The sequence below is a fragment of the Rhizobiales bacterium NRL2 genome, from assembly GCA_001664005.1.
Classification (GTDB): Bacteria; Pseudomonadota; Alphaproteobacteria; order Minwuiales; family Minwuiaceae; genus Minwuia.
Window position 1 is genome coordinate 57672 of sequence record CP016093.1, and the last position, 111918, is coordinate 169589.

General features: G+C 68.8%; 114 protein-coding genes and 1 tRNA gene (2 of these 115 running past the window's edge). 45 read left to right on the forward strand and 70 right to left on the reverse strand.

Going from position 1 to position 111918, the window contains the following annotated elements; genetic code table 11:
* The 22 genes from TEF_00180 to TEF_00285 all read right to left on the reverse strand — a co-directional run.
* A protein-coding gene (locus TEF_00180; GenBank protein ANK79376.1) for an acyl-CoA synthetase crosses the window boundary here: on the reverse strand, window positions 1–525 show its 5' end (the start). It extends 1098 nt beyond the left edge of the window; the window shows 525 of its 1623 coding nt (coding positions 1–525); it begins with the start codon at window positions 523–525; its stop codon lies beyond the left edge, outside the window.
* A gap of 455 nt (window positions 526–980) precedes the next feature.
* Complete coding sequence (locus TEF_00185; protein ID ANK79377.1) at window positions 981–2204, reverse strand: hypothetical protein; 1224 nt, start codon at window positions 2202–2204, stop codon at window positions 981–983.
* A gap of 144 nt (window positions 2205–2348) precedes the next feature.
* Window positions 2349–3167 carry a DNA methyltransferase gene (locus tag TEF_00190; GenBank protein ID ANK79378.1) on the reverse strand — a complete coding sequence of 273 codons (819 nt, stop codon included), beginning with the start codon at window positions 3165–3167 and terminating at the stop codon, window positions 2349–2351.
* 503 nt (window positions 3168–3670) lie between these two features.
* Window positions 3671–6475 (reverse strand): hypothetical protein, encoded by a 2805-nt coding sequence (locus TEF_00195; protein ANK79379.1) that lies wholly within the window; start codon window positions 6473–6475, stop codon window positions 3671–3673.
* 12 nt (window positions 6476–6487) lie between these two features.
* Window positions 6488–9811: a hypothetical protein gene (locus tag TEF_00200; protein ID ANK79380.1), complete on the reverse strand. Its 3324-nt coding sequence runs from the start codon at window positions 9809–9811 to the stop codon at window positions 6488–6490.
* A complete protein-coding gene (locus TEF_00205; GenBank protein ID ANK79381.1) occupies window positions 9808–10293 on the reverse strand; it encodes a hypothetical protein in 486 nt (161 codons plus the stop codon). Before TEF_00205 ends, TEF_00200 begins: the two co-directional genes overlap by 4 nt.
* A 4-nt stretch (window positions 10294–10297) precedes the next feature.
* Window positions 10298–10828 (reverse strand): hypothetical protein, encoded by a 531-nt coding sequence (locus TEF_00210; GenBank protein ID ANK79382.1) that lies wholly within the window; start codon window positions 10826–10828, stop codon window positions 10298–10300.
* Window positions 10828–11322, reverse strand: a complete 495-nt coding sequence (locus TEF_00215; GenBank protein ANK79383.1) for a hypothetical protein — start codon at window positions 11320–11322, stop codon at window positions 10828–10830. The genes TEF_00210 and TEF_00215 overlap by 1 nt, the downstream gene beginning before the upstream one ends.
* Window positions 11319–14231, reverse strand: coding sequence for a hypothetical protein (locus tag TEF_00220; GenBank protein ANK79384.1), 2913 nt, complete (start codon window positions 14229–14231; stop codon window positions 11319–11321). Before TEF_00220 ends, TEF_00215 begins: the two co-directional genes overlap by 4 nt.
* The gene (locus TEF_00225) at window positions 14228–14416 is read right to left on the reverse strand and encodes a hypothetical protein (GenBank protein ANK79385.1); all 189 of its coding nucleotides are present in this window, start codon (window positions 14414–14416) and stop codon (window positions 14228–14230) included. Before TEF_00225 ends, TEF_00220 begins: the two co-directional genes overlap by 4 nt.
* Window positions 14417–14544: 128 nt before the next feature.
* Window positions 14545–14910, reverse strand: a complete 366-nt coding sequence (locus tag TEF_00230) for a hypothetical protein (GenBank protein ANK79386.1) — start codon at window positions 14908–14910, stop codon at window positions 14545–14547.
* A 54-nt stretch (window positions 14911–14964) separates the two neighbouring features.
* Window positions 14965–15900, reverse strand: a complete 936-nt coding sequence (locus TEF_00235) for a hypothetical protein (protein ID ANK79387.1) — start codon at window positions 15898–15900, stop codon at window positions 14965–14967.
* A gap of 3 nt (window positions 15901–15903) precedes the next feature.
* Window positions 15904–16110, reverse strand: a complete 207-nt coding sequence (locus TEF_00240) for a hypothetical protein (protein ID ANK79388.1) — start codon at window positions 16108–16110, stop codon at window positions 15904–15906.
* Window positions 16107–16538, reverse strand: a complete 432-nt coding sequence (locus TEF_00245) for a hypothetical protein (GenBank protein ID ANK79389.1) — start codon at window positions 16536–16538, stop codon at window positions 16107–16109. Before TEF_00245 ends, TEF_00240 begins: the two co-directional genes overlap by 4 nt.
* Window positions 16535–17053: a phage virion morphogenesis protein gene (locus tag TEF_00250; GenBank protein ID ANK79390.1), complete on the reverse strand. Its 519-nt coding sequence runs from the start codon at window positions 17051–17053 to the stop codon at window positions 16535–16537. The genes TEF_00245 and TEF_00250 overlap by 4 nt, the downstream gene beginning before the upstream one ends.
* On the reverse strand, window positions 17053–17478 hold the full coding sequence (locus TEF_00255) for a hypothetical protein (protein ID ANK79391.1): 426 nt from the start codon (window positions 17476–17478) through the stop codon (window positions 17053–17055). Before TEF_00255 ends, TEF_00250 begins: the two co-directional genes overlap by 1 nt.
* Window positions 17479–17644: 166 nt before the next feature.
* Window positions 17645–18106, reverse strand: coding sequence for a hypothetical protein (locus tag TEF_00260; GenBank protein ANK79392.1), 462 nt, complete (start codon window positions 18104–18106; stop codon window positions 17645–17647).
* On the reverse strand, window positions 18094–18987 hold the full coding sequence (locus TEF_00265; GenBank protein ID ANK79393.1) for a hypothetical protein: 894 nt from the start codon (window positions 18985–18987) through the stop codon (window positions 18094–18096). The genes TEF_00260 and TEF_00265 overlap by 13 nt, the downstream gene beginning before the upstream one ends.
* A gap of 17 nt (window positions 18988–19004) precedes the next feature.
* Window positions 19005–19844 carry a hypothetical protein gene (locus TEF_00270; protein ANK79394.1) on the reverse strand — a complete coding sequence of 280 codons (840 nt, stop codon included), beginning with the start codon at window positions 19842–19844 and terminating at the stop codon, window positions 19005–19007.
* Window positions 19841–20920 carry a hypothetical protein gene (locus TEF_00275; protein ANK79395.1) on the reverse strand — a complete coding sequence of 360 codons (1080 nt, stop codon included), beginning with the start codon at window positions 20918–20920 and terminating at the stop codon, window positions 19841–19843. Before TEF_00275 ends, TEF_00270 begins: the two co-directional genes overlap by 4 nt.
* A 910-nt stretch (window positions 20921–21830) precedes the next feature.
* Window positions 21831–22715, reverse strand: coding sequence for a hypothetical protein (locus tag TEF_00280; GenBank protein ANK79396.1), 885 nt, complete (start codon window positions 22713–22715; stop codon window positions 21831–21833).
* A gap of 101 nt (window positions 22716–22816) precedes the next feature.
* The gene (locus tag TEF_00285) at window positions 22817–23107 is read right to left on the reverse strand and encodes a hypothetical protein (protein ANK79397.1); all 291 of its coding nucleotides are present in this window, start codon (window positions 23105–23107) and stop codon (window positions 22817–22819) included.
* A gap of 793 nt (window positions 23108–23900) precedes the next feature.
* Here TEF_00285 and TEF_00290 point away from each other — a divergent pair.
* Together TEF_00290 and TEF_00295 are read left to right on the forward strand one after the other, a co-directional pair.
* A complete protein-coding gene (locus TEF_00290; protein ANK79398.1) occupies window positions 23901–24170 on the forward strand; it encodes a hypothetical protein in 270 nt (89 codons plus the stop codon).
* 585 nt (window positions 24171–24755) lie between these two features.
* Complete coding sequence (locus TEF_00295) at window positions 24756–25067, forward strand: hypothetical protein (protein ID ANK79399.1); 312 nt, start codon at window positions 24756–24758, stop codon at window positions 25065–25067.
* 156 nt (window positions 25068–25223) lie between these two features.
* On the opposite strand, the gene TEF_00300 is transcribed toward TEF_00295, so the two are convergent.
* From TEF_00300 to TEF_00410, 23 genes are all read right to left on the reverse strand, one after another.
* The gene (locus tag TEF_00300; GenBank protein ANK79400.1) at window positions 25224–26411 is read right to left on the reverse strand and encodes a hypothetical protein; all 1188 of its coding nucleotides are present in this window, start codon (window positions 26409–26411) and stop codon (window positions 25224–25226) included.
* A 3-nt stretch (window positions 26412–26414) separates the two neighbouring features.
* Window positions 26415–28010 carry a hypothetical protein gene (locus TEF_00305; GenBank protein ID ANK79401.1) on the reverse strand — a complete coding sequence of 532 codons (1596 nt, stop codon included), beginning with the start codon at window positions 28008–28010 and terminating at the stop codon, window positions 26415–26417.
* Window positions 28010–29497 (reverse strand): hypothetical protein, encoded by a 1488-nt coding sequence (locus TEF_00310; GenBank protein ID ANK79402.1) that lies wholly within the window; start codon window positions 29495–29497, stop codon window positions 28010–28012. The genes TEF_00305 and TEF_00310 overlap by 1 nt, the downstream gene beginning before the upstream one ends.
* A complete protein-coding gene (locus TEF_00315; protein ID ANK79403.1) occupies window positions 29494–30051 on the reverse strand; it encodes a hypothetical protein in 558 nt (185 codons plus the stop codon). Before TEF_00315 ends, TEF_00310 begins: the two co-directional genes overlap by 4 nt.
* A 1-nt stretch (window position 30052) precedes the next feature.
* Window positions 30053–30331, reverse strand: a complete 279-nt coding sequence (locus TEF_00320; GenBank protein ANK83184.1) for a hypothetical protein — start codon at window positions 30329–30331, stop codon at window positions 30053–30055.
* Between the two features lie 23 nt (window positions 30332–30354).
* Window positions 30355–30801 carry a hypothetical protein gene (locus tag TEF_00325; GenBank protein ID ANK79404.1) on the reverse strand — a complete coding sequence of 149 codons (447 nt, stop codon included), beginning with the start codon at window positions 30799–30801 and terminating at the stop codon, window positions 30355–30357.
* Window positions 30802–30815: 14 nt separating this feature from the next.
* A complete protein-coding gene (locus TEF_00330; GenBank protein ID ANK79405.1) occupies window positions 30816–31424 on the reverse strand; it encodes a hypothetical protein in 609 nt (202 codons plus the stop codon).
* The gene (locus TEF_00335; GenBank protein ANK79406.1) at window positions 31421–31906 is read right to left on the reverse strand and encodes a hypothetical protein; all 486 of its coding nucleotides are present in this window, start codon (window positions 31904–31906) and stop codon (window positions 31421–31423) included. Before TEF_00335 ends, TEF_00330 begins: the two co-directional genes overlap by 4 nt.
* A 114-nt stretch (window positions 31907–32020) precedes the next feature.
* The gene (locus TEF_00340; protein ID ANK79407.1) at window positions 32021–32587 is read right to left on the reverse strand and encodes a hypothetical protein; all 567 of its coding nucleotides are present in this window, start codon (window positions 32585–32587) and stop codon (window positions 32021–32023) included.
* A gap of 74 nt (window positions 32588–32661) precedes the next feature.
* Complete coding sequence (locus TEF_00345; GenBank protein ANK79408.1) at window positions 32662–33015, reverse strand: hypothetical protein; 354 nt, start codon at window positions 33013–33015, stop codon at window positions 32662–32664.
* On the reverse strand, window positions 33008–33745 hold the full coding sequence (locus TEF_00350; protein ANK79409.1) for a hypothetical protein: 738 nt from the start codon (window positions 33743–33745) through the stop codon (window positions 33008–33010). The genes TEF_00345 and TEF_00350 overlap by 8 nt, the downstream gene beginning before the upstream one ends.
* Window positions 33742–34467, reverse strand: coding sequence for a hypothetical protein (locus TEF_00355; GenBank protein ANK79410.1), 726 nt, complete (start codon window positions 34465–34467; stop codon window positions 33742–33744). The genes TEF_00350 and TEF_00355 overlap by 4 nt, the downstream gene beginning before the upstream one ends.
* Window position 34468: 1 nt before the next feature.
* A complete protein-coding gene (locus tag TEF_00360; protein ID ANK79411.1) occupies window positions 34469–34738 on the reverse strand; it encodes a hypothetical protein in 270 nt (89 codons plus the stop codon).
* Between the two features lie 2 nt (window positions 34739–34740).
* Window positions 34741–35112 carry a hypothetical protein gene (locus tag TEF_00365; GenBank protein ANK79412.1) on the reverse strand — a complete coding sequence of 124 codons (372 nt, stop codon included), beginning with the start codon at window positions 35110–35112 and terminating at the stop codon, window positions 34741–34743.
* Window positions 35109–35753, reverse strand: a complete 645-nt coding sequence (locus tag TEF_00370) for a sulfate transporter (GenBank protein ID ANK79413.1) — start codon at window positions 35751–35753, stop codon at window positions 35109–35111. Before TEF_00370 ends, TEF_00365 begins: the two co-directional genes overlap by 4 nt.
* 67 nt (window positions 35754–35820) lie before the next feature.
* Window positions 35821–36270 carry a hypothetical protein gene (locus TEF_00375; protein ANK79414.1) on the reverse strand — a complete coding sequence of 150 codons (450 nt, stop codon included), beginning with the start codon at window positions 36268–36270 and terminating at the stop codon, window positions 35821–35823.
* Window positions 36267–36605 (reverse strand): hypothetical protein, encoded by a 339-nt coding sequence (locus TEF_00380; protein ID ANK79415.1) that lies wholly within the window; start codon window positions 36603–36605, stop codon window positions 36267–36269. Before TEF_00380 ends, TEF_00375 begins: the two co-directional genes overlap by 4 nt.
* The gene (locus tag TEF_00385) at window positions 36592–37563 is read right to left on the reverse strand and encodes a hypothetical protein (protein ID ANK79416.1); all 972 of its coding nucleotides are present in this window, start codon (window positions 37561–37563) and stop codon (window positions 36592–36594) included. The genes TEF_00380 and TEF_00385 overlap by 14 nt, the downstream gene beginning before the upstream one ends.
* A gap of 63 nt (window positions 37564–37626) precedes the next feature.
* Window positions 37627–39570: a hypothetical protein gene (locus TEF_00390; GenBank protein ANK79417.1), complete on the reverse strand. Its 1944-nt coding sequence runs from the start codon at window positions 39568–39570 to the stop codon at window positions 37627–37629.
* Window positions 39570–40028, reverse strand: a complete 459-nt coding sequence (locus TEF_00395; protein ANK79418.1) for a hypothetical protein — start codon at window positions 40026–40028, stop codon at window positions 39570–39572. The genes TEF_00390 and TEF_00395 overlap by 1 nt, the downstream gene beginning before the upstream one ends.
* A complete protein-coding gene (locus tag TEF_00400; GenBank protein ANK79419.1) occupies window positions 40028–40864 on the reverse strand; it encodes a hypothetical protein in 837 nt (278 codons plus the stop codon). Before TEF_00400 ends, TEF_00395 begins: the two co-directional genes overlap by 1 nt.
* The gene (locus tag TEF_00405) at window positions 40861–41064 is read right to left on the reverse strand and encodes a hypothetical protein (protein ANK79420.1); all 204 of its coding nucleotides are present in this window, start codon (window positions 41062–41064) and stop codon (window positions 40861–40863) included. The genes TEF_00400 and TEF_00405 overlap by 4 nt, the downstream gene beginning before the upstream one ends.
* A 2-nt stretch (window positions 41065–41066) precedes the next feature.
* Entirely contained in the window at window positions 41067–41360 is a 294-nt protein-coding gene (locus tag TEF_00410) for a hypothetical protein (protein ID ANK79421.1), read from the reverse strand.
* A 567-nt stretch (window positions 41361–41927) separates the two neighbouring features.
* On the opposite strand from TEF_00410, the gene TEF_00415 reads away from it, so the two are divergent.
* Both TEF_00415 and TEF_00420 read left to right on the forward strand, forming a co-directional pair.
* A complete protein-coding gene (locus tag TEF_00415; GenBank protein ANK83185.1) occupies window positions 41928–42335 on the forward strand; it encodes a hypothetical protein in 408 nt (135 codons plus the stop codon).
* A 356-nt stretch (window positions 42336–42691) separates the two neighbouring features.
* Complete coding sequence (locus tag TEF_00420; protein ANK79422.1) at window positions 42692–43825, forward strand: 2-deoxycytidine 5-triphosphate deaminase; 1134 nt, start codon at window positions 42692–42694, stop codon at window positions 43823–43825.
* A gap of 239 nt (window positions 43826–44064) precedes the next feature.
* Here TEF_00420 and TEF_00425 read toward each other — a convergent pair whose 3' ends face one another.
* Together TEF_00425 and TEF_00430 are read right to left on the reverse strand one after the other, a co-directional pair.
* Window positions 44065–44859, reverse strand: a complete 795-nt coding sequence (locus TEF_00425; GenBank protein ID ANK79423.1) for a hypothetical protein — start codon at window positions 44857–44859, stop codon at window positions 44065–44067.
* 73 nt (window positions 44860–44932) lie between these two features.
* Window positions 44933–45949: a tRNA dihydrouridine synthase DusA gene (locus TEF_00430; protein ID ANK79424.1), complete on the reverse strand. Its 1017-nt coding sequence runs from the start codon at window positions 45947–45949 to the stop codon at window positions 44933–44935.
* Between the two features lie 222 nt (window positions 45950–46171).
* Between TEF_00430 and TEF_00435 the strand changes: the two genes are divergently transcribed.
* The 11 genes from TEF_00435 (at window position 46172) to TEF_00485 (ending at window position 56985) form a co-directional block, all read left to right on the forward strand.
* Complete coding sequence (locus TEF_00435) at window positions 46172–46474, forward strand: hypothetical protein (GenBank protein ANK83186.1); 303 nt, start codon at window positions 46172–46174, stop codon at window positions 46472–46474.
* Between the two features lie 60 nt (window positions 46475–46534).
* The gene (locus TEF_00440) at window positions 46535–47263 is read left to right on the forward strand and encodes a hypothetical protein (protein ANK83187.1); all 729 of its coding nucleotides are present in this window, start codon (window positions 46535–46537) and stop codon (window positions 47261–47263) included.
* A 16-nt stretch (window positions 47264–47279) separates the two neighbouring features.
* The gene (locus TEF_00445; protein ID ANK79425.1) at window positions 47280–47897 is read left to right on the forward strand and encodes a transmembrane anchor protein; all 618 of its coding nucleotides are present in this window, start codon (window positions 47280–47282) and stop codon (window positions 47895–47897) included.
* Between the two features lie 134 nt (window positions 47898–48031).
* A complete protein-coding gene (locus TEF_00450) occupies window positions 48032–49762 on the forward strand; it encodes an AMP-binding protein (GenBank protein ANK83188.1) in 1731 nt (576 codons plus the stop codon).
* Window positions 49763–50398: a hypothetical protein gene (locus TEF_00455; protein ID ANK79426.1), complete on the forward strand. Its 636-nt coding sequence runs from the start codon at window positions 49763–49765 to the stop codon at window positions 50396–50398.
* A gap of 130 nt (window positions 50399–50528) precedes the next feature.
* A complete protein-coding gene (locus TEF_00460) occupies window positions 50529–51077 on the forward strand; it encodes a dTDP-4-dehydrorhamnose 3,5-epimerase (GenBank protein ID ANK79427.1) in 549 nt (182 codons plus the stop codon).
* Between the two features lie 5 nt (window positions 51078–51082).
* Window positions 51083–52120 carry a dTDP-glucose 4,6-dehydratase gene (locus tag TEF_00465; protein ANK79428.1) on the forward strand — a complete coding sequence of 346 codons (1038 nt, stop codon included), beginning with the start codon at window positions 51083–51085 and terminating at the stop codon, window positions 52118–52120.
* Window positions 52117–52998, forward strand: coding sequence for a dTDP-4-dehydrorhamnose reductase (locus tag TEF_00470; GenBank protein ANK79429.1), 882 nt, complete (start codon window positions 52117–52119; stop codon window positions 52996–52998). The genes TEF_00465 and TEF_00470 overlap by 4 nt, the downstream gene beginning before the upstream one ends.
* Entirely contained in the window at window positions 52995–53864 is an 870-nt protein-coding gene (locus tag TEF_00475; protein ID ANK79430.1) for a glucose-1-phosphate thymidylyltransferase, read from the forward strand. Before TEF_00470 ends, TEF_00475 begins: the two co-directional genes overlap by 4 nt.
* Window positions 53865–53887: 23 nt before the next feature.
* Window positions 53888–54649: a hypothetical protein gene (locus TEF_00480; GenBank protein ID ANK79431.1), complete on the forward strand. Its 762-nt coding sequence runs from the start codon at window positions 53888–53890 to the stop codon at window positions 54647–54649.
* 101 nt (window positions 54650–54750) lie between these two features.
* Window positions 54751–56985: a hypothetical protein gene (locus TEF_00485; GenBank protein ANK79432.1), complete on the forward strand. Its 2235-nt coding sequence runs from the start codon at window positions 54751–54753 to the stop codon at window positions 56983–56985.
* Window positions 56986–56994: 9 nt separating this feature from the next.
* Here TEF_00485 and TEF_00490 read toward each other — a convergent pair whose 3' ends face one another.
* Genes TEF_00490 through TEF_00500 form a run of 3 tightly spaced genes read right to left on the reverse strand, consistent with a single transcriptional unit; the run spans window position 56995 to window position 59233 of the window.
* Window positions 56995–57357, reverse strand: coding sequence for a hypothetical protein (locus tag TEF_00490; GenBank protein ANK79433.1), 363 nt, complete (start codon window positions 57355–57357; stop codon window positions 56995–56997).
* Complete coding sequence (locus tag TEF_00495; protein ID ANK79434.1) at window positions 57354–57947, reverse strand: hypothetical protein; 594 nt, start codon at window positions 57945–57947, stop codon at window positions 57354–57356. Before TEF_00495 ends, TEF_00490 begins: the two co-directional genes overlap by 4 nt.
* Window positions 57948–57964: 17 nt before the next feature.
* The gene (locus tag TEF_00500) at window positions 57965–59233 is read right to left on the reverse strand and encodes a hypothetical protein (protein ANK83189.1); all 1269 of its coding nucleotides are present in this window, start codon (window positions 59231–59233) and stop codon (window positions 57965–57967) included.
* Window positions 59234–59356: 123 nt separating this feature from the next.
* Between TEF_00500 and TEF_00505 the strand changes: the two genes are divergently transcribed.
* Both TEF_00505 and TEF_00510 read left to right on the forward strand, forming a co-directional pair.
* Window positions 59357–60895: a long-chain fatty acid--CoA ligase gene (locus tag TEF_00505; GenBank protein ANK79435.1), complete on the forward strand. Its 1539-nt coding sequence runs from the start codon at window positions 59357–59359 to the stop codon at window positions 60893–60895.
* A 136-nt stretch (window positions 60896–61031) separates the two neighbouring features.
* Window positions 61032–62573, forward strand: coding sequence for a long-chain fatty acid--CoA ligase (locus TEF_00510; GenBank protein ID ANK83190.1), 1542 nt, complete (start codon window positions 61032–61034; stop codon window positions 62571–62573).
* Window positions 62574–62627: 54 nt separating this feature from the next.
* Here TEF_00510 and TEF_00515 read toward each other — a convergent pair whose 3' ends face one another.
* From TEF_00515 to TEF_00540, 6 genes are all read right to left on the reverse strand, one after another.
* On the reverse strand, window positions 62628–63881 hold the full coding sequence (locus TEF_00515) for a peptidase M24 (protein ANK79436.1): 1254 nt from the start codon (window positions 63879–63881) through the stop codon (window positions 62628–62630).
* Window positions 63882–63943: 62 nt separating this feature from the next.
* Window positions 63944–64324 carry a two-component system response regulator gene (locus TEF_00520; protein ANK79437.1) on the reverse strand — a complete coding sequence of 127 codons (381 nt, stop codon included), beginning with the start codon at window positions 64322–64324 and terminating at the stop codon, window positions 63944–63946.
* A complete protein-coding gene (locus tag TEF_00525; protein ID ANK79438.1) occupies window positions 64317–66614 on the reverse strand; it encodes a hypothetical protein in 2298 nt (765 codons plus the stop codon). Before TEF_00525 ends, TEF_00520 begins: the two co-directional genes overlap by 8 nt.
* 62 nt (window positions 66615–66676) lie before the next feature.
* Window positions 66677–66961 carry a hypothetical protein gene (locus TEF_00530; protein ANK79439.1) on the reverse strand — a complete coding sequence of 95 codons (285 nt, stop codon included), beginning with the start codon at window positions 66959–66961 and terminating at the stop codon, window positions 66677–66679.
* A 393-nt stretch (window positions 66962–67354) separates the two neighbouring features.
* Window positions 67355–68260 (reverse strand): 3-hydroxyacyl-CoA dehydrogenase, encoded by a 906-nt coding sequence (locus TEF_00535; GenBank protein ANK83191.1) that lies wholly within the window; start codon window positions 68258–68260, stop codon window positions 67355–67357.
* 68 nt (window positions 68261–68328) lie between these two features.
* Window positions 68329–69381, reverse strand: a complete 1053-nt coding sequence (locus tag TEF_00540; protein ANK79440.1) for a hypothetical protein — start codon at window positions 69379–69381, stop codon at window positions 68329–68331.
* 264 nt (window positions 69382–69645) lie between these two features.
* Between TEF_00540 and livG the strand changes: the two genes are divergently transcribed.
* The 6 genes from livG (at window position 69646) to TEF_00570 (ending at window position 75288) form a co-directional block, all read left to right on the forward strand.
* Window positions 69646–70416, forward strand: a complete 771-nt coding sequence (gene livG, locus TEF_00545) for a high-affinity branched-chain amino acid ABC transporter ATP-binding protein LivG (GenBank protein ANK79441.1) — start codon at window positions 69646–69648, stop codon at window positions 70414–70416.
* Window positions 70413–71126 (forward strand): ABC transporter ATP-binding protein, encoded by a 714-nt coding sequence (locus TEF_00550; protein ANK79442.1) that lies wholly within the window; start codon window positions 70413–70415, stop codon window positions 71124–71126. The genes livG and TEF_00550 overlap by 4 nt, the downstream gene beginning before the upstream one ends.
* 13 nt (window positions 71127–71139) lie before the next feature.
* The gene (locus tag TEF_00555) at window positions 71140–72015 is read left to right on the forward strand and encodes an ABC transporter permease (protein ID ANK79443.1); all 876 of its coding nucleotides are present in this window, start codon (window positions 71140–71142) and stop codon (window positions 72013–72015) included.
* Between the two features lie 85 nt (window positions 72016–72100).
* Window positions 72101–73117, forward strand: coding sequence for a hypothetical protein (locus TEF_00560; protein ANK83192.1), 1017 nt, complete (start codon window positions 72101–72103; stop codon window positions 73115–73117).
* Between the two features lie 92 nt (window positions 73118–73209).
* Entirely contained in the window at window positions 73210–74430 is a 1221-nt protein-coding gene (locus TEF_00565; protein ID ANK79444.1) for a branched-chain amino acid ABC transporter substrate-binding protein, read from the forward strand.
* A gap of 132 nt (window positions 74431–74562) precedes the next feature.
* Window positions 74563–75288 carry a hypothetical protein gene (locus TEF_00570; protein ID ANK79445.1) on the forward strand — a complete coding sequence of 242 codons (726 nt, stop codon included), beginning with the start codon at window positions 74563–74565 and terminating at the stop codon, window positions 75286–75288.
* A 7-nt stretch (window positions 75289–75295) separates the two neighbouring features.
* Here TEF_00570 and TEF_00575 read toward each other — a convergent pair whose 3' ends face one another.
* Window positions 75296–75955 (reverse strand): glutathione S-transferase, encoded by a 660-nt coding sequence (locus TEF_00575; GenBank protein ANK79446.1) that lies wholly within the window; start codon window positions 75953–75955, stop codon window positions 75296–75298.
* A 211-nt stretch (window positions 75956–76166) separates the two neighbouring features.
* Between TEF_00575 and TEF_00580 the strand changes: the two genes are divergently transcribed.
* Window positions 76167–76595 carry a hypothetical protein gene (locus tag TEF_00580; GenBank protein ANK79447.1) on the forward strand — a complete coding sequence of 143 codons (429 nt, stop codon included), beginning with the start codon at window positions 76167–76169 and terminating at the stop codon, window positions 76593–76595.
* 6 nt (window positions 76596–76601) lie between these two features.
* Here the strand turns inward: TEF_00580 and TEF_00585 are convergent, their stop codons facing one another.
* The gene (locus TEF_00585; protein ANK79448.1) at window positions 76602–76976 is read right to left on the reverse strand and encodes a 4,5-dioxygenase; all 375 of its coding nucleotides are present in this window, start codon (window positions 76974–76976) and stop codon (window positions 76602–76604) included.
* Window positions 76977–77120: 144 nt separating this feature from the next.
* Between TEF_00585 and TEF_00590 the strand changes: the two genes are divergently transcribed.
* The 4 genes from TEF_00590 (at window position 77121) to TEF_00605 (ending at window position 80691) form a co-directional block, all read left to right on the forward strand.
* Window positions 77121–78626, forward strand: coding sequence for a hypothetical protein (locus TEF_00590; GenBank protein ANK79449.1), 1506 nt, complete (start codon window positions 77121–77123; stop codon window positions 78624–78626).
* 76 nt (window positions 78627–78702) lie between these two features.
* On the forward strand, window positions 78703–79131 hold the full coding sequence (locus TEF_00595; protein ID ANK79450.1) for a hypothetical protein: 429 nt from the start codon (window positions 78703–78705) through the stop codon (window positions 79129–79131).
* Between the two features lie 144 nt (window positions 79132–79275).
* On the forward strand, window positions 79276–80433 hold the full coding sequence (locus TEF_00600; protein ID ANK83193.1) for a hypothetical protein: 1158 nt from the start codon (window positions 79276–79278) through the stop codon (window positions 80431–80433).
* Window positions 80434–80448: 15 nt separating this feature from the next.
* Entirely contained in the window at window positions 80449–80691 is a 243-nt protein-coding gene (locus TEF_00605) for a hypothetical protein (GenBank protein ID ANK79451.1), read from the forward strand.
* A gap of 60 nt (window positions 80692–80751) precedes the next feature.
* Here TEF_00605 and TEF_00610 read toward each other — a convergent pair whose 3' ends face one another.
* A complete protein-coding gene (locus tag TEF_00610; GenBank protein ANK79452.1) occupies window positions 80752–82209 on the reverse strand; it encodes a 3-hydroxy-3-methylglutaryl CoA synthase in 1458 nt (485 codons plus the stop codon).
* Window positions 82210–82386: 177 nt separating this feature from the next.
* Here TEF_00610 and TEF_00615 point away from each other — a divergent pair.
* Both TEF_00615 and TEF_00620 read left to right on the forward strand, forming a co-directional pair.
* Window positions 82387–82462 (forward strand) — tRNA-Glu (locus TEF_00615).
* Window positions 82463–82841: 379 nt separating this feature from the next.
* Window positions 82842–83501 carry a hypothetical protein gene (locus TEF_00620; protein ANK79453.1) on the forward strand — a complete coding sequence of 220 codons (660 nt, stop codon included), beginning with the start codon at window positions 82842–82844 and terminating at the stop codon, window positions 83499–83501.
* Between the two features lie 25 nt (window positions 83502–83526).
* Here TEF_00620 and TEF_00625 read toward each other — a convergent pair whose 3' ends face one another.
* Entirely contained in the window at window positions 83527–84093 is a 567-nt protein-coding gene (locus TEF_00625; GenBank protein ANK79454.1) for a hypothetical protein, read from the reverse strand.
* A gap of 80 nt (window positions 84094–84173) precedes the next feature.
* Window positions 84174–84875, reverse strand: a complete 702-nt coding sequence (locus TEF_00630; GenBank protein ID ANK79455.1) for a hypothetical protein — start codon at window positions 84873–84875, stop codon at window positions 84174–84176.
* A 359-nt stretch (window positions 84876–85234) separates the two neighbouring features.
* On the opposite strand from TEF_00630, the gene TEF_00635 reads away from it, so the two are divergent.
* The 3 genes from TEF_00635 to TEF_00645 all read left to right on the forward strand — a co-directional run bounded on the left by TEF_00635 (window position 85235) and on the right by TEF_00645 (window position 87717).
* Window positions 85235–86074: a hypothetical protein gene (locus TEF_00635; protein ANK79456.1), complete on the forward strand. Its 840-nt coding sequence runs from the start codon at window positions 85235–85237 to the stop codon at window positions 86072–86074.
* 27 nt (window positions 86075–86101) lie between these two features.
* A complete protein-coding gene (locus TEF_00640; GenBank protein ID ANK79457.1) occupies window positions 86102–87211 on the forward strand; it encodes a hypothetical protein in 1110 nt (369 codons plus the stop codon).
* A 65-nt stretch (window positions 87212–87276) separates the two neighbouring features.
* Window positions 87277–87717: a hypothetical protein gene (locus TEF_00645; protein ANK79458.1), complete on the forward strand. Its 441-nt coding sequence runs from the start codon at window positions 87277–87279 to the stop codon at window positions 87715–87717.
* 416 nt (window positions 87718–88133) lie between these two features.
* Here TEF_00645 and TEF_00650 read toward each other — a convergent pair whose 3' ends face one another.
* Window positions 88134–88745, reverse strand: a complete 612-nt coding sequence (locus TEF_00650) for a hypothetical protein (GenBank protein ANK79459.1) — start codon at window positions 88743–88745, stop codon at window positions 88134–88136.
* The gene (locus TEF_00655; protein ANK79460.1) at window positions 88742–89194 is read right to left on the reverse strand and encodes a hypothetical protein; all 453 of its coding nucleotides are present in this window, start codon (window positions 89192–89194) and stop codon (window positions 88742–88744) included. Before TEF_00655 ends, TEF_00650 begins: the two co-directional genes overlap by 4 nt.
* Before the next feature lie 222 nt (window positions 89195–89416).
* Here TEF_00655 and TEF_00660 point away from each other — a divergent pair, with 222 nt between their 5' ends.
* Entirely contained in the window at window positions 89417–90109 is a 693-nt protein-coding gene (locus TEF_00660; protein ANK79461.1) for a hypothetical protein, read from the forward strand.
* Window positions 90110–90121: 12 nt separating this feature from the next.
* Here the strand turns inward: TEF_00660 and TEF_00665 are convergent, their stop codons facing one another.
* Window positions 90122–90547, reverse strand: coding sequence for a 4-oxalocrotonate tautomerase (locus TEF_00665; protein ANK79462.1), 426 nt, complete (start codon window positions 90545–90547; stop codon window positions 90122–90124).
* 180 nt (window positions 90548–90727) lie between these two features.
* On the opposite strand from TEF_00665, the gene TEF_00670 reads away from it, so the two are divergent.
* From TEF_00670 to TEF_00685, 4 genes are all read left to right on the forward strand, one after another.
* The gene (locus TEF_00670) at window positions 90728–91291 is read left to right on the forward strand and encodes a hypothetical protein (protein ANK79463.1); all 564 of its coding nucleotides are present in this window, start codon (window positions 90728–90730) and stop codon (window positions 91289–91291) included.
* Window positions 91281–92177, forward strand: coding sequence for a threonine/homoserine exporter RhtA (locus TEF_00675; protein ANK79464.1), 897 nt, complete (start codon window positions 91281–91283; stop codon window positions 92175–92177). The genes TEF_00670 and TEF_00675 overlap by 11 nt, the downstream gene beginning before the upstream one ends.
* Before the next feature lie 89 nt (window positions 92178–92266).
* Complete coding sequence (locus TEF_00680) at window positions 92267–93346, forward strand: hypothetical protein (protein ANK79465.1); 1080 nt, start codon at window positions 92267–92269, stop codon at window positions 93344–93346.
* A 49-nt stretch (window positions 93347–93395) separates the two neighbouring features.
* On the forward strand, window positions 93396–94139 hold the full coding sequence (locus TEF_00685) for a hypothetical protein (protein ANK79466.1): 744 nt from the start codon (window positions 93396–93398) through the stop codon (window positions 94137–94139).
* A gap of 10 nt (window positions 94140–94149) precedes the next feature.
* Here the strand turns inward: TEF_00685 and TEF_00690 are convergent, their stop codons facing one another.
* From TEF_00690 to TEF_00700, 3 genes are read right to left on the reverse strand one after another with little or no spacing between them, the layout of a single operon-like run.
* A complete protein-coding gene (locus tag TEF_00690) occupies window positions 94150–94485 on the reverse strand; it encodes a hypothetical protein (protein ANK83194.1) in 336 nt (111 codons plus the stop codon).
* A 58-nt stretch (window positions 94486–94543) separates the two neighbouring features.
* Window positions 94544–96442, reverse strand: coding sequence for a hypothetical protein (locus TEF_00695; protein ANK79467.1), 1899 nt, complete (start codon window positions 96440–96442; stop codon window positions 94544–94546).
* A complete protein-coding gene (locus TEF_00700) occupies window positions 96432–96902 on the reverse strand; it encodes a hypothetical protein (protein ANK79468.1) in 471 nt (156 codons plus the stop codon). Before TEF_00700 ends, TEF_00695 begins: the two co-directional genes overlap by 11 nt.
* A gap of 112 nt (window positions 96903–97014) precedes the next feature.
* Here TEF_00700 and TEF_00705 point away from each other — a divergent pair, with 112 nt between their 5' ends.
* The 5 genes from TEF_00705 (at window position 97015) to TEF_00725 (ending at window position 106480) form a co-directional block, all read left to right on the forward strand.
* Entirely contained in the window at window positions 97015–97611 is a 597-nt protein-coding gene (locus TEF_00705; protein ANK79469.1) for a hypothetical protein, read from the forward strand.
* A gap of 77 nt (window positions 97612–97688) precedes the next feature.
* The gene (locus TEF_00710) at window positions 97689–98156 is read left to right on the forward strand and encodes a flavodoxin (protein ID ANK79470.1); all 468 of its coding nucleotides are present in this window, start codon (window positions 97689–97691) and stop codon (window positions 98154–98156) included.
* A gap of 172 nt (window positions 98157–98328) precedes the next feature.
* Entirely contained in the window at window positions 98329–100158 is a 1830-nt protein-coding gene (locus TEF_00715; GenBank protein ID ANK79471.1) for a hypothetical protein, read from the forward strand.
* A complete protein-coding gene (locus tag TEF_00720; protein ID ANK79472.1) occupies window positions 100158–104702 on the forward strand; it encodes a hypothetical protein in 4545 nt (1514 codons plus the stop codon). Before TEF_00715 ends, TEF_00720 begins: the two co-directional genes overlap by 1 nt.
* Before the next feature lie 134 nt (window positions 104703–104836).
* A complete protein-coding gene (locus TEF_00725) occupies window positions 104837–106480 on the forward strand; it encodes a methylhydantoinase (protein ID ANK79473.1) in 1644 nt (547 codons plus the stop codon).
* Between the two features lie 310 nt (window positions 106481–106790).
* On the opposite strand, the gene TEF_00730 is transcribed toward TEF_00725, so the two are convergent.
* The 3 genes from TEF_00730 to TEF_00740 form a co-directional block, all read right to left on the reverse strand.
* Entirely contained in the window at window positions 106791–108392 is a 1602-nt protein-coding gene (locus tag TEF_00730) for a hypothetical protein (GenBank protein ID ANK79474.1), read from the reverse strand.
* Window positions 108393–108439: 47 nt separating this feature from the next.
* A complete protein-coding gene (locus tag TEF_00735) occupies window positions 108440–109441 on the reverse strand; it encodes a hypothetical protein (GenBank protein ANK79475.1) in 1002 nt (333 codons plus the stop codon).
* A 185-nt stretch (window positions 109442–109626) separates the two neighbouring features.
* Window positions 109627–109845 carry a hypothetical protein gene (locus tag TEF_00740; GenBank protein ANK79476.1) on the reverse strand — a complete coding sequence of 73 codons (219 nt, stop codon included), beginning with the start codon at window positions 109843–109845 and terminating at the stop codon, window positions 109627–109629.
* Between the two features lie 128 nt (window positions 109846–109973).
* On the opposite strand from TEF_00740, the gene TEF_00745 reads away from it, so the two are divergent.
* Complete coding sequence (locus tag TEF_00745; protein ID ANK79477.1) at window positions 109974–110510, forward strand: hypothetical protein; 537 nt, start codon at window positions 109974–109976, stop codon at window positions 110508–110510.
* An 862-nt stretch (window positions 110511–111372) separates the two neighbouring features.
* On the forward strand, window positions 111373–111918 hold the 5' portion of the coding sequence (locus TEF_00750) for a hypothetical protein (GenBank protein ANK79478.1). The gene runs 537 nt beyond the window's last position; the window shows 546 of its 1083 coding nt (coding positions 1–546); its start codon is at window positions 111373–111375; the stop codon falls past the right edge of the window.

Below are 111918 nucleotides of genomic sequence, written 5' to 3' on the forward strand. Positions count from 1 at the left end.
GAGGTCCGCGTCGCCGGTGGCGATGAAGGCCTCGTAGTCGCTCTCGCCCAGCCGCTCGCCGCCCGGGCCCTGCGGGTCGTCGACGTCGATGACGATCAGGTCGCGGTTCCCGACGCCGTCCAGCGCCTCCTTCACCATCGGCGCGAACTCGGTGTCGCAGATCAGCACGCGCGCCTCGCCGTGGTCGAGGATGAAGCGGATCTCCCCGGCGCTGAGGCGGTAGTTCAGCGGGTTGAGCACGGCGCCGATCATGGCGACGCCGAAATGCGCCTCGTACATCTCCGGGATGTTGGGGCAGATGATGGCGACGGTGTCGTCCTTGGCGATGCCGCGCTTCGACAGCGCCGAGGCGAGCTTGACGCAGCGCTGATAGGTTTCGGCCCATGTGCGGGTCAGGTCGCCGTGGACCACCGCCGGATAGTCCGGATAGACGCTGGCCGTCCGCCGGATCAGGCTCAGCGGCGAGAGCGTCTGGTAGTTGGCGGGCTGGGCGTCCAGGTCGCGGGCATAGGCGTCGGCACTCATCGGGGCGTCTCTCCGGCGGGTTTCGGTTCCTGTTCTTCTCCCGCCAGATAAACACCAGAATCCCGCGGGCTTTCAAGCGCGGCGGCGCGAAGCGGCGGAGGCCGGTGGCGACGGCTCTCGACCACACCGCCGCGTCCTGAACGGGCCGCAGGCCCGGTTCGGGACCCATGCCCGAGCAGGTCCGGCCGCGCCTGTTCCGGCGGAAAGGCTCAGGCGTGGGTCCCGCGCCGCCGCTGACGCAGCGCGCAGGACGCGCGGGCCGGAGCCGAACAGACAGGCGTTCCTCCCCCCTTGTGGGGGAGGTGGCCGCGAAGCGGCCGGTGGGGGGTCACCCCCTCCCCGACCCTCCCCCATCAAGGGGGAGGGGGTATTGTAGCGCGCCACTTGTTTCCGGAGCGCCGGACACTTGAAACCGGAGCACTTCAGAGCCGCTTCAAACTGCTCTGAGCGCTTCATCATCGATTGCTTGGGGATCCGGCCCGGGGGGAATCGACGGCGCGCTGGACAGCCTCGACGATATTGATGCCCGGCCCCGCCTCTCCGACCTTGCCGAAGCCGGTATCCTGAGGATTGAAAATGCAGCTGGCAGCATGGTGGAGGATCACGTCGCGGCTGGTGTCACTCACGGCGCTCTTGGCCAGCGCCTCGAAGGTCATCAGGGCGTTGACGCGATGGCGGTTCAGCACCGTGTTGTGACGGTGGGAGAGAAAGTTTTTCGCGCAGATGCCGATCAGAAAGCTGATGGCGCCAAGGGTCACGAGCTTGCTCAACAGATAGGGCAATGGGACGCCAAACACGCCCTGTCCGGACGTCGGGGCCGCGACCAGGGCGGCGAAGGTCGATGGCGAAGTCGTCGAGACGACGTACTCGAATGCGCCGGGCACGGCGACAACCAGGAAGATGCCGACCGACAGAACCGTCCACCCCAGCCACCACCACGCGGCCACTGCATGCCTTGCGGCTTCAATGTCGAAGTGCCTGGCCTCCTGGGAGACGGCAATCTCGGAAATTGCCTTACGTGTCGCTTCCAGGCGCTCCTCGATCTCGACTTCAAGTCCCTCAATCAGTTCCTGGACCTGCGCTTCTCTCCGTTCCGCGGATGTTTCCAAGTCTTTCTTCGCCGTCTCGAATAGCTGGTCTAGTTCCTCGGAGCGCTGTTCGACGGCCTTCCTTATCGAATGGCCTCTCTCAAGATTCTCGGCAAGGTTTGCTGCAGCCTCCGTCGCGGCCCCCTTCAGCTCATCAATCGTCGAACGGAGTTCTGCCAGCTCCGGCCGCTCGGAGGGCGGGACGGCAGCCGTTGCAAGATCGCCAATGATCCGCATTTGCGGCGCCAACTGGGCGTAGCTTTCCCGAACCTTCTGAATCAATTGGTCGCGTTCGTGCTGCGGGTTACCGTAGGAGCCTGCCTTGAATTGTGCCGCCGCTTGGATACCTGGGGCGAACTCATCGAGTGGACTTCTTATCTGGTTGACGATTGTGTCTGGAACCTCTCTCACCAACTCGGGAGTGATAGCCGCTGTCATCTCCTGCATCGAAAGTAGATACGGCACCAGAGGGTCGAAATCCTTCTTCTCGTTAGATTCAATCAGTGTTGTCTGGCGCAGAGAATCTGGATCTATCTCCCAGATCATCTGCAGTCTTGTCATCACCTGCTCGACAATTTTCGCACTCGGCATCGCCACACCCCTCAAATGTACGATCCATATTAAGCAGGATCATGGGTTGGGGCGCTGAGCTAGTCCAGTTCCCCCGCGGCCAGGAGACGAATTCCGGGTAAAACGCGCCGGGCCGGCACACTCCCCCTTGTTGCGCAGCAATCCTCAGAGGGATTCGTGGTCTGAGATGATCAACTCCGCAGCCGGGCGGGAGCGGCCCTTAGTGAGCGTGTAGGTCGTCGTGACCTCTTCGAGCCGGAAGCCGGCGAAGAGCTCCCGGATCTCGGGCGTGTCGTTGATCGAGAGCAGGAAGCGGCCCTGCAGCCGGCCCAGCGCCTCGGCCATCTCCGCGAACTCGTCGCGGCCGAACAGTTCCGCACCGTAGTCGCTCTCGCTGCCCCAGTAGGGCGGGTCCAGGTAGAACAGCATGCCCGGCCGGTCGTAGCGCTCGATGAACGCCCGCCAGGGCAGGCATTCGACCACGACGCCGGCGAGGCGGCTGTGCACGTCCTCCAGCATCGGCGCCAGCGTCGTGACGTTGAAGCGGCCTGGCCGGTCGGCCGAGACGCCGAAGTTCCGCCCCGCGACCTTGCCGCCGAAGGCCGTGCGCTGGAGGTAGAGGAAGCGCGCCGCGCGCTCCAGGTCGGTCAGCGTCGCCGGATCGGTGGCCGACAGCCGCTCGAACTCGGCCCGGGTCGTGACCTGGAAGCGCATCATCTCCATGAACGCCGTGTAGTGGCGCTGCAGGATGCGGAAGAAGTTGGCGACGTCGCGGCTCCGGTCGTTGATCACCTCGACCTTCGGCCGGGCGGTGCGGCGCAGGAAGACGCCGCCCATGCCGACGAAGACCTCGGCGTAGCCGTCGTGCGGCGTGTCGTTGATACGGGCAACCAGGCGCTTCGCCAGGTTGCGCTTGCCGCCGACATAGGGCGCGACGGGGCGCACCGGGTCGACGGGCGAGAGAGCGTTTGGATTCGACTCCATGATCCTCGGGTTTCACTATCGCCCCGCCCCTGCAGGGGTGGCGGGACGGCCGCAGAGCGGCCGGTTGCGGTCGTGGGCGTGAGTACCGCCCGGTTCGCGGTGCGCCAACACCGCGGCCCCCGCCGGCCTTTCCGGCGACGTGGATGGACTTGATCATCGCTGAACGACAGAATGCGCCTGCCCCCAGCGGGGTGACGGGTCAGCTGCAACTGGCCACTTGCAGCCTTGGGGCGCCCCCACGCCCTGGCTCGCGCCGGTAGCTTCATGCGGGCCCCCGTCGGCCACGACGGGAGATCACATGGCTCCGCGATCGCGGTGTTCTCACCCATCGCTGTTCCCCCACCGCCGCCACTCTGTCGGCCGGGCGACGCAGGCCCAGTGGTCGAGGGTCTGGGGCGTGCAGGGCGTGCGCGGAGCGTTCAGCGCCATGGCGGCATCGAGGGCTGTCAGCAGGTCGGCGCCGGCGTCGAAGCGGAGATAACAGGTCTGCATGATCCGGCCTCCTACGCGAGCTTTGTGATCTGGATGAAGTTCTCGGCAGCCGTGCCGCCGGGCAGTACCTTGTTCGTGCCGCTGTCGTGGCTGAGCTGACCGAAGAGCTTTTCACCCACGGCCAGCTCGAAGACCCGGGAGACGTGCAGGCTCTCGTGGTCCGCCGTCGAGGCGCGCTGGGCGACGAGCGTCTTCATCCTGGCGATCACGTTCTCGGTCGGGGTCGGTTCGGCACCGTTCGACTTGACCGCCTCGAGCGTCCAGAGCACGTCCTCCGCCGTGTCGGGACGAACCGACGTGTAGATGTCGATCAGGTACACACCGGCCTCGGCGGCGGTGAAATCGTGGTCGGTGTCACTCCAGCCGCCGACGTCGCCGTTCAGGTACTCGAGGCGCTCGGACCCTGAATGGTTGATCGTCTGTGACCCGCCCGCGATGTCCGCGACCATGGTCGGATCGACGTAGACGCCCTTACAGCCAAAGATACGCCTGGTTCCCGGCGTGATGCCCTCGGCGAGCTGGTTGTCCGGGCAGGCGGACAGGTCGCCGCCTATCAACTCGAAATGGTCAATCGCGCTGACGGGGTCGGCCCCCGAACTGAGCGTGATCCCGTCGTTCACCGTGGCGTCGCAGATCGGCGAATGGACGACGAGGCGGTCCAGGTCGACCGACCCGCCCATCGTGATCAGGCGGACGTCCGAACCGTTGCCCGAGAAATTACGAGCGTGGACCGAGCCGATGGAGATCAGGCGCGCGGCGACGGACGTCTCGACCCAGTGGAAGACGTGCATGATCGGATACGGCGTCGGATCGTCGGACGGTGTCTGCGTCGAGAACAGGTTGTCGTTCGAGACCCCGTCAATGTAGCCGGCCCCGATCCTGATCTCCTTGTAGCCCTGAAGGGTGAACAGGCGGACCGCAGCCGCGGTACCGCCGACCGAGCAGTTGTAGATCGAGTAGCCGTCTATCTGGAGCCTCTCGGACTCCGAGCTCTCGCAGTACACCAGCGCGCCGGAGCCCTGCAAACGGACGCCGGGGTCGTCCGGGTCCTCAATGTCACCGCCGTAGCCCTCGACCGACACGTAGCCGACGCGGATGTCGTCGGTCCCGAAGTACACCGCCGCCCGGTCCTCGCCGTCGTCGGCGAAGAGCTTGATCTTGTCGACGTCGATGTTGAAGCCCTTGGCCTGCGTCCCGGCGGCGCGGCGTGCGCCCTTGAACACGACGCTCGCCTCGTGGTGCCCGGCGTTGATCGCGAGAATCTGGCCGACGCTGGAGTTCTGCCCCTTGAAGTACACGGCGGTCGTGTCGGTCCGGTAGTAGCTGGTGACGCCCTCGATCAGGAGCTGGCCGATGAGCATGTTCTGACCGAGCAGCCGGACGCCGTCGCAGGACGCGACCTGTGGTTCAGGGTCGCCGCTCTTCGGCACTCGGGCGTCATTGATGCCGGCCACTGCGACCCGGCCTATGGACCAGCGGACACACAGGTCCTGCGCGTCGGGGTCGTCGTCGCCGAGCAGCAGGCCGTCCCCGTAGCCCGAGTTGATCATGTCGTCGCCGTCGAAGTGGTCGTCGCTGTTAGGGACGGAGATGTCCCGAACATCGTAGTCGTCCACGTCCGCATACTTGACAGCGAGCGAGAAGGACAGGCCGCCGAGGCCGCCGACGCCGGTGATGTCGAGGAGGCGGAGGGTCGTGAGGTAGTACCCCCCGCCAACACGGCCATAGTCCTCCCTGAGCCTCGCCGTGAACTGCGCGCCGTTGCTGTAGTGCCAGCCCCGGATGTCGATGAGATCGACGTTCCCGGTCAGCTCATTGAAATTGTCGATGAGCGCCATGTTCTCGGTGTAGATGTTCCAGAAGCGGAACCCTGCCGAGAGGGGCCTGAACAGGACCGGGCCGCCGCTGCCACCGAGGAGCTTCGAGTTCCCGATGCCGACGACCGTCACTTCGGTCGTGAGGTCCTGCGTCGTCGCGTTCGGAATGTAGTACGAGCGCCCGTCGAGGATCAGGGTCTTCCCGTTGGTATGGGCGTCCTGAATCGCGCTGTCCCATGCCGCGCTATCGTCGGTCACGCCGTCTCCGGCGGCGGAGTACGCTTCGAGAGTGACGGAGGTGTCCCAGCCCACGGCTGCCTCAGCGGCAGCCTGGGCGGCTTCCGCTGCCGTCTGGGCGGCCTCCGCCGCTGTCTGGGCCGTGCCAGCGTTCGTCTCGGAGGTGGCCGCATTGGTCTCGGAGGTCGCCGCGGCGCTGGCACTGGCCGCCGCGTTCGTCTCGGAAGTCGCCGCGTTGGTCTCCGAGGTTGCCGCGGCGCTGGCGCTGGCCGCGGCCTCGGCGGCCTTGGTCAGCGCCTGGCCGATGGTGTCGTCGCCGGCCAGATCCGCGGCCACGGCCGAGATGTCGGCGATCGTGTCCGCCACGGCCTTCAGGTCAGCAGCGTCGATCGCGGCGGTCGAGCTGAAGTCGATGGTCTCGATCTTGTGGGTGTCGGTGACCGCCGGATCGATGGTCAACGTCGCCCCGTCCAGCGTGAACGCCCGCGTCGGCACGCCGTTGACGAAGACCATGAGCGCATCGGCCGATTTTGGCGTGGTCGACAGCGTCCAGTCGGTCTCCACCCCGTCGCCGGTGAAGTCGTCATGGGCCGGTCCGGCCTGGGCGGTGATGGCGGCGATCGCCTTGGCCAGGCTGTCGACGGTGCCGGCGTCGGTCTCGACGGTCGCCGAGGCGTCGCCGTGGACGATGGCGCCCAGCTTCTGCAGATCGATCATCGCCTGGGCGAGCAGCGGGATGAACTGGCTGTAGTCGGTGGCCATGGGTTCCTCCGATCAGGGGCCTTCGCCCGGGTTGAGGGCGGGTGTCTGGAAGCTCGTCTGGCCCGTCCAGTTTAGCCCGGTCAGGGTGCCATCATGGGCGGCCATGCGGACGTAGTAGGTGTTGCCGCCGTAGAGGCCGGTGAGCGTGATTGACGGGTTGGCGGCGGTCGCCTGGGAGCCGCCCCCGGGGCTGAAGGGCGAAGTGGCGAAGGCGACGACATAGCCCTGGACGTCGGCGTCGCCCACGGCGTTGCAGGAGACCGTTGCCCGGTTCTTGTCGATGACGGTCGTCGTGAGCCCGGTAGGCACCGAGGGCGCCGGATTGGCCCAGGTGTCGGCGGCCGGGTCGGCCACGCCGCCCGAACCGACGCTGCGCACGCGGATCCGCGCGGTGCGGAACGGCCCGCCGTCTGCGGCCTGCTCGTCGGCCGTCCAGGACGCGGCGCCCGTGGCGGCAATCTCGGTCCGCTTCAGGCTCAGGCTGTCGGCCGCGGCGCCGCCCAGGAACTCGACGTCGTAGGAGGCCGCGCCTTCAACCGTGTCCCAGGTCCAGTCGAGGTCGCCGTTCGCCTGCTCGGTCAGCGCGAAGCTCGCGGCGTCGACCGCATCCGGCGGCGTGACCTGGTCGGAGATGTTGCGCACGATCCGCGTGCCCTCGCCGCCCGGCCCTTCGGCCCAGTACTCGACCACCAGCGAGTCGTCGACGTCGGGGACGATGCCCTTCAGCTCCGGCGCGGCCGAGGGCGTAAGCTCCGCGTAGTCGCCGCCATCCGCCCGGAAGCGCGCGCGGTAGAGCACCGCGCCCGGTGCGGACGGGCCGACCAGCGTCATCTCCCGGGCGTCGCCGAGATCGCGGAGCGCGATCTTCACGTCCAGCCAGACCGGCGATGACGAGTTCGCGCCGAGGCCGGCGGCGGCGACCTCCTCGGGCTGGGCGGTGTCGGTCTCGGCCGTGTGGACGCGGGCATCGTCGACGACCGCGGCGATGGCGACCGTGCCGTCCGGCCGGGGCTCGGTGTCCAGGATCAGCAGCTCGCGCCAGACCTGGTCGGCCTTGCCGAACATGGCCCGGGTCGCCTTCCGGCCGTCGCGCTTGAGCGCGATCCAGTCCTTCGGATTGCTGTGATGGTTGCGGCCCTGGGCCGGCTCGGCGAGATAGTCGGCCAGGTCGGCGGCGTCGATCACCAGCGTGCGCTCGTGCGCGCCGACCGTCGCCTTCACCGGGCCCCAGAGCTCGCCGTCCGGCGCCACCAGGCCGATGACGTGGTCGCCGCCCTCCGGATCGAGGGCGAAGGGCTCGTCGAGCGTCAGCGTCCGCCCGTCCGGCGAGAGGCCGGTCGCCATGGCGCTCTGGCCCCAGGCGGGGCGGTAATGGGCCAGCGCGATCTTCTGGCCGCGGCGCAGGAAGCGCCCGCGCTTGAGCGCCGAGAAGGTGACGAACAGCCGCCGGTAGCGGTGCGCCGCCGCTTCGGTCACGCCCTCGCGCCAGGCCTGGGGGAAGTTGTCGATGCCGGTGAAGCGGACGTCGGCGACCCGGTCGGGCGCGATGCCGTCCAGGGCAGCGATGACGTCGCGCTCGACGCCGGCGGCGTCGGTGAACAGCACCCGGGCGGCGTTTGCGTCCTCGGAGGTGACGTGGAGACGGCGGATCTGCAGCGAGCCGCGGACGATGTCGTGGGGCGCGAAGGCGGCGACCGGAATCGGCTGCGGCTCGTCGCGCCAGAAGGTGAGATCCGCGCCGATGCGGATCGGCTGGGCCCGGCCGGCCCGCAGCACGGCGGTGAGCTCCTCCCAGGGCGTCGCATCGCCGGTGAACAGGTGGTTGAACGTGTCGCCGCGCGCCGCCCAGGTCTCGGCCAGCGCCTGCAGCGTGGCGAGATCCACGCGGTGGTCGGCAAGGCCGGCCTGGCGGACATCCTGGGCGATGTGGCGCGCCGCCGCTTCGATCGCCGCGGTCGGGCCCTCGACCCATTCCTCGGCGTCCGCGTCCCAGTATTCATGGATGCCAGTCGCCACGGCGAACAGCGTCCGGCTCTGCGCCGTCGCCGCCGTGCCCTTGAAGCGGATCGCCAGCACCGTCTCGTCGTCGAAGACCTGGTCGGAGGGCACGAAGCCCTTCAGCCCCGACCAGACCGTGCGGTCGGAGGCGGCCGAGGTGCCGACCGTGTTGTTGGTGCGGCGGACGCGGACCTCGTAGCGGCCGCGGTCGACCGCATAGAGCTTGGAGAGCCGCTGCGGTGTCGTGGTGCCGGCGGTGAAGCTCTCCGCGCCCAGCAGCTCGAAGACCGCGCCTTCGACCGGATCGCCATTGTCGTCGATCTCGCGCGCCTCGACGCGCCAGGTCACGGTGGTCTGGCGGATGCGGTTAGAGACCGTCTTGAACATCGCGCCGGGCCATTCGATGTCGACGCCGATGCGGTCGGCGACCTGGCCGGCCGGGCAGGCGGCGAAGGGCCCGAGGAAGAGGTCGTCGGTGGTCTCGCCGCCCTCCAGCTCGTTCTCGGCGCGGAGCTTGGTGCCGGCCGGCTCGGAGGAGCTGGTGACGGCCGCGGGGAACAGCGTCACCGGGTCGCCGGGCTCGACGATCTCTATCTCCAGCGCGCCACCGGCGGCGGTCACGCCATCGGCCGCGGTCCAGATCACCGTGTCCTCGAACTCCAGGCGGTCGAGGCGGACCTTGTCCCGGCCGAGGCTGTAGAGGGCGAAGACCAGGTGCTCGTTGTCGGCGAACTCGCCATAAGGCGGCGCGATCCACTTCGGCGCGAAGCGGACCGTGCCGTGCAGCTCGGGGATGCGCTCGCCGGCGCGGACGATCTGGCCCGACAGCGTGGCGCGGAAGGCCTCGCCCGGTCCCGGCAGCGGCGGTGGCGCGGCAGGCGCGGACGGCGGGAACAGGGCGTTGATCAGGAAGCCGCCGGCGACCGTGACGGCGACGGTCAGCGCCGTCGCGGCGATGCCGGTCAGCTCCAGGGCGATCGCCAGCTCCGGCGCCACCACCATCAGGGCGATCATGGCCACCATGGCGATGGGATTGGAGCCGCCCTCGCTATCGGCCGGCGGCGGCGGCGTGACGTAGAGCACGTCGCCGGCGAGGAAGCGGACGGTCTCCCACTCGTTCTCGCCCGTCAGCGGGTGAGAACGCAGCAGCGCCGAAGCGCCCTGCCAGCAGAGCGGCCGGGCCGGGGCTGCGTCGTCCAGCAGCATCAGCGCTGTCGCCGCCGTGATCCCGGTCGGCAGCTCGCGCACCTCCGCGCCCAGCAGCGGCCGGAGCGGATCCTTCGCGATCACCACGCGGACGCCGTTCGCCGGCAGGGGGCCTGTCAGAAGCAGGTTCACGGCTTCGCCTCCGCAGCCGGGCGGCAGGCCTCGATCGAGGTCCAGCTGCGCGCGCGTGCCGTCGACCAGGGCTCCAGCACCACGCCGTCGAAGCGGGCGCAGTGCAGCAGCCCCGTCGCGCCCTGGCCCAGCGCCGTCCAGGTGCCGACATGACAGAACGCGCCCCGGCGGAAGACGACGACGTCGCCATGGCGCCAGCCGGCGGTGGTGGCGAGCCGCGCCGCTTCCTCGCCCTCGGCGCGGGTCACCACCGGCCAGGCGGCGTCAAGCTCCGCGTCGGCGATGGCCTGGCGGAGCGCGGCGGCCGAGACGAGGTCGCCATAGTCGGCAAGGCTGACGGGCAGTTCGCGGCCCATCATCCCGCGCTGGACGAAGGCGGTGAAGCTGCCGCAGTCGAAGGCGTCGGGCCCGGCTGCGCCGCGTTCCCAGGGCAGCCCGATCAGCGGCCGGACGAAGCGAATGGAGTCCGAACGGTTCAGCATCCCCTCAGCCCCCGATCAGCGGGTGGCTGGAGCGGGTGTAGATCAACCCCGCGGCCCGCTCCCAGTTGAACATGCCGGCGCGCGCCCGGACGGCGCGGTCGGTGGCGAGGCTCTCGCGGATCTCCAGGCCCTCGACGATGGCGGCCGGGCCGGTGAGGTCGGTCGAGAGATACGAGCGGACGGTGAGCTCGACGGCGGCGTCGGAGGCGAGCGTCAGGTCGAGCACCCGCTCCAGCGCGGCGTTGGCGTTCATCGCCTCCAGCTCGATCTCGGGGCTTCGGTCGCGCTTGGTCGCCGGCCAGGTCAGCTGGAAGCCCGAGCGCTGGAAGGTCACGGTCTGCCCCGGATCCGCGGGCGCCGTCGCCTCCAGGGGCAGCTGGTGGGCGACGCGGTCGTTGACCACGCGCACCGGCTCGCTCAGCGCTGGATGGCGGAACTCCAGGGTGACCAGCTCCACCTCGCCGGCCGGCAGCGAGGCCTCGTGCTCGCGGATCGCCAGGCTGGCGCGCTCGGCGTCTGTCAGATAGGCGGGCATCAGGCCACCGCCGCCGGGTAATCGCTGTGCACCAGCTCGGCCAGATCGGCCAGCGCTTGGATGCCGGCCGCGCCCATGACCTCGGCGATCTGCATCGCCGCCAGCACGTCGGCCTCGGGCGTCGGCAGGTCGAGGATCTCGATCGGCGCGGCCACGATCCAGCGGTCGCCGTCCGGCTGGCCGGCGCGCCAGGGCTCGACGGCCATGCGGCACTCGGTCTCGACATAGGCCTCGCCCGTCCAGACCGGCATCAGGAAGGTCCGGGCGCCGCGGCCGAGATTGAGCCGCCACCAGCCCTTCAGGATCTCGAACTGGCGCAGCGTCATCTCGATCTCGACCGGGTAGCGCGCCGGCGTGACGGTGAAGAGCGATTCCCGGTCGGTCCAGCCCTGGTCCATCTCGACCGCGTTGAACGAGGTCATGGGCTGTAGCTGCAGCGGTTCGCGGAACGGCGTGTAGGGCACGCCGGCCGGCCATGTCACCGGGGCGCTCACGGGTTGGCCCTCGGCCGGGGCAGGCTCATGGGCAGGCCGCCGTCGCGCATGGCGGCGAAGACCGGGCCCTGGCCGGAGCGGAGGTCGGCAGCGATGTCGCCGGAGACGTCGTCCTTCAGGCGCCGCAGGAAGTCGATGCGCAGCCCGCCGTCAGGCGTGCGGCTGGCCTTCGCCTCGGCCTCGCCGCCCAGGTGATTGTGGATCTCGACGTTCATGCCGCCGCCGGCGACCTCGGCCCGGCCGGACGAGACCGCCGCCATGGCGCGCAGGCTCTCGGCCAGGCCGGAGATGGTCTGCGCCGTCGCCGCCTGCTGCGCCTCGGTCAGCACCCGCTCGCCTTCCAGCAGCACCGCCGGCACCTCGCGCGGGCCGAGGCCCGCGGCGGCCGTGCCCTCGTGATAGCGCGGCGCGGTGCGGAACAGCGCCGCATCGACGCTGAGCGGATCGCCGTCTCGGCCGACCTCGCCACCGCGATGGAACCGCGCGCCGAGCAGGTTGACGCCGGCCACCGTGGGCGTCCCGATCGCGGTCGAGCCGGCCGCGCCGGCCGCCGGCGATCCGAGGCCGAAGAGCTCGCCGATGATGCCGCCCAGCTCGCCCAGCCCCTGTTGCAGGATCGGGCTGATCGACATCTGGAAGGCGAGGCGCGCCAGCTCGGCGACGGCGAAGTCGACGAAGTCGGAGAGCGAGGCCTTGCCCTGGACGAGGCCGACGAAGAAGTCCTCGGCCGAGCGGGTGGCGCGGTTGAACAGATCCTCGGAGACCGCGGCCCAGTCGCCCTGGACGGCTTCCGCCTCGGCCATGGCGCGCTCGATGCCGGCGGCCCAGTCGGTGCGCCGGTCCAGATCCTCGCGGTAGGCCTCGGCCAGCATCCCGTCATGGATGCGCTCGACGTCGGCGGCGAAATCGGCATAGCCGGCCGCGGTCTCGTCCAGCCCGGCCAGGGCCTCGTCCCGCCAGCGGTCGGCGGCGGCCGTGGCCCGCTCATAGGAGGGCGCCAGCTGGTCGAGGCGCTGGGCGATGTCGTCGGTGGTCTGCTCGTGCAGCCGGGCGGTCTCCTCGGCCGCGCGGGCGGCTTCCTTGGTCGCCGTCGCATGGTCGCGCTCGGCCTGCTCGGCCAGCAGCAGCTCCGAGATCAGCGCCTCCAGCTCCAGGGCCTGGCGGCGGGTGACCTCGATCTTCGCGTCGGTCGCCTGCTCGACAATTCGGGCAGTCTGCTGCTCGGCCTCGATGTCGATCGCGGTCAGCCGCTCGAAATCAGGCGAGACCTGGCGGGCGCGGCGCAGGCGCTCGATCGCCGCCAGCTCGGCCTCCGCCTCGGCCATGGCGTCGGCGAAGGGGTTCTTCTTCGGCGCGCCGGTTCGACCGCCGCCCGCATCGATCTCGTCTTCATCGGGCTTCGGAGTGTTCAGCTCGTTGATGCGCCGCTGGGTCTCGACGATCTCCGCGTTGATCTTCTCCCATTCGGCCCGGTAGGCGGCGAGGTTCCGCTTTTCGGCGTTGATCTGGTCGTGAAGGGAATTGGCCCGGGCGAAGTTACCGCGCTCGACTACTGCCTGCTGTTCTTCCTCCATGGATCGGAGCAATGCGCGCTGCTGGGCGATTCCCGCGGCGGCCTCGTCGGCCTGGGTGACCAGCGCTTCCATCCGGAGTTCTGCCTGGGCGGCGGCCGTCTCGCGGGTCTTGCCGGTGAGCCGGCCGAGGGCGCGGGCCTGACGCTCGATCGCCTCGGTCGCGGTGTCCGTGTCGCCGCCGAAGTCGATCATCGACGCGGCGGCCGTGGCGGCGATGCCGGCGACCAGGCCGATGGGGTTGGAGCGCATGGCGACGTTGAGGCCTCGCATGGCGATCGCCGCGCCGCCGGTCGCGGCGGCGAAGCCGGCCGTGGCGATCCGCGCGGTGGCGTAGCCGGCGGCGAGCGCCGCGATCGTCTCGACATTGCGGGCCGCGAAGACGGTGATGTCGCCGATCAGTTGGGCGACGGTAGAGAGCCCGTCGACCACGGCCGGATCCTGCAGGACGACGGCCAGTTCCTGCGCAGATTCCGTGACCGCGTCGAGGAAGCCGCCCTCGGCCAGCGCCACCTCCAGGTCGAAGATCGCCGTGCCGAAGCGGTTGAAGGCGGCCCGCGCCGATTCGGCGGCCGCCGGCACGCCCTCGGCGAACTCGCGGCGCAGCTGGCGGGCAAAGCGCGGGATGAAGTCGTCGGAGAAGAGCTCGCCCTGCTCCAGCATCTCCGAAAGCGCCTGGGTCGAGACGCCCATGGCCCGGGCGGCGACCTGGAAGGCGCCGGGCAGGACTTCGCCCAGCTGGCCGCGCAGCTCCTCGGCCGAGACCTTGCCCTTGGAGATCACCTGCTGGATCGCGAGCAGGGCGCGCTCGGTCTCGTTCGACGAGCGGCCGAGCACGGTCATGGCCTCGGAGACGGCGGTGAAGATCTGGCGGGTCTGGCCGGCGTCGATCGCGGTGCCGCGGGTCGCGGCCGCCAGCGCCGTGAAACTCTCGATCGCCGGCCGGAGCGAGAGGCCGAGACGGTCGGCCTCGGCGCGCACGAAACCCATGGCGTTGGCGCCGGCCTCCGCCGAGCCGGTGGCGACCGCCAGTGCGTTCGTCATGGATTCGACGGCGACGCCGGTCTCGGCGATCGAGCGGGCCACGCGCAGCGCGCCGAAGGCGGCCAGGGCGGCGACCACGCCGCGGACCGCGCGCTCCAGCTCGACGCCGGAGCGGGCCATGCGCTGCTGTTCGGCGGCCGCGGACCGGGTGGCGCGCTCGAAGCCGCGCTGGGCCTCGGCGGCGCGTTCGGTGGAGCGGTCCAGCCGCTCCAGCCCGGCCTCGGCCTCGCGGGTGGCGCCGCTGAAACCGGCGTCCCGGGCGGTGAGCGTCAGGCCGACGCGGTACTCGGTCATCCGCTACCTCCCGCCGCTTCGGCGAAGACGGAGACCGCGCCCGCCTCCAGCGCGCGGAGATCGCCGAACCGCGCCGCCGTCATGTCGATGCCGGTCATGCGCGCCGTCGCCTCGACCGCCGAATAGTCCAGGGCGGCGGGACGGGACAGCGGCACGAAGCCGGCGCCGGCGGGGACGAGCTGCATCAGCTGCCGCCACTGGCCCTGGACCAGGGCGAAGAGCTCGATCGCCGGTCCGGCCGAGGCCGGCAGGACCAGCAGCCCAGGCTCGGTCTCGGGCCGGCGCCGCCGCAGGCGCTCCAGCTGGTCCTCGCTCAGGCCCCATCGCTCGGCCTGGCGGATCGCCGAGGAGCTGCGCCGCGCCCGGCCGCCGGCGAAGCGCCGGCCGAGCTCGCGGAGTTTTTTCTGGCGTACTCCCGGCCCGACAGCGCCTGCCAGTAGGCCAGCACCGCCGCCTGGACGGCGGGGATGTGGCGCAGGAACTGCGCCTTGGCCGCCTCGGAGAACTCGATCTCGTCGCCGTCCGCGTCGCGGACCTCGGCCCAGCCGACCAGCACCCGGCCCAGGAAGGCGGCGTTGGATTCCTTCGCCAGCGGCTCGGCCTCGTCGACCGGCAGCCGCTCGAAGACGGCGGTGAACTCCTGGAAGGCCATGGTGCCGTCCGCCTGGGGGGCGGGCACGGCGACGGGCCACGAGAACGTCTCGCGCTCGGAAAGGGTGAACAGCTGCGCCTCCTACTTCGTGGTGATGGTGATCTCGTCGTCGCCCGACGAGGGCGTGATCTGCAGGTCCAGCGGCATGGCCAGCACGCCGTCGCGGTCGGTGAACTGGCCGGTCTTGATCTGCACCGCCGGCATGGTGATCTCGACGATGTCGCCGCCGCTGGTGCCGTGGGTGATGACGATCGCCTGCGTCCCGGCGGCCGCGGCCTCCTCGACCAGGTTCTTGGTCCCGATCGTCGGCAGGTCGAGGCTGATCCGCCCGGACATCCGCCGGCGGTTGATGCGCACGCCGCGATGGCCGGCCATGTCGTCGAAGCTGGGCCGGCGGCCGCAGTCGATCGAGAACTCGGAGACGCGCATGGCCTCCCCGCCGATGGTGATCGTGGTCTCGGCCGCGCCCACCGGCAGGCCCTCGGCGAAGGCGGGCAGCGAGCCGGTGATCTGTGCCGCCGCGGCGACCGCCTGGCGCAGGCCCATCATCTGGAAGTTGATCCGCGGCACCTGGCCGGCGCGGCCCTCGATGACGGCATTGCCGCGCGCGCCCAGCAGGCGGCCGTCGACGCCGTCGATGTTGGGATGGATCGCGACCGAGCCGTAGTCGGCCGAGACCGGCGCGAAGTCGACCTTGGTGTCGGCGGTCACCGTCTGGGCGAAGCCGCAGGCCAGCAGCAGCGCTGCCCAGTGGGGCACGGTGTCCAGCGCGGCGTCGTCGCCGCCGGCGGCGAGCTCGACGGAAAGGCCGATAGTGGCGTGCGGCGCGCCGGAGAACTGCTTCTTCGCGCCGGCCAGGCCGTCGACCAGCTCCCGGTCGCCCCAGTTCGCTGCCAGCGGGTTCCACTGCGGGCTGCCGACGCAGAGCACGGCGTCGCCGATCGCCGGCGTCGGGTCCGTGCCCTCGGTCTCCTCGGTCTTCGCCAGGATCAGGTACTCGTCGTAATCATAGGGCACGGCTCAGTCCTCCTTGGGCGCCGGGGCCGGCTTCGGCCGGCGCGCGGGTTCGGTCTCGGCTTCGGCCCTGGCCCGGTGGGCCGGCCCGGCCTGGGGCCGGTGGGCGGGATCGGCGGGCGGCGCGGTGCGGCTGCCCTTCACCAGGCGCGCCGGCTTGTCGCCGGCCGGCTTCAGGTAGACGCCGCCGCGGCGGCGGGTGATCTCGGTCATGACGTCACCTCGCGGGTCTCGACGCCGTCGAAGCGGAAGGCGTCTTCAAAGATCAGGATGCGGTCGGTCAGCTCGGCCAGGCGGCCGGAGACGGGGACGGGATTGTTGCGACCGGCCGGGTGGCGGAAGGCGACCAGCGCGCCGATCAGCCCGTCGCGGAGATCGGCCAGTTCGTCATTGCCGGCCGCGCCGGTGCCGCCGGCGACGTTGCGCACGACCGAGACGGCCGAGAATTCGTAGGTGATGCGCTGGCGCAGCACGGGCCCGGTCTCGCGGCCGCCGGTGCGGGTCTCGCCGGTGGGCAGAATGAACAGCGCCGGCAGGCGGGGCGCGTTCTCCAGCACCTCGCCCAGCTCGGCGGCGGCGCCGATGTCGAGATAGCCGAGGCCGGCGGCCTCCAGGTAATCGATGACGGGCTGGATCTTCATGCCCCCGTTCCCGAGCTGGGCCCGCCGCCCGCGGCGGCGTCGAGGCGGCGGACGACGAGGTCTTCGACATCTCCTTGAAGCGCCGTTGAAAGGCCGATGAAGGGCCGCGCGGGGATCGTCACCTCGCGCTTGCGCACCCAGGCGCCGCCGATGCGGAAGACGAGGCCCTTCTTCGTCTTCGCGCGGATCGTGCCGCCGGTCTGGTGGATCGCGGCATAGACCAGGTTGGTGCCGACCGAGGCGGTGTCGGCCGTGGCCCGGCTCGTGATCGAGCGGCGCAGGCGTCCGGTGTCGGTCAGGGTCTGGCCGCCGGCGGCGCGGGCGCGGAGCGAGGGTTTCCAGGGCCGTCCGTCCGGCGCGGTCTCGGTATCGAAACGCTCCAGGGTGTGGCTCTCCATCTGCTCCGCGATCGAGCGCATGATCGGCGTGAGATCCTCGCCGGCCTGGCGGAGCCGCCGGAGCCCGCCCCGGGCGCGCTCGAAGCCGTCGACATCGATGGTGAGCTGCAGCGCCATCAGAGGCCCTTCAGGCTCTGCCGCGAGAAGGTCCGGCCCGGGCTGGTGAACTCGGGCGCGCCCTCGGAGGCCGCGGCGCTGTCGCCGGCGTCGTCGTCGCCCAGGCTCATCAGCCCGCGGGCCACCTGCTGCAGGCCCTTCACCGCGGCCTCGTGCCGGGTCCGGACGGTCTCGGGGACGCTGTGGACGTGCAGGTAGTAGCGGGCCATGTCGGCCGCCCAGGCGGTGAGCTGCGCCGGCGGGTCGGCCAGGGGCAGCGTGTAGCGCTTGACCAGGTAGCCGTTGATCTCCGCCTCGGCCGTGGCGATGGCGCTGTCCAGGACGCTGTCGACGATGGCGCCGGCCTGGCCGTCGCGGTCGGTCAGCTGCTCCAGTTCCCGGGCCCCGAAGCGGGCGGTCATGTCGGCCTTGGTGGTGTAGGTCATGGCTCGGCCCCGGTGAGAGAAAGGTGGCCGTCTCTCCGGCCTGTCACGCCCATGCCTCAGACGTCGCAGCCGGCGTCCGCCCGCCGGCGGGCCTACTCACCCGCTCCACGCGCCAGCCCTGCCGCCGCGCTTCGACACGAGCTTTCGCTCGGGATCTTCTCGGACGTCAGCTTCCGCCGCCGCCCTCATTGTCGCCGTCGTTGCCGTCGTCGCTGCCGCCCGGGCCGTCGTTTTCCTTCATCGCCTGGAAGGCGGCCCAGGAGGTCGCGATCGTGGCGGCGGGGATGGCGAAGCCGGCGATGCGCTCGACGGACTTCGCCTTCGGCGTGCCGTCCCGGGTGAAGTCCTTCGCCTGGTCCAGGCCGGGGAAGACGTCGAGCAGCGTCTCGTGGATCTCCGCCGCGGGTCTGGGCGCGTCGGCCGGTTCGGGGGCGTCCTCCAGGCGGGCGACCAGCATCGGGTCGGCCAGGATGGCCTCCACCTGGTCGGGCCGGAAATCGGCGGCGGGCGCCTCGGTCCGCTCGGCCGGCCAGGCGCGGCCGGCGCGGCGGAAGCCGGGCCGCTTGGCGGTCACCACCAGGATCCTGTTCTCGTAGGCGTGCATGGTCATCTCCGTCAGCCCAGCCACGGCACGACCAGCAGCTCGGCCGTGCCCTTGTAGACGTTGGTGGCGCCGGCGGCGTCGCGCTCGGCATTGAGGATTTCCAGCGCCTCGCCCTCCAGCGAAGGCGGCACGACCAGCAGCCGCGGCATGACCCCGATCGGGCGGCCGTGATCGCCGGTCATCCCCATCAGGCTCTCGCGGGCGATCTTGTAGTTCGCCTTGTTGAGGGTCTGCTTGGAGCCCCAGGCGAACTGCCAGAAGCCGAAACCGACATTGCGACGGTGCTTGATGCCGTACTTGTATTCGTCGCTGTTGAAGACCGGCTCGTCGGTGGGCGCGTCCTGGCGGACCAGCGGGCCCTCCTGGCGGACCTGGTGGATCAGCGGCTTCAGCGGCCGGCTGACGTCCATCAGGAACCAGGGCGTGCCGGAGCCGCCATCGGTGTTGGCGACCGACTGGACCTCGCCGTTCTCGTCCAGCACCGGGTGGTCGGTGTCGAAGAAGTTCTGCCCGTCATAGCAGACGGTGGAGAAGCCGGCCTTGAGCAGCGGCCAGACCAGCTGGTCCGGGTGCGCCGCGGCGGAGCGGCCCATCTCCTCGAACATCGGTGCGTAGACGCCGTACTTGTCGTCCTCGATGTGGTCCACCGGCACGCCGAGGGTCAGCTCGAACTTCCGGTTCTTGATCGAGTAGTCGTGCTGCTGAAGGTTCTGCACGACCCGGTCGCCGAACCATTCGCGCAGGTTCGGCACCTGGCCGAGCCAGCCATACTCCTCCTCGGAGGTGGTCGACGGCACGCGGGTCGCGACCCGCGGCCACTGCGGCTGGTGCTGGCCGATGCCGCTCTGGAAGCTCGCCTTGAACCCCGTGAAGAGCGTGGCGAGGTTGCCCCGGTTGATGATCATGGTGCTGGAAGCTCCGCTCAGTAGGTGATTTCGAGGACGGTGTCGGCCACCCTGGCCGCGCTGTTCGCGCCGCCCACGGTGATCTCGATGACGTCGCCCGCTTCGACCGTGTTGGCGGCCGTGGGCGTCGCCACGTCGACGTCGCCGGCGGCCGAGCCGCTCTCGGCGATCGTGATCACGCCGTTGGTCACGGGCGTGCCGTTGATCGAGAGCGTCAGCGTCGCGTCGCCGTCCGCCAGGGCGCCGTCGATGACCGAGCGGAACTTGCTGATATCGCCGGCGAGCGGCGCCACCAGGCGGTAGACGTCGGTGCCGCTCAGATCCGCGGCCTTCGCCGTCAGATACGCCTTGTTGGCGCCGATGTTGGCCCGCGCCGTGGCGGCGGCGGCGACGTCGCTCAGATTGTTGGCCGCCACCAGGCCGCCATCGGGACTGGCCAGAACCTGCGGGCCGGTCTCGACCCAGACGCCCTGGGCGTCCACGTCGCGGATCACGCCGGCCGGGCTGCGGGCGCCGGTGTCCGAAATCTTCGCGACCGTCTGGTCGTCGACGATCCAGCAGACCGAGCCGATGTCGGCCTTGGCGATGGCGTCGCCGCCTTCCGAATTGGCCCAGCGGAAGACGCCGGCGCGGACCCGGACGGTCAGCGCATCATTGGCGCCGGCGGAATTGTCGACCCGCTCCTCGGCGCGGCCGATGGCGACCTTCGCCGTCGCCGTGGCGCCGGGCTGGGCGCGGCCGTTGGCGTCCATCATCACCAGCGAGCCGGCATGGATGAGGGTCGCGGCGAGCATGTTGTATTGCGCGAAGACGCCATCGATCAGCGGCGTGTTGCGGTCGGCGGAAAGCGCGGTCACTGGCTGGTCTCCTCGTTCTCGTCACGGGCGGCCTTGAAGGCCTCGGCCGTGAGGCCCATCGACCGCGCGACCTGCAGCTCCTCGGCCGACAGACCGGACTTGTCCTTGGGCGCGGCAGCGGTGCCGATGGCCGGGTCGCGGCCGGCGGCGACGATCACCGGGGCCTTCTCCGCCCAGGCGGCGAAGCCCTCCGGATCGGCGGCGGCGTAGTTCATCGCCCACTCGTTGAGCGCGGGCGAGACCTTGCCGGCCTTGGTCGCGGCCTCGACCGCCGTCTGCGCGCCGGAGGCGGCGTTCGCCGTCTCCAGCTTCTCGACGCGGGCCGCCAGCTCGTCATAGGCAGGCTTCGGCACGTACTTCTTCGGGTCGGGCTCGGCGGCAGCGGTCTGCAGCTTCGCCGCGACGCCGGTGGCCACCGCCTCGGTCAGCTCGTCCTGGCCGGCGGCCTTCGCGATCTTGGCTGCGGCCGTCTCCAGGGCGGTGTGCGAGTTGGAGAGCTCGCCGGCCGCGGTCACGATGGCGGCGGCGTCGGCGTCGTCCTTCAGGCCGAACGCCTTGCGGAGCGCAGCCAGCTGTTCCTTGGTCATGGTGGGGTCGTCCTCCTGGGCGTGTGCGACCGCAGGCAGCTCCTGGATCGCGGGAACATTGACCAGACCGGCGCCGACGATGCGGGTAACGTTGCCCGCCTTGTCGGTGCCGAAGGCCGGAGAGATGAAGCGGTAAGCCTTGTCGGCGAGCGCCTCGCGGCCCTCGGCGGTCCACTCGACGCGGCCGCGGATGGCGCCGTCGGCGGCGACCTCCAGGCGGTCGATCCAGCCGACCGCGCGGCCGGCGCGGCCGGGCCGGGGCTTGTGGATGTCGTGATCGAAGTCGATGGGCAGGACGCGGCCGGCGGCCGTGGCGAGCGAGGTCTCGACGACCTTGGCCGCGTCGGTCACCCGCCAGGAGGCGCGGCCATCGACGGGCACGACCTCGGCGCCGCCGGCGGGCCAGAGCGTGATCCATTCCCCGTCCCCGGCCGCCTGGGCGGCGGCGGTGACGGGCTGGGGCTGTCCATATGCGAATTGCCGATCCATGGGGCCGACTGTGCGGCTCCCGGCCCGGCCGGATAAGGGCGTAACGGTTACGCCCCAGCGGGCCTCGGATCGGTCAGGAAGGGGCGATGAGCATGGCCGTCGATGGGTGGACGGTCAATCAGGTCCTATGCTGATCGATATCTTGCGCCCTCAACTTGACCTCGACTTCTTCGGGGAGTGTCATTCTCGTCCCCAGTTTGAATGGAAGGATGCGGCCGATGACAACACGCAGCCGCCGAAAGATCGTCTGTCAGTGTGGCCACCAGGGCCTTCTTACGCTCAGTGAGAACGACCAACCATTTAGCTCTCTATGGGAGCAGTATGGCCTAGATGGGTTTGAAGGCGGGTCGATCACCATCACCAACTACGCGGACATGCCGAAGGACGTGCTCGCCGCATTGAAACCCAAATGCCCTCAATGCGGCGAGACGGGTAATGTTAGCTACGCGTAAGTTAGTCTGTACTGCGCTGCAAATCACATCGGAGAAGGACTTACCTCAATGCAAACTATTGTCCGGTTTTCTCTCAATCGCGACAAAGGGAGCAAGCTCAGAAATGCACTGACCCCGATACTTGAGGGAGCTGGGATCAAGAAGGTCAGCACCGGCACGTACAAGGGGGATGTCACCGAGGCGGTTCTACGCAATGTCCTCGCACAATTTTGGAATGCCATGGGTGCGCACATGGGACCAGCACATCTCGACCATTTCTGGATGTACGCGGACAATGAAGATGCCCCTAAAAGGGGCCTTGAGACTGATCCGGTGTGAGATGGTCTTATCATCTGGACGGAATCCCGCGGATTCGCTAGGATTCTTGTGGTGGGTCGTCGGGTTGCCCGGGCCGCTGGCAGAAGATTGCTGGGGGGCGTCCCTGAGACGGTCAGCGCGGGAGATGCTGGCCTGGAAGCTCAGGGATCAGACGGGTCCGGGGCCCACCATTGTTTCGGATATCCGTAGAACCGAAAGATGTCCTCCTGATCCGGGAGCAATTCCGACTTCTTGAGAGATGGCATCAGCTTGACGCCGTAGCCTGAAACCGACTCTAGCTTGGTGTCGCGGGGCCGAGCCATCCTGGGACCGAGCAATTTGGCAAAGGTCGGGTCGCATGCACCTGTGCTGAAGCGGTCGCAGGCCTTGAAGAAGGCGCTGGCTACGACGTCAGCGAGCTGAAGGCCAGCACGCTCATTGTGCGTGTAGACTTTCAAGAGGTCGTAGTCGATCGATGGCCAGTGGATGCGGCCGATATTCAGGTAGGTGTTGGTTCCCTGGTAGCGAATCCACTGATAGTAGGCACCCATCTGGGCGTACGAAAAGCCGCCTCGATTACTGTATTCGATCCGGATTTTGCGCGGTTCGCCATGGTGCTGCAGGGAGTGCCAGTGAACATAGTCCGTCGCCCTCTCCAACAGCAGCCTCGTCATCCAGCAATAGAACCAGTTCTTCGCCGGAATCTTTTCCGCAAGCGGGTTGCGATAGCCGCGCATGTTCTTCTTGTTGGAGCAAACTACAAAGTAGCGCGCACTCAGGTCTGCCATCGCCTGACAGACGTGCAGCTTCTTGGCGGGATTGAGCCGGCGAAAATGAAAGTCGCGCGTCACTCTGCCTGGCAGTCCATTGCGAATGTCGCGAACCCAATCCTTGACCTCCGCCTCCCTCGACGCGCGAATGAGGACGCCGGCGATGATCAGCCATTCGCTGGATCCACCGTCATCCAATGGGCGAACCCGCTTGAGGCCATCGTCGCCAGCTTCGTCAATGTAGAGGATGTAGTCGAAGTCCTTCTCAAGCGACATTGTGAGCTCCAGCGCTCATCGCGGTCAGCCAATCGAGATTCCGCGGACTTTGGCTGCACCGCGACATGCAACAGGCGTCGGGTGCAGCCATATCTGCTACCTCAGCCGCAAGTCGGCAGGCTGAGCAGGTTGTTCGGCTCCGCGCCATCGTTTTCGGTCTTCAGGTATTTCCGACCGTTCCGCGACGCCACGATGACATTGACCGGCTTCCCGCCACCCTGGGTCCAGAACGCCCAGGTGCCGTTCTCGATCCCGGCGATCGCTTTGTCCAGGGGGAGCCGCCACGGACCGCCCCCGTTCTTCGCGCCGGTCTTGCCGCCGATCGAGTCGATGCGGCGGTCCTCGTCCGCTCCGTCCGGGATGATGCAGGTGATTTCGTGTCGAGCAGCCATTCTGGCCTCCTTTTGTGATGGAGGCCCGGCTTGACTGAATCGGCTTGTTCCCGCTTACTGCGAGGGCTTTCGTACAAGCATCCCGCGCCGGGCCTCCGGTTTCTCGGGATTGGATTCGGGCCGGGTGGCACCCCGGCCCGAATCACTTCAGCCTTACAGGGATTCCATATTCTCAGCCGATTCGCTACCGGTACGACCCGGCCTGTCGGGCCTTGTCAGCCGGTTTGGTCGGGGATGTATTGCGCACGAGGCGAGACGCGAGAGAACGACCGAATGACTTTCGCATAAATCGAGACGATTGCGGGCCTCGCCACCGCAGGCGACGCGGACGGACAGGGTGAGCGATATGGATCCAGATGATCTTGATGATGTATTGGCGAAAGTCGAATGGGCCGACTACCAGATAGATGCGCTTGAAAAAGGTCTCAAAGAGTTCCTGGATCGAAAGCCCTATCGACTTAGGCCAGAACCAGACCCCGAGGGACACGGTCTGATCTACTTTTTCAAGGCTGCGGCGCCTGTGCCGCGAGCCGTTGGCGTTCAAACGGGCGCCATCATTCACGCCCAACGTAGTGCGCTCGACCTCCTCGCTTGTGCGCTCGCTGCACGCAATGGACGCCCGGTGCCTACCGATACCTGTTTTCCGTTCGCCAGATCGGAGCAACAGCTTGCCGACAAGAGGACAAAGAGAAAGATCCGGGCCCTTTCCGAAGCTGATCAGGCGGCGGTCCTCGCATTTCGTCCTTACCGTGGTGGCAATGCACCTCTTTACGCGCTCCATGACCTTGATCGGATGGACAAGCATCGAAAGCTCTTAGTGTGCGGCGTGGACCGGGGCGAGGTCGCTTTCACCGGCTCAGGCTTCCTTGGCATGATGGCGTTTTTTGAGGGACCGTTTCACGATGGCGATCCAGTTGCGCGTTGGGACGCGCGGGGCCTTGAGCTAAATATCTCGCTCGACGTGACACTGGCTGAGGTTCCGGATATCGGCCGCCCACCGGCCGTCCAGCTACTTCGAAGCTTCAGCGGAATGACCCGAGCGATCATTGAAACGTTCAGATGAACGCACCCCGCCGGTAGCGCTCGGCATCACCTGCCACTCGTACTTCAAAATGGCGCCCTCTAGGCAGAGGGCGCCATGGATTCGTCATTTTCATCGACTACTAATGACGGATGTCGTCCAATGGTCGGACCGATAGAGAGCGCCCCAGAATCGGCAGGTGGCCTTCACCGGCCCGATGACCGGAACGACCCCTCTCGGGGCTCCTGCCCCCTTTTAGCGTCTATTATTCGTCTATTAGAAACCGGAGTCCGGTGGCTGGTAGTGTCTCAGTTTGAAATTTGCCCACCCTTGACGCGGGTTCGCATCGGTCTCTTGGCTCCTATATGCTTGGCGGTGGGCATATAGGAGAACCACGGTGACCTTCTACCGAGTCTGGAACAGGAGTGACGATGCAGGTGAGGTCTATTGGGTTTCGGCAGAGTCGGAGAAGCACGCTCGCCGGCTCGTGGCGCTCAACGCTGAGGAAACGCTTGAACCGGAAGACTCATTCCGGCTCGAATGTGAGGTGAGCGACGAAAAGCGCCCGCCGTTTGGCCTTATCTACCGCCGACTTCGTGGGCCCCTTATGATTGAGAAGCGATAGCCATGCCCAAGGAATTCCAATTGGCATTGGGTGGCGTAGTCCTTTTGATGAACCATGCAATCGCCGAACCGATTACGTCTCATTCTTCGAAGACGTGGCCCACCATTGGCGAATGCTGGGCGACGCTCTCGCCGACGGTGTTTTTGTTCATTGATGAGTTTGGGTTTTCTAGGCTCACCCAAAACTCGTCCGATCGAATCGAACATGAAGTAACCGATAGCGTGTCCGGGCGCGTTGTTTTGCGGGCCGGCTGCATCCGGGTTCCGAACAGCAGCCCCGCGATCTTCCGGCGCTACCTCGAGATTTCAAACTGAGACATTGGCCGGCCCTCGCGCTTTCATCGTCCGCGCCGCGTCGCTATATTGAGGCCCAGGCGGCGCGACACGGTGACATTCTCCCTGCCGTAGCAGGCGCCATTGGCGTCGAGCGCCATGCGGGGTTCTGTGGGAGGCCCCGCCGCCGCCTTCTTCTCACCTCAAGCGACGGCCGCGACGGCGGAGCCGGTCGAACTCGCCCGGGCCCAGGGCGCGGAAGAACGAGACCAGAAACGCCGCCGAGCCTTCGAGATTGGCCTTGGCGACCGCGACGTAGCGACGATCCCGGATCTCGGTGAAGAGGGCCATTCGGCCATCCGGCTGCAGCACCGCCTCGCCCTCGCGGAAGATCTCCGGTAGCAGGCGATACTCGTCGAGCGTCAGCTCCGGGTGGCCGGGATTGCCCGGCAACTCGCCGCGCTGCTTCCGCATGGTGTCGGCCGAGAGATCCACGCGCCGGACCTCGGTACCGATCGCGGCGGCGAACGCCTCGTCCAGCCAGGCGACGGGCGCGGCGCCCCCGGCGGTACCGTGGACGATGTCCTCGAAATGCGGGCTCTTCACCGCGGCCCTGGCGGCGGCATGGCCCCAGTCCGCGTCCGCATACCTGGCTGGATCGGGGAAACGCCCCTCGGCCGCCATGCCGACATTGTGGCCCCAGCCCGGATCGATGCCGGCCGGCGCGTCGATCACCTCGCGGGTCCGGCGGTTGACGTGCGCCCGGCCGGGTCCGGACTCGGGCGGCTCGGTCACCGACCAGCCGCGGCGGCGCATCTGGCCCTCGGAGACCTGCTGCACCTGGCAGCGGCAGCGCCAGCCATTGGGCGGGTAGTGCGTCTGCCAGAACGGATGGTCGACCGGCAGCAGCGTGCCGTGCCAGGCGCGGTGCTGCGGCCGCGTGCGGCCGTCCAGGACGGCGACGTAGCGAAGGTATGGCAGATCCTGTTTCGTCGCCTGGATGCGGGTCCAGTGGCCGGCGGCGTGGGCGGCGCGGAGATTGGCGTCGTAGATGATGCGAAGCCGCCGGTCGGAGCCGAGCTGCGCCTCGATCGTCTCGCCGGTGAGCGCGTCGAACATGGGCTTGCGGCCCCACCAGCCCAGCTCCTTCAGCCGGGGCGTGAGCGTCTTCCGGAACTCCTGGAACGTCGTCCCGCTGGCCAGGGCGCGGTCGACCTCGCCGCGGATCGCCTCCAGCACGTCGAGGCGCATCGCCTTGGCGACGGTGAAGGCCTGGCCGTGCTGCTCGGCCGAGACGTCGCGCCAGCTGAAGCCGGTGCGGTAGCCCTTGGAGCGGAAGAAGGCGACGGCCTCGGCCGGCGGCAGGGGCGTCAGCTCCAGGGGCATCGCCTACGCCTCGTCATCGAGGCCCACCCCGATGCGGCCGGCAAGCTTCGCCTGGAACAGGATGTCGCCCAGCCTTTCCACCGCGCCGTCCGGCGGTTCGCCGCCGACCAGCCGGCGCAGGCGCCGTTCGAAATCGTCGAAGTCCGCCGCCTCGGCCAGTTCGCCCAGGGCGTCGGCCACGAGATCCGAGAGCGGGTCGTAGCCCTCCGATTCCAGCGCCGCGATCGCGAGATTGTCGAGCATGTCGGCTTCCGCGCCGGTCGCAGCTGCGGTCGTGAGGCGGTCGCGCCGGGCGGCGGTCTCGGCCGGGTCGGCCGCGGGATCGTCCTGCTCCTGCTGCGGCGGGGCTGCCTGCGGCGCCGGCGCCACCAGCAGCTCGGCGTCCTCGTCCGGATCGGCGAAGCCCAGCATGTCGCGGATCTCCGACATCTGCACCTTCAGGCCCATCGGCACGAAGGTCTTGAGCCCGGCGATGCGCTGGGCGAGCGGGATGTCGTCGGGCGCGACCAGGCGCATCCTGGGATAGGCGCGCCGCGGCCCGAGGTTGAGATCGACCAGCGGTTTGACCAGGTCGCGCGCCAGCGTGGCGCAGAGCTGGCGGGCGTCGGCGTCGCGGATGTCCTCGCGGACGTCGTCGTGGACCCGGCCCACGGCATGGCCGCCGGCAATGGCGTCGGTGGTCGCGGTCTGGCCCAGCACCAGCTTGGAGACCTGCTGGTCGAGATAGGCGCAGAGCCGCTCGAACAGGTCGATATTGCCGGCGAGCTTGGCCTCGATCAGCTCGATCTCCATCGAGCGCGGCACGATGCCGGCCATGTCGGTGCCGATGGCGCTGACGGCGTTGAGCAGGATCTTCCGGTCTTCCGCGCTCGCGCCGGCGTCGTAGCGGCCGATGCGGATCGGGTGGCCGAAGGTCTCGGCAAAGACGATCCAGTCCTTCAGCCCGAAGTTCTGGAACAGGTAGAGCCAGGCCGCCGCCCGGGCCAGGCCGTTGCGGATCGGGATGCCGGACTTGGCGCGGGCATGGTGGGTGATGAACTTGAACGGCGCCAGTGGCAGGTCGCCGGCGATGTCGCGGAGCAGCAGCGTCGTGCCGTCCTCGATCGACGGCCGGAACCAGCGCGGGTCGCGCCACTCCAGGCGCTCGGGCCACCAGGACCGCGCCTCCCGGATCCAGATGATCTCGGCCACGGCATAGCCCTTGGCGATGCCGTCCAGCAGGTCGATCAGCTCCTCCTCGATGCCGTCGCGCACCAGCGCCTCGCGCACCAGGTCAGCGGCCTTCACGTCGTCGGCCGCGTCGGAGGCGGCCTCGACCTGCAGCTCCAGCCCGGCGACGGCGCGCTTTCGGACGCCGACGACGGCGGCGTAGTGGAGGTACTTCTCCTCCATCGCCTCGGCCAGTTCCAGATAGCCGGTGGGCTCGCCCTGCTCGGCGTCGAGCAGGAGCCGCGCCAGCCGGACGGGCGTGAGCCCCGCTTCCGGGTGGTCGGAAATCACCTGGCGGACGGAGCGGAGCGACGGCGCCGCCAGCTCCTCGGTCAGCTTGCCCCGCTCGATCGGGCGGCCGTACTGGTCCAGGATTCTCGTCTCGGGCATCACCAGGCTCCCTTCGATCGCGCGAAACCGGCGAGCGACGGCGGCCCGTCATCGTCCTCGGCCCGGCGGCCCAGCACGCCGGCGCGGCCGCTGGACGTGTCGGTGACGGCCTCGTAGCCATATTCGAACGCGCCCTCGGCGGCCGCGGCGGCGGCCAGGGCGTAGGCCCAAAAGATGTCGGCGTGGACGGTGTCGTCGTTGACCAGGCGCGGCGCGCCGGTCGGGCCAGCGACGCGCTTGATGGCGCGCAGGTCGGCGCGGATCTCCGGGCTGTCGGGGATGCGGATGGTGCCGTTCTCGAAGCGCTCCTTCAGGACCGTGGCCAGGTCGAGCCGCCGTGGGCCGGACAGGATCACGCCCTCGCAGCGCTCATGGCCGTGGCGCGCCTGGATCTCCTCGACCACCGCTTCGCCCATGCCGGTCTGGTCCATGGCCAGGCGGACGACGCGGTAGTCGCGCATCATCCGGCCGATCTCGTCGTACTGCTCGGCGAAGCGGCGGTTGTGCATGTAGGTCTCTTCGCGCAGCCAGAGCACGTCGCCGACCATCTCGAAGGGCGCGATGACGGACAGGTCGCGGCGGCGCGCCACGTCCCAGCCGGAGAAGACGAGGCCCTTTTGGTAAAGCTCGGGCCGGCCCGCTTCCGGGTGCTGCGCGGCGATGATGTCGTCCAGGCCGATCCAGGAGCCCGCGCCGGTCGAGGGCACGCAATCCAGTTCCTCGGCCGCGTCGGCGCCGTAGAAGGCGCGGATTTCGGCGCACCAGGCCTCGCGGCCTTCCGCGCTCGCCTCGCGCCCGGTGACCAGGCAGATGCGCTCGTAGAGCCCTTCGGCGATCGCGTCGTCGAAGGTGATGGTCAAGGTCGCGCCCTTGCGCCGGCCGGCGCGGATCTCGTCGATCAGCTGGTTGAACGGATTGTCGACGCCGTTGTGCGTGGAGACCACGATCACCGAGCCGCCCCACATCAGCAGCGCCATGGCCGCCTTCAGCACCTCGGCGAGATCCGAGTAGAACGCCGCCTCGTCCAGGATCACCAGGCCCTGCTTGCCGCGCAGCGCCCGGGCGACAGAGGGCAGCGCCACCACCTCGAAGCCCGAGGCGAACTTCACCCGGAAGGCCTTGATGTCCTTCTGATCGTCCTCCAGGACGATCTCGTCCATCTCGCCGGCGGCCATGCCGAAGGCGCGCGCCCACATGCCGACCACGTCGATGAACTCGCGCGCCATCTCCAGGTCGTAGCCCATGTACCAGACGTCCATGCCGCCCTCGCCGCGGGCGGCTGCGGCCGTGAGCGCGGCATGCGAGGCCATGCCCCAGGTCAGGCCGATACGGCGCGATTTGTCGATCACCAGCAGCGCCGAGACCGACGTCATGGTGACGGCCCGCGCCTGATAGGGCAGCAGGATGTCGCCGCGGGGCATGGCCTTCATCGCGGCCGGCAGCTCGGCCGTCTTCGGGATCAGCTGCTCGATCGGGCTGTCGCTCATGCGGCGATGCCCAGGATCGCGTGGCGGATGCCCTTGACCGTTTCGGCCGAGAGCCCCTGCGCCTTCGCCGCCGCCTCGGCCTTGTCGGCGCTCGCTTCGCGCTCATTGCGGCGGGCTTCCTCGACCTTGGTCTCGAAGTCCTGGTCCAGGCGGGCGGCGCGCGCCAGCTCGGCCAGGCCCTTGCCGATATTGGCGATCGCCTTCGGGTCCAGGACGCCGCCTTCCTGGTCCACCTGGGCCAGCAGGTCGAAGACGAAGGTCCGGGCCATCTCCACCAGGAGGCGGCCCTGCTTGCCCTGCATGGCCGCATCCGGCAGCTCCCTGGCCAGCGCCTCGGTCATCTCGCGCGACTGGCGGAGCCGCGACGCGGTGCGCTCGTGGTTGACCATGAAGCGATGCGCCGACGACCGCGAGACGCTGATCTCGTGCGGCGCCAGCAGCTCGGCCAGGAAGGTGGTGAAATCGTCGACCGAGCGGTTCTCGTCGCCGAGCCAGCGCTTGATGGTCTGACGGACGTCGGAGGGCAGACGGTCGATCTGGTGGCGCGGGGGCATCTCAGCCGAGCTCGCTGGGCCGGGGACGCTCCACGCCGTCGACATGCTCCTCGCCGCGGGCCACCGTCAGGCCCCTGTCGGTCAGCTTCGCCAGGACATAGGGGCCGACGATCTCGGTGGCGACCAACTCCCGGTCCTCCATCCACGACAGGTGCGCCTTGACGTCGGATTCCGTCAGCGACTGCGCCGTGGAGACTTCCAGGGCCCGGCGGATGATCGCGTGGTTCTGGCTGTAGCCGGCGTCGGCCGCCAACAGGCGCAGGATCTCGCGGCGCACCATGGCGCGGATGGATGCGGCAAGGCTCATCGGTTCTCACCCCTCTGCAGTGCGCCGGCCTCGGGAATGTGATGGCGGACGAGGATCTCCATCAGGCGCTTCAGCCCGCCTATGTCGGCATGCGCGCCCTGCACTTCGGAGGCCATGGCGGTCACCGCGTCCTTCACGTTCGAGACGCGGTCGTGCAGCCGCTGCAGGTCCTCGTGGCCGGGCGCGTACTGGTGCCGCAGCTCCAGCTCCTGCAGCCGCTTGTCATGTTCGTCGAGGGACTTCTTGATCTCCGAGGAGACCTCGGCGAGCTCTGTGCGGATGGACGACGAGACACTCGCCAGCTGCTCGGTCATGTTCGCGGAGACGTTGGCCATCTCCTGCTTTGCCGACGTGCGGATCGACCAGGCGACCCAGCCGACCAGCATGTTGATGATGACCGTGATCACCGGAACGATGATCGGGATCCAGTTGATCTCCTCCATTGCGCCGCCCCCTCCTACGAACCGTCGCGGCCGGTCAGGCGGCCGAGGATGGAGCCGATCACGCCGGGCCCGCGGTTCACGCCGGCGGCCGTCTTCTTGTCTTCGGAGCGCTTCCAGACGCTGACGCCCAGCACTGACAGCGCGACCAGCCAGATCGGCGCGATCGACGCGATGGCGTCGCCCAGCGCGATGAAGATGTTCGGGGCCTCGCGCGGCTCCGTGATCGCGACCCAGCCGATGATGAACACCAGGCCCAGCATGGTCAGCGCCCAGGTGATGGCGACGGCGTAGCCCAGCGTCGGCCGCCAGCGCCGGACATACGGATCGTCGGAGGCGATCTCGGCGCGCATGGTCTCGTTGACCTGGCGGTGGCGGTCGACTTCCGAATCGATCTCGGCCAGCTCAATCGCGGTCGCCTGGCGCTGCAGCTCGGCCACCAGCTTCGGATCGGCCCGGAGCCGCTCGATCGCCTGCTCGGGCGTCTCGGCGCCGGTCACGCGCCTGGCCACGTCGACGACCTTGGTGGCGACGCGCTCGCCGTTCTCGCCATTGATCAGCCGCCCGATCGACGGCAGGAACTCGGTGACCAGCGGCAAGGCCGCGGCGATGATGGCGGGGATCATGCTTCGCCCGCCCGGAAGTTGGCGGCGTTGGGCATCCGGCCGAAGAACGCGCTCACGTCGAAGCACGGGCAGGCCTTGCCCTGGTTGACGTCCCGGTGGCCGATCACGCGCCTGATTGTGGGGAAGCGCCGGCGCAGGTGCTCGACCAGCACGGTCAGCGCCAGCATCTGCGCCGCGGTGTAGTTGAAGTCCGGCCGGTCTGCGTCCTCGGCCCTGCCGCCGACCAGGCAGATGCCGATCGAGTTGGCGTTGTGGCCATAGGCGTGGGCGCCGATCTCCTCGTCGACGTCGCCGTCTCGGTCCAGATCGCGGCCCGGCTCCGTCTTGCCGCTGCGGCGGATGACGTAGTTGTAGCCGATGTCATCCCAACCGCGCCCCTCCGGCGGCGGGTTGGTGTGCCACGGCCGCATTTCCGCGACCCCGATGTCCATACTCGGCGGGGTGTGGGCGCCGTGGACGATGATGGTGTCGATATGGCGCAAACCGCGCTCCCAGGGCCGGGGTGATTTGCGGCCATGGTCGAGCTTCCGGCGCGAAGGAATAAGGGCGCAGCGGCTACGCCCCGCCTGAGTCTCTATATTCCCTGAGAATGAAACCTACGGGAGATTTTTGCGTCTATCAAACCAAGGGGAGTGAACCCCGCGCATCACCATGCTGGTTCTCTCCACCACTTCGATGAACACCTCGCGAAGGTACTGGGGGTCGAATTCCCGAAATACAAATGGCTGGATTGGATTGTTTTTCAGGCGTCGGCAGATTTCCACGATCTTTGGATCTGAAAAATCTCTCGCCGATCGCTCGTGTGCAAACCGATTCCTAATTTCGGAGATTCTTTCGATCGTGTCGCGGGTCTCCTGACCATAGAAGCCAAACGCTTGCAGGACATCAGCCTTGGCCTTCGCACTTCCAAGAGGGGTGGGACCAGGGCCAGCGATCCTCTTCCAGAGCTTTCTCTTTTTGCTGCGCTCCTGATCGTTGTCTTTCTCGTCAACGACAGTTGCTGAAAATTGCTTGCGAAGTAGAGCCTCTAGTTCGTCCTCTAGATTGGTAGCAGCCAATATTGCGGCGGCGCGAGGACTCTCTCCTTCCAGTTCGCCGTAATATGCTTGGATATCGTCGAAGGCGGCTTCGAGCGCGGCTCGTAGCTCGTCGTCGTCATCCATGCCGTCCTCCTACAACAGCGCAACCATCAGAATTCTGGCCTCGCGCAGCCCCGATGTCGATTCCAGCGCTACTGTCAGACGCGTAGTTCTCCCTGTGCATTCTCAGGATCTCGGCGATCCCATGCCTGCGCCGTCCGCCGGGATATGCGCACTGCGTGCCCCGCGCGCTCCTGGCTCCAGCCCTTCGAGCGGAGCCAGCGGTAGATCGACTTCTTCGCCAGCGGGATCTCCAGTCGCTCGTCGGCCAGTTCTGCGACCACCGCCCGGGCCGCCTCGATCCCGACGATGTCGGCCAAGTCGGATCCCTCGGCCCGCTGGGGCACGCGCAGCCGCGTGCCGCCGCGCGCCAGCGCAAGCTCCAGCGCCGCCTCGACGCCGGCGGCGTCGGCCACCAGGTTGAGCGTGGCGGGAAGCCGGCCCTCAGCCATGGCCGGCCCTGTCTTCCGGGATACCCTCGGCCTTGCGGATGCGCCGGCCCAAGGCGGCGATGACGCGGTCCAGCTCCTCGGCCGAGAGTTCGTCCAGCCGCGGCGGGTAGTGGTCCATCGGCCGCGCGGTGCGCCCGATCGCTGCGGCGAGATAGAACGCGTCGTCGGTCTTCATCTGGCCCAGCGCGTGCAGCCTGCGCCCCTGGGCGGCCAGCACCGCCAGCCGGTCGCGGATAGCGATGGAGCCCAGGTTCGCTGGCCGGCCGGCAAAGTCCCAGCGCGACCAGGCCACGCCGGCCTCGCGGGCGAGAAAGTCCTTCAGCCCCTCGACCACCTTCATGGCGTCTTCGCCGTGCTGCCACTCGGCGCGTTCGACGCCGGTGACGTTCCCGGCCCAGGCGCTCAGCGCCTCGTCGGAGCGGTCGCGGACGACGCCCAGGTGCCAGCCGGAAATCCACAGGGCTCGGATCTTTGAAAGCATGCCACTGGACGCTCGCGCGCCCGGGGTGGCGGAGGGCCGGCGGGCGCGCGCCTTCTTGACAGACCGGAAGCCCCTTTCCCGGAAGTGCTCGACCAGCTCGACCAGCTGGGCGTCGCTCAACGCGGTTCGGGTACGGCACCCGAACTTCGCCTCCAGCAGGTCGCGGAAGTCGTCATCCTCAATTCCCAGCTGCTTGACCGCGATCGCGGACTTGGCCAGCAGCGCCTTCCGGTTCGCCGAGACGCTCACAGCCCCATCTCCTGCTGCACGGCCGCGGCCTTCTCGGCCCGCTTCTTCGCCCGCTCGGCGGCCTCCTCGGCGCGCCTGGCGGCGACCTGTTCAGCGTATGGCGTGTAGTCTTCCGCGCGCTCCAGCTCGGCCCGGCAGGGCGGTATGAACCCGAGCGGCTGCGCCAGGGCGCCGGCTTGCCAGACAAACCAGGCATAGGCAGTCGCGCTGGAGGCCTCCGGGTCGAGCATGTTCTTGACGATCGGCACACGCTCGCTGAAAACCCAGACACGGGTCGGCGCTTCCGGCAGCCACAGTCTCTCGCGGCGCTCGGCGCCCTCCAGTAGCTGCAGCCGGGCGAAGATCGCAACAAACGGGGCCAGCTCCAGCGCGCGCAGGATGAAAGGCAGCGCCAGCCGGAACGGCGGGTTGGCGATGATCCAGTCGGACGCCGGCAGAACGGGCTTCGGCAGGCCGATGAAGTCGTGAAGGAAGCCGGCCGCCTCAACAAACGGATAGGGGTGCACGTCGCTGGCGTGCACGGTCTCGAAAAATTCGCTCAACGGCCGCGCCATGTCGCCCTGGCCGCAGCACGGGTCCCAGACGGTCTGGCTGGGGTACCAGCTCTCGACGCAGTGGTGGAACAGCGCCCGCGTCGCCCAGGGCGGCGTCGGGAAGAAGTCCAAGGAGTCGTGCGGCTCGCGCCGCTGCGCCATCACGGCATGGCTGCGGTTCTGGCTCATCTCAGCCCTCGATGTCGCAGCGATAGCCGGGCCGCTCGCGCGCCTCGGCGTCCGCCGCCTCGGCCAGACGCCGCAGGCAGTGCTGGCAGGCTACCTGTTGCGGCAGGATTAGCTCGGCGTTCAGCACCTCGTTGGCCTCCGTCACCGCACGGGTGATCACCTGCCGGCGTTCAGCGCTGCGCGAGGAGCGCCCGGCCGGTGCGGCCGCCAGCGCGAGGTTCATCATCACGCGGCGCATCTCCTCGACGGTGGTGGTCGGGCGCGACGGCATTGTCAGCTCCCGAAGTCCGCGGCGATCCGCTGGGCGGCGTCGAGCGCCAGGCCGATCATGGATGCCGGCGCGGTCTCCGCCCGGCGGTCCAGGTTCTCCGGATCGACCGGGCCGGTGGCGACGCGGGCCAGCGAGCGGCGCAGCGCCTCCAGCGGGATGCCGTGCTGCAGGGCGACCGACGCCATCACGGCCGCGTCCTCCAGGGCGTGGCGAGTCTCCGAGCCCTCCTTGCCGGCGAAGATGAAGATCTCGCGTAATTCGCCGGTTGCCGGGTCGAAGCCGCAGCTGACATCGGCTGAGAGGCCGTTGCGCTCGATGGTCTCGGAGACGGACGGCCGCCGCTCCGGCAGGCGCTTGCGGGCAGCCGCGCTCATGACGCGCTCGCCAGCTCGGCAGGCGCCCTGGCGCTGGCGAGATCGATGGTCACCGGCGTCCACGGCTCGCGCGGATGGTCGCGCTTGTAGAAGCGGACATACTCGCGGCTGCCCTGGATGCGGATGGAGTCGTTCAGCGCCGCGATAGCCTGCCGCCAGCCGTCGTCGTCGATCTCCAGCCGGCGGAGCCCGAACAGCGCCTCGCGGTTGATCCGGCCCTCCTTGTCGACCTGGAAGGCGTGGTCGACCAGCGTGCGGATCTTCGCGTCCGCGCCCTCCGACCAGGCCGAGATGCAGGCGTCGAACAGCTCCTTGGCGACCTGCAGCTCGGGCCCGAAGGTGAGCGAGTCCTGCACCTGGACCGAGACCTTCATGCAGCCGTCGAAGGTGGTCAGGGTGACGTTGCCCTTCTTGCCGCCGCGCGTGACGCCGTACTTCTCGGACAGCAGGTCCATGAAGGTCGCGACGTCGTCGAAGGTGTGGCCGCGGAAGCGCGCGATCTGTGCGTTCAGCTCCTCGGCATAGCCCAGGATCTTGCGGACCGTCTGGTCCTCCAGGCGCTCGTGGTCCTTGACCATGTCCTCAGGCACCAGTCGGCCCTTCGCGTCCATGATGAAGCCAGCGGGGATTTCGACATTCATTGATCAGCTCCTTGCCCAGATGAGGTGAAGCCAGCGCAGCTGCTGGCGGATAAAGCGCCGGAGGTGGCTACGGCGTCTCATCGGCGAAGCCCTCCCGCAGCAGGTTCAGCGTCTGCCGGATGTCATCGGCCAGGGCCTCCAGCCGGCGGATCGCACGGATGCGCTCGACCCGTTCGACGTTGCGCGCCAGCAGGGAGGGAAGATCGGCCAGATCGCTGTCCGACATCAGCGCATCGACGACGGCCGCGACCTCCGGCCTGTCCTCGATCGCGAGTTCGATCTTGTGGACGGCGTGCAGGATGGTGGTGTGGTCGCGATCAAAGAAGCGGCCGATCTCGGGCATCGACTTCCCCAGCCGACGCCAGATCACGTAGGCGGCGATCTGGCGGGCCTCGGCGACGTCATGGGCCTTCCGGCTGCTCAGCATGCAGTACAGGTCGACGCCGCAAACGACGGCCGTCCGTTCGGCGATCCGCATCATCGGGCTCGCCGGCGCCTGGATCGAAATCGCGTTCATCTCCGCCCCCTGAAATCTTCCAGACGCACCACTGGCTGCGTCGGGTCGGGCTCGAAGCTCGCCACCTCGCCGAAGCCGTCCATCTGCTGCGACGCGGCCTCGCGGTAGCCCGCCGGCGGCGGCACTTCGCCCGGCCGGCAGACGCGGACCGTCGAGCCGCCAAGGGCGTGCTGAACGGGCTGGGCGACCGCCCGCATCAGCTCCAATTCGGCGACCCGTTCGATCGCCTCCTCGAAGCCGAGCAGCGCATACTGAAGCCGTTCCTCGGTGAGCTCGCCGCTCCGCATCAGGTCGCGGAGCTGGTCGACATGGTGTTGCAGATCAGTGCTGAGCATTGTCGCCTCCATCCTCGGAGAGCCGCTTCCAGGCGGCGCTGACGTGGGTGACGTTGAGCGGCTCCCCCTTGCTGTTGGCAAAGGCGCTCGCGATGCGCAGCACCTTGGTCATGCCGCGGAGCGCGCCCGGCTTGGTGGCGACCGCCTTCAGCAGCCGGACCGTGTCCGGGTCGGTGACCTTCCAGGCGCCGATCAGTTCGCAGACGTCTTCCGGCCAGGGCTTGCCTCGCGTGAACCGCATGCCGATCCGGCTGAACAGCTGCGCGAACTCCGGCCGCCGGCCCTCGCCCTGCAGCCGACCGTAGACACTCTCGTTGCCCACCAGCGCGATACCGACGCCGTAGAGGTCGTGGAGCGAGCGGAGCTGGTCGAGCGCCTTGGAGACCAGGTGCTGGGCTTCGTCGACGATCAGCAGCCCGCCCGTGTCGCGCACCCGGGCGCCGATGGCCTCGGGAAGCTTCGTCGGGCTCTTCTCGGTCAGCTGCAGCGCCTGGGCGATGACCTGGAGCATCGGATAGACGTTCGCCGTCGACGGCTGCATGGTCGCCATCCAGACATTCGGGTTCGTCCCGGCGTAATGCCCGCAGGCCGTGGTCTTGCCGATGCCGGCGCCGCCGGCGACGACGACGATGTCCGGCCCGATTTGCGCCCATTGCAGGACGTCGGTCACACTCGAAGCGGTCCGGGTTTTCACGAACATCGGCGCCTGCGGCAGGGACGATCGGGCGCGTTTGCGCTCCTCGCGGGAAGCCAGCCAGAGCTGCACCTTGCCGGCGACATTGTCGTTCCGGCCGGTATAGGTGCCCGACAGCCAGGCGCTCATGGTCGGTGCGGCAATGCCGGCGTCCCGGGCGGCTGAGGCGTGAGAAAGGTTCTCGTCCGCAATCAGCTTCTTCGCCTCGGCGCGGATCGCCTCGATCTCGGCGTCTGTAAGGGTCTGGTCCTTGGGAGCGTTCATGCTGTAGCCTTTCGCTTGTGCAGTTGATGCTCAGGGGGCTCGGTCGTTCGCGCGGCCGGCCCCCTACTCGTCGATCAGCCGGAGGTGACGGCGCTCCTGCGCCATCGTCCGGGCGAACGCCTCGTCGAAATCGAAATCCTGTTCCTCTGCCGGCGCCGCCGCGGCCGCCTGACTGCCATTCGCGACCAGCCGGATGGCCGGGGCCTCGGGCGCAGACGGCTCGTCGACGTCGGGCAGCAGCCGCGCGTACTCTTCGAGCGTGAGCGACCTCTCGATCTCCGCCGCTTCCTTCGTCGCGCGCTTGAAGGCGTTGCGTTTGCGGTTGTGGTCGCGCGCCTGGCCCGTGTCCGCGAAGCCGGCTGCCTCCAGGCACGCGGCCTCGGCGATCATCTGCCCGTCCAGGCGGTAGACGGTGATGCCGTCGTGGAGATGATCGGGGTCGAAGCGGACGGTCAGGGCCTCGCCGGCGTGTTCGACCAGCGCCTCGGACCAGTAGCGGTTGCCCAGCAGCCGGATCGAGCCGGACTCACGGTCGGCGCGGACCTTCTCGGCGGCGAGCATGCACATGCGCAGCTGCTCCGGCGTCGCCTTCCGTATCAGCGACTGGCCGTAGCTCTGCCGGAACGCTTCCTCGAAGCTGAGCTTCCGGCGGCAGACCCGCGTGTTGCGGCCCGGCCGCGTGTTGTGCAGGCGGATGCCCTGCTCGACGGTCTCGATGAAGGTCTCCACCGGGACCGCCTTCGATCCGTAGTTCTCGGGCTTCGCGGCGGGGCTGTTGCCGGTATATGCGCCCTCGAAGGCCGGGTGCTTGGCGATGGAATCGCAGAGGTCTCTGAAGGCCCGCTCGATCGGCTTCGACTGGCCGCTGTATGGCCGGGTCCAGTGGATCTCCATGCCCAGCGCCGTCAGCACGCCGGCGGGCTCCTCGGGCTTCACCTTGAAGCGATAACGGTTGGGCGTGCCGCCGGTGATCCACTTCGATGCGAAGCCCCGGCCATTGTCGAGCCAGACACGGTCGGGAATGCCGTACTTGCGGAAGACGTCGCCGAAGGCGAGCCGCACCGAATCGGCGTTTTCGCTGACATCGAAGCGCCAGCCCAGGATGGCGCCGGAATAGAGGTCCTGGATGGCGACCATCATCGGCCGCACGATCGAGCCGTCGTACCAGCGCACGAAGACGTCCCACTTGTGGCCGTCAGCGTTGACCGCCTCCAGGGCGTGGAACATGGAGCGGTCGCGCTCCTGCGGCGGGTAGAGCCGGTGCAGGGCGTCATAGCCCTCGCGCAGCAGTACCTGGACAGGCCGCGGGATTTCGTTCTCCAGCCGCCGTTGCAGGGTGCGCTTCGCCGGGATGTCCCAGCCGTGCTCGGCGGCGGCGAGCTCCAGCCGCTGGTAGCAAGTCTCGAAGCTCGGCTTCGACAGCCGGAGATAGTCGGCCCTCAGAAACTCCCAGGCGCGCGGATCGCATCCGGCGGTCTTCGTCCGGCCGGTGTGCTTCGGCGCCAGCGCGGGCAACCAGTCGGCGCGATCGAGACCCGCCACCAGGCGGAACCAGTCATAGACCGCCGACTTGCCGACCTTGTGGGCGTTGGCGACGGCGCAGACGGCGTTGTTCTTCGACATGCCGCCGCGCTTCAGCGCCTCGATCTCCTCCAGGACCTTCAGCCGTTCCCGCGCCTTGCGCTTCCGGCTGTCCGGCAGGCTCTCGAACCAGCTCCAGTCGACCCGCTCGGCGGTCGATCCCGGCGTCGCCGGCGCGGCCGTGTCGGCGGGCGCGGCCAGTGCGGTTTTGGCCAGCGCCATCTGCGCCCGCTCGGGCAGGACGCTGCGGTGGTATTCCATGCCTCCGCCGCGGCCCTTCCGCTTCCGGGCCAGAGGCTCGCCGGCGACGGTCACGCGATCGGCCCAGCCCTCGCGCTTGGCAACGCGGATAACGGCGCTCTTTGTCGTCGGTAGGCCGCTCAGCGCGGCCTCCGCCAGCTCGGCCGCTGTCCACCAGTCCTTCATCAGCGGATGCCCTTCCGGGCGAGCCGGCGGGCCATGTCGTAGTGGCGGTCCAGGTCTTCCTTGGCGTCGGCCAGCTGGCCCACTTCGACCCAGGGCAGCCAGCGGTCCTCGATCACCGACCAGCCCAACGGCTCCGCCGCGATCTGCAGCAACCGGCGGTCGCCGGTGACATGGACCAGCGCCATCAGCCTGAGATAGCTGATCGTGTGCTCTTCCTTTGCCGGGCTGGCATAGGCGTCGAGCGTCGACTTGCTGACAGGCTCTCCCAGCCACTCCGACATGGCCTTCGCCACCTCGCTGCGGTCGAGGTCGCAGTCGTTCAGCGTCTCGGAAATGGCCCGCGCGATCCTGATCCTGAGGTCGGCGGCGCGGACGCGCTGCTCGTCATAGCGCGCCACCAGCTTGGGCGGCTCCCAGGCGAACAGGTCCATGGTCTGCTGGTCCCGCCGCCGCGCCATCAGATGCGCTCCAGGCGGTAGCCGCGGGCGGCGACGGCGTCGGCCAGCTCGTCCTCGTCCAGCTCGGCAACGAAGGCGCGCCGCTCGTCGGCCGAGGCCCGGTTCCAGAGGTTCCACATGCGGCTGGTCGGCGTCTTCGCCTCGGGCGCTTCGGTCTCGCCGTCGATCATCGCCAGGGCGCCGGCGACGCTCGCCGCGCGGGCGTCCTCGTCGTCGGCCGTCAGCAACAGGGCGACGCGCTGTTGCTTCCGCGGTTCCAGCCGCGACAGCGACTCCAGCTCCCGCTGGCTGTCCTCGAACGGGGTGCCGCGCAGCCTGTCGGCGGCGAGCTCGTCCAGGTCGTGGCCGATCAGCGCCTGCCGCTGAATGGTCCGCTCGCTGCATCCGGCGCGAACTGCTACCGATCGATACCAAGATGCCAACCGTGGCACATTGGTAGTGTCATCGCTTCGTCGATCGCCGCCGTGTCTGGCGCCGGTGCGCTCCTGGAAAAGACACTTCAGCTGGTGCAGGAACTGGCACCGCTCCAGCGCCGAGAGCTCGATGCGGCACAGGTTCTCCATCAACTCACGCTCGCGCCGGGCATTCGCGTCGTCCTCGCAGACGAGCACGTCGATCTCTTCGTGGCCGAGTTCCCGGACCGCGGTCAGCCGGTGCAGCCCGGCGACCAGGCGCCAGCGCCCATTCTCGTCCTGGCCGACTTCGATCGGGTTGCGCAGCCCATGGACTTCGATGTCCGCCTTGAGGGCCTCCAGCGCCTGCCGGTCGACGGGACGGATGCGGCGCCCGACAAGGATGTCGGCGACGGGGATGCGCTTCAGGACGAGACCGGTCATGGCGCAGTACTCGAGACGCCAAGGTGCCAGCCGCCGCAGAATTCGCAGCGATAGGCCTCGCGGCCCTTGATCTTCCGTCGGCCCTTGAGGGCGCGGTGCGCGAGGGTGCCATTCGGAAAGCGCTTCTTGCCGGCGCACTGGGCCAGCTGCGCTTCATGCTTGGATAGCGTCGTCGGGCGGAGCTTGGTGCGGGCGGCCATGTCTACGCCGCCTCCCGCTTTTGACACTGACTCCGGCTGCGGGCGGCGCTACGGTTCGGGCTGGAGAGACGGCGGTTGCCGTCGGCGTCGAACCATTCGGGCCAGAGCTCGTGCACGCTCGTGCCCAGGAACTCGGCGATGATGCGGTTGCCGGTCGGCTGTGGCCGGCGGGTGGCGCAGCGGATCGTCGAGGTTGAAACGCCGTGACGGCGGGCGAGTTCCGACATGGACCCGATCCGCTTGCGGATCTCGGCCATGAGGTCGTTCGGGTCTGCGTTCCTTGCCTTCTGGGCCATCCGTCTCTCTGTCCGATCGCCGGTCCCGCCAGGCCGGCTTTGTTCGCGCTATGCGCATCGCAACTGAGACGAGGCTATACCAATGAATTGGACACTAACAACCAGAATTTTTCGGTCACAGTTCGATTCCGCCGATAACGCACGGCCGATGGCATCTATTTCAATTATAATTCAGTAGGTTAGGCTAGTTCTGTGGCTGGACCCAAGAACCGTGACCAGGCGGTCACAGTTGATTCATCAAACAGTGACCAGTTTACCGGCCGCATTCGCCAGGTCGTTGGTGAAGAGAGTGTACGGAATTTCGCCAAGCGCGCAGGCCTGGGCACTTCGACGCTTCAGCACATCATCGAAGGTGGAAAGCCAGGGGTGGACAAGCTGGTTGCTATCGCCCGGGCAGGAGGCGTAACGGTCGATTGGCTGGCTACGGGCGAAGGACCGATGCGGCCAGACGAGCCGCCGGTACAGGAACAGAGCCTGACGCAGACCCAGCTCACCGACATCCGGGAACGCGTGAAGGCGATTGAGAACGGCGTGGGCAACGCCAACGGCCTGGAGCCTGGATTCGTCATGATTCCCCGCTACGACGTCGAGGCATCGGCTGGGCCCGGCATGTTCGCTGATGCCGAGAATGTCATTGATTATATGGCCTTCCAGCGGAAATGGGTGCGCCAGGCGCTCCGCGCAGACCCGGACCACCTGGTCCTGATCACGGCCGCCGGCGATTCCATGGAGCCGGTCATCCGCTCCGGAGACCTGCTGCTGATCGACACCTCGATCGACCACTTCCGCGACGACGCCATCTACGTCATCGCCATGGCCGGCAATCTGGTGGTCAAGCGCATCCAGCGCTTCTTCACCGGCGGCGTCTCGGTGAAGTCCGACAATCCCGCCTATGTTGAGCAGACCATCGGCGCGGGCGAGCTCGACCAGGTCCACGTCGCCGGTCGTGTCCGCTGGATTGGCAGGCTCATCTGATGGGCCGATCGACGCCCTCTGATAGACCTCTCAAAGGTCGCTCATAGGATCGCCCCCGATTCCGGTTTCAACTGGCGAGGTCCGCCCGAACGACCGCCACTCCGAATTCGAACGCCATCACAGCCGCCGGTCAGCGCGCCATCCACAAGCCCCGGTTTTCCGCGCCGTCCCGCATAGTCCCGCCTCGTCCCGGAAAGTCCCGGGTCACTCCAGATTCAAGTGTCGGTTAACAGGTATTCCGCCGGTCCCAGGACGCGCGGTGCGCTGGCACAACAACCCTCGGAGCGCGTCTTTCGCCGGGCCGGCCGGCAGCAAGTCATTGTCCGGAGCCGCCGGAACCGGTATCTGACATCGCCATGACTTCAGAGGCCGCCGCCCCCCGCGCCCGCACGACGGGCATCCTGCCCAGCCAGGCGCTGCGGCGCGTGATCGCCGAGGGCGCGGTCGCGGCCGATGGCGGCGTGCCCGACGAGATCATCCAGCCTTCCAGCCTCGACCTGCGTCTCGGACCGCGGGCCTGGCGGGTGCGGACCTCGTTCCTGCCGGGCAAGGGCGTGGCGGTCGCCGACAAGCTCAACCGGCTGACCATGCACGAGATCGACCTCACGAAGCCGGCGGTGCTCGAGCGCGGCTGCGTCTACATGGTGGAGCTGCAGGAGCGGCTGGACCTGCCGCGCGACATGTGGGCCAAGGCCAATCCGAAGAGCTCGACGGGCCGGCTCGACGTCTTCACCCGGCTGGTCACCGACGGCTGCGAGAGCTTCGAGACCGTGGAGGCCGGCTATCGCGGCCCGCTCTATCTGGAGATCGCGCCGCGCACCTTCTCGGTGAAGGTCCGCGCCGGGCAGCGGCTGAACCAGCTGCGCATCTGGCGCGGCCGGCCCGGCACCTCCGACAGCCTGCACCGGGAGCTCAACGAACGCGCGCCGCTGGTCGACCCGGCGAGCCTGGAGGGCGACCAGCCGACCTTCCGCGACGGGCTGTGGGTCTCGGTGGATCTGTCGGGCGAGGCCTATGGCGGGCTGATCGGCTACCGCGCGCGCCGCCACGCGCCGCTGATCGACCTGGACCTGATCGACCATTACCCGGTCGAGGACTTCTGGGAGCCGATCCACGCCAACGCCGAGCGCACGCTGATCCTGGACCCCAACCAGTTCTACATCCTGGTCAGCCGGGAGCGGGTCGCCGTGCCGCCGGATTCGGCCGCCGAGATGGTCGCCTACGACACCTCCTTCGGCGAGTTCCGCATCCATTACGCCGGCTTCTTCGATCCCGGCTTCGGCTATGACGGCGGCGGCAAGGGCGGCACGCCGGCAGTGCTGGAAGTGCGCAGCCACGAGGTCCCCTTCGAGATCGCCCACGGCCAGCGCGTCTGCCGGCTGGTCTACGAACGGCTGCTGGAGCCGCCGGAAACGCTCTACGGCGCCGGCATCGGCAGCCACTATCAGGGCCAGGGGCTGAAGCTGGCCAAGCACTTCATCCAGGGCTGAGGGCGTCGCCGTGTGCGGCGGCGGCGTGTGGCTGTCGCCCTCGGACTTGATCCAAGGGCCTGTGTCGTGGCGGTTCCGGTTCACAAGTCCTCCCCGGAACGGGGTCCGGGGCAGGCTCGTCGAGCCCGAGGACGTCAGGTGAGTGGACGCATCCCCCACCCTGCCCTCCCCCTTCCCGAAGGGGGAGGGTGACCCGCGTCAGCGGGCCGGGAGGGGGTCGATGGCGGATGTCGGGGCGGTCAGCGGCCGAACAGGCCCAGGAAACCGCCGCGGCCGGGCTTGCCCGGGCGGCCGTCATCCACCGCGGGACGCGGGCCGCCGTCGATGCGGTCCATGCGCTCCGCCAGCTTCTGCAGCGCGCGTTCCAGCGGCCCCAGCTCGCCGGCGCCGCCCGCGGGGCGGCGGGAGACTTCCTCGCGCAGCCGGGCCACTTCCTGGCGCAGGCGCGAGACCTCGTCGTGCAATTCGTCCATCTCGTCTTCCAGCGGATCGACGCGGGTGGCGGCGGGCTCGGGCGGCGCGGCGCGGCGGCGCGCCGGCGCGCGGAACTCGGGATCGGCCTCCGGTCCGGGCTGGCGGCGGCGGGCCGGCTGTCTCGGATCGAAATCGTCGGATTCGCGTTCTGCATCGCGCCGGGCGACGCCGCGCATGGCGGGCTCGGCTTCCTCGCGCCGGGCGCGGGGCGCGGGGCGCGGTTCGTAGCGATCGTCGTATTCGGGTTCGGCGCGCGCCCCCCGGCGCGGCTCCACATGCGCCATGTCGCGCTCGCGGAGCGCTTCGGTGCGCGCGGCCGACAGGCGGCGGATGCGCTCGCGCAGGCTGGTGTCCACATTGCCGGCGGCGTCCGGCCCTCCTTCGGCCGGCTCACGGCGGCCCCGGCCCAGGCTCTCGGCCACGGGCGGCGGGGCGTCGACGGCGACGCGGGGCTCGCCGGCCGCCGGGCGCTCGCGCCAGCGGCTGGCATCGGCGATCTCCTGCCGCTGACCGGGTTTCGTGATGTCACTCATGGCCATGGCGTCTGGCTGCGCCTCCATCCGGGAACGGAACGGTTAATCTAGCATTAACGTGACAGCAAGGATTGCGCCAGTTCCGCCGACCCTGCCGTCTCTAGGCCGCGCGCGCCGCGGGCGTCCAGTCGACAACGTCGGCGGCGGCCTCCAGCAACCGCGCGTTGGCGCCGGGGCGGCGGGCTTCCTCGCCCAGCATGCGCCGGAAACGCCGCGCGCCCGGCCGGCCATTGGCGAGGCCCAGCATGTGCCGGGCGATACGCGACAGCGGCGCGCCGGCCGCCATCTCCCGCTCCACATAGGGGATCATGGCCAGCACCGCGGCGCGCCCGTCGGCCAGCGGCGGCTCGGCGCCGAAGATCCCGCGCTCGGCCTCGGCCAGCAGCATCGGACGGTGATAGGCCTCCCGCCCCACCATGACGCCGGCCAGGCGCCGGCCTTCCTCCAGGCAGGCCTCAATGGTCGTCAGCCCGCCGTTCAGCACGACGGGCAGGCCGTGAAACCGTTCGCCCATGCGGCGGACAAGGCCGTAGTCCAGCGGCGGCACGTCCCGGTTCTCCTTCGGGCTCAGCCCCTGCAACCAGGCCTTGCGGGCGTGGACGATCACCGCGTCGGCCCCGGCGTCGCGGACCCGCGCGATGAAGTCCGGCAGCACCGTCTCCGGGTCCTGGTCGTCGACGCCGATGCGGCATTTCACGGTGACCGGCACGGCGACCGCGCGCTTCATGGCCGCGACGCCGCGCGCGACAAGCTCCGGCTCCCGCATCAGGCAGGCGCCGAAGCGGCCCGACTGCACACGGTCGGAGGGGCAGCCGCAGTTCAGGTTGATCTCGTCATAGCCGGCCTGTTCGCCCATCGCCGCGGCGCGGGCGAGATCGTCCGGCTCGCTGCCGCCGATCTGCAGCGCCACCGGATGCTCCGCCGGGTCGAAGCGCAGCAGGTCCTCGCGGGGCCCGTGGATCAGCGCGCCGGTCGTCACCATCTCGGTATAGAGCCGCGTGCGGGGCGAGATCAGCCGCAGCAGATAGCGGTCGTGCCGGTCGGTCCAGTCCATCATCGGCGCGACCGAGAAGGCCCAGGGCGAAAGCGCGGGCGATATGGGGCCGGGCTGGCTCATGGCGGAACAGATAGTCGATCCGTCGCGCCGCCGCCAGTTGCTGCCTTTGCCTGGATCGCGAATCCGGTTCGATGATCCGACAGGCGACAGCACAAAGAATTCGCTCTCCGGGTATGGAACAAGGCGTTGTCGCCGCGTATGCTCCAGTTCAGACGGATGCATGGCTGAAGCGGGGAATCCTCTTTGAAACTGGGGCGCGAAGTGGTTGCGGCGCTGTTCTGCATGGCGATCGTCATCTGGTCCGTTCTGCCCGCAGTCTCCCATGCGCAAGCCCTGCTCACGACACAAGAGAACCAGCTGGAAAAGGCCGCCGAACACGGCCATTCGCATGATCTCGATTACGATCCGGCTCACGCGCAGCATGGTCACGGACATGACGCCGCCGCACATGATCATTCCCCGGCGCTGCTTCAGTTCGGCGATGCGTCCAGCCGCTTGCCCGGCGTCAGGGACGACCGGCGTCTCACGGGATCGCCATTGAAGCCGTCCCGAATGTTCCGCATCGACAAACCTCCGCGCGCCTGACCGATGCCGCGCATCCAGCGCGGCCGCAGCCATCAGTCAGCACAGACCGGAGATCATTCCATGACCGCAGTTTCCCGGGGTCGGAGCGCCCTGGCCATTGGCCGTATCGCGCTTCTGCCCTGTCTCGCACTCATCGTGCTCGCAACGAATACCGGCCCGGCCCTCGCCCACAACGTCACCGCAGGCGACGCCGGGTACATCCAGGAGATCTGGGGCGTAAAGCTCATTCCGTTCGCCTATCTGGGCGCCAAGCACATGATGACCGGCTACGACCACATCCTGTTTCTTCTGGGCGTCGTGTTCTTCCTCTACCGGATGAAGGACGTAGGCATCTATGTAAGCCTTTTCGCCGTCGGCCATTCGACCACCATGCTCGCCGGCGTCTGGTTCGGATGGGGCATCAACGCCTACATCATCGACGCCATCATCGGGCTCTCGGTCGTCTACAAGGCTCTCGACAATCTGGGCGCCTATCAGCGGTGGTTCGGATTCCAGCCCGACACGAAGCTCGCCACGCTCATCTTCGGCCTGTTTCACGGGACAGGCCTGGCGACGAAAATCCTCGAGTACCGGATCGCGCCGGACGGGCTTCTGCCCAATCTGCTGGCTTTCAACGTGGGCGTCGAGATCGGCCAGATACTGGCGCTCGCCGTCATCCTGATCGCCATGAGTTACTGGCGGAGAAGCCCGAGATTCTTCGCCCAGGCCTACACCGCAAATGTCGTCATGATGTTCATGGGCTTCATGCTCATGGGCTTCCAGATCGCCGGCTACTACGCCGCAGTCTGAAGCATTGGAGACACAGATGTTCAACGCAGAGAAACCCAGCCTCGAAGAACTGCCGAGCTCGCGCCAGTTGCTTCGTTCGACCCTCCTCGCGGCCCTGTCCGCGCTGGCGATCCTCATCGCCGTCGTCCTGCCGGCGGAGTACGGCATCGACCCGACCGGCGCCGGCCGCGTGCTGGGATTGACCGAAATGGGCGAAATCAAGCAGGAACTCGAGAAGGAAGCCGAACAGGACGGCGAATCCCATGGCGGAGCGGACCAGAGCTCGAACCCGTTCAGCCGTATCGTCAGCCTGTTCATCTCGACCGCAAACGCCCAGGAATCCTGGCGGGACACCGTGACGTTCACACTGGAGCCCGGCGAATATACCGAGATGAAGCTGGCCATGGCGGAAGGAAATTTCGCCGAATATGCGTGGAACGCAGAGGGCGGGCGGATCAACTACGACCTCCACGCCCATGGCGGCGGCGAGTCGGTGACCTACGAGAAGGGCAGGGGCAAGACCTCGGGGGATGGCAGCTTCACCGCGCCGTTCCCGGGCAATCACGGCTGGTTCTGGCGCAACCGCGACAGCACCCCGATTACCGTGACCCTGAAGATCCGCGGCGATTACAGCGAACTCGTGCGGAGCAACTAGCAACGGAGGCGGTCGTTCACGGATGAACGGCCGCCCCTCCCCAGACGCGCCGGCGCGAGCCCCCGCCTTGACTGGACCGGCGGGAAGCCGAAGATCGGGCGAAAGCATTCACGCATCCGGGGAGGATGATCGAGATGAACGCGGACGCGTCGAAACCCGCACCCGACCTGACGGCCCGCAACGGCAAGGCCCATGTTGTGGGCGACACCGGCCCCGAGCTCTGGCGGCGCACGATCCCCGCCGTCTTCAAGGAGACCGTGGCGGCCTTCGGCGACCGGGACGCCGCGGTGTTCCGGGAGCAGGGCGTGCACTGGACCTGGGCGGAGCTGGACCGGCAGGTCGACGCGCTGGCCGCCGGCCTGCTCGACCTCGGCCTGGAGAAGGGCGACCGCATCGGCATCTGGGCGCCTAACCGCTACGAATGGCTGCTGACCCAGTTCGCCACGGCGCGGATCGGCCTGGTGATGGTCAACATCAACCCCGCCTACCGCCTCTCGGAGCTGGAATACGCACTGAACAAGGTGGCGTGCCGCGCGCTGATCACCGCCGCGCAGTTCAAGAGCTCCGACTATCTCGGCATGGTCCGGACGCTGGCGCCCGAGCTGGACGGCGCGGCGCCGGGCCAGCTGCAGGCGAAGAAGCTGCCGCATCTGAAGACCGTGATCCGCATGGGGGCGGAGACATCGCCGGGCATGTTCAATTTCGACGAGGTCGTGGCCCGCGGCCGCAACACGCCGCAGGCGGACCTGGAGCCGCTGACCGCGGCGCTGGATCCCGACGACCCGATCAACATCCAGTTCACCTCCGGCACCACGGGCGCGCCCAAGGGCGCGACGCTGACCCACGTCAACATCCTCAACAACGGCCGCTTCGTCACCCGGGCGATGAACTTCACCGAAAACGACCGGCTGTGCATTCCGGTGCCGCTCTATCACTGCTTCGGCATGGTGATGGGCACGCTGGGCTGCGTCACCAAGGGCGCGGCGATGATCTTCCCGGCGGAGGCCTTCGAGCCGGAATCGACGCTGCGCGCCGTCTCCGAGGAGAAATGCACCGCGCTCTACGGCGTACCGACCATGTTCGTCGCCGAACTGCAGCACCCGGACCTGAAGCGCTTCGACCTCTCACGGCTGCGCACCGGCATCATGGCCGGCGCGCCCTGCCCGACCGAGGTGATGAAGCGCTGTGTCTCGGAAATGAACCTCTCGGAAGTCACCATCGCCTACGGCATGACCGAGACCAGCCCCGTCAGCTTCCAGAGCGCCGTCGACGACCCGCTGGAGCGCCGCGTCTCGACGGTCGGGCGCATCCAGCCCCATGTCGAGTGCAAGGTGATCGACGAGGAGGGCCGCACCGTCGCGCCCGGCGTGCAGGGGGAGCTCTGCACCCGCGGCTATTCGGTGATGAAGGGCTACTGGGACGAGCCCGAGCGCACGGCCGAGGCGATCGACGCCGACGGCTGGATGCACACGGGCGACCTCGCCACCATCGACGCCGAGGGCTACTGCAACATCACCGGCCGGGTGAAGGACATGCTGATCCGCGGCGGGGAGAACGTCTATCCGCGCGAGATCGAGGAATATCTCTACCGCCACCCGGAGATCAGCGACGTGCAGGTCTTCGGCGTGCCGGACGCGAAGTACGGGGAGGAGATCTGCGCCTGGGTCGTGAAGAAGTCCGGCTCGGAGCTGGACGAGCAGGCGGTGAAGGACTTCTGCCAGGGCCAGATCGCCCACTACAAGATCCCGCGCCATGTCCGCTTCCGCGACGAACTGCCGATGACGGTGACCGGCAAGCCGCAGAAGTTCCGCATGCGCGAGACGATGGTCGAAGAACTGGGACTCACGGAGGAGAAGACGGCTTAAATGGGACAACTCCGCTTCATCTATTTCGCCGACCCCATGTGCTCCTGGTGCTGGGGCTTCTCGCCCAATCTGGAGAAGATCCGCGCGGCCTGGCCCGACATCCCCGTCCGCCTCGGCATGGGCGGGCTCTATCCGGGGGTGACGAAGCCCATGTCGACGCGGGTCAAGGCGGAGGTCGCCAATCACTGGCACCATGTCGAGGAGGCGACCGGTCAGCCCTTCGACCACCGCTTCTTCGAGCGCGAGGGCTTCGTCTACGACACGCTGCCGTCCAGCCAGGCGCTGGTGGCGGTGAAGCAGATCACGGGCGAGAACGGCCTCGACTTCCTGGCGCGGCTGCACGGCGCCTTCTACCGCGACAACCGCGACCTGACCGACGCCGAGGTGCTGGCCGACATCGCCGGGGAACACGGCGTCGACCGCGCGGCCTTCCGGGAGATGTTCGAGAGCGACCGGGCGCGCCAACTCACCGAACGCGACATCGGCTTCGCCCGCCAGCTCGGCGTGCAGGGCTTTCCGGCGCTGCTGGGCTATGACGAGGAGCGCTACCGCCTGATCTCCATGGGCTGGCAGAGCTGGGACTGGCTGCGCCAGGTCATCGACCGCTGGATCTCGAAATCCGCCACGGTGAACTGAGGGACGCCGCCCCCCCGCGCGCGTCCTGCGCGGCGCAAAGCGCCGGCGTGAACGCAACCGCAGACGGCGGCACGCATCCTGCTATTCTCCCCGCCGGACGGGCGGAGGCGTATCAGGATGACGCGGAACGATGCAGGTTGAGGCGACGGCCATTCCCGAAGTGCGGATCGTCCGGCCCGCGCGGCACGGCGACGGGCGCGGCTTCTTCTCCGAGGTCTGGAACCGGCGCGCGCTGGCCGAGGCGGGCATCGAGGCCGACTTCGTGCAGGACAACCACGTCCTGAACGGCCGGGCCGGGACGCTGCGCGGCCTGCACCTGCAGCTTGCGCCCAGCCCGCAGGCCAAGCTGGTGCGCTGTCTGCGCGGCGCCATCCTCGACGTCGCGGTTGACGTCCGCCGCGGCTCGGCCACCTTCGGGCGGCACGTGGCCGTCGAGCTTTCGGGCGAGAACTGGGCGCAGCTCTGGGTGCCCGAAGGCTTCGCGCACGGTTATTGTACGCTGACCGACGGCGCGGAGGTGATCTACAAGGTGACGGGCTATTACGACGCGCAGGCCGAGCGGGGCGTCCGCTTCGACGACCCGGCGCTGGGCATCGACTGGCCCGTCGAGCCGGCGGCGGCGATCCTGTCGGAGAAGGACCGCGCCTGGCCGGACCTCGCCGGCTTCGGCGGGGTGTGAGCGCCATGCGGATTCTCGTCACCGGCGGCTGCGGCTTCATCGGATCGGCGCTGGTGCGGCGGCTCGTGGCCGACGGCGCCGAGGTGCTGAACCTCGACTGCCTGACCTATGCCGGCCTGCCGCAGAACGTGGCGAGCGTGGCGGACCGGCCGGGCTACCGCTTCCTGAAGGCCGACATCTGCGACAAGGCGGCGATGACGGAAGCCTTCGCGGGCTTCCGGCCCGAGGCGGTGATGCACCTGGCCGCCGAAAGCCATGTCGACCGCTCCATCGACGGGCCGGGCGAATTCATCCGCACCAATGTCACGGGCACCGAAGTGCTGCTGGAATGCGCGCTGGACCACTGGCGCGGCCTGGACGAGGCGGCGCGGGCGGGCTTCCGCTTCCTGCACGTCTCCACCGACGAGGTCTATGGCGCGCTGGCCGGCGAGGGGCATTTCCGCGAGGGCGATCCCTACCGCCCGACCAGCCCCTATGCCGCCTCCAAGGCCGGCGCCGACCACCTGGTGCGAGCCTTTCACGCCACCTACGGCCTGCCGGTGCTGATCACCAATTGCGGCAACAATTACGGCCCCTTCCAATTCCCCGAGAAGCTGATTCCGGTGATCATCCTCAACGCGCTGGCCGGCGAACCGCTGCCGGTCTACGGGCAGGGCCTGAACGTGCGCGACTGGATCCATGTCGACGACCATGTCGGCGCCCTGCTCCGCGTGCTCGACGCCGGCCGGCCGGGCGAGACCTATCTGGTCGGCGCACGGGGCGAGCGGCGCAATATCGACCTGGTGCGGGCGATCTGCGCCGTGCTGGACGAAACACCCGAGGCGCGCCACCGCCCGCATACGGACCTGATCCGCTTCGTCGGCGACCGGCCCGGCCACGATTTCCGCTACGCCATCGACCCGGCAAAGATCGAGGGCGAACTGGGCTGGCGGCCGGCGCGGAGCTTCGAGGACGGCATCCGGGAGACCGTCCGCTGGTATCTGGACAACCGCGACTGGATCGGCGCGGTGCACGACCGGCGGCGGCTGGGGAGCGCGGCATGACGGTGCTGATCCTGGGCGCGGGCGGACAGGTGGGCTCGGCGCTGCGCTGGCGGGCGCTGGCGCGCGGGGCCTCGACCGTCGGACTCGCCCACACGGACCTGGACATCGCCGACCGCGACATCGTCCGCGCCGTGATCGACGAGGTCCGCCCCACGACGGTGATCAACTGCGCCGCCTATACCGACGTCGACGGGGCGGAGACCGACGAGGCGGGGGCGGAGCGAGTCAACCGCGACGGCGCCGGCCATGTCGCCGCCGCCTGCGCGCCGCTCGGCGTGCCGCTGATCCACCTGTCGACCGACTATGTCTTCGACGGCGCCAGACCCACGGCCTGGCGCGAGGACGATCCCGTGAGCCCCGTCGGCGTCTACGCCCGCACCAAGGAGGCCGGGGAGCGCGCCGTGCGCGACGCCTGGGGCAAGCACGTGATCCTGCGCACCGCCTGGGTCTTCGGCGGGATCGGGCGCAATTTCGTCAAGACCATGCGCCGGCTCGCCGATCAGGGCCAGACGACGATCCGCGTCGTCGACGACCAGCGCGGCGGCCCGACGCCGGCGGAGGCCATCGCCGACGCCTGCCTCGACATCGCCGAACGCTGCGGCAGCGCCGACATCGTGCCCTGGGGCACCTACCATTTCTGCGGCGCGCCTTCGGTCACCTGGCGGGAGTTCGCCGAGGCGGTGCTGGCCGACCGGCCGGAGGTGACCGTCACGCCCTGCGCCAGCGCGGAGTTCGACCGCCCCGCCCCGCGGCCGGCCAATTCGGTGCTGGACTGCACCCGCATCCGCGCCGCCTTCGGTGTCGAGCAGCCCGACTGGCGGCCCTATCTGACACGCCTGCTGGGCGATCTGGGCGAAGCGACCGAGGAGGCGTCATGAAGGGCATCCTGCTGGCCGGTGGTGCGGGCATGCGGCTGCACCCGATGACGCGCGTGGTCTCCAAGCAGCTGCTGCCCGTCTACGACAAGCCGATGGTCTACTACCCGCTGGCGACGCTGATGCTGGCCGGCATCCGCGAGATCCTGCTGATCTCGACGCCCGAGGACCTGCCGCGCTTCGAGACGCTGCTGGGCGACGGCCGCGGCTGGGGCCTGGAGATTGCCTATGCCGAACAGGCCGAGCCGCGCGGCATCGCCGAGGCCCTGATCATCGCGGAGGATTTCACCGCCGGGGAGAAGTGCGCCCTGGTGCTGGGCGACAACATCTTCTACGGCCGCGGCTTCTCCGGCCTGCTGCGGGAAGCGGCGGACTTCGGCGAAGGCGCCGTGGTCTTCGCCTACCAGGTCGCCGATCCCGAACGCTATGGCGTTGTCGCCTTCGATGCGGAGGGCCGCGCGACCGACATCGTCGAAAAGCCCGCGCGGCCGCCCTCGCCCTACGCGGTCACGGGGCTCTACTTCTACGACGGCCGGGCGGCGGAGATCGCGCGCGGGGTGGCGCCGTCGCCCCGGGGCGAACTGGAGATCACCGACGTCAACCGGCTCTACCTCGCCGAGGGGCGGCTGAAGGTGGAGAAACTGGGCCGCGGCTTCGCCTGGCTGGACACCGGCACGCCGGTCAGCCTGCTGGAGGCGGCGGAGTTCATCCACGCCGTCGAGAAGCGCCAGGGCCTGAAGATCTCCGCGCCCGAGGAAGTCGCCTGGCGCATGGGCTGGATCGGCGACGAGCACCTGCGCGACCTGGCCGAAGCGATGAAGGGCAACGACTACGGCCGGTATCTGATAGGCTTGCTCGAGACGCGATAGGCAATCCTGGGGAGGAGATAGCGATGGCGGTCGAACTCTACGCCATGACCTGCGGCTGGCTGACCATGAGCCTGAAGGCCATGCTCGAAGGCGCCGAGGGCAAGATCAAGGTGCCGGTGCCGACCTATCTGGTGAAGCACCCGAAGGGCAATGTGCTGTTCGACAGCGGCCTCAACAAGCAGGTCCAGACGGACCCGGAAGGCCGGCTGGGCAAGATCGCGCAGTACTACGCCATCGACTTCGAGCCGGGCGAGGACGTCGCGGCTCGGCTGGAGGTGCTGGGCGTCGGGCCCGGCGACATCGACTACCTGATCAACAGCCACCTGCACTTCGATCATTGCGGCGGCAACGACGCCCTGCCCGACTGCCCCGTCGTCGTGCAGCGCCGCGAGTGGGAGGCGGCCAACGATCCCGACATGGCGGCGAAGATCGGCTTCATGAAGCAGGACTTCGACCACGGCCACGACCGTATCCTGGCCGACGGCGAGCATGACATCTTCGGCGATGGCGCGGTGGTCTGTCTGCCCACCTACGGCCATACGCCCGGCCACCAGTCGCTGAAGGTGCGGACGGCCGGCGGCGACGTGGTGCTGACCGGCGACGCCTGCTATCTGCGCCGCACGCTGGAGGAAATGCGCCTGCCGCTGATCCTGCACGATGCGGACGAGATGCGGACCAGCCTGCGCAAGCTGAAGGAACTGCAGGACCGCGGCGCACGCATCTTCTACGGCCATGATCCCGAATTCTGGGCGACCGTGCCCCAGGCCCCGGCAGCCGTGGCCTGAGTCCCGGCCGGAGCGCCCGCAATGCCGCCGGTCTTACCGTTTTGTGAACGAATACCGGGCAGGATCGGCTATCTTGAGCATCCAGGGGTGCGGAGGAGACGTTGAGCCTGCCGGCGGACCACGACCTGTTGCATTCGGCGATCCGCGGCGACGCGCGCCCGACGGGCGTGTTCCGCGTCGCCGGCGCGACGCTGCGTCCGGTCGTCGTCAGCGACTCCCTCAAGGCCGCACTCGACGTTGCCGACGATGACGCCGTGGCGCAGGCGTTCGAGGATGCCGGCGGCGTGCCCTGGCTGCAGTCTCACGCCCGCTCCCGCCGTCCGCTGGAGCTGGCCGCAGGCAAGCACCGGCTGGTCATGTCGGCGCGCAGTATCGGTGACGACGGCCTGCAGGTCCGCGGCGTCGACGCCGAGCAGGCGGAGGTCTCCAACACCCTGACCGCGGACATCATCGGCGGGCTCTCCAACGACGAGACCGGCGTCGTCTTCCTCGATCCGGCCGGCCGGGTGCTGGCGGTCAACTACGCCTTCTATCGCTATTTCCCGGCAGTCCCCGGCTTTCCGCGCCTGGGCGAGCCCTTCGCCGAACTGGTGCGTGGCGCCATCGCCCATGGCTACCTCCCCCAGGCCGCCGGCCGCGAGGAACGCTTCGTGCGGTGGACGGTCGATCACTTCATGGGCGAGAGCGCGGAGCCGATCAGCGTGCTGTCGGGCGCGGGACGCTGGATCAACACCAGCCGGATGCGGTTCCGCAACGGCGCCGTCGCCATCCTGCTGATCGACATGACCGAGATGCGCCAGGAGCTCGAGCAGCTTACGTCCTTCGCGCAGAACACCCGCAACATGGTCTTCGTGCGCGTCGCGGATGGCAGCTCGACCGCGCGCGTCTGGGGACAGGACGCCAAACGCATCCTGGGCGAGCGCATGGGACGCAGCCGCGTGGAGCTGTCGGGCTGGCGCGCGTGCATCCACCCGGAAGACCGCGAACGCTACGAGGCCGCGCTGGCGCAACGTCAGAAGACCGGCGAGGCCTACGAAATGGAGTTCCGCTTCGTCCATCCGGAGGACGGCCGCATCGTGTGGCTGCTGGAGAACGGCTGGCGCTCGATCGACAGCGTGACCGGCCAGATCTATCTGGACAACTATCTGCTCGACATCACCGAGCGCAAGGAGGCCGACGCGGAGCTGCGCCACAACGAAGTGCGCTTCCAGGAGTTCGCGGAGATGGCCGCGGACTGGGCCTTCGAGGCCGATGCCGACATGAATCTGACCTGGATCTCGCAGAACTTCAGCGAGATCAGCGGCATGTCGACCGCCCGTTATGTCGGCCGCTCATGGGCCGAGATCACCGAGGCGGTGCTGCCGGACCTGCCGCGCGACCAGGTTCGCATGTGGCGTACCCTGCTGAAGACGTGGAGCGAGCGGCAGCCGTTCCGCATCTCGCCGCTGCTGTTCCGTTTTCCGGGCGGCAATGACCGCATGGTGGAAGTGGGCGGCACGCCGGTGTTCGACCATCGCGGCCGCTTCGTCGGCCATCGCGGCATCGCCCGCGACGTCACGCCGTTCGTCAGGGCGCGCGAGGACGCCCGTGCGGCGATGCGGGCCGCCGAGGCTGCGAACCGCGCCAAGTCCGAGTTCATCGCCAACATGAGCCACGAGCTCAGGACGCCGCTGAACGCCATCATCGGCTTCGCCCATGTCATGGAGCAGGAGATGTTCGGGCCGATGACGAACGCGCGCTATCACGGCTACGCGGCCGACATCGCCGCCAGCGGCCAGCACCTGCTCAGCCTGGTCAACGACGTCCTCGACCTGTCCCGGATCGAGGCCGACCGCGTGAAGGTCGACCGTGAGACCGTGGCCGTTTGCCCGGAGGTCGACCGCGTGCTGTCGCTGTTCCGGGAGAGCGCCGGCCGGCGGCGGCTGTACAGCAATGGCTGCAGCGCCTGCACCGTCCAGGCCGACCGGCGGCTGCTGCGGCAGATGCTGATCAATCTGGTGGGCAACGCGGTGAAGTTCACCGGCGAGGACGGGGAAATCCGCGTGGACGTGACGGTGGAAGGGGACGAACTGCGTCTCACCGTCACCGATGACGGCATCGGCATGAACGCCGACGATATCCGCACGGCGCTGGAGCCTTTCGGCCGCGCCGCCGGGGCGGACATCGCCGGCGGCACGGGGCTCGGCCTGCCCCTGACGCGCAAGCTGGCGGAGCTGCATGGCGGCTCCCTGTCGATCAAGTCGACGCCGCGCAAGGGCACCTCGGTGATGCTGATGCTGCCCCGGGCGGAGGCCGACGCCGCGCTGACCGGCGGCAGCGCCCGCATGTCCGCCTGACGCGGCGGTTTAGCCCGAAAGGTAGCGGGCGCGGAAGGCCCGGTCCGTTTCCCGCCACAGTTCCGGCAGGTTCCTGACCGCCGTCCCCACGGCATCGACCCGGCCATCGCGCGCGTCCCGCTCGATCGCCGCGGCATGGCGGCTCAGCCGCGGCGCGCCATAGGTCGCCGCGGTGCTCTTGAGGGCGTGCGCCTGAAAGCCGACCGCCCCGATGTCGCGCCCGTCCATGGCCGTCTCGATGGCCGCCACCCGTTCCCGCGCCTCGTCAAGGAACCCGGCGACCAGAACGCCCACGATATCGCCGGTGTCATCGCCGGCCAGCTCGGCCAGGGTGGATTCGTCCAGCACGTCGAGGGTATCGGCGGCGTTCATCCCGCCTCCAGCGCGGCGTCGACGAAATCGAGCCGGTCCTGCCCCCAGAATATCTCGTCGCCGACGACATAGGTCGGCGCGCCGAAGACACCGCGGGCGACGGCCTGGTCGGTCTCGGCGGCGCGTATGGCGTTGGCGTCGTAGCGCCCGGCGGCCCGTTCCAGCGCCCCCGGGTCCATACCGGCCTCCGTGACCACTTCCCGGATCGTGCGGGCGAGGCCGATATCGCGCTCCTCGGCCCAGACCGCGCGCATGAAGCGGCCGGCCAGGTCCATCGCATCCAGGCCCTCGGCCCGCGCGGCGATCACGGTTTCGGCGGCGCGCGTCTCGTCGGCAGGGAAATACGCCGGCTTCAGGTTGAGTTCGACGCCGAGCCGTTCACGCCAGCGCCGCAGTTCCTGCAGGCGATAGGCCTGGCGCTCCAGCGCGCGCTTCGGCAACGGCAGCCCGCCGGTGCGTTCGAAGATGGCCAGCACGTTGACCGGATGGATCGTCACCTCGGCGCCGTGGCGGGCGGCGATGTCCCGCAGACGCCCATGGCCCAGATAGGTCCAGGGCGAGGTGAGCGCGCAGTAATAGTCTACACGCAATCGCTTTCCTCCCCGATTCACTCCTGCCAGGCCACTGCGCCGTTAACCATACCGGCATTCTCGCGAAATTGCTGCAACGCATAACCGTCCGTCATGCCGGAGACGTGATCGGTCGCCGCCAGAGCGCGGTCATAGGCCGAAAGGCCCGGATCGGCCGCCTGGATGGCGCAGTCCATCAGCCAGGCGATGGCCCGGTCGGCGCCGAAGCGGCGATCGTAATCGATGTCGGGCACGAAGACTTCGCGCGCGGTCACCTCGGCGATGTCGCGCAGGACGCCCCGGGCCGGCACCCGCTCCAGCATGGCGGCGCGGCGGCGGCCGTCCAGCAGCCCGGGCTCGTCCGCGAGGAACACCTCGATCACCTGCTCGATCAGCCGTCCGATCGCCTTCGCCCTCAGATAGGCGATGCGCCGCGGCTCCTCGTCGATCTCGCCATAGCGCCGCGTCGGGCCGGCCACGGCCGCCAGCAGCGCCTCTGTGTCGGCGAAGCCGAGCTTGCCCAGCTTGAAGCCGTCCTCCAGGTCGACGATCGAGTAACAGATGTCGTCGGCGGCCTCGACCAGATAGGCCAGCGGATGGCGCAGCCAGCGCCCCTCCGCAACCTGCTCCAGACCAAGCTCGTCCGCCAGACGGCGGAAGATTGAAGCCTCCGCCTGCATGACGCCGAACTTCTTCGCACCGGCGTCGAGGCCGGTCGCGTCGCCCGCGCTGTCGGAGAGGCGCGGATACTTGCCGAACGCGCCCAGCGTCGCCGCCGTCAGCCTGAGCCCGCCATTGTCGCGCCAGTTCTGCAGACGGGTGAGAATACGGAAGCCCTGGGCGTTGCCTTCGAAGCGCAGCAGGTCCTCGCGCTGGCCGCCCGTGAGCAGGGCGATGATGGCCTGACCGCGCCGCGAGCCGGCGAACCAGCCGCGGATGAGATCCTCGCCGCGATGGCCGAAGGGCGGGTTGCCGATGTCGTGGGCGAGGCAGGCGGCGGAGACGATGTGGCCGAACTCGGCCGCGCCCAGCCCCTCCGGCAGGCGGCGGCGGCCGGCGATGACCTGGCCCACGCCGGCCCCCAGCGAGCGGCCGACGGAGGCGACCTCGAGACTGTGGGTCAGGCGCGTGCGGACATAGTCGTTGCCCGGCTTCGGATGGGCCTGGGTCTTGTCCTGCAGCCGCCGGAACGCCGAGCAGAAGACGATGCGGTCGAAATCCTTCTGGAACGGACTGCGCGCCGGGTCCACCGGGTCCGGCGCGTCGCCCGCCATGCGGTTGGCCGATAGCAGTCGCCGCCAGTCCATCATCCGACCGGAACCGTCCCGTTTCGCACATGCCCCGCCGGCGATTCGTCCGCGCCCACTTCACAGCATCGGGACCGGCCAGTAAAGATGAACGGCAGGAAGCGGTTTCTGGGGAGGGGCGGCATGGAAGAAGCTCTCTTACTGTCGGGCGAACGGCGCATGACGCGCGAGGAACTCAACGCCAATGTGGCGCGCGCGGCCGGCGGTTTCGAGAGCCTGGGGGTCGGCGAGGACGATTCCGTCTGTCTGATGCTGCGCAACGACTTTCCCTTCTTCGAGGCGTCCATGGGCGCGACCCTGGCCGGGGCCTATGCCGTGCCCATCAACTGGCACAACACCGCCGACGAGACACGCTATATTCTGGAGGACTGCGACGCCCGCGCCCTGGTGATCCACGCCGACCTCCTGCCCCGGGTTGCGCACGCCGTGCCGGAAACCTGCCGCGTCTTCGTCGTGGCGACGCCGCCGGAGATCGCCGCCGCCTACGGCCTGGCGCCCGACAGCCTCGCCGTGCCGGCGGACCGCACCGACTGGGCCGCGTGGCTGGCCGGACAGCCGCCCTTCACCCGGGAACCGGCGACCCAGCGCACCAACATGATCTACACCTCCGGCACCACCGGAAACCCGAAGGGCGTCCGCCGCGATCCGGCCGATCTGGAAACCCAGGCGCGGATGAACCAGCTGTTCGAGATCGTCTTCGGTCTCAGGAACGACCCCTCGATCCGCACCGTGATCACCGGGCCGATGTATCATTCCGCGCCCAACGCCTACGGCCTCTGGTCGGCGAAGCTGGCGGGGCTCGTGATCCTGCAGCCCCGTTTCGACGCCGAGGAGCTGCTGGCACTGATCGAGGAACACCGGATTACCCACGTCCACATGGTGCCGACCATGTTCGTGCGCCTGCTGAAACTGCCCGAGACGGTCCGCTCGAAATACGACCTGTCCTCGCTGGAGTTCGTGGTTCACGCCGCCGCCCCCTGTCCGCCGGACGTGAAGCGCCGGATGATCGAGTGGTGGGGGCCGGTGATCAATGAATACTACGGCGGCACGGAGACGGGCGCGGTGTTCTTCCACACCGCCGAGGAGGCGCTGAAGAAGCCCGGCACCGTCGGCCGCGCCCTGCCCTGGGCGGATGTCCGCATCGTCGACGACGGCCTGAAGGAGCTGCCGCCGGGCGAGATCGGCGAGGTCTACATGCGGCTGATGGGCTGGCCCGACTTCACCTACAACAAGAACGACGCCAAGCGCGCCGAGGTCGGCCTGGAGCATCTGGTGAGCTGCGGCGACGTGGGCTTTCTGGACGAGGACGGCTACCTGTTCCTCTGCGATCGCAAGCGCGACATGGTCATCTCCGGCGGCGTCAACATCTACCCCGCCGAGATCGAGAACACCCTGATCGGCATGCCCGGCGTCAAGGACTGCGCCGTCTTCGGCATCCCCGACGACGAGTATGGCGAGAGCCTGGCCGCCCATGTCCAGCTCGAACCCGGCGGCCCGGTGAGCGAGGCCGACATCCGCGGCTGGCTCTCGGCGCGGCTGGCGAAGTTCAAGGTGCCGAAGCGGATCGTCTTCGAGGCCGAGCTGCCGCGGCAGGACTCGGGCAAGATCTTCAAGCGCAAGCTCCGCGAACCCTATTGGGAGGACGCGGGCCGCCAGATCTGAGAGGATTTCCATGTGTCATCCCCGATGGCGCCCGCGCCACTCGGGGATCGTTTCGAAACGGGCGCTCCGGCTGTGGAAGCCGATCCCCGCGCACCGCGGTGCGGCGGCGGGGATGACGAAGAAGGACAAGCAAGGCATGAACCCAGAACCGGGCGTGATCATCAGCGGCGACCGGCAACGGGCGCAGGAGGCCCGGGCGGCCAACGCGGCCCGCATGGCCAGGGCGCTCCACGACAGCGGCGTCCGCGCCGACGACTGCGTGGCGATCTACCTGCGCAACGACTTCCCCTTCTTCGAGACCTCTGCCGCCTGCACCCTGATCGGGGCCTACGCCACGCCGATCAACTGGCACTACACCGCCGAAGAAGCCGGTTACATCCTGCGCGACTGCGACGCGAAGGTGGTGGTGATCCATTCCGACCTGCTGGCGAACATCCGCACCGCCATCCCCGAGGGCGTCACCGTCGTCGCCGTGCCGACGCCGCCGGAGATCGCCGCCGCCTATGGCGTGAGCCCGCCCGCCAGCCTGCCCCAGGGCGTCGTCGCCTATGACGACTTCATCGCCGGCCTGGAGCCCTGGACCGATCCGCCGCCGGCCAGCCGGGGCACGATGATCTACACCTCCGGCACCACGGGCCACCCGAAGGGTGTCCGCCGCGACCCGCTGGACGAGGACGCCCAGGCCCGTCAGGCCGAGCAGATCTTCGAGGGCTTCGGCATCCCCGCCGACTGTTCGGCCGTCCGCACGGTGATGACCGGGCCGATGTACCATTCCGCGCCCAACGCCTACGGTCTCGCCGCCGCGCGCAATGGCGCCTTCATCTACCTGCAGGCGCGCTTCGACGCCGAGGATCTGCTGCGGATCGTCCAGGACTACCGCATCACCCACATGCACGTGGTGCCGACCATGTTCGTGCGGTTGCTGAGGCTGCCCGAGGAAGTGCGGGCGAAATACGACGTCTCCAGCCTGGTTCACGTCATCCACGGCGCCGCGCCCTGCCCGCCCGAGGCCAAGCGGCGCATGATCGAGTGGTGGGGGCCGGTGATCTACGAATATTACGGCTCGACCGAGAACGGCCTCGTCACCGTCGTGACCTCGAAGATGGCGACCGAAAAGCCGGGCACCGTCGGCAAGCCGATCTCCAGCAACCACATCCGCATACTGGACGACGATCACAACGATCTGCCGCCCGGCGAGATCGGCGAGGTCTACATCTGGCGGCCCAACCGCACCGACTTCACCTACAACAAGCGCGACGACGCCCGCCGGGAGATCGACGTCGAGGGCTTCCTGACCAATGGCGACATGGGCTGGCTGGACGAGGACGGCTGCCTGTTCCTGGCCGACCGCAAGAACGACATGGTCATTTCTGGCGGCGTGAACATCTATCCGGCGGAGATCGAGAAGGCGCTGGTCGGCATGCCGGGCGTCAAGGACTGCGCCGTCTTCGGCATTCCCGACGCCGAGTTCGGCGAGGCGCTGGCGGCACATGTGGAGCGGGCCGATCCGTCGGTCGGCGAGGACGCGGTGAAACGCTACCTGGCCCAGCATGTCGCCCGCTACAAGATCCCGCGCACCATCGTCTTCGCCGACAGCCTGCCGCGCGAGGATTCCGGCAAGATCTTCAAGCGCAAGCTCCGCGAGCCCTACTGGGAAGGCATGCCGCGCAGGATCTAGGGAGGGCCTCGGGTGCATGGTTTCTGGCGGTTCAATCGAACAGCGAAGACCGTCCTAGAGCAGCGCCTCCTCGAAGGGGAAGCGGCTGAGCAATTCGGTGCCGGTTTCGGTGACCAGAAGCTGCTGCTCCAGCTTGACGCCCTCACCGCCCGCGGCCTCGCCGATGAAGCTCTCGACGCAGAGCGTCATGCCGGGTTCGATCACGCCGTCATAGCCGGCGTCGGGGAAATCGGCGCGGTGGTAGAGATAGGGGTACTCCCCGGTCATGCCGCAGCCGTGCGCCGACAGGTAATAGCGGTGAGCGTGATAGCGCTCGGGAATGTCCCAGGCCCGCTCGGCGTAGTCGCGGAAGCTCATTCCGGGGCGGATGATGGACATGTTGTGCTGCACCTGCTCCAGCGCCGTGCGGTAGAGGGTCCGCTGAGTCCCGCTCGGCCGGTCCGGTCCGGCGTGGAAGGTGCGTGAGAAGTCCGAATAGTAGCCGTGGCAGCCGACCACGTCGGCGTCCAGCGCGATCAGTTCGTTCGCGCCGATGACCTTGGTCCCGGCTTCCTGAAACCAGGGATTGGTCCGCTCGCCGGAGTTCAGCAGCCGGGTCTCGCAATAGTCGGCGTTGCGCGCGATCACACCGCGCTGCAGCACAGACCAGAGTTCGTTTTCGGTGATACCGGGGCGGATGGCTTCCCGCATCTCCGCCATCGCCGCCTCCGTGGCGCGCAGCGAGGCGACGACGCATTTGACCTCCTCGGCCGACTTGATCGCCCGCGCCCGCTCCACCGGCGCCTGGGCGTCAACGAGGCGGAGCCCCTCGGTCGCCAGCGCCAGGGCCGTGCCGGCGTTGAGCCGCTCCAGCCCCACGACCGGGTCCGGGCCGCAGAGCTCGCGCAGCAGGGCCGCCATCTCCGCCGCCCAGCGCCGCTCCCGCGCGGCGATGTCCTCGCCCGCGGCGACATAGCTGGCCGTCATCGCCGGGCGCACCTCGTCGACGGTGTCGTAGCCTTCCGCGAGGTGCGCGGCGCCGGTGAACTCGAACAGGATCGACCGGTCCGCCGTGAGCACCAGATAGCGCGAGGGTGCGTTGCGGGAGGTGAAGACCTGCATGTTCCGCGTACCGGTGGCGTAGCGGATGTTGACGGAATCGGAGAGGATCAGGGCCTGGATGTCCCGCCGCGCCATCTCGGCGCGCACCCGGCCCAGCCTGTAGCGGCGGACGGCGGCAAGGTCGATGCCGGCGCTTTCCGGCGCCAGATCGAGCAGCTTCAGATCGGGATGGACGGCGCGGTCGCGGTGCCAGTCGAGTTCAGCCATGGGCTGAGCTTGGGCCAGCGGGCCGCGCGGCGTCCAGTCAGATCGCGACCCCGGGACGTCGCTCAGGCGGCGGCGGGGTTCGCGGCCAGACAGGCCTCGATCTTGCGCAGCAGGCGCGGCATGTCGACGGGCTTGGTGTCGAAGTCGCTGCAGCCGACCTGCACGCTGCGCTCCCGGTCGCTGGCCAGCGCATGGGCGGTCAGCGCGATCACCGGAATGCCGGCGGTCTTCGGGTTGGCCTTGATACGGCGGGTCGCCTCCCAGCCGTCCATCTCGCCCAGGGCGATATCCATCAGGATCAGGTCGGGCAGTTCCTGCTCCGCCGCGGCGACGCCGCTCGGGCCGTCGATGGCGAACACCACCGAATAGCCGCGGCGTTCCAGCCGCCGGCCCAGCATGTCGCGGTTCATCTCGTTGTCTTCGACCAGCAGGATGTCAGCCATTCGCGGCCTCCCTGAGCGGTGCGCCGTCCGGTTCCAGGATGGACAGCGCGGTGTTCGAGATGTACTCGCCGGACTCGTCGGCGTCGACGGCGAGGGCGAAATCGGGCAGGGCGAGCCGGTCGTCGGCGTCGTAGGCGGCGCCGAGCAGCGCCAGCAGCGACAGGCCGTCGAAGTCCGCCAGGGCGGCCGCGAAGGCGTCGAAGGCGGGGTTCGGGGCCGCGCTGTCGACGATCACCAGCGCGGGCCGCGCCTGCTGGGCGCGGGTCAGCGCGATGCCGAAATCGGGCACGGCGACGACGTTCCAGCCCTGGCTGCGCAGCAGCCCTGCGGCCTCGCGGCCGGCGTCGCCGTCATCGTCGACCAGCAGCACATAGTCGCGGCGCGGCGCGTCATTGGCGCGGCCGACGGCCTCCAGCAGCGCCTCGCGGTCGACCGGTTTCACAAGATAGTCGGCGGCCCCCAGTTCGAAGCCCTGCCGCCGGTCGTCGACGATGGTCTGCACGATGACCGGGATGTCGCGCGTGGCAGCGTCGGTGCCGAGCTGTTCCAGCAGCCGCCAGCCGTCGGTCGCGGGCGCGGCGACATCGAGCACGATCACGTCGGGCCGGGCCTCGCCCGCCAGCTGGCGCGCCTCGCGGGCATCGCCGCAGATGAGAACCCTGTAGTTCTCCTTCTTCAGGATGCGTTCCATCAGTTCGAGCGCCGGGGGGTCGTGGTCGATGATCAGGACACTGTCGCCCGTCTCGCCGGTTTCGTCGGCGATGGCCCGGTGTTCGGAGACGGCGCGGATGCTGGTGGTTTCCAGCGCGATGTCGCGGCGATCGGCATCGCTGGCGACCGACTGGCCGGCGGGCTGGTTGGCGGGCAGGACGATGGTGAACACCGTGCCCTCGCCCAGCACGCTTTCGACGGTGATGTCGCCGCCCATCAGGCGGCAGAGCTTCTGGCTGAGCGACAGGCCGAGGCCGGTGCCGCCGAAGCGCGACGAGATCGAAGGCGCGGCCTGGCTGAAATTCTTGAACAGGTGGTCGATCTGTTCCTGCGCGATGCCGATGCCGGTGTCGGTGACGGCGATACGGAACCAGTCGCGGCCGGCCACATTCTCCCGCCGGGCGGTCAGGGTCACGCGTCCGTTCTGGGTGAACTTGGCCGCGTTCGAAAGCAGGTTGAGCAGGGCCTGGCGCAGCTTGGTGACATCGCACTCCAGCGTGCCCAGCTCGCGCTCGCGCTCCACCACCAGTTCGTTGGCGTTCTTGGCGACGAGCTGACGGCAGGTAGCGGCGACTTCGTCGATGAAATCGCCGAGTTCGACCTCCTCGGTGTAGAGCTCCATCTTGCCGGCCTCGATCTTGGAGAGATCGAGCACCTCGGTGACCAGCGCCAGCAGATGCTTGCCGGCGGCGTTGATCTTCTTCAGGTCGGCGGAATCCTCGCCGCGGCCATCGATCTCCGCGTCTTCCAGCAGCATCTCGGAATAGCCGATGACGGCGTTCAGCGGCGTGCGCAGCTCGTGGCTCATCTTGGCCAGGAACTCGGACTTGGCGCCATTGGCGCGCTCGGCGTCGTCCTTGGCCTCGACCAGCTGGGACATGGTCGCGCGGTGACGCTGGATCTCCGCCAGCAGCTCCGACTGCGAGTCGACCACATTGGCGTAGTAGACCGCCATCATGGAGACGTAGATCATGGCGCAGATGGTCGAGACGATGCCGACCGGCACCAGGTTCTCCGCCGCCATGTGCACGGGGAAGCCGCCGCCGAACAGGTAGACGGCGTAGAACGCCGCCAGGCCGGAGCCCGTCATGCCGAAGACGAAATAGCGCGTGGTGTAGCTGGAGCCGAGATAGAAGAAGGCCAGCAGCGGTACGATCAGCAGCCAGACCAGGAAGGGCGAGCTGACGCCGCCATAATGGTAGGAGCCCCACAGGATCGCGAACACCAGATCCAGAACCGAAACCAGCGCCAGGACCGTATAGGCCTTCTGCGGATCGAAGAAGCGGAAGCACAGCTTCAGCGCCCAGGGAAAGGCCCAGAACAGCGAGATCGAGGCGGCCAGGATCCAGACATGCGGCGACGGCGCGGGGTCGAGCAGCAGCAGCACTGCCGTGATGGTGTGGCCCAGCAGCGGGCCCAGCGTGTGGCTGATCATGAACATCCGCATGCGCTGCGCGATGGGCCGGTCGGCCAGCACGGATTCCGGAATGAAGGAATCGATGAAGCGGTAGAGCGGCGATTTCTTCGGCGCGGCCTGCATGTCGGCTCTCTCGGCGGTTTCACTCATCTCCGACGACATGCTGATACCCGCCGCTTAAGTTACGGTTAACCGCGAGGCAGAATTTGGGGGCAGGGGAAGTTTCAGGCGCAGCTGGAACGGCGCGGTTCGCCGAGAAAGGCGCCCGTGATGACGCGCTCGAAGAGCTGCACCGACTGGTTGCCCGCCGGATCGACGAAGCGCAGGCCGATCTCCCGGACGGAACGCCAGACGATCTCGGCGGTGATGCGGATGCCGTCGACCATGAACTCGATCACGTCCGCCGAAAGCGCCATGGGATGGTCGATCGTCACCCGTGCGCCGGACAGACTGATGTCGCGCAACCGGCAGGTGACGGACACGCCGCCTTCGGTGATGGCGGCGAGCATCGAGCGTACGAGTTCGATCCGGCTGTGCCGGCGACGGTCGGAGTATTTCGTTTCGATCCGTTGCACTTGCTTCCCACCCCGATGGTTTCGGATTACCTCTGGGGCGGTCCTAGCAATCCCCGTTCCAGAAAACGCGACGGTCGTCACATTCGATATCGGAGGGGGGAGCGGTGGCGGGAGGGGCATCGTCGAAGCAGCCGGAAGCCGCGGCTTCCGGGCAACGGGGCGGGACGGGAAAGGGATCGCTGCCGATCCATTGTGTGACCCGGAAACCGCACGGTCATGCAGAACGCGAGGCCGGCGAGGCGCCGCCGGGCCGCCGGACCGGGCAAAAGCGTCCGGCCCGGCAGGAAATTCACCGCGGGCCGGCGGACCGGCCCGCGGCGTCCGTCGTCAGACCGGATCCCAGGAGAACACGTCGGCGGAGCGTTCGAGCTCGAAGAACGACTTCTCCAGCGCCGGCATGCCGTGCTCGGCGATGGTCTCCGGCGTCCAGCCTTCGGCGCGGTGGGCCGAGCGGATCGGCCGCGGCTGGCTGAACAGGAAGATCTCGTTGGCGCGCACGCCGAAGATCTGGCCCGTGACATGGGCCGCGGCGTCGGAGGCGAGATAGACCGCCAGCGGCGCCTGCTGCGCCGGGGTCATGCGCTTGATCTTCTCCAGCCGCGCCTGCTGCTCGGGCGTGTCCGAAGGGATGGTGCCGATCATCCGCGACCAGGCGAAGGGCGAGATGCAGTTGGAGCGCACGCCGAAGCGCTGCATGTCCAGGGCGATCGACTTCGACAGGCCGACGATGCCCAGCTTGGCCGCGGCGTAGTTGGCCTGGCCGAAATTGCCGATCAGGCCCGAGGTCGAGGTGAAGTGGATCATCGACCCGGAGCCCTGCTCGCGGAAATAGGGCGCGACCGAGCGGGCGACGTTGAAGGAGCCCTTCAGATGGACCTGGATGACCATGTCCCAGTCGGGCTCGTTCATCTTGTGGAAGATGACGTCGCGCAGGATGCCGGCATTGTTGACGATGCAGTCCACCTGGCCGAAGGCGTCGACGGCAGTCTTGATCATGTCCTCGGTGTCGCGGCGTTCGGCGACCGAGCCGAAATGCGGGATGGCCTTGCCGCCGGCATCCTCGATCGCGGCCACGATGTCGCGCGCCGGCTTCTCGTCGCCGCCGTCGCCCGAAACCGAACCGCCCAGATCGTTGACCACCACCCTGGCGCCGTGCGCAGCCATCAGTTTGGCGATCTCGCCGCCGATGGCGCCGCCGCCGCCGGTGACGACGCAGACCTTGCCGTCCAGCATCTTCGCTTCGCTCATTGTCTTCTCTCTCCCCGGATTGGTCGTGAATGATGTCTCGCGGGCGCCGCGCGTCAGGGCGTCAGCACCACGCGGCCGACGATCTTGCCATGGCGCAGATCCTCCAGCGTTTCCCAGGCCGCATCGAGCGGGCGGGTCTTCACCGGCATCGGCGGCACCTTGCCGGCGCGCACCAGTTCCATCATGTCGCTCATCTCCTGCAGGCTGCCCACATAGGAGCCGCGCACGGTGATGCCCTTCAGCGGGAACAGCGGCACCGGCACGGTCATGGCGCCGCCGAACAGGCCGATGATCACCAGCACGCCGTTCTGGCCGAGCGCGTTGATGCCGAACAGCGCCGACTTGTCCGAGCCGACGAAGTCCACCGCGCCGCTCAGCCCGCCATTGGTCAGCTTCATGACCTCCTTGCGGGTTTCCTTGGCGCCGGAATTGAAGACGTAGTCCGCGCCCGCCCGGGTCGCCGCCTCCAGCTTGGCGTCGTCGATGTCGAAGACCACGGTCTTGGCGCCGATCGCCGCCTTGGCCAGCATCAGCCCGGCCATGCCGACGCCGCCGGCGCCGATCAGGCCGATATAGCCACTGCGCTCGGCGGCTTCCTTCGCCTTCATCAGCGCGCCGTAGGCGGTGATGCCGGAGCAGGCGTAGGTGCCGGCAAGCTCGGTCGGAATGCCGTCATAGGCGAACAGGAACTTCTCGTCCGGGATCTTCACATGGGTGGAGTAGCCGCCGTCCACGTGGACGCCCAGATTGCGCGGCCGGGCGCAGCTCTGGTCCTCGCCCGAATTGCACTTCGGGCAATCGCCGCAGCCGATCCAGGGATAGACGATGCGCTTGTCGCCGGGCTTCGCGCCGGTGACGCCGGGGCCCGTGGCGACGACCTCGCCCACGATCTCGTGGCCGAGGGTGAAGGGCAGTTCCCGGGCGCGGGTGACGTCGGCCTTGTTGCCGCCGCCCATGTCGAAATAGCCCTCGTGCAGATGGATGTCGGAGTGGCAGACGCCGCACGCCTCGATCCTGACGACGACCTCCTTGCCCTGCGGCGTCGGGTCTTCGTAGCTGAACGCCTTCAGCGGCGCGCCGTATTCGTCGAACTGCATGCTGCGCATTTGGGTCTTCCTCCCCTCCTTGACCGGTCTTCGGCGGAATCGGCTGGAGCTTATGTCGCCCGTCCGGCGGCCACAACCGCCAGCGTCATGCATTGTCGTGGAAGCGTCATGAACGCTTGACCGCGCCAAGCACCCTGCTAATAAGGTCCGTTCAGGAAGGCTTCCTCCCGCAAGTATCAAAAGATACCGGGAGACGACATCAGGGGGAGGGCTGCGCGTGCGCCAGATCATGCCGCGACGCGTTGGCGCATCCGAAGGGATGCGATGACCGCGGACATTCTCGAAGTTGACGACGTCCACGTCCGGTTCGGCGGCATCGTCGCGCTCGACGGCGTGTCGTTCACCATGCCGAAAGGCAAGATCGTCGGTCTGATCGGCCCGAACGGGGCCGGCAAGACGACGCTGTTCAACTGTCTCAGCCGGCTCTACGTCCCCACCGAGGGCGACATCCGGTTCAAGGGCAAGACCATCCTGGACAGCCCGCCGCACCACATTGCCGATATCGGCATCGGGCGCACCTTCCAGAACCTAGCGCTGTTCTCCTCCATGACGGTGCTGGAGAACGTCATGGTCGGCGGCCACTCCACGACGAAGAGCGACTTCTTCTCCAACGCGCTGCGCCTGCCGGCGCGCGGTCGCGAGGAGAAGGAACTGCGCGACCGCTCGGGCGCCCTGATCGAGTATCTCGGCCTCGGCGACGTCGCCCACAGCATCGTGGCCGGCCTGCCTTTCGGCACCCAGAAGCGGGTCGAGCTGGCCCGCGCCCTGGCTTCCAGCCCCGAGCTGCTGCTGATGGACGAGCCGGCGGGCGGCCTCAACCATGTCGAGCTCGACGCGCTCGGGGCCCTCATCCAGCAGATCCGCGACGACCGCGGCATCACCGTGCTGCTGGTGGAGCATCACATGGGCCTGGTCATGAGCATCTCCGACAAGGTGGTGGCAATCGATTTCGGCCGGAAGATTTCCGAGGGCACGCCTGAAGAGGTGCAGAACGACCCGGAAGTCATCCGCGCCTATCTTGGGACGGGCGAGTGATGGCGATACTCGAGGTACAGGGCCTGAAGGCCTATTACGGACAGATCGAGGCGCTGCACGGCCTCGACTTCCATCTGGAAGAAGGCGAGATCACGGCGATGCTGGGCGCCAACGGCGCCGGCAAGACCACCAGTCTGCGCGCGATCTGCGGCATGGTGCGGACCCAGGGCAAGATCGTCGTCCAGGGCGAGTCGGTGGTCGGCAAGAGCACCGAGTCCATCGTCTCCAGACACAAGATCGCCCATGTCCCGGAAGGACGCGGCACCTTCGTGCGCGTGTCGACCGAGGAGAATCTCCGGCTCGGCGCCTTCACCCGGCGCGACAGGGAGATCGAGCAGGATTACGAGCGCGTCTATCACTACTTCCCGCGCCTCAAGGAGCGCCGCAACCAGCAGGCGGGCACGCTCTCGGGCGGCGAGCAGCAGATGCTGGCCATCGGACGCGCGCTGATGCTGCGGCCGAAGATCATGCTGCTCGACGAGCCTTCCTTCGGCCTAGCGCCGATCATCACCGAGGAGCTGTTCGGCATCCTCGAGAAGATCAACAAGGAAGAGAATGTCAGCATGCTGGTGGTCGAGCAGAACGCCAATCTGGCGCTCGCCATCTCCCGGCGGGCCTACCTGCTCGAGACGGGCACCATCGCGATGACGGGCCCGGCGGACGAAATCATGAACGACGAGCAGGTACGCAAGTCGTACCTGGGTTACTGAGGGAAGGCGGCAGATGGACCTCTTCATCGAGCAGACGCTGAGCGGCCTGGCGAGCGGCGCGATTTACGCCTGTCTGGCGCTGGCCGTGGTCATGATCTACCAGGCCATCGACCACTTCAACTTCGCCCAGGGCGAGATGGCGATGTTCTCGACCTACATCGCATGGTGGTTGATCGCCGTCGCCGGCCTGCCCTTCGTGGCGGCCTTCTTCGCCTGTATCGTCATATCGCTGGTCGGCGGCTTCATGGTGGAGCGCATCGTCTTCGCACCCATCGCGGATGCGCCGGTGCTCAGCCACATCATCGTGTTCATCGCCCTGTTCTCCATCTTCAACTCGATGGCGGGCTTCCTGTTCGACTTCACACCGAAGAAGTTCCCGACGCCGTTCGGCCACGAGCAACTGATCGATGGCGTGCCGCTCAGCGCACACCGCGCCGGCATGGTGGGGGTGACGCTGATCATGCTCGGCGTGATCTACGCCTTCTTCCGCTACACCCCGGTCGGCCTGGCCATGCGGGCGGCGGCGGCAGCTCCGGACTCGGCCCGGCTGGTCGGCATCAACGTGCGCTTCATGCTCTCGCTGGGCTGGGGCCTGGCGGCGGCGATCGGCGCCGTGGCCGGCATGCTGATCGCGCCCATCACATTCCTGACGCCCGACATGATGCTGGGCACGCTGCTCTACGGCTTCGCCGGCGCGGTGGTCGGCGGCCTGACCAGCCCCTTCGGCGCGGTCGTCGGCGGCTTCCTGGTCGGGGTGCTGGAGAACTGGATGGGCACCTTCGTGGTGGGCAGCCAGCTCAAGCTGACCGTGGCGCTGGTGCTGATCATCGTGGTGCTTCTGTTCAAGCCTGCCGGCCTGTTCGGCCGCGTCGTCGTGAAGAGGGTCTGAGACCATGACGAGCACAACCGAATACGCCGGAACCCAGCCGGCCTTCCTGCGCGAGAACCCGAAGGACCGGATCACCGTCTTCGGCATGCGCCTGCCCCTGGTGGAGCGGTCGCTGCTCTGGTTCGGTCTGGCCGTGGTGGTCGTGCTGCCGATCTTCTACGACGGCTACACGATCTACGAGTTCGGCAAGATCCTGATGTACGCGCTCGCGGTGCTGGGCCTGAACATCCTGACCGGTTTCAACGGGCAGTTCTCGCTGGGCCACAGCGCCTTCTTCGCTGTCGGCGCCTACACCACGGCGATCCTGATGGAACAGCTCGGGATGCCCTACTGGATGACGATCCCGTTTGCCGCCGCCGTCAGCTTCACCGCCGGGTTCCTCTTCGGCCTGCCGGCGCTGCGCCTGGAGGGGCTGTTCCTGGCGCTGGCGACCTTCGCGCTGGCCATCGCGACGCCGCAGATCCTGAAATACGACGGCATCAGCCACCTGACCGGCGGCGTGCAGGGCATCGTCCTCAATACGCCCTACCCGCCCGCCTGGGTGGATTCCATCGCCGTCGCTGTCAGCGGCGAGGCGTTATCGGTCGACCGGTGGAAGTACATCTTCACCGCCATCGTCGTCGTGATCATGTTCGTGCTGGCGCAGAACCTGATCCGCTCCCGCACCGGCCGCGCGTTCATCGCCATCCGCGACAACCCGCTGTCGGCGAAGACCATGGGCATCAACAACGCCATCTTCAAATCGGCGTGTTTCGGCGTCAGCGCCATGTACACCGGCGTCGCCGGCTCGCTGTTCGCGATCATGGACGAGTACCTGGCGCCGGAGAGCTTCACCTTCGCGGAGGCCATCAAATTCCTGGTCGGCGGCGTGGTCGGCGGCATCGCCAGCCTGTTCGGGGCCGTGTTCGGCGGGGCGTTCGTGCTCTACGTGCCGAACTTCTCCGACACCATCGCGCGGCTGCTGGAGAACTGGATCGCCAATCCGCAGGGCCTTTCATGGACGGTCTACGGCCTGTTCCTGATCTTCGCGGTCTACGTCATGCCGATGGGCATGACAGGTCTCATTCAGATTCTGGTGCGCAAGATCGGCGTCCGGCGTTAGACTTCCCGCGTTCGAGCCACAACCCGGCCGGCGGCGGGCGCGCCGAGCCGGGGCCGCAAGGTCAACGCCCGAGTGATGCAGAGGAGAAGCTCATGAAACTCTCTACCCAGAGCCTGATTGCTGCGGCGGCTCTCGCCGTCGTGGCGGTCGGTGCGGCCGAGGCGCGCAACGCCCCGGGCGTGACCGACAGCGAAATCAAGATCGGCAACACCAACCCGTATTCCGGCCCCGCGGCCGCCTACGGCTCCATCGGCAAGACCATCGGCGCCTGCTTCGACAAGGTGAACGCCGAGGGCGGCATCAACGGCCGCAAGATCAACTTCATCTCGGTCGACGACGGCTACAGCCCGCCGCGCACCGTGGAACAGACCCGCAAGCTGGTCGAGCGCGAGAACGTGGCCGTGATGTACCAGGGCCTCGGCACGCCGACCAACTCGGCGGTGCACACCTACCTGAACAAGAAGAAGGTGCCGCAGCTCTTCGTCGCCACCGGCGCCACCAAGTGGGGCCAGCCGAAGGAGTTCCCGTGGACCATGGGCTGGCAGCCGAACTACCAGTCCGAAGGCGTGGTCTACGCGCGCTACATCATGCAGACCCTCGACGACCCGAAGGTCGCGATCCTCTACCAGAACGACGACTATGGTAAGGACTACGTCCACGGCATGGAGATCGGTCTGGGCGACAAGGCGGACGAGATCATCGTCGCCCGCGAGTCCTATGAGGTCACCGACCCGACCATCGAGTCCCAGGTCGTGAACCTGGCCAACTCCGGCGCCAACGTGTTCTACAACGTGACGACGCCGAAGTTCGCCGCGCAGGCGATCACCAAGGTCGCCGAGCTGGACTGGAACCCGCTGCAGCTGCTCAATTCGGTTTCCAACTCGATCGGTTCGGTCGTTTCCAAGGCCGGCTTCGAGAAGGGCCAGGGCATGATCTCGGCCGCCTATCTGATGGACCCGACCGATCCGGAATGGAACGACCATCCGGAGAAGCAGACCTGGGAAGCCTTCATGGACGAGTACTTCCCTGACGGCGACAAGACCGACGCCTTCACGTCCTATGGCTGGTCGGTCTGCAACACCATGGTGCAGACGCTGAAGCAGGCCGGCGACGACCTGAGCCGCGAGAACATCATGGCCCAGGCCGCGAACCTGAAGGACTACCGCGCGCCGATGCTGCTTCCGGGCATCACCATCAACACCGGCCCGAACGATTTCTATCCGATCGAGCAGTGGCAGCTGATGAAGTTCGAGGGCGAGCAGTGGCACCGCTTCGGCGAGATCCTCGACGGCGCCGTGGGCTCCGGTTCCTGACCGAAGTCTGAGGACACCGTCCCGGAAAACGGGGCCGCCGGTTCGCCGGCGGCCCTTTTTTCGTTCCCGGCCCGACCGCCCGGAGTGCTATGGCTGGCGGGCCGGACCCTGCACACCGCCGACGGATCGCCCATGTCCGAACAACGCCAGACCATCGCCGTCGACCGCGCCGTCTTCGACGCCACCGCCGGCGCCTACGACCAGGGCCGCAAGCGCCTTGTCCCCGCCTTCGACGACTTCTACGCCGCCGCGCTGGCGCAGCTTCGCCGCGACCCCGCCGAAGAGCTTCATATCGTCGATCTGGGCGCAGGCACGGGGCTGTTCACCGACATGGCCGCGCGGCGCTTTCCCAATGCGCGCTTCACGCTGATCGACATTTCCGCCGAGATGCTGGACCGGGCCAGGCAGCGGCTCGGCCCGGGCGACCGCTTCAGCTTCGTCCATGCCGACCTCGCCCGCTGCCCCGTACCCAGCCCGGCCGATGCGGTGATCTCGGCGCTGGCGATCCATCATCTGCCCGACCCGGACAAGTATGCGCTCTACCGCCGCGCCTTCATGGCGATGAAGCCGAAGGGCGTCTTCGTCAATGCCGAGCAGGTCGCCGGCGCCAACGAGACCCTGCACCGGCGCTATCACTGGGCCTGGATGGCCGACATCCGGGCGCTGGGCGCGCAGCCCGAGGAGATCGAACAGGCCCTGACCCGCATGCAGGAGGACCGCCCGACACCGCTCGAGACCCAGCTCGGCTGGCTGGAGAAGATCGGCTACGTCAATATCGACTGCGTCTGGAAGCGCGGCATGTTCGCGGTCTTCGCCGGCGAGCTGCCCGAGCGCCCGCGCAAGATCCCGCCGACCTGAGCGGCGCTCAGAGCGCGTCGATCGCCTCGATCGCCCAGATCTCGCCCTCGGCCCCGGCGCGCCATTCCGCCATGTAGGGATGCGACCAGACGGCCTCGCAATAGGCGCGCGCGGCCGCGTCGATATCCGCCTCGTAGGACAGGAAGCGGCTGACGACGGGCGCGTAGAAGGCATCCGCCGCCGACCACGCGCCGAACAGGAAGTCGCCGCAGGCGCCGAAGCGGTCCCGGCAGTCCGCCCAGAGGGCGACGATCCGGGTGATGTCGGCGGCGGTCGCTTCGTCGGCAGCGAGCGCCGGGCCCCGGCGCTTCAGGTTCATCGGCCAGGCCTGACGCAGAGCGGCGAAACCGCTGTGCATCTCGGCGCAGGCGGACCGCGCCACGGCCCGCGCCGCCGACTCCGCCGGCCAGATGCCGGCCTTCGGCGCCCGCTCGGCCAGGTATTCGGCGATCGCCAGGCTGTCCCAGACCACCAGGCCACCGTCGATCAGCGCCGGCACCCTGCCCGCCGGGGAGCGGGCGCGGATGCGCGCCGCCGTGTCCGGCTGCCGCAGCGGCACGACCTCGCAGTCGAAGTCGAGACCGCTCTGCCGCGCCAGCAGCCAGCCGCGCAGCGACCATGACGAATAGATCCTGTTGCCGATGATCAGGCCGAGCCGCTCGGTCATGCCCCTGAATCCTCCTCTGCGGTGACGCCACTGTTTCGCGTCCCGTCGCCGTGGCGGCAAGAAGAATCACCGCCGCAGCGGCGCCGCATGCGCGATTCTTATCCACAAGATATTGTGTGGCCCGAGCCAGATTTGGTTTGTTGTCGCGGCGCTGCTCCCGTATTTTGTGTGGGAAGCAATTGGCTATCACCAGATATTGACGGAGGGTGCCATGTCAGCGGGCTGGACCGAGGAACGTGTCGTCAGGTTGAGGGAACTCTGGGGTTCCGGAATGACCGCGGCGCAGATCGCGGACGAACTGGGCGACGTGACCCGCAACGCCGTCATCGGCAAGGCCAACCGGCTGGGTCTTTCCAAGCCCGGCCGGCCGCGCAGCGTCAAGCCGAAACCTTCACCGCGCCGCCACATTGCCCCCCGTCCGGCCCAGGGCTTTCGCCCCGAGCCCGAGGAGACGCCGGAAGCGCCGCTCGCCCCGCCGCCGCCGCCGGGCGCCCTGCCGCAGCATCGCCGTTGCCAGTTTCCGATCGGCCATCCCGGCGATGACGACTTCCGCTTCTGCGATCACGAGACCGTCTCCGGCAAGCCCTACTGCAACTATCACTGCCGCGTGGCCTATCGTCAGCGGGTCGCCGCCGCCTGAGTCCCGTCAGGCGCTGGCGAAGCGTCTGAGGAAACCGACGTCGAGCGGGAGCTTCTCGCCGAGCCAGAGCGGGTAGGTCTCGTGATCGGGCACGTCCTCGCCGGTGCGGGGATGGACCAGGATGGTCAGGCCGCGCCGGTTCAGCATCAGCCACGGCACCAGCGCCGCGAAGACGTCCGCCGCGAAGGCGATCTGGTACATCGGCAGCGGATGCGGCCCGACGGGTTCGTCGCGCCAGCGGCCCGGCTCCACCTCGAAGCCGGCGGTCAACTGCCGGCGCAGCACGGCGGCCTCGGCCTTCTCGGCGTCATTCCGGTAGTAGATGTGGGCGTGGTAGCCCGATATGTCGCTGGCGGGACGGGGATCGGCGGTCGGTTGCATCGGCTTTCTCCTTCGCGCTCAAATTGTCGCCCACCCGCCCGCCGGGCAAGCCCCGCCGCGGTCATCACTTTGTTGACCATCCGGAACCAAGGGGTGACACTTCCCGGATCAGCAGCGTCAAGTCTGCGATACAGGGAGGTTACAATGGGTACCATCAAGCACGGTCTGGCGGCCGTGGCGATGGCCGCGTCCATCGCGGCCGGGGCCGCGGCACAGGCCAAGGAGCTCGTCGTCGCCATCGAAACCGACATCCGCGGTTTCGAGGCCATCCAGGGACGCGTCCTGGGCATCGCGGCAAGCACCGTCATGAACGCGGTCACCGACCGCCTCATCCAGCGCGACGCCAATGGCGATATCGAGCCCCAGCTCGCCACCGCCTGGGAAACCTCGGCCGACGGCAAGACCTACACCTACACGCTCCGCAAGGGCGTCAAGTTCCACAATGGAGACGACTTCACCGCCCGCGACGTGGCCGAGCACTGGAACCGGCTGCTCGACCCGGCGAACAAGTATTTCGGCCGCCTGTTCTTCAGCCCGATCCAGAAGGTCGTGGCCGACGGCGACCACACCGTGACCTTCCAGCTGGCGCATCCCTGGATCCCGATGGAGCGCCTGCACGCAGGCGTCAACTTCGGCACCTACGTCCCCTCCAGCCGCGCGGTGGCCGAGGAGACGATGATGCGCGAGCCGGTGGGTACCGGCGCCTTCATGCTGAGCGAATGGCGTTCCGGCGACCGGCTGATCGTCGACCGGAACCCGAACTACTGGGACAAGGACAAGGTCAGCCTGGACCGCGTCGTCTTCCGCATCATTCCCGACCAGGCCACCCGCTACGCCGCCCTGCAGGCCGGCGAGGTCGACATGATCTGGACCGACCGCGGCGACACCATCCTGAAGGCGAAGGAAGAGGGCGAGACCATCGTCCACGAGAGGGTCGGCCAGGGCGCCATCATCAACTTCATGAACACCGCCCGGCCGCCCTTCGACAATGTCGACGCGCGCCGCGCGGTGCAGCACGCCTGGGACCAGGGCGTCTATCTCAAGGTCTCGTTCAAGGACACCGTGCCGGCGATCGAGCATCCGCTGGGCGCGTCGTCGACCTGTGACGCCGGCTATCGCGGCCCGGACCGCGACAAGGCCAGGGAGTTCGCCGCGAAGTACGAGGCGGCGGCCGGCAAGCCGATCGCGTTCGAGATGATCCACACCTCGACCCAGCGCGGCCGCGAGTCGGGCGAGATCATGCAGCAGCTCAACAAGCGCGCCGGCATCACCGTGAACCTGCAGCCGGTGGACCAGCTCCAGCTGCGCCAGAAGGTCTTCACAAACAACTACGACATGTCCGGCTGGCGCATCGCCGACGCGCAGGACGTGGGGCCGCAGCTGTTCGCGCTGCTGCACTCCAAGAGCCCCTACAACCTGACGAAGTACAACAACCCGGCGATGGACGACCTGCTGGTGAAGATGCGCACGGCCGCCACCGAGGAAGCCCGCGCGGAAGCCATGTGCGAGGTGGTCCGCCTGATGAACGACGAGGTGCCGATCCAGTACCGCGGCGGGCGCAAGCACTACACCATCGTGGGCGCCGACATCGACGGCCTGCGTCCCCTCTATCAGGGCGTGCCCGACGTGCGCTACATCACCAGGAACTGAGCCGGCCGCAGGACCGGACCCGGAGGGGCGCGGGCTGTGGTCCGCGCCCCTTTCCGTTGCCGAGAAGGAGTTCCGAATGACCGCCGACCCCGATTGCATCTTCTGCAGGATCGTCAAGGGCGAGATCCCCTGTTTCCGCATCTACGAGGATGACGACGTGCTGGGCTTCATGGACATCAATCCCTTCAACGAAGGCCATGCGCTCGCCATCCCGAAGGACCACCACCCCGATCTCGGCGCCATCCCGCCGGAGCTGGCGGGAAAGGTCGCGGCGGCGGCTGTGCGCATCGGCCGCGCGGTCGGCGAGGTGATCCGCCCCGACGGCATGAACCTGCTTCAGGCCAACGGACCGGCCGCCGGCCAGAGCGTGTTCCACTTCCACATCCACATCTTCCCCCGCGTCGAGGGCGACAACGCACACTTCAACTGGGAATACCGGCCCGGCGACATGGAGCGGATCGGCGCCCTGGCGGAGAAGATCGCCGCCGCGGTCCGCCGCGACTGAGCGCGTCGCCCGCCGGAGGCGGTCGCGCATGAAATAGCCGCTGCCGGAATCCGACGCTGCGGCAGCGCGGGGCGGGCGCAAGCTGTATTCCGACATGGCAACAGCGAGGTGCGCCCGATGGACATGGCCTCCGCTCATCCGGCCCTGCCGGAACCGCTCGCCGGCGATCTCCGGCGGGTCGCCGACCCGCGCAACATCACCGCGGCGCTGCCCAACGCCGCCTATCTCGACCCGCTCTACGAAGCCGCGGAGCGGCGCGCCGTCTGGCAGGGCGGCTGGATCGCCGTCGGCTTCGAGGGCGACGCGCCCCGGCCCGGCGCGCTGTACCCGGCCGACATCGCCGGCCTGCCCCTGCTGCTGGCCCATGGCCGCGACGGCGCGCTCAGGGTCTTCCACAACATCTGCCGTCATCGCGGCCTGAAACTGGTGGACCGGCCGACGCGCACGGGCTCGGTCATCCGCTGCCCCTACCACGCCTGGTGCTACCGCCTGGACGGCCGGCTGGACCGCACGCCCCATGTCGGCGGCGTGGGCGTCGACAGCCACGAGGCGGTGCAGGCCGGGAACCTCGGCCTGGTCGAGATCCGCTCGGCGAGCCGTTTCGGCGTCGTCTTCGCCGACCTCTCGGGCGCGGCCCCGGAGATCGACGACGTGCTGGCCCCGCTGGCGGCGCGCTGGGCCGTGTTCGGCGGGCGGCCGTTCCATGCCGGCGGCGACGACTCCGCCTTCGAGATCGAGGTGGCCTGCAACTGGAAGCTGGCGGTGGAGAACTATCTCGAGAGCTACCACCTCCCCTCGGTCCATCCCGGACTAAACAGCTATTCCCGCATCGAGGACCACGAACCGATCGTTGGCGAATCCGGCCACGCAGGACAGGTGAGCCTGGTCTATGCCCCGGCGCTGGATCTCGCCGGCGGGGGCCTGCCGCGGCTCGAGGGGCTGGGCCCGTGGTGGGACACGCGCGCCGAGTACGTCGCGGTCTATCCCAACCTGCTCTACGGCCTGCACGCCGACCACTGGTACGGCATCGTGCTGACGCCGAAGGACGGCGGCGCCACGGTGGAGCGCGTCCGCATCGGCTATTTCGACGCCGAAACCGCCACCGGCGCCCGCCGCGCGCCCCTGCGGCAGGCCAACACCCGGCTCTGGCGCGAGGTCTTCGCCGAGGACGTGGCGCCGGTGGAGCGCATGCAGGCCGGCCGCCGCTCGCCGGCCTTCGACGGCGGCGTGCTCACCCCGGTGCTGGAGACGACGACGCGGGACTTCCACCGCTGGACCGCCGGGCGCATGCTGGGCGCCTGAACGGGAGGCTCGACGATGCTGGAACTGCGCCCCAACTGCGAATGCTGCGACCGCGACCTGCCGCCCGAAGCGGCGGACGCGGTGATCTGCACCTACGAATGCACCTTCTGCCGCGACTGCGCCGAGGCGAAGCTGGACGGCGTCTGCCCCAATTGCGGCGGCAATCTCGTCGCCCGGCCGGTCCGCCCGCCGCACATGCTGGCGAAGCACCCGGCCGCCACGAAGCGCGTCCTCAAGCCCGAAGGCTGCGCGGCCTGAAACGAGAAAGGCCCCGGGATTGCGCCCGGGGCCTTCTGCGTTGCGTGGGCCTCGGCCCGTTCAGACCTTGCGGTGGTCGGGCGCGGCCTTCCAGAAGTACTTCTTGAAGCCGCGGCGCTCGTCCTCGACCTTGATGCGGAAGACCATGCGCAGCGGCATGCCGACCTCGACATCGCCCTTGTCGACGTCCGTCAGGTCGGCCATCAGCCGCCCGCCGCCCTCGAAGGTGACCATGCCGAAATGGGTCGGCGGGTCCGGCGAGTAGGTCAGGCCGTCCGCGGTCCAGCTCTGCACGGTGCAGGGCACGTCGGCGAAGCGGTAGGGTTCCTGGCTCTTCCAGGCGCCGCAGTTCGGGTTCACGCAGATATGGGACTTCGGATACTGCACGGTGCCGCACTTGGTGCACTTCCCGCCGACGAAGCCCAGGACCATGTCGCGCTTGCGGTAGAGGGTGGTCAGCGCGGTCTGGGCGTCGACCTCGGCGCGGATGCCCTTGTCGCGGTCGATCAGGTCATTGAAGGCGAGGTAGCGGTTGTAGTTGGTCTCCTCGCGCTTGCGCTTGAGGTAGCCCTCGACGCCGCCCAGGCTCGGCTTGAACTTGCCGATGGCGTCGGTGGCGCGGAACAGCATCAGGTCGCAGCCCTGGCCCCAGCCGATCACCAGGATGGTCTGGCCGGGCTTCGCGTTCTGCAGCGCCTTCGAGAGCATGATCAGCGCATGGGCCGCGCCGGCCTCGCCCATCACGGCGTGCAGGCTGTCCTGCACCGCCTCGTCCCTGATGCCGGCGCCCTTGGCGATCTTCTGCGCCACGCCGCGGATCAGCGCCGGCATGATCATCATGTCGATGTCGGAGCCGGCGACGCCGGTCTTGTCCAGCAGGGCCTGCACCGCCGGCGGCACGATCTTGAAATAGCCCTCGTCGCGGATCCAGCGCTCCTCCCAGTTGTAGTCGTAGGACCGGTTCTGGCCGCGGTAATGGTCGACGAAGTCCGTGGAGATCTGATGCGAACCGAGATACTCGGCGACCACGTTGTCGCTGCCCAGCAGCAGCGCCGCGGCGCCGTCGCCCATCTGCAGTTCCTGCGCGCCCGACGCCGCGGTCTCGCGGGTATCGGCGGCGACGTAGAGCACCTGGCCGTCGCGCCCCTCGACGTTCTCCAGTGCCTCGATCAGGCCCGAGGTGCCGGCGCGCTGCGACGAGGTCATGTCGACGGTGCGCAGGTTCTCCCCCAGCTGCAGCGCCGTCGCCGCGACGGTCGCGTTCTGACGGTCGGCGAAGGGCATGGTGGTGGACGCGAAGTACAGCGCGCGCAGATCGGACGGGGCCGTCTCGCCCAGGCAGTCCCGGGCCGCCTCGACAGCCATGGTCAGGCTGTCCTCGTCCCAGTTGCACATGGACCGCTCGCCCTTCGCCAGTCCAGCCAGCGCCGGGTTGAACCAGCCATTCGCCTCAACGACCGCCTTGCGCTGCAGCCGAAGCCGCGGCACGTAGCCGCCAAATCCGGTAATTCCAGCCATATCGCCCTCTGTCGGTGTCTCCCCAACGCGCGGACGCGCGTTTCGGCCAATAAAGCCCAAGGTCCGCCGCGCCGCAAGGGCCGGCGGGGTCGCACCTGCCATGAGCCGCGCGTGCGCGAGGCGCTTGACGACAAACCGCGCGGACGTTAGAACCCGCGGCCTGCCGAGCAGGCCACTGCCCCGTTCGTCTAGTGGCCCAGGACGCCAGCCTCTCACGCTGGAAACAGGGGTTCGATTCCCCTACGGGGTACCATCTCATCCGGCATCGCAATCCGGCCCGTCTGCGCCTTGGCGCGTGACCCCGGATCGCCAATCGATTGGCCTGCCCTTCCCTTTCGCCATCGCCCGTCCGGATCATCGGCGCGCCGCCGTGACGCACCCCGGCGATGGAATAATCCTGCAGCGCCGCTGAACCCCCGGCTTCCGCGCATCGAAAGAATGAGCACAGGCGCCGCCGGGTTGCAGACTACCACAGTCGATCTACCTCCTCCGTGCTAGCCCTCTTAAATTCCGCCAAGGAGGTAACACCTCGATTCTATCGGGGAGTGAAACAGGGCCGACGGGTCGCTCCCAACAGTAGTGTAGGAAGCAGTATTCCGGAGCGGGCCGCCGCGCCGGGGGGAGGAACCGAAATGCCGACGGACGCCACAATCATCGCCAGAGATGCCCTTTTGCGGGAGGGCCTGAAGAGCATGCTGAAGGATTCGGAGTTCTCGATCGTGGAGGAGCTTCCCGAAATCGACGACAGCCCGCCGTACGAGAATGACGGAACCGCCCTGGTGCTGTTCGATGCGGCGAGCTGCGATGACGTGGCCGCCGGCCTGCAGATGGCGCGCGCACGCTTTCCCGGGGCCTTCATCGCCGTGGTCAGCGACTCGCGGGAGGCGGCGACCTTCCGCACCTGCATCGGCGCCGGGGCCGACGGTTATCTGGTGCGCGACGTCTCGCGCGAGGCGCTGCTGCAGTCGCTGCGCCTGATCATGCTCGGGGAGCGGGTCTTGCCGACCAGCCTCGCGGCGGAGGCCATCAGCGACGGCATGGCCCAGCCGCTGGACCGCGGCGCCGAACTTGGCGCGCTTGGTCTCACCGAGCGCGAACAGACCGTGCTGCGTCATCTGGTGGACGGGGATTCGAACAAGGAGATCGCCCGCCGCCTCGGCGTGACCGAGGCGACGGTGAAGATTCACATGAAGGGGCTGCTCAGGAAGCTGCGCCTCACCAACCGCACCCAGGCGGCGGTCTGGGCGATCGAGCAGGGCATCGCGCCGGTGGAGTCGGCCGGTGGCGACTGACGCCTCCGGGCCCGCAGCCGCGCCGTCAGCGTGGCTGCGGCGACGCCCCCGAGGCGCCCATGGAGGCGGCCTGACGAGTCCAGGTGTCGATGGCGCCGCGGCCCCCGGCCGCGCCGGCGCCCGGGCTGACCAGGCTGACCCAGTTGTTCACCGTATCGCCGGTCTCGCCGCCGACGGGCGGCGTGACCACGAAGGCGCCGCTGGCGCCGCCGCTGCCGAAATGGGCGTTGAAGCCGCCGACGCCGAACGAGAAACCGTCGGCGCCCCGGCTGGAGAGCACGACGCTGCCGGTCGGGATTGCGGCGCCCACCTGCTCGCGGACGATGGCGACGCCATCCGGTCCGCGCTCCACCTCGAGCAGCCGGCCGTCGGAGCCGCGAAGCAGGTTGTCGGGCGTCACGCCGCGGAGCTGCTGGTCGAGAATGGCCTGACGGTGGGCGAAGCTCACCGCCTGATTGCCGCCACGGAAATTGAAGTTCTCGCGGATGGGCTGGGCTTCGGCGGCGGCCACCACGGCGACCGACGCGAAGCCGGCCGCGGCGAGGGGGATCAGCCGCGATAGTCCGTGTCTCTGACGCTTGTCGGTCTGCATTGGTTCTTCCTCCACCTTTCCGACGCTGATACCTCAATGTGGTGGCGCGCGGCGGCGCATTGCAACGCCTAACCGGGCCTCTACCCCCAATGCGCCGCGTCCGCGAGGCGATGTCCGCCCTCCTCCGGCGCCGCCTGCCGGGCGCGCGCCAGGAACACCGCGGCTTCGGTCCGGTTGCGCAGGTTGAGCCGGCCCAGAACCCGGCGCACGAGTGCCTTGGCGACGGCGTCGGTCAGGCCGAGTTCGCGTCCGATGGCGCGGTTGGTCGATCCACGGGCGAGCGCCTCCAGCACGCCCCGCTCGCGCGGATCCATCTCCTGCAGGGTGGCGCGGCGCAGGCTGAACAGGTCCAGCCCGCCTTCGGCGCCCGAGGGCACCACCCCATAGCCGAGCCGTGTCAGCCGCAACGCATCCGCCAGCCGCGCGGGGCCGAGATCGGCGAACAGCCAGGCTTCGCCCAGCTTCATCGCAGGCGCGCCGTCCAGCAGTTCGTCCAGGGCCACCACCACGACCAGCCGCGCGCCACGCAGCAGGCCGAACAGCCTGAGCGTCTCGCCGCGCGGCAGGTTCCAGAAGGTGGCGTGCCAGACCAGCACGTCGGCGTTGGCGAAGTCGTGACGCTCCATCAGGCCGGCAAGTTCGTCCAGTCCGCCCGCACGCGTCACCGGCATGCCCTCGGCGCCCCGCAGGTCGCGGGCGATCCGCCGCAGCCGCGTGCGGCCGTCGTCATAGACGACCACCGGTCGCGCCGGCTCCCGCACGATCGATTCCCGGCCGGTCATCGGACCCGATTGCCGGGCATCCCCGTGATCGGCGTCAGTCCTTTCCATCTGATTCCTGACACTCCCAAAACGCCCTCTTTTCTCTATCTGCGCCACGCCGGCTGAATATGCCGTACTTGTTCGCGTCCATCGTACGAACAGATCCCCGCAACGCAATCAATCGGCCGTATTAGGCCTTTGGTTTTATTATTTACCCATGTTGGATTTGCACCTTCTCCGGAAGTGGTAGCCCCTTTTTTGCACCATGATACCCCTTTGATTTCTTTCAATCGCGCCGTTCAGACCCGAAACTCGTCACAGATCGAACACGGCGACAGCCGCCGCCCCAGACCGGCGGCGCGACCAAAGGGACAAATGGGATGCGAAGCAACAAGCAGAAAAAACGGTCCAGGCGGCTGGGCCAGGTCTCGACCATCGCGGCGGCGGCCCTGCTCGCGGCGGCCTGCGAAGGTCACATCGAACACGGCGAGGACGGCGTGGATCCCGTCTTCAGTTTCCCCGTGACCAGCAACGAGACCCCCTATACCCAGTGCCTGTCCGGGCTTTCCCGGCAGGACGGCGACAACCTGCCGATCTTCGCGGTCGGCGAGGTGGCCGACAAATCGGGCCAGATCGACCTGCAGACGGGCAGCCGCGCGCTCAGCCAGGGCGTGTCCGAGATGGTCATCAGCGCACTGGGCCGCACGGGCAAGGTGCGCATGGTCGAACGCCTCGACCTGCGCATCCCGCTGGCCGAAATGAAGCTGGCCCAGGGCGGCCAGCTGGAACGCGATATCGACGACTACGAACTGCCGGCGAGCGATTTCATCGTCGCCGGCGCGCTGACCGAGCTGAACCACAACATCGCCAGCGGCGGCGTGCGCGCCGCGGTCAAGGGCGTTGGCGGTTCGGCCCGTTCGGTCGTCATCAACGTCGCTCTGGACCTTCGGGTGATCAACTCGCGGAACTTCACGGTGCCCTACACCCTCAGCCTGCAGAAGCAGATCTACGGCTACGAGGTGCAGGCCAATATCTTCCGCTTCTTCGGCGATCACCTGGTCGAGTTCGACGCCGGGCAGATCGAAAACGAACCTCTCCAGCTCGGCGTCAGGTCCGTCGTGGAAATGGCGGTTTACCGCGTCATGACGGACTTCCTCGGTCTCGAGCCGGACGCGCAATGCCGTCTGGTTCGGACCGATCACATGGGAGAGGAACTCTGAACCGAACCGTCCAAGAAGGAGGACGACATGTTTAAGCACAAGCAGTGGCTCTATGCCGGCACAGCCGCCGCGGCCCTGAGCTTCGGCCTCGCCGTAAGCGGCCCCGCCCAGGCCTTCGAGGAAGTCAACTGGAGCTGGGACAAGGACGTGGTGGAGACCGTCGACATCGACGTCGACATCACGTCCGCCATGGAACCGGTCGGCCTGACCGAGGTCGAGAAGCTGCAGGTCGCCATCGGCAACCAGACCGCCACGGCGACGCTCGGCACCTTCAACAACGCACCGCCTGCGGAAGGCGGCACCGTGGACGGCACCGTCACCTTCGAAGGCTCCTACGAGGACGATGACGACCTCGGCGACGAGGCCTTCGACGAGGCGTTCGCGCTCAATGGCGACCAGTCCACCGAGCAGACCTTCGGCAGCGATGTCGACAACAACCAGGTCGAGACCGGCGGCGGCTTCGAAGGCGGCACCGTGACCGTCGAGGGCGGCGTCAACGAGGGCTCCGACGTCCTCACCGACGGCGACCAGGGCGCGACCCGGTTCGTCGTGACCGTCGAGGATCTCGAGGTGGCGCCGGATCAGGCCATCGACGCGACGACCGAACTGCCGGTGGTCGAGGTCGCGGCGACCGCGCTGGCCAACTCGGAGACCATCGAGAGCGAGACCGCCACGACGATCCACGAAGGCCAGTTCGCCTTCGGCGGTTTCTCGGGTGAAGCCGGTGCCGAGGGCTCCAACCTGGACGGCGTCGAGGACGCCAACACCCACATCGCGGCGCTGGACCAGCTCCTGAACGCCGGCGGTGCGGGCGCCATCACGCCCGCGCAGGTCTCGGCCGTCGCTTCGGCCGACGCCATCGCCAACGGCCAGGCCGACATCAGCGCCCAGGCCATCGCCAACAACCACTCGATCGACGTGAACGCGGCGAGCGAGGACGATGGCGTGCTGATCGCGGACCTGACCCAGGGCGCGTTCGCGGACTCGGTGGCCACCGCCTCGCTGAACTCGAGCACGGTTGAGAACTACACCAACCTGCGCGAGATCGGCACGGACGGTATCGCGCCGGTCGCCAATGTGAGCGCGACCGCCGCGGGCAACGTCTCCGACATCAGCGTCGGCTTCGACGCCGAGTGATGGACGGCCCAACCGGAAACCGGGGCGGGGCGACCCGCCCCGGCTTTCCATTTCCTTCGGAGCGGATGATGATGATGACCAGAACAATGAACTATCGCCTGGCCGTGATCGGAACGGCCGCGCTGGCCGCCGGCGCCGTGCTGCTGGCCATGCCCCTGGCCCAGGCGCAGAACATCGAGAACAACTGGACCCCCACGCCGCAGAACCGCACCTCGGTCGCGGCCATGATCAAGCAGGCCGAGGAAGGCGTCTTCGAACAGCAGGCGAACCCGGCCCGCGTTACCGGCGGCTCCGCCGGCCAGGGCGTCGTGCTCTGCGGCGGCGGCGGCGAGGACAAGACCGCGGCCACCAGCAATCTCTCCTGCGTGGTCGTGGGCGAGGGCGCCAACGCCAGCATCAATCTCGGCCAGGACAGCGACGGCGACCAGACCGCCGACAACGACGAAGCCGCCGAGACCGAGAACGTGATCGACGACGTCGGGCAGCTGCTGAACAGCCAGAACTAGGACGCTTCTCCGATTCCACGGGGAGCGCGCCGACAGCCGGCCTCCCCCGGCCCGGGCCATCGAACGGTCCGACGCCGGGCGGAGGCCGCCGCGATTCGGGTCCCTCCCCGACCGTCTTCCTTCCACCGATCCACCGAGTCCTGAACGGGCCGCAGGCCCGGTTCGGGACCCATGCCTGAGAGGGTCCGGCCGCACCTGTTCCGGCGGACAGGCTCAGGCGTGGGTCCCGCGCCGCCGCTGACGCGGCGCGCAGGACGCGGGGTGCGTCCACCGGACCACGGCCGAAGGGGTGGCAGAGGTCCGGCGACAGGCAGGAAAAAGGGCCGGCGCCGCCATCGCGGCCCGGCCCTTCGTCGTTGCCCGGATGGGGAGGAGCGGCTTTCGGAACCGCCGCCCTCCCCGGCATTGACGGCCCGTCAGCCCTGCATCTCACCGAGCAGCAGGTAGAACAGCGTCACCTGCGTCGGGGCGCCCGTGGCGTCCAGGCCGTCCACGGCGGACTGGAATTTCTGGATCGCCCCCTGCGTGTTGGGACCGAAGCTGCCGTCGATGGCGCCATTGTAGGCGCCCATGTCCTGCAGCCGGCGCTGCATCTGCGCGATCGTCGCCTTGTGCATGACGTAGTTCTGCCCGGCGACGCTGAACTGCTGCGTCGGCGAGTTGCTGTCGAGACGGTGCTCGGACAGCCCCTGGGCGACGGCGCCGGCCATCGCCGCCAGCCTGGCGTCGCTGCCACCCTGGCAGCTTTCCTCGATCAGGGTGGCGATCAGCTCCGTCGACTGCCACGGCGTCAGATCGAACGTATCCGGCATGTGGCGGTTGGAGGCGGTCAGATAACCCTGGATCCAGCCCTGGGTCATGGCGTATTCGCGGCTGTCCTTGTTCTGACGCATCTGGATGAACTTCTGGCAGCTCACCTGCCCGGCGCCCTTCACCGCGAAACGGCCCTGGCCGTCGGCGGCCGTGGCCGGGGTAGCGGCGGCCGCCAGCGCGGCGGCGGACGCGATCGCGATTGCTGTCCGTTTCATTCTTCTTCTCCTTTGCTGTCGGCGGCGCGGGGTCCGGCGGCCCCGGCCCAGCGCCAGTCGTCGTCCCGGTCCGGCCGGCCGCGGGCGACATGGCCCGACACGGGCGTCATGGCCTGCGCCGCAGAAGCATCGCCGCCGTCGCAGACCAGCATCGGCCTCGGCGCATTCATGCCCGGCAGGCAGACCAGTTCGTGGCGGCAGCCGGGTCCGCCTTCGGAATCGGACTGCGGCGGGGCGGCGCTGTCGAGCTGGCGCTGGCAGGCGGGGTCGACATTGCGGTCGCTCTCAGCCAGCGCCTCGCGCACCGCCGCGGTTTCCGCCAGCGGTTTCATGCGCGGATTGGCGGGGCCGCCGGACGTCGAGCCGCCGCCGGCCACCATGTCCACCACGCTCACGGCAGTGCCCACCGCGCCGAGGGCCGTACAGCCCCCGACGAGCCACAGGCACATGAGGCTCGCGCTCAACCGGCACAGGGTTCCCATGGCGCGAAAGATAGCGATACCCGCCGCCACATCGAATGGGGGAGAAGTACTAGCCTTTCCGAGATGCGGCTCCCGCCATCGGCGGTACGAGCGGATGGCAGGGTTTCCCCGGCGGAGCCGGTCGAGCTACGATGAAACCGGCGGCACTCCCGCCGCGCAACGGATGACCGCTTGAGAACCGCGCTCGCCATGCTGGCCCTCGCGGCCCTGCTCCTTCCGCCGCCCGGCGCGGCGGCTCGGGAAGACACGCGCCGCGCGGTCGACGTGGAGATCTGTCTCGCCGTCGACGGCTCCGGCTCCATCGACGCGGACGAGTTCGCCTTCCAGCGGGAAGCCTACGCCCATGCCATCGCCGACCGACGGGTGCTCGACATCATCGCGTCGGGCTACGAGGGCGGCATCGCCGTCGCCATGATGGAGTGGGGCGGCGCCGACAGCATGAACCCGGTGACGGACTGGCATTTCATCGGCGGTCCGGAGGCCGCGGCGGACTTCGCCGGGCGCATCCGCGCCGCGCCCCGGCGCGCCGTGGGCTGGAACTCGATCTCCAACGCCATCGCCTTCTGCCATGCGTGGATCCAGGAGAACGCCTTCGACGGCCACCGCAAGGTGATCGACGTCTCCGGCGACGCCGGCCAGTATGGCGGCATGCCGCTGGGGACCGCGCGCGACGCGGCAGTGGCGGACGGCATCGTCATCAACGCCCTGGCGCTGAACTACCGCTCGGGCGGCATGACCGGGCCGGGCGGCATGGCCCTGCTGGAGCATTTCCGGCGCGACGTCATCGGCGGGCCGTGGTCCTTCGCCCTGCCGGTCGACAGCCCCGGCGGGTTCCGGGAGGCGCTGGTAAGGAAGCTGATCCTGGAGATCGCCTCCCGGTAGCCGCGGCCGGCGCTATCGCCCGGTCGGTGGGCTGGGCCGGTTCTCCCGCTTCCAGCGCTTCTCGTCCTCGGTGTCCGGTTTCGGCGGACGGTGACCCTGGATCGACCAGAGGTCGAAGGGCGTCTCGTCGATATGGAACTCCCAGTCGAGCCCCTTGTCGCGGATGAAGGGCGCCAGCGCCTCGTCGCAGCGGCCGATCCACCAGGTGCGCAGTTCCTCGGTCGGGAGGGTGCGCGCGATGTGGTCCACCCAGATGCGCACGAAATTGTCACGCGGCTCGCCGCCGATGAAGAAAGCGTCCGGCGCCACCGCTTCGAACACGACGCCCACATAGAATTCCGGCAGGCGGTCGTAGAGCGCGGTGATGCGCCCGGCCAGCTCCTGGCGTTCCTCGACGGTGAAGGCGTCCTCGGGGTGGTAGATCTTCCAGAGCGGCATCGGGCTTCTCCTGCGGCTGCGGGCGGCGGCGGCATGCCGGCGTCCTTTTGATGATGTACATCATTAATAATGCGCAGCCGGCGCTCGGCAAGCCGCAAACAATGCTTTTCCTCCGTCCGTCCAGGTTCTATTGATGATGTGTGTACGCAATACGCGGATTGTTGCGTTGGAGGAACGGTCATGCGGATCAGCCGGCAGGAGGCGCAGAGAAACCGGGAGCGGATCCGGAAGGTCTCGGGCGAGCTGTTCCGCGCGCGCGGCTTCGGCGGCGTCGCCGTCAGCGACCTGATGAAGGCCGCCGGCCTGACCCATGGCGGCTTCTACAACCATTTCCCGTCCAAGTCGGCGCTGGCGGCCGAAGCGCTGGAGGACGCCTTCCGCCGCATGGCCGCCGAACGCGCCGGCGCGCGCAGCCTGGACGAACTGCTCCGGGGCTATCTCTCACGGGCGGCGCGCGACGCCCCCGCCCGCGCCTGTCCCGCCCCGGCGCTGGCCGCGGAGACGGCGCGCGAGGAGCCGGCGGTGCGGCAGGCCTTCGCCGAGGGTCTGGAAGAGCTGATCGGCACGGTGGAACACCTGCTCCCGGAGACCCGCGACCCGGACGACCGCCGCCGCCGCGCCACCGGGATCGTCGCCCGCATGGCCGGCGCGGTGATGCTCTCCCGCGCCGTGCCCGACGATCATCCGCTCGCCGACGAGCTGCTGACAGCCGGCTGGCCGGAAGGGCCGGGCGATGGAAGGTGAGCGCCTGAGCGGACCGCCGCCCGGCGCCCTGCGCTCGCCGGCCGACGCGGCGATCCCGCTGCTGTTCCTCAGCGCCGCGCTGATCTCGCAATATGTCGGCGCGGCCTTCGCCAAGACCCTGTTCCCGCTGGTCGGTGCGGACGGCGTCACCGTGCTCCGGATCGGCCTCTCGGCGCTGTTCCTGGCCCTGATCTGGCGGCCCTGGCGGGCCCGGCTCGACCGCCGCGCCATCCGCTCGGTCGCCGCCTATGGCGTGATGCTGGGCGCGATGAACTTCTCCATCTACCGCGCCATGGAGCTGATCCCGATCGGCATCGCCGTCGCCATCGAGGTGACGGGACCGCTGGTCGTGGCGCTCGCCGGCTGCCGGCGCCTCGTCGACCTGCTCTGGGTCGCGCTGGCGGTCACCGGCCTCGCGATCCTGCTGCCGATCGAGACCGGGCCGGGCGCGCTCGACCCTGTCGGCATCGCCTGGGCGGGCGCCGCCGCCGGCTGCTGGGCGCTCTACATCGTCTTCGGCAAGCGCGCCTCGGTGCTGCCGGCCGGGCAGGCGGTGACCTGGGGCATGCTCGCCGCCGCGCTGTTCGTCGCGCCCATCGGCGCAGTCAATTCCGGCGCCGTCCTGCTGGATGCGGAGATCCTGGCGATCGGCGCGGCGGTGGCCGTACTCTCCAGCGTCGTGCCCTACCTGCTGGAGATGCTGACGCTCCGGCGCGTGTCGGGCAGCGTCTTCGGGCTGGTGATCAGCGGCGCGCCGGCTGTCGCCGCCCTGGTCGGCTTCGTCCTGCTGGACGAGCGGCTGGACTGGACGCAATGGACCGCCATCGGCTGCATCGTCTCAGCCTCGGCCGGCAGCACCTTCGGGGGACGGAAAGAAGCCCCCTGACCCCTTGCCCCCGCTGCAGGAACGCTCACATTCCCGCAATGTGCGCCGTGTCAGTCTCCGCCGTCACCCGAGCCCCGAGGACAGCCCCCATGGACATCGCCCGTCATTTCGCCACGGACTACGCCGATGCGCGCGCGAAATTCCGCGCCGCCGCGGAGGCCGCCGGCGCCCGGCTGGAGCGCCACGTCAACCCCGCGGCCAGCCCCGCCGGCGTCGAACTGACGACCGACGTGGCGGTGCTGGGCGATCCGGCGGCGGAGAAGATGCTGCTGACCTTCTCGGGCACGCATGGGGCGGAAGGCTTCTGCGGCTCGGGGGTGCAGACCGCCTGGCTGGCCGAGGGCCTCTGGCGGGAGGTTCCGGCTGACACGGCGCAGGTCCACGTCCACGCCATCAACCCTTACGGCTTCGCCGCGCTGTCGCGGACGACCGAGGACAATATCGACCTCAACCGCAATTTCGTCGATCACGCCGAGCCGCCGGCCAACCCGCGCTACCGCGAGGTGCGGCCGATCCTCTGTCCCGAGAACTGGGACGAGAGCACGCTGGACCGCATCAGGGCGGGCGTCGACGACTATGTCGCGCGCGAGGGCTTCTGGACGTTCCGGGAGGCGGCGACCGCAGGCCAGTACGAGGATCCGCAGGGCATCTTCTATGGCGGCCGGGGGCCGAGCTGGTCCCGGCGCACGGTGGAGGCGATCGTGCGGGGCCGCTGCGCCGGACTGAAGCACCTCGCCGTCATCGACTATCATACCGGCCTCGGCCCGCGCGGCTTCGGCGAGCGCATCGTCGACCACCATCCCGGCACGCCCGGCTATGACCGCGCCATGGCCTGGTACGAGGGCGACGCCGCCTCGCCCCATCTCGGCACCTCGGCCTCGGCGAAGCTGACGGGGCAGATGCTGGACGCCGTCGAGGACATGCTGCCGGCTGCGGACGTCACCGCCATCGCGCTGGAGTACGGCACCCAGCCCGAGGACAAGGTGATCGGCGCGCTGGTCTCCGACAACTGGCTGCGCCATCACGGCGACCCCGGCACCGCCCGCGGCCGTGAGATCAAGCGCGCCGTGCGCGATGCCTTCTACCAGGACGCCGGCGACTGGAAGCGGATGATCTGGGAGCGCGCGCTGGCGACCCAGCGTCTCGCCTTGAAAGGCCTCGCGGCCTGACCCATTCTCAACGCCGGCGCTACGCCGCCGCAGATGGAGGGGACCGGATATGGCCGAGATCATGGGACTGCTGTCCGACCCGAGCGCGTGGGCGTCGCTCGCGACCCTGACCGCGCTCGAGGTGGTGCTCGGCATCGACAATCTCGTCTTCCTGTCCATCGTCACCGCCAGGCTGAAGCCGGAGCAGCAGCCGCTGGCGCAGCGCATCGGCCTGGGTCTCGCCCTCGGCATGCGCATCGCGCTGCTGTTCGCCATCGTCTGGATCGCGCGGCTGACGACGCCGATCTTCGAGGTCTTCGACCATGTTGTGAGCTGGCGCGACCTGATCATGCTGGGCGGCGGGCTGTTCCTGCTGGTCAAGGGCACGATGGAGATCCATCACTCGGTCGAGGGCGAGGAGACGACCTCCCGGCCCGGCAGCACCGGCTTCGCCATGGCCATCGTGCAGATCGTGGCGCTGGACGCCGTGTTCTCGCTGGATTCGGTGATCACCGCCGTCGGCATGACCGACCAGTTGCCGATCATGATCGCGGCCGTCTCCATCGCCATCGCGGTGATGATGTTCGCGGCGACGCCGGTCGCCGACTTCATCAAGCGCCATCCGACGACCAAGATGCTGGCGCTGAGTTTCCTGCTGCTGGTGGGCATGGCGCTGATCGCCGACGGGCTGCATTTCCACATCCCGCGGGGCTATCTCTACTTCGCCATCGCCTTCTCGATCCTGGTGGAAGTGCTGAACCTGCTGGCCAGGCGCAAGCGCGGCGGAGCGGAGACCCCGATACGCGGCGGCTGAGGACGGCGCTCTACGCGCCCAGGGCCTCGGCCACGGCCTCGACCAGTTCCTCGTCGTCGAAGGGCTTGTAGAGCACGCGGATCGCGCCATAGAGATCGGCGACGGCGGTGACGTTCTCCAGCGTGGCGTCCGGGCCGCCGCCGGAAATGACGATCACCGGCATTTCGGGCCAGTTCTCCGTCACCGCCTTCATGACGTCCAGTCCGCCCTTCTTCGGCATCCAGATGTCGAGCACGAGAACGTCGAAGGCGCTTTCGCCGAGACGCGCCAGCGCGGCCTCGCCATCCGCCGTCAACACGGCCTCGTGCCCGGCCTGGCGGAGCACCAGGTCCAGCGCCTCGCGCATTTCCGGCACGTCCTCGGCGACAAGTATCCTGGCCAAGTCCCCTTATCCCCCTCGCCCGTCAGATCCCGTCCGCGGCCGGCAGCAGGATGATCACGCTGGCGCCGCGGCCGCGGGCCGATTCGACCTCGATGAGGCCGCCCCACCGATGGATGATACCATAGACCACGGACAGGCCGAGCCCGGTTCCCTTGCCCGGCTCCTTGGTGGTGAAGAAGGGCTCGAAGATGCGGTCCAGCACCTCCCGGCTCATGCCCGGGCCGTCGTCGCTCACCGCGATGCGGGCATAGCGGCCGGCGGCCGCGCCCGGGCGCGCGCCCTCGGCCAGGTCCACCGCCGAAAGCTGCACGCGCACGATGCCCCGGTCGGCCATGGCGTCGGCGGCGTTGGTCAGCAGGTTGAGCAGCACCTGGGTGAACTCGGTCTCGTTCACCGTCGCCACGATCTCCTCTTCGGGCAGGTCGAGCTCGATCTCGACGCCCCTGAGCGGCAGGTCGCGGGAGAAGGCGACCGAATCCGCCACCAGCGCGCCAAGCGGGGCCGGGGCCATCTGTCCCTCGCTGCCGCGCGCGAAGCTGAGCATCTCGCGGACGATGTCGCGGGCCTTGTCGGCGCATTCGCGCACCCGGGCCAGATAGCGGTCGCGGTCCGCCGCTTCGCCGGCAGCGGCGGCGGCGCGGGCGAAGGTGCGGATGGGGTGGAGCAGGTTGTTGATCTCGTGGGCGACGCCGCCGGCGAGCTGGCCCACGGCCTCCAGCTTCTGTACCCGCTGCAGGTGGCGGTCGACCTCCGCCTGGCGGCGCTCCATGCGCCAGCGTTCGGTTTCGTCCAGCACCAGCAGCAGCCGCCCGATGCCGGGCAGCGGCGTGGAGCGCGCATGCAGGCGCGCCACCGCGCCGTCGCGGCGGCGCAGCTCGAAGGCCGGGTAGACCACCGGCCGCGGGCGACCGGCGGCGTGGGCCCGGTCCTCCTCGTCGCTCAGGGTCCGGACCTCCTCGGGCAGGTCGAGAACGTCCTTCCAGCGGCGGCCAAGGAGATCCTCGTCGCGCCCGACGCCGAACAGTTCGGCCAGCCGGGGCGAGACCGCGAAGATGCCGCCGGCATGGTCCTCGACGCAGAAACCGATGCCCGCGGCGTCGATGGCGTCCAGAATGGCGCGGGTACGGCTTTCGCGGGCCCGGCTTTCCTCGCGCGCGGCGTACTGCTCGCTCTGGTCCACCAGGCTGATCACCCGGCCGCCTCCGGGGGAGGGCGCAAGGCGCACGGCGAGGTGCAGCCGGCGGCCGTCGGGGCGCAGCCATTCGACATCGCCCAGCTCCCGGCTTGCGGCGCCGGCGTCGAGCGCCCCCAGTGCGGCCTCCAGGTCCGTCCGGCCGCCCGGCCCCTGCAGGTCGACCCAGCGCCGGCCCAGCACTTCGGCCTCCGAGCGGTGTCCCGTCAGGGCCAGCAGGGCGGGGCGGGCCATGGTCATGCGGCCCGCCGCATCGATGGCGCCGATGCCGACGCCGGAGCGGTCGAGCGCATCGAAGACGCCGCGCAGCCGGGCCTCGGCGCGCGCCCTTTCCCGCTCGGCCAGCACCCGTTCCGTGACATCGCGCGTGATGCCGACGACACCGCTCACCTCGCCGTCCGGTCCGAATTCCGGCAGGGCCTCGACGACCACCGCCAGCGGCCGGCCGTTGCGTTCGATCAGCGCCGTTTCATGGGACAGACGCGCGCCGTCGGCGATCAGGCGATCCAGGCCTTCGCGCAGCGCTTCCCTGTCCGCGGGACCGAACTGGGCCAGCACGTCGTCGACGGGAACGTCTCCGTCGAGACGGACATCGCCCAGCAACTGGAAAATCCCCCGGATCGGCCGGAATCGGCGATCGGGCAGATCGATGCGCCAGGCGCCGAAGCGGCCGGCGCGCTCGAAAAGGTCGATCAGCCGCTCGCTGTCGGTCCCCGGCTCAGGCGTCACGGTCTTCGGCGTCGTCATTCTGGCTCTCACCCTCCCTCAGGGCCGTGGACAGCCGCGTCAGCGCACGCCCCAGACCCCCCGCATCCGTCTCCGGCAACCCCTCGATGGCCCGCGCCAGGCGGTGGATCGGATCCTGTTGCAGCATATGCCGCCCCGCTGCGGTCAGCGAGATGATCGAGGCGCGGCCGTCCGCCGGGTCCTTCACCGCGTCGACCAGTCCGTGGCGGCGGAGCGCGCCGACGGTGCGTGACGCCGGCCCCAGCGTGACCCCCAGATAGCGCGCCAGCCCGGCGACCGACCGGGCCGAGCGGTTGGCGCGGGCGAAGAACCGCAGCGCCGACCACTGCACGGGATGCAGGCCCCCGGCGCCGCGCTGGTCATAGACATGCCGCGCGGTCTGCTCCAGCAGGTTCGCCAGTGCGATGGCGGGTCGGCCCGGCGGATCGGCGTTTGTGTTCATCGTCACGATCCTAGCCGCTATTGTTGCTAGTAGCAATTTGTTCATTGACGTGCAGGATGCCGAATTTTAAGTTGCTACTAGCAACAAACTGCATCCCCGACAGGGCGGTTCCATGATGACGAAGCGACTTGCGAACGAGCATGAAGATGAGCCCGAAGGACTGCTGCGGCTGGGCGGGCCGGTCTGCGTGGCCGAATTGAAGGAAACGATGGAGTCGGCCGGCGGAGACCCGGTGTCGGCCGGCAGCATTGCCGATCTGGCGGCCTTCTGGCTCGACCTGAGACGCCGCAGCCCACAGCCCGGGCGGACCGACTTCGGGCCGGAAGACCTGAAATTCGTCCTGCCGGACCTGTTCATGGTCGACATCGGCTGCGACGGGGGCCTGCGCTACCGTCTGGTGGGCACCCGGCTGGCCAGCCGCTTCGGCCGCGACCCCACCGGCCGGCGCATCGAATGCGGCGGCGGGGCCTGGGGCCGGGAAGCGATCGCCACCGTGCTCCGTCGGATCGTCGAGACGCGCGAGCCGCACGCCGTCTTCACCGAGGCGAGCGGCGACTGGAGCGCCTATCGCCTGTTCCAGGCCGTGGCGATGCCGCTCCATGCCCCCGACGGCCGCGTCGCCATCGTCCTCGGCGCCGCGCAGTTCCTCGCCGGCCTGCCCGGCGCGACGGCGCGCACCAGCCGGCTGGACATGAGGCCCATCCGCTAGACCTTTCCGGCCCGGGCCTTCAATCCGCGCCGCCGATACTCTAGGCTTGCCGGGACATCACGCGCCGGAGTGCAGTCATGAGCGCAAAGACCATGCTGATCGTCGCCCACGTGCCATCGCCGAACACGCAGCGGCTGGCGGACGCGGTCGCCGACGGCGCGCGGGACGACGCCATCGAGGGCGTGGACGTCCGCTTGCTCACCCCCTTCGAGGCCGGACCCGACGACGTCATGGCCGCCGACGGCATCGTGCTCGGCACCACCGAGAATCTCGGCTATATGAGCGGCGCGCTGAAGGACTTCTTCGACCGCACCTACTACGCCGTGCTGGAGGAGAAGCAGGGTCTGCCCTATGCCCTCTATGTCCGCGCCGGCCATGACGGCACCGGCACCTGCCGCGCGGTCGAGACCATCACCACCGGCCTGCGCTGGAATGCGGTGCGCGAGCCGCTGGTCTGCCGGGGCGACTGGCAGGACGACTTCCTGGACCAGTGCCGGGAACTGGGAACGCTGATGGCCGCGGGACTGGAGGCCGGTGTATTCTGACCGGGCGCCAGCGCGCGTGGCATTGTGTCCCTTGCGGCCGGGCGGCGCGGCCATGACATGACCGGAATTGCCACCGTGGGTAATCCGGGTCACATCAGTCGCGTAAGAAGAGCAAGATTGTCCAGGACGGTACCAGATAAGCATCTCGTCACATCGACTGCCCCTCCTCAGGTTGACAGCCGCTGCGCTCTGCGCGCTCGCGCTCGCTGGCTGCGGCACCCTGCTGGACGGGGAGGGGGCCGGGGATGACAGGGATTCCGCGCTCTCGGGGCCGCTGCCCGTGAGCTATACCGCGACCATCGATGGCCTGGACGAGCAGCCCGACGTCCGCGAAGTCATCCGCGCCTCGCTCGACACCTTCCGCTATCAGCAGCGCGGCGCGCCGAGCATTGCCGGACTGAAACGGCGCGCCGAGAACGACCGCGCGACCCTGATGCAGGTGATGTCGGCCGAAGCCCACTACGACGCCACGGTGGAAATCCGCGTGGAGGAGACGCCCGGCGACCCGGACGCGGACGCGCGCGCCATCTTCGACGTCGCCCCGGGGACCGCCTACACCATCGCAGCCTTCCAGCCGGCTTTCGAGCCGCATCCCGAAGAACTGCCCACGGACGCGGAGATCAAGCGTGCGGCCGACCTGGGCGAGGGCGCCGAGGCCCATGGCGAGGACATCGTCGCGGCCGAGACTCGCGTCGTGCGCTTTCTCAGCCGCAATGGCTTCCCCTATGCGCGCTTCATCGACCGCCGCGCCGTCGCCAACACCGAGAACCACACGCTGACGGTGACGGCCAGGTTCGATCCGGGTCCGTACACGACCTTCGGGCCGTTGGTGATCGAGGGCGACACCAAGCTGGCCCGCGACTACATCATGGACCGCATCCCCTGGCAGGAGGGCGAGCCCTACGACCGCCAGAAGGTGGAGAAGTTCCAGGAAGCGATGCGCGCGACCGGCCTGTTCGACGCCGTCTCGGTGCAGCCGCCGCAGACCCCCGATCCCGAACAGGTGGCGCGACCGATCACGCTGAAGGTCGCGGACGCCAAGCTGCGCTCCATCTCCGGCGGCTTGCGCTACGACACCGATCTCGGGCCCGGCGCGCGGATCGCCTGGCGGCATCGCAACCTGTTCGGCGGCGCCGAGGACTTCCGCGCCGAGCTCGATGCCTCGCTGAAGGAACAGAAGCTGACCTTCGGGATGACCCAGCCGCACACGCCGACCGAGCGCTGGACCCTGAAGGAGAGCTTCACCCTGCGGCGGCTGGACGACGACGCCTTCTCCGAGGAATCCGCCACCGCGCGCATCGGGGTCGAGACCGGCGTGGGCGAGCACTGGCGCGTCGGCACCTCCGTCGAGGCCAGCGCGGCCAAGGTGGAATCGGACATCGAGAACGATACGGCCTACCTGCTCGGCTTCCCCACCTTCGCCAATCTCGACCGCGCCAATGACCAGCTCAACGCCACCGAAGGCTTCCGCCTGTTCCTGGCGGCAGCGCCCTATGCCGGCCTCAACAACGGCGATCCCGCCTATTTCGGCCGCATCTCGCTGGGCGGCGCGTTCTATCAGCCGCTGATCGGGGAGAACAGCCTGGTGCTGGCCCTGCGCGCCCGCGTCGCGACCATTCTCTCGCAGGCGCTCGACGACGTGCCGGTCAACGAACGCTTCTTCGCCGGCGGCGGCGCGTCCGTACGCGGCTACGAGTTCCAGTCGATCTCACCGACCAATGACGCCGGCGAACTGACCGGCGGGCGGTTCCTGTCGGAGAATGCCATCGAGCTCCGTGCCCGCTTCATGGAGGACCTGGGCGTGGTGGCCTTCGTCGACACCGGCTATGTCGCTGCCGAGCCCTTCCCCGACGCCACCGAGACGCTGCATGTCGGCGTCGGCGGCGGCGTGCGCTATTACAGCCCCGTGGGGCCCATCCGCTTCGATCTCGCCTTCCCGCTGCACCGCCGCGACGAGGACAACTTCTTCGAATTCTACATCAGTCTCGGCCAGGCATTCTGATGCGGCGCGCTCTCCGGATCTTCGGGTGGCTCGCGGCCATCCTGCTCACACCTGTGGTCCTGCTGGCGGGCGGTATCGCCTGGTTCGTCTATGGCGCCGGCGAGGACACCTGGACCTGGGCGCTGGAGCAGGCGACCGGGTTCGCCAGCGGCCCCGGCCTGACCATCGAGACCGGACGCTTCCGGCGCGGCGACGACGGCGTACTGCACCTCGACAGTCTCGCCCTTGCGGACGCGGACGGACGCTGGCTGGAGGTGGAAGACGTCGCCCTGGATCTCAGCGCCGCCGACCTGCTGGACGGCGCCCTGACCATCGACCGCCTGGCGGCCGAGCGGGTCGAGGTGCTGCGCCTGCCTGCCGACGAGACGCCGGTGGAGGAGACCGCGAGCGACGGCCGGCTGCTGCCGGAGAACTTCCAGTGGCCGCGCGCGCCGCTGCCCGTCACCCTGAAGGAACTGGCGGTCGAGGAGGTCATCCTGCCCGAAGGCGTGGCGCCCGTGCAGTCGCGCTACCGCGTCACCGGCGCCCTCGCCGACGCCGGGGCGGTCCAGCGTCTGGACCTGGACATCCGGCCTCTGGACCTGGGCGAAAGCTTCGTGCGCGCCGATATCACCGCGGACTTCGCCGCCGAGCGGATGGACGTGGACATCGCCGCCGACATGCCCGCGATCCGGCCGCTGGCCGACGCGCTGGGCGTCGCGCCGGAGGACAGGGTGCGGCTGTCCATGACGGGCGGCGGGCCCTTCGGCGAGGCGGAAATCGATGTCGATCTGACCGTGCAGAACGCCCTCGACCTGGTCGGCCGGCTCGATCTCGCGCTGGCCGCCGACGGCGGCTATGCCGCCAGCCTCGACGCGACGGCGAACCTGATCGGCGGCGCGCTTTCCGCCCCGAAGCAGGCCCTTGGCGACGTGGTGCATGTCGATGTCGCGGTCTCGGGGCCGTCGACCGACCAGGTGACCATCGACCGCCTGAAGCTCGACAGCCCCGCCGTGACCCTGACCGCCGAAGGCAATTATGACGGAGCGGCCAATACCGTCCGCCTCGCCGCCAATGCCGATATCCGCGCCGACGACGCGCTGGCGCCCTGGCTGACGGGCGCGCGTTTCGAGACCGCGGCGCTGCAGGTCGATCTGGACGGCGCGCTGGACGAAACGCTGACGGCGAAGATGCGCGCGGATATCGCCGCGCCCCGGTTCCAGGACTACGCCGCGGACCGGATCGTCGCCGAGATCGACGCGACCAGCGATCTCGAGACGGCGCGCGGCCACGCCGTGCTGACCATCGACGAGCCTCAGACCGGCAACCCGCAATATGCCAGCCTGGCCGGGGCCGATCCGACCCTGGCCTTCGATTTCGTCGCCGGCCCCGAAGCGCTGGAGATCAGCGGCCTCGACGTCCGGACGGCGGCGGGTACGGCGAACGGCCACTTCACCGTCGACCTCGAGCAGCGGGAAATGGACGGCGAGTTGCACGTCGAGGCCGAGGATCTCGCCCGCGCACCGCAGCTGGCGCAGCTGCTCACCGGCGGCCGGGGCAATCTCGACCTGACCATCGAGGGGCTGGGCGAAAACCGCGGCACGGTCGACGCCAGTCTTCATCTCGAGGAGCTGCAATGGCGCGATCCGCAGTTTGCAGACGTCGCCGGATCGACCGTCGATCTGAACGTCGAGGCCGAGCCCATGGGCGAGGCCATGGTCGCCCGGATTTCCGGCAACACCGCGAAGGGCGCCGAAATCGCCGCCAACGCCACGCTGGAGGGCGAAACCATCGATGGCGACTATTCGCTGAGCCTGCCCGAACTGCCGCCGGGGCTGGCGCCGCCATCCATCGAGGGGTTGCGCGACCTGGCCGTCAGCGGCGAGATCGGCGGCACGCTGAACGATCCGAGGGTGACGGGGACAGCCCGCGCGGCGGACCTCAGGGTCAGCGGGCGGGAGATCGCCCAGCCACGCCTCCGGTTCTCGGCCTTCGACCTCGCCGGCTCGCCCGACTTCGACGCCGAACTGAGCTTCCGCAGCGGCGGCCAGACCGGATCGCTGGACGTCGCCGGCGGTTTCGACCCGGCGGCCAATCGCCTGTCCCTGGACCGCTACCGCGCCCGGCTGGGCTCGGCGCGGCTGGAGGGCCGGGGTAACCTGGACCTCGCCACCACCGGCTTCGACGGCCAGGCGACCCTGAAGGTGGACGACCTCTCCGACCTGTCGGAGCTGGCCGGCATGCCGCTCGCCGGCGATGCAGACGGCACCGTGACGCTGAAACCCGAGGGCGAGCGGCTGGATGCGAAGATCGATCTGACCGCGCGCAATGTCCGCGCCGGCGACATGGCCGCCGTCGGGCGGCTGGACGTCGACCTGGACGTTACCGACCTGACCGGAGAGCTGCCGACCGCCGCCGGCCGCGTCCAGGCCACGGACATCGACGCCGGCGGCGCGCGCATCGCCCGCGCCGCAGCCGACCTGCAGACCCGCGGCGAGACCGTGCTGGCCGACGTGACCGTGGAGCGCATCGAGGCCGGCGGCGCACAGATCGAGGCGGCCGTGGCCGAAATCACGCTCGATCCCTCGGGCGAGGGCGCGCCCCGGATCGGCGGCGACGTGCTGGTCACAGCCATCACCTCCGGCGAGAACCGCATCACCCAGGTCACCGCCGATCTGGGCGGCACGATCGAACGTCCCGTCGCGCGGCTCACCGCCAATCTGGCAGCGCCCGTCGAGGTGTCGCTGCGCACCGAGATCGCCGCCGACCTCACCGACCCGGAGACCCTCGGTCTGCGCGTCGCCGACCTGGTGCTGGAGACGCCGCAGGGCGACATCACTTCCCGCAGCCCCTTCATCGTCGCCCTGCGCGGCGACCTGATCGCCGTCCGCGGCCTCGACCTCGCCGCCAGCGCCGGCGGCGCGGTGACCGGCGACGCCACCTATGGCCCGAGCCAGATCCTGGCGCAGCTGGAGATCGCCGACCTCGCCCTCGGCCCGCTGGCGGCGCTGGGCGGCGTCGAGGGCCTGAGCGGCGTGGCGAACGCCACGATCCGGCTGGATACCAAGGAACCGGGGGACACCGGCCGTCTCGATCTGACCCTTACCGACCTGCGCATGCCCGAGGAAGTCGGCGACTTCACCTTCCAGGTCAGCGCCCAGGGCCGCTGGGCCGACGGCGAGGTCGGCCTGAAGACCACCATCGCCGGCCCCTTCGAGCAGCCGCTGGTCGCCGAAGCTTCCGGCGTGCTGCCGCCTTCGGGCGACCGGGCGATCCCGATCCCGCCCGCAGACGGCGCGGTCCGCGGCCGGCTGGAGTGGCGGGGCAACCTGCAGCAGCTCGTGGCCCTGCTGCCGGAGAGCGACAACCTGGCCGCCGGTCCCGCCCGCTTCGACGTCCGCATGGACGGTACCTGGTCACAGCCCCGCCTGCAGGGCGAGGCCGTGATTTCCGACGCGCGCTACGAGAACCTGTTGAGCGGCACCATCCTGCAGGACGTCGACATGTCGGTCCGCTTCAACGACCGGGGCGTCGGCGACTTCCAGCTTTCCGCCCGCGACCCCGTCGGCGGCCGCCTGCGCGGCAGCGGCGAGATGGTGCTGCTGGGCGACGACAGGACGGCGGAAGTCAGTCTGGATCTGGACGGCCTGCTGGCGGTGCGCCGGGACGAGGCCGAGGTGAAGGTCAGCGGCCGCACCACCGTCACCTGGGACGGCCAGGCGGTGGACGTGGTCGGCCGCCACACCCTGGATCACGTGGAGATCCGCCTGGTGGCGCCGGACCTGCCACCCAGCGTCGTCGCCATCCAGCTGGAGCGCGACAAGGTCGCCGAGGCCGAGGCGGAGGAGCCCGGCCCGCCGCTGCCCGTCAACCTGGACATCCGCATCGACGCGCCGGGACAGTTCTTCGTCCGCGGCCGGGGACTGGAAAGCGAATGGCGGGGCCAGGCGACGATCACCGGCACCGCCGACAACCCGCAGGTCACCTCCGACTTCAACGCCGTGCGCGGCAGCCTCAGCCTGCTGGGCAAGGACTTCGACCTGGAGGAAGGCTCGATCGGGCTCACCGGCGACCTGACGCCGGAGTTCCGCATCGTCCTGGTCCGCGAGACCGAGGATCTGACCGGCCGCATCATCGTCTCCGGCCGGCCCTCGCAGCCCGACATCGATTTCACCTCGACCCCGGAACTGCCCGAAGGCGAGGTCCTGCCGCGGCTGCTGTTCGACAAGGCGCGCCAGTCGCTCTCGCCGGTCGAGGCGCTGAACCTGGCCCAGGGCATCCGCACCCTGACCAACGGCAAGCGCGGCGCGACCGACCGCATCCGCGACGCGGTGGGGCTGGACGTGCTGCGCCTGGAAAGCGGCGACGACCCAGAATCGGCGGGCGCCATCAGCGCCGGACGCTATGTCCGCGAAGGCGTCTATGTCGGCGCCAAGCAGTCGGTGGATTCGGAATCCGGCTCCGTCGTCGTGGAGATCGATGTCCTGCCCAACGTCAAGGTCGACACCGAGATCGACCGCGACGGCAGCACCAGCACCGGCATCACCTGGGAGAAGCGGTACTAGCGGGGGCCCGGCTGTCATCGCCGATGGCCCGGAGGGTCACTCGGGGATCGGGCGAAGCCGCCCATCCTGCGGGATGACTTGCCCGCCACGCCCCCCTGCCTGCACAATGGGCCGAGCGTCCAAGGAGCCCGAAGATGCCCGATACCGCACCGCAGAACCTCTCGGCCGTCGACCAGGCGGTCATCACCCAGGCACTGATCGCCACCGCCCACGAGATGGGGGTGAAGCTGATCCGCTCGGCCCATTCGACCATCGTGCGCGAGGCCGAGGACTGCTCGTCGGCGATCCTCGACCGGCACGGCAATGTCGTCGCCCAGTCGGAGCTGATCCCGCTGCAGCTCGGCTCCATCGCCCACACCTTCGGCCCCTGCGCCGCCGCGTATCCGCCCGAGGAGCTGGTGGAGGGCGATTTCTACATCACCAACGATCCCTATCAGGGCGGCCAGCACCTGCCCGACGTCTTCCTGTTCACGCCGATCTTCGTCGACGGACGGCTGCTCGGTTTCTCGGCGACGGTGGCGCACCACATCGACCTGGGCGGCGGCGCGCCGGGGCTGAACCCCGACGCCACCGATATCCATCAGGAAGGCATCGTCTTCCCGCCGACGAAGTGGAACCTGGCCCGCGACTGGCGCAATGACGGCCCGCTGCAGCGCTTCGTGCGCGCCAATATCCGCATGCCCGACCACACCATCGGCGATTTCGAGGCGCAGTTCGCCGCCAACGCCATCGGCGTGGAGCGCGTGCGCGAGCTCTGCGCCCGCCACGGCGCCGCCCGCCTCGAAGCGGCGATGGACGAGATGCTGGACTATGCCGAGCGGCGCATGCGCCAGGCCCTGTCGGCGGTGCCCGACGGCACCTATGAGGGCGAGGACTTCCTGGACGACGACGGCCAGGGCAGCGGCCCGCTGCGCATCGCCGCCCAGGTCACGGTGAAGGGCTCCGACATCCGCGTCACCTTCGACGGCAGTGCGCCGCAGGTGAAGTCCAACATGAACAACCCCTTCGCCTCGACCGTTGGCGCAGCGCTTTCGGTCATCAAGTCGGCGCTGACTTCCGCCGACCTGCCGTTCAATTCCGGCTGCGCCCGGGCCATCACCGTGGAGGCGCCGGAGGGCTCCATCCTGAACCCGAAGGCCCCGGCGCCGGTGCGCGCCAGGCTGCTGCCCAGCTACCGGGTGTTCAACGCGGTGATGAAGGCGCTGGCCCAGGCGGCGCCGGAGAAGGTCATCGCCGCCGGCTACGACACCACCTATGCCTGCTGCCTCAGCCATCTGGGGCCGAAGGGCTACAACATCTATCTGGAGATCTTCGGCGGCGGCTATGGCGCGGGGCCCCGGAGCGACGGCTGCGACGCGGTCGACAGCCCGCTCAGCAATTGCGGCAACATTCCCGTCGAGAGCCAGGACATGAGCTATCCGTTCTTCCGGGTGCTGGACTACAGCCTCGTGGCCGGTTCGGGCGGCGACGGCGAACACCGCGGCGGCCTCGGCTTCCAGCGGGTCTACGAGATCCTGGACGACGACGTCACCTTCGCCGCCTATGGCGACCGCTTCATCATCCCGCCCGAGGGGCTGTTCGGCGGCGAGTCCGGCGGCAAGGCCTCCGCCTGGGTGATCCGCGGCGGCGAACGGATCGAGCTCCGTTCCAAACTGTCGATGGCGATGAGGAAGGGCGACCGGCTGGTGGTCCGGACCGGCGGCGGTGCCGGCTATGGCGATCCGGCGAAGCGCTCGGCGGCGCTCCGCGAGCGCGACCGCATCGACGGCTACGTCTGAGGCGGGGAGCGTCGGACCTTGGAGGTCATGCCCGCCCTGTGCGGGCATCCGGTTGACCGTATGACTGGCAGTAGAGCCGTTCCGGCCCCCGCACAGGCTCGTCCCTGACCCCGCTCGGGCTGGCGGAGGTGACAAGCAAGGCGGGTCGCGCTTCAGTCAAACAGTGGATTGCTCAAGGTCCTTCAACGAAGCGACGGAAACACATGGCGTCCTGGGGCTTGACCCCAGGACCCAGTCCTTCGTTTCTCTGGGTCCTGGGGTCAAGCCCCAGGACGCCAAATCAACCAATCCGGCCCGGCCGGCCCTGACCCTACCCTGAGCGGCGGCGCGGTTCGTCGTCCAGTTCGCCGGCCATCTCGCGCAGCTTCGCCTTCTGGATCTTCACCCCGTTGGCCGACTGGGTGACAGGGAAGGCGTCGAGCGGCACGGCGCGGGCGGGCACCTTGTACTTGGCGAGGCCGGCGGCGCAGTGAGCGATCACCGCCGCCTCGTCATAGCCGGGGCCGGCTGGAATGACGAAGGCCACAGCGCGGTTGCGGCCGCCGACATTGGCGGCGACCACCTGCACATCCTTCACCGAAGGGTGCTCCAGCAGGCGCGCCTCGATCTCCGCCGGCGCGGTGAGGAAGCCGCCGAGACGCAGCACGTCGCCCATGCGGGAGAGATATTCGAAGCCGCCCTCCTCGGTCATCTGCGCCAGGTCGCCGGTGCGGATGAAGCCGTCGTCGGTCAGCGTCTTCGCCGTTGCCTCCGGGTTCAGGAAATATTCCATCATCATCGACGGGCCGCGCGCCTCCAGCTCGCCCGGCTCGCCGACGCCGAGCAGCCTGCCCGACTCCGGATCGCGCACGCGGACCGCCGCCGTCGGCGCGATGGGGATGCCGCCGCCGCGCTTGCGCACCGCGACGGGCGAGCCATCGGGCCAGCGGGTGAACAGCGCCTGCACCTCCGACATGCCGTAGACGCCGGTGATATACATGCCGCGCTGCTCGGCGCGCTCGACGATGTCCTCCAGCGCCGCGTTGAACAGCGCGTAGATGCCGGAGCGGAAGGCCGGGAACGGCGTCTGCTCGCCCGCCGCCTCTTCCAGCATCATGGCGTACATGTCGTCGGAGCCCGCGGTGTGGGTGACGCGGTGCGCCTTCATCAGCCTGACGGCCTCCGGAATGTCCAGATAGGGCATGGTGATCATGGTCCGGCCCGAGGCGATGGCGCCCATGGACTGGGTCAGGCCGAAGACGCCGCAATAGGGCATGGCCAGCAGGTGGACCACGTCCTCGCCGCGCCAGCCGAAGCTGTCGGCGATCTGCAGGCCGTGATCGGCGATGGACGACTGGTGATGCAGGACGAACTTCGGTTTGCTCGTCGTGCCCGAGGTGGTGAAGATCGCGCAGCCGAGACCGTCGTCCGCGTGATCCTCTTCAAGCTCGGCATGCGCGGCGAGGTCGTCGTAGGACACGGGCGTCGCCTCGGGCACCGGGGAGACCGCCGGCGCGCCATCCTCCGAATAGACGATCAGGTGTTCCAGGCCCGAAAGCTCCGCCGGATCGATTTCCGCCAGGATCTCGTTGAAGGCGATGCCCTTGAAGTCGGGCCAGTAGATCAGCGCCTTCGCCCCGGCGCGGCTGACGATGTCGCCCACCTCGACCGAGCGGTAGCGGGTGTTCACCGCCAGCGCGATGGCGCCCAGCCGGGCGCAGGCGAAGAAGACGGCGAGATAGGCCGGCGCGTTGGGCAGCCAGATGGCGACCCGGTCGCCCTTGCCCACGCCCAGCGATTTCAGCCCGGCGGCGACGCGGCGGGACTGGGCGGCGAGTTCGGCATGGCTCCATTCCCGGCCCTGATGGACCAGGACGGGGCGGCCTTCGGCGCGTTTCTCGGCGATGCCGAGCAGTTCGGTCAGGTTTGTCATGGCGGAATGTTAGAACCGGGCCGGGCCGGGCTGCAATCGCCGCGGCGTCAGGCCGGGGCTGCTTCCCGCGCGGGGCGGTCGGCCATGACCAGGCCCAGGGTCTCGCGCACGTCGCGGACCTCGGCCTTGTCCAGCACGCCGTGCGCTTTCATCGCCCGGTGCGCGGCGGGCAGATTGTAGAAGGGAATGGCCGGGTACATGTGGTGCTCGACGTGGAAGTTCACGTTGAAGGGGAAGAACAGCCAGAGCAGCCAGCGGGGCCCCAGATTGGTCCGGGCCGCGGTCAGCGGCGAGGCGAAATCCGTCACCGCGCCATGCTCGCAGATCGCGCGGAGCCGGAGCAGCGGCTGCAGGAAGGTCACCAGCGGCACCGCCCAGAGCAGCAGGTACTCGAGCAGGAATCCGCCGGCGAAGGCGGCCAGAGGCATCGCCGCGTGGAAGCCCAGCACCCACCAGCGGTCGGCCCGGGCGGCGGCGCGGAGCGCGGGCGAGGTGTCGTCCAGCGGCCTGTTCGGCCCGCCCGCCGCCGCATTGATCGCCGGCGCGCCGAAGAAGTAGCGGTAGGTCTTCCAGGCGGTCACCCCGAACAGGTCGAAGAACAGCTTCTTCAGCAGGTAGGCCCGCCCGCGCGGATAGCCGGCGTTGAGCGGGATGTCCGGGTCCTGCTTCCCGTACAGGTGATTGTGGTGCAGCCGGTGGACCACGCGGTAGGTCGGCATGGAGATGCCGACGATGCCGCCGGCGATCCGGCCCACGATGTCGTTCCAGCGGCGGTCTTTCAGCAGGCGGTAATGCGCGGCGTCATGGGCGATGACGAAACAGGCCTGCTGGCGCGTCGCGATCAGCAGCATGGCGAGCACCGTCACCGCCGGATGCCAGGCCCAGAGCGCCAGCCCGAGGATCAGCGCGATGGCGCCGAACAGCTCGGCCACGCCGGCCCAGCCCTTGGCGTCGTCCTGGCGCGTCAGCTCCTTCACCAGCGCGGGCGGCAGCCCGGCCCGGCGCGTGTCCTCGCGAAAGCTTTCCCCGCTCATCTTTTTTTGTACCATGGCTGATTGATACACTGGTTCGCCCGCCGGTTGAACGTCCCTTCCACTCCGGAGCCGCCATGGACTGGTCCCTCGTCCTGGTCCTGACAAAGATCGTCCTTGCCGCAGCTGGCGCCGGTTACGTGGTTTACAGTTTCCTGAAACACCGTACCAAGCGCGGCGCGGGGGGCTTCGCCATCGTGGCGCTACTGATCGTGGACGTGGCGCCGCATGCACTCACCGCCACTGAAGAACTCGTCCGCGTCGTCACGGGGCGCGAAAGGCCGGAAATAGTAGATGTGCTGGTCCAGCGCGAGGGTCGCAGCGTTGTTGCCTTCGATGCCGCCGGAAATCCGCTCTGGCACAAGGCGTTCCCGAGGTCGGTCTCTCTTGCGGAGGTGACGGAGGTTGCGGGCGGCGGCCATGTCGTGGTCGCGCAGGAAGCTGACGAATCGGCGGGGGGAGCCTGCGCGGATATGACAGCCGCGGCGCGCTTGTCTGGCAGTACGAACTGCCCACGATCTATCCCTTCGGCGGCGGCAGCTCGAGCCGGATGCGCATTTCGTCATTGGCGGTCGACCGCTGCCAGCCGGACGGCGACTACAGGGTTTTCGCGACGGCGCACGACATCAACTGGCTGGCCTCCGCGTTGCTTGTCCTCGACCGCACCGGCAAGGTCTTGGGAGAATTCTGGAATCCCGGCTGGCTGATGCAGATCGCAATGACCGCCAACTGCGCCGAGATTGCGGTCTGGGGCTATCACAACGACCTGAGGCTGAGTGAACTGGCGGACGGCTCTGAAGAGTATTTTCAGATCGTCGCACACTTTTCCGCCGACCATATCGCCGGATTCGCGCCTTCTCTGCCGGGCGAGAGGTCGAACGGCAGCTTCCGCTGGTACAAGGCGCTAACGCCGCAGGGCACCAAGATTCGCGAGATCGAGTTTGTGGGCGCGGACGTCAATATATGGCTGCGATGCGGCAAGTCGCTCGCCCTGACGTCTGACGGCGCGCCGGGCGTCACTGGCATCGCCGATTTCTCGCGTTGCCGGGACGTCGAGCATGGTTTCGTTGATATCGCCTCCGATTGAACTCGCCATGCAGACTTGGCCCGCAGGCGTGGAGAATGGGTGTCCAGCCCCCGGGACGCCACGCGCTTGTGAACCGCGGATCGTTGGCCGCGGCGGCGCATCGCCCCATTTCTCCGTCCGAGGCATGGCCCGCCTTCGTCCGGAGACCCCCCGAAGAACGCACTTCGCCTGACGCTGCTTCTCGCCCCGCTGCTGCTGCTCGCGGCCTGCGAGGGGATCGAGGTCAAGCCGCTGCCGCCGGAAGACCGTCCCGAAATCGCCAGCCCCGATCCAGGGTGACCCCGCGCGCCGGATCACCCGCCGCGACGCAAGAAATCGTGAGGGGCCCGTGCGTTGGGGCGGGCCGATCCACCGCCCATCTGGCCGCGAATGGCCGGAACAGAAGTGGAGTCGAAGTCATGAAACGCCTGACCCTGATCATCGCGGCGGCCGCGGCGCTGGCCCTCGCCGCCGGCTGCGCCGGCCTGGACCGCGACCCCATCCCGCCCCGCAACATCCCGCCGATGGAATCGCCCTCACCGCGGTAAGCCACGACGAGGGCTGGCCACCACGCGCTTGTGATCGCTCCGGACTGGCTGCGGCGCAGGGGCGGAACCATCTCTCCGGTTCGCAGGCATGGCCCGCCTCACATACCGGAGACCGAGATGACGAAACTGATCCGCCTGACGTTCGTGGCCGCGTTGCTTACTCTCATGGGGGCCTGCGAGGGGCTCGAGGTGAAGCCCCTGCCGCCGGAGATGCGGCCCCCCGTCGCCGATCCCGTGATCTGAACCTGATCCGGGGTCCCGGGACTCCGGGGCGTTGCCAAGCCCGTCCGGCGTGCCATCCTGCCCCTACGCAGGGAACGAAGGGGAGGACGGCGATGAAGTTCGGCGGCATGGTGGCGACGAAGATCGACGACTGGGCGATCTTCCGGGAGCTGGAGGCGCTCGGCTACGACCACGGCTGGGCGCCCGACAGCCAGATGATCTGGTCGGACTGCTACGCCACCCTGGCGCTGGCGGCGCACCACACCAGCCGCATCCGCCTGGGCACCGGCGTCGCCATCGCCGGGACGCGGCTGGCGCCGGTGACCGCACATTCCATCGCCTCGATCAACAGGCTGGCCCCGGGCCGGACCTTCATCGGCATCGGCACCGGCCACACGGCGATGCGCATCATGGGCGCCCGGCCGGTGAAGGCGAAGGCCTTCCGCGACTATCTGCGCGTCGTCCGCGGCCTGCTTGCCGGCGAGGAGGTCGAGTTCGAGCACAATGGCGAGGTCCGCCCGATCCGCTTCCTCGACCGGGAGCTGGATTGCCTCAACCTGGACGACCACGTCGACATCTACGTCGCCGCCAACGGCCCGAAGGCGCTGCGCGCCGCCGGGGCCTTTGGCGACGGGCGCATCTGCGCGGGCAACGAGCCG

What these genes read in the sequence shown, in the direction of transcription:
- TEF_00310 (ANK79402.1), bottom strand. Translation starts at nt 29,497, where the DNA reads ATGAGCGACAGCCCGATCGAGCAGCTGATCCCGAAGACGGCCGAGCTG.
- TEF_00575 (ANK79446.1), bottom strand. Translation starts at nt 75,955, where the DNA reads ATGACCGAGCGGCTCGGCCTGATCATCGGCAACAGGATCTATTCGTCA.
- TEF_00665 (ANK79462.1), bottom strand. Translation starts at nt 90,547, where the DNA reads ATGCCGCTCTGGAAGATCTACCACCCCGAGGACGCCTTCACCGTCGAG.
- TEF_00455 (ANK79426.1), top strand. Translation starts at nt 49,763, where the DNA reads ATGGGACAACTCCGCTTCATCTATTTCGCCGACCCCATGTGCTCCTGG.
- TEF_00520 (ANK79437.1), bottom strand. Translation starts at nt 64,324, where the DNA reads ATGGCTGACATCCTGCTGGTCGAAGACAACGAGATGAACCGCGACATG.
- TEF_00515 (ANK79436.1), bottom strand. Translation starts at nt 63,881, where the DNA reads ATGGCTGAACTCGACTGGCACCGCGACCGCGCCGTCCATCCCGATCTG.
- TEF_00480 (ANK79431.1), top strand. Translation starts at nt 53,888, where the DNA reads ATGGCGGTCGAACTCTACGCCATGACCTGCGGCTGGCTGACCATGAGC.
- TEF_00225 (ANK79385.1), bottom strand. Translation starts at nt 14,416, where the DNA reads ATGCAGCTCGTCCCCGCCGGCGCCGGCTTCGTGCCGCTGTCCCGTCCC.
- TEF_00725 (ANK79473.1), top strand. Translation starts at nt 104,837, where the DNA reads ATGCCCGATACCGCACCGCAGAACCTCTCGGCCGTCGACCAGGCGGTC.
- TEF_00675 (ANK79464.1), top strand. Translation starts at nt 91,281, where the DNA reads ATGGAAGGTGAGCGCCTGAGCGGACCGCCGCCCGGCGCCCTGCGCTCG.
- TEF_00620 (ANK79453.1), top strand. Translation starts at nt 82,842, where the DNA reads ATGCCGACGGACGCCACAATCATCGCCAGAGATGCCCTTTTGCGGGAG.
- TEF_00560 (ANK83192.1), top strand. Translation starts at nt 72,101, where the DNA reads ATGCGCCTGCCCCTGGTGGAGCGGTCGCTGCTCTGGTTCGGTCTGGCC.
- TEF_00380 (ANK79415.1), bottom strand. Translation starts at nt 36,605, where the DNA reads ATGCTCAGCACTGATCTGCAACACCATGTCGACCAGCTCCGCGACCTG.
- TEF_00445 (ANK79425.1), top strand. Translation starts at nt 47,280, where the DNA reads ATGTTCAACGCAGAGAAACCCAGCCTCGAAGAACTGCCGAGCTCGCGC.
- TEF_00530 (ANK79439.1), bottom strand. Translation starts at nt 66,961, where the DNA reads ATGCTCGCCGCCATCACCGAAGGCGGCGTGTCCGTCACCTGCCGGTTG.
- TEF_00465 (ANK79428.1), top strand. Translation starts at nt 51,083, where the DNA reads ATGCGGATTCTCGTCACCGGCGGCTGCGGCTTCATCGGATCGGCGCTG.
- TEF_00300 (ANK79400.1), bottom strand. Translation starts at nt 26,411, where the DNA reads ATGCCCCTGGAGCTGACGCCCCTGCCGCCGGCCGAGGCCGTCGCCTTC.
- TEF_00635 (ANK79456.1), top strand. Translation starts at nt 85,235, where the DNA reads ATGCGAAGCAACAAGCAGAAAAAACGGTCCAGGCGGCTGGGCCAGGTC.
- TEF_00250 (ANK79390.1), bottom strand. Translation starts at nt 17,053, where the DNA reads ATGGCGCTGCAGCTCACCATCGATGTCGACGGCTTCGAGCGCGCCCGG.
- TEF_00570 (ANK79445.1), top strand. Translation starts at nt 74,563, where the DNA reads ATGTCCGAACAACGCCAGACCATCGCCGTCGACCGCGCCGTCTTCGAC.
- TEF_00395 (ANK79418.1), bottom strand. Translation starts at nt 40,028, where the DNA reads ATGGCGCGGCGGCGGGACCAGCAGACCATGGACCTGTTCGCCTGGGAG.
- TEF_00490 (ANK79433.1), bottom strand. Translation starts at nt 57,357, where the DNA reads ATGAACGCCGCCGATACCCTCGACGTGCTGGACGAATCCACCCTGGCC.
- TEF_00330 (ANK79405.1), bottom strand. Translation starts at nt 31,424, where the DNA reads ATGATCCCCGCCATCATCGCCGCGGCCTTGCCGCTGGTCACCGAGTTC.
- TEF_00285 (ANK79397.1), bottom strand. Translation starts at nt 23,107, where the DNA reads ATGGCTGCTCGACACGAAATCACCTGCATCATCCCGGACGGAGCGGAC.
- TEF_00475 (ANK79430.1), top strand. Translation starts at nt 52,995, where the DNA reads ATGAAGGGCATCCTGCTGGCCGGTGGTGCGGGCATGCGGCTGCACCCG.
- TEF_00535 (ANK83191.1), bottom strand. Translation starts at nt 68,260, where the DNA reads ATGCTGGACGGCAAGGTCTGCGTCGTCACCGGCGGCGGCGGCGCCATC.
- TEF_00670 (ANK79463.1), top strand. Translation starts at nt 90,728, where the DNA reads ATGCGGATCAGCCGGCAGGAGGCGCAGAGAAACCGGGAGCGGATCCGG.
- TEF_00325 (ANK79404.1), bottom strand. Translation starts at nt 30,801, where the DNA reads ATGGAGGAGATCAACTGGATCCCGATCATCGTTCCGGTGATCACGGTC.
- TEF_00565 (ANK79444.1), top strand. Translation starts at nt 73,210, where the DNA reads ATGAAACTCTCTACCCAGAGCCTGATTGCTGCGGCGGCTCTCGCCGTC.
- livG (ANK79441.1), top strand. Translation starts at nt 69,646, where the DNA reads ATGACCGCGGACATTCTCGAAGTTGACGACGTCCACGTCCGGTTCGGC.
- TEF_00590 (ANK79449.1), top strand. Translation starts at nt 77,121, where the DNA reads ATGGGTACCATCAAGCACGGTCTGGCGGCCGTGGCGATGGCCGCGTCC.
- TEF_00240 (ANK79388.1), bottom strand. Translation starts at nt 16,110, where the DNA reads ATGACCGAGATCACCCGCCGCCGCGGCGGCGTCTACCTGAAGCCGGCC.
- TEF_00645 (ANK79458.1), top strand. Translation starts at nt 87,277, where the DNA reads ATGATGATGATGACCAGAACAATGAACTATCGCCTGGCCGTGATCGGA.
- TEF_00210 (ANK79382.1), bottom strand. Translation starts at nt 10,828, where the DNA reads ATGCCCGCCTATCTGACAGACGCCGAGCGCGCCAGCCTGGCGATCCGC.
- TEF_00500 (ANK83189.1), bottom strand. Translation starts at nt 59,233, where the DNA reads ATGGACTGGCGGCGACTGCTATCGGCCAACCGCATGGCGGGCGACGCG.
- TEF_00660 (ANK79461.1), top strand. Translation starts at nt 89,417, where the DNA reads ATGCTGGCCCTCGCGGCCCTGCTCCTTCCGCCGCCCGGCGCGGCGGCT.
- TEF_00255 (ANK79391.1), bottom strand. Translation starts at nt 17,478, where the DNA reads ATGACCTACACCACCAAGGCCGACATGACCGCCCGCTTCGGGGCCCGG.
- TEF_00740 (ANK79476.1), bottom strand. Translation starts at nt 109,845, where the DNA reads ATGGCCGCCGCCCGCAACCTCCGTCACCTCCGCAAGAGAGACCGACCT.
- TEF_00470 (ANK79429.1), top strand. Translation starts at nt 52,117, where the DNA reads ATGACGGTGCTGATCCTGGGCGCGGGCGGACAGGTGGGCTCGGCGCTG.
- TEF_00415 (ANK83185.1), top strand. Translation starts at nt 41,928, where the DNA reads ATGATTCCCCGCTACGACGTCGAGGCATCGGCTGGGCCCGGCATGTTC.
- TEF_00710 (ANK79470.1), top strand. Translation starts at nt 97,689, where the DNA reads ATGAGCGCAAAGACCATGCTGATCGTCGCCCACGTGCCATCGCCGAAC.
- TEF_00245 (ANK79389.1), bottom strand. Translation starts at nt 16,538, where the DNA reads ATGAAGATCCAGCCCGTCATCGATTACCTGGAGGCCGCCGGCCTCGGC.
- TEF_00525 (ANK79438.1), bottom strand. Translation starts at nt 66,614, where the DNA reads ATGTCGTCGGAGATGAGTGAAACCGCCGAGAGAGCCGACATGCAGGCC.
- TEF_00640 (ANK79457.1), top strand. Translation starts at nt 86,102, where the DNA reads ATGTTTAAGCACAAGCAGTGGCTCTATGCCGGCACAGCCGCCGCGGCC.
- TEF_00655 (ANK79460.1), bottom strand. Translation starts at nt 89,194, where the DNA reads ATGTGCCTGTGGCTCGTCGGGGGCTGTACGGCCCTCGGCGCGGTGGGC.
- TEF_00540 (ANK79440.1), bottom strand. Translation starts at nt 69,381, where the DNA reads ATGCGCAGCATGCAGTTCGACGAATACGGCGCGCCGCTGAAGGCGTTC.
- TEF_00425 (ANK79423.1), bottom strand. Translation starts at nt 44,859, where the DNA reads ATGGAGGCGCAGCCAGACGCCATGGCCATGAGTGACATCACGAAACCC.
- TEF_00355 (ANK79410.1), bottom strand. Translation starts at nt 34,467, where the DNA reads ATGAGCCAGAACCGCAGCCATGCCGTGATGGCGCAGCGGCGCGAGCCG.
- TEF_00745 (ANK79477.1), top strand. Translation starts at nt 109,974, where the DNA reads ATGCGCATTTCGTCATTGGCGGTCGACCGCTGCCAGCCGGACGGCGAC.
- TEF_00610 (ANK79452.1), bottom strand. Translation starts at nt 82,209, where the DNA reads ATGGCTGGAATTACCGGATTTGGCGGCTACGTGCCGCGGCTTCGGCTG.
- TEF_00730 (ANK79474.1), bottom strand. Translation starts at nt 108,392, where the DNA reads ATGACAAACCTGACCGAACTGCTCGGCATCGCCGAGAAACGCGCCGAA.
- TEF_00390 (ANK79417.1), bottom strand. Translation starts at nt 39,570, where the DNA reads ATGAAGGACTGGTGGACAGCGGCCGAGCTGGCGGAGGCCGCGCTGAGC.
- TEF_00700 (ANK79468.1), bottom strand. Translation starts at nt 96,902, where the DNA reads ATGAACACAAACGCCGATCCGCCGGGCCGACCCGCCATCGCACTGGCG.
- TEF_00510 (ANK83190.1), top strand. Translation starts at nt 61,032, where the DNA reads ATGAACCCAGAACCGGGCGTGATCATCAGCGGCGACCGGCAACGGGCG.
- TEF_00340 (ANK79407.1), bottom strand. Translation starts at nt 32,587, where the DNA reads ATGGATGACGACGACGAGCTACGAGCCGCGCTCGAAGCCGCCTTCGAC.
- TEF_00450 (ANK83188.1), top strand. Translation starts at nt 48,032, where the DNA reads ATGAACGCGGACGCGTCGAAACCCGCACCCGACCTGACGGCCCGCAAC.
- TEF_00275 (ANK79395.1), bottom strand. Translation starts at nt 20,920, where the DNA reads ATGGATCGGCAATTCGCATATGGACAGCCCCAGCCCGTCACCGCCGCC.
- TEF_00360 (ANK79411.1), bottom strand. Translation starts at nt 34,738, where the DNA reads ATGCCGTCGCGCCCGACCACCACCGTCGAGGAGATGCGCCGCGTGATG.
- TEF_00585 (ANK79448.1), bottom strand. Translation starts at nt 76,976, where the DNA reads ATGCAACCGACCGCCGATCCCCGTCCCGCCAGCGACATATCGGGCTAC.
- TEF_00185 (ANK79377.1), bottom strand. Translation starts at nt 2,204, where the DNA reads ATGCCGAGTGCGAAAATTGTCGAGCAGGTGATGACAAGACTGCAGATG.
- TEF_00650 (ANK79459.1), bottom strand. Translation starts at nt 88,745, where the DNA reads ATGAAACGGACAGCAATCGCGATCGCGTCCGCCGCCGCGCTGGCGGCC.
- TEF_00460 (ANK79427.1), top strand. Translation starts at nt 50,529, where the DNA reads ATGCAGGTTGAGGCGACGGCCATTCCCGAAGTGCGGATCGTCCGGCCC.
- TEF_00220 (ANK79384.1), bottom strand. Translation starts at nt 14,231, where the DNA reads ATGACCGAGTACCGCGTCGGCCTGACGCTCACCGCCCGGGACGCCGGT.
- TEF_00595 (ANK79450.1), top strand. Translation starts at nt 78,703, where the DNA reads ATGACCGCCGACCCCGATTGCATCTTCTGCAGGATCGTCAAGGGCGAG.
- TEF_00410 (ANK79421.1), bottom strand. Translation starts at nt 41,360, where the DNA reads ATGGCCCAGAAGGCAAGGAACGCAGACCCGAACGACCTCATGGCCGAG.
- TEF_00280 (ANK79396.1), bottom strand. Translation starts at nt 22,715, where the DNA reads ATGTCGCTTGAGAAGGACTTCGACTACATCCTCTACATTGACGAAGCT.
- TEF_00435 (ANK83186.1), top strand. Translation starts at nt 46,172, where the DNA reads ATGGCGATCGTCATCTGGTCCGTTCTGCCCGCAGTCTCCCATGCGCAA.
- TEF_00205 (ANK79381.1), bottom strand. Translation starts at nt 10,293, where the DNA reads ATGCTGAACCGTTCGGACTCCATTCGCTTCGTCCGGCCGCTGATCGGG.
- TEF_00505 (ANK79435.1), top strand. Translation starts at nt 59,357, where the DNA reads ATGGAAGAAGCTCTCTTACTGTCGGGCGAACGGCGCATGACGCGCGAG.
- TEF_00690 (ANK83194.1), bottom strand. Translation starts at nt 94,485, where the DNA reads ATGCGCGAGGCGCTGGACCTGGTGCTCCGCCAGGCCGGGCACGAGGCC.
- TEF_00370 (ANK79413.1), bottom strand. Translation starts at nt 35,753, where the DNA reads ATGAATGTCGAAATCCCCGCTGGCTTCATCATGGACGCGAAGGGCCGA.
- TEF_00440 (ANK83187.1), top strand. Translation starts at nt 46,535, where the DNA reads ATGACCGCAGTTTCCCGGGGTCGGAGCGCCCTGGCCATTGGCCGTATC.
- TEF_00685 (ANK79466.1), top strand. Translation starts at nt 93,396, where the DNA reads ATGGCCGAGATCATGGGACTGCTGTCCGACCCGAGCGCGTGGGCGTCG.
- TEF_00625 (ANK79454.1), bottom strand. Translation starts at nt 84,093, where the DNA reads ATGCAGACCGACAAGCGTCAGAGACACGGACTATCGCGGCTGATCCCC.
- TEF_00375 (ANK79414.1), bottom strand. Translation starts at nt 36,270, where the DNA reads ATGAACGCGATTTCGATCCAGGCGCCGGCGAGCCCGATGATGCGGATC.
- TEF_00430 (ANK79424.1), bottom strand. Translation starts at nt 45,949, where the DNA reads ATGAGCCAGCCCGGCCCCATATCGCCCGCGCTTTCGCCCTGGGCCTTC.
- TEF_00305 (ANK79401.1), bottom strand. Translation starts at nt 28,010, where the DNA reads ATGCCCGAGACGAGAATCCTGGACCAGTACGGCCGCCCGATCGAGCGG.
- TEF_00405 (ANK79420.1), bottom strand. Translation starts at nt 41,064, where the DNA reads ATGGCCGCCCGCACCAAGCTCCGCCCGACGACGCTATCCAAGCATGAA.
- TEF_00680 (ANK79465.1), top strand. Translation starts at nt 92,267, where the DNA reads ATGGACATCGCCCGTCATTTCGCCACGGACTACGCCGATGCGCGCGCG.
- TEF_00735 (ANK79475.1), bottom strand. Translation starts at nt 109,441, where the DNA reads ATGGTACAAAAAAAGATGAGCGGGGAAAGCTTTCGCGAGGACACGCGC.
- TEF_00320 (ANK83184.1), bottom strand. Translation starts at nt 30,331, where the DNA reads ATGGTGCGCCGCGAGATCCTGCGCCTGTTGGCGGCCGACGCCGGCTAC.
- TEF_00630 (ANK79455.1), bottom strand. Translation starts at nt 84,875, where the DNA reads ATGACCGGCCGGGAATCGATCGTGCGGGAGCCGGCGCGACCGGTGGTC.
- TEF_00190 (ANK79378.1), bottom strand. Translation starts at nt 3,167, where the DNA reads ATGGAGTCGAATCCAAACGCTCTCTCGCCCGTCGACCCGGTGCGCCCC.
- TEF_00385 (ANK79416.1), bottom strand. Translation starts at nt 37,563, where the DNA reads ATGAACGCTCCCAAGGACCAGACCCTTACAGACGCCGAGATCGAGGCG.
- TEF_00580 (ANK79447.1), top strand. Translation starts at nt 76,167, where the DNA reads ATGTCAGCGGGCTGGACCGAGGAACGTGTCGTCAGGTTGAGGGAACTC.
- TEF_00400 (ANK79419.1), bottom strand. Translation starts at nt 40,864, where the DNA reads ATGACCGGTCTCGTCCTGAAGCGCATCCCCGTCGCCGACATCCTTGTC.
- TEF_00315 (ANK79403.1), bottom strand. Translation starts at nt 30,051, where the DNA reads ATGCCCCCGCGCCACCAGATCGACCGTCTGCCCTCCGACGTCCGTCAG.
- TEF_00420 (ANK79422.1), top strand. Translation starts at nt 42,692, where the DNA reads ATGACTTCAGAGGCCGCCGCCCCCCGCGCCCGCACGACGGGCATCCTG.
- TEF_00720 (ANK79472.1), top strand. Translation starts at nt 100,158, where the DNA reads ATGCGGCGCGCTCTCCGGATCTTCGGGTGGCTCGCGGCCATCCTGCTC.
- TEF_00705 (ANK79469.1), top strand. Translation starts at nt 97,015, where the DNA reads ATGATGACGAAGCGACTTGCGAACGAGCATGAAGATGAGCCCGAAGGA.
- TEF_00265 (ANK79393.1), bottom strand. Translation starts at nt 18,987, where the DNA reads ATGATCATCAACCGGGGCAACCTCGCCACGCTCTTCACGGGGTTCAAG.
- TEF_00295 (ANK79399.1), top strand. Translation starts at nt 24,756, where the DNA reads ATGCCCAAGGAATTCCAATTGGCATTGGGTGGCGTAGTCCTTTTGATG.
- TEF_00605 (ANK79451.1), top strand. Translation starts at nt 80,449, where the DNA reads ATGCTGGAACTGCGCCCCAACTGCGAATGCTGCGACCGCGACCTGCCG.
- TEF_00555 (ANK79443.1), top strand. Translation starts at nt 71,140, where the DNA reads ATGGACCTCTTCATCGAGCAGACGCTGAGCGGCCTGGCGAGCGGCGCG.
- TEF_00345 (ANK79408.1), bottom strand. Translation starts at nt 33,015, where the DNA reads ATGGCTGAGGGCCGGCTTCCCGCCACGCTCAACCTGGTGGCCGACGCC.
- TEF_00195 (ANK79379.1), bottom strand. Translation starts at nt 6,475, where the DNA reads ATGGCCACCGACTACAGCCAGTTCATCCCGCTGCTCGCCCAGGCGATG.
- TEF_00365 (ANK79412.1), bottom strand. Translation starts at nt 35,112, where the DNA reads ATGAGCGCGGCTGCCCGCAAGCGCCTGCCGGAGCGGCGGCCGTCCGTC.
- TEF_00290 (ANK79398.1), top strand. Translation starts at nt 23,901, where the DNA reads ATGGACAAGCATCGAAAGCTCTTAGTGTGCGGCGTGGACCGGGGCGAG.